The organism is Agrobacterium sp. 22-214-1 (assembly GCF_053522465.1).
In genome coordinates this window covers 57672-170697 of the sequence record NZ_JBNWCK010000009.1, presented here as the reverse complement: position 1 = coordinate 170697, position 113026 = coordinate 57672, and the positions used below count along the sequence as shown (strand labels likewise).

Below are 113026 nucleotides of genomic sequence, written 5' to 3'. Positions count from 1 at the left end.
CGTCGCCAATGGCACGGGGCTGGATTGCCCGGATGACGGTCTGGCCTTCCCGCCCGCTGGCCTGCACGATCTCGCCCGCGTCTTCCGCCCGGCTGCCGATGGCGGCCGTATGTCGCGCTCCGGTCTGGTCGATATTGCCGCAAGCCAGGAGCCGGACGGACGCGAGGTGTTCAACAACATTCGCTACGGCGTTTTCGTCACCTTCAAGGCGCATAATGAATATGCCCGCGCCTGCTTCAAGCAATATGGCCTGCTGACCGACCCGTCCGGCTGGTACGCTTCCATGTGGCGCCCGTTCCACATCATCGGGCTGGAAACCTCGATCAGCGTGCTTTCCGCCGTGCTGCGCAACGAAGCGACCGGTTGCTCCAGGGAGTTCCGCGGCGATGCCGTCGCTACGGCGAAGAAGGATATGCAGCCCGGCGAGATGCTCGACGGCGAGGGCGGTTACGCGGTCTGGGCGAACGCCATTCCGGCCACCCGCAGCCTCGACATCAAGGCGCTGCCGATCGGCCTTGCCCATAATGTCAAGCTGAAGCGCGCCATCAAGAAAGACCAGATCGTCAGCTTCGACGATGTGGAACTGGTCAATGATCTTGACGTGGTGAAGCTGCGCCAGGACATGGAAAACAACTTCCGTCCGCAAAAAGACGCTGCGGCGTGATGGGCGGGGCAGAGAGCATGTCGAACGGAGCTTTCGTGGTGATCGCAGAATTCCGGGTGAAGCCCGACGCGATGGCCGCCTTTCTCGATGCGGCGCGCGATGACGCCAAGCATTCGGTTGAGGATGAACCGGGCTGCCGGCAATTCGATGTGGTGCGGCCGGAAACCGGAAACAATGTGGTGTTTTATGAGGTCTACGACAGCCGTGAGGCTTTCGACGATCACCTGAAGACACCACATCTCGATCGGTTTCGCGAGGCATTTCCCGCCCTCATCGAAGAAGAACTGCCGGTGCGTTTCCTGAACCGGCAATGGCTTTGAAGGATGGGAGCGATGGCAGACATCCGCCGGATCGCCGTTATCGGAACGGGTATCATGGGTGCCCCCATGGCGGGGCGTCTGGCGGAGGCCGGGTTTTCCGTCAAAGCCTGGAACCGCAGCGTTGAAAAAGCTGCGGTTCTGGCGGCAAAAGGCGTGCAGCCGGCGGCCACGGCTGCCGAAGCTGCGGCCGAAGCCGATGTCGTCATCTGCATGCTGAGTTCCGGGCCGGTCTGCAACGAGGTTCTGCTCGGTGCCTCGGGTGTCGTTTCCACCATGAAGCCCGGTGCTATTCTGCTGGTGATGAGTTCCATCCCGGTCGACAGCGCACGCGAACAGGCGGAGGTGGCCAAGGCTCATGGCGTCCGTTATGTCGACGCACCGGTTTCCGGCGGTGAAAAGGGGGCGATTGAAGGTACGCTCGCGATCATGGCCGGCGGGGAACAGGGGGATGTGGATGCATTGCGACCACTCCTCAATTGCCTTGGCCGCGTCACCCATGTCGGGCCGGTGGGCTGCGGCTCATTGGCCAAGCTTGCCAACCAGCTGATCGTCGCCTCGACAATCTGCGCTGTCGCCGAGGCTCTCACCCTCGTTGAAGCCGGGGGAGCCGACCCGGCGCAGGTGCGCCAGGCTTTGCTGGGCGGTTTTGCCGAGTCCACCGTCTTCCGCCAACACGGAAAACGCATGGTGGATGGCGATTTCCGCCCCGGCGGCCCGGCGAAATATCAGGTGAAGGATACGTCCACGGCGCTGGCTTTCGCCGAAAGCCGTGGCCTGAAATTACCGGTCGGCGAGGAGGTTGACCGGCTGTTCCGCTCCATGGTCGAGCATGGCGCGGGCGAGCTTGATCACAGCGGCGTGATCCTTGAGATTAAGCGCATGAATGCGTTCGGAGGAACGCTCGAAACTGTCTAGAGATAACAAGGGAGGAACACATGAAAATTTCAAAACTTTACGGGCTGGCTCTGGCCGCCACCATGCTGGTCGCATCCATCGCACAGGCGGAAACGCTGACGCTTTCGACGCCCGATGCGGATACGTCCGAAATTACGCTTGCTGCCAACAAGTTTGCCGAGATCGTTTCGAAAAAGACCGACGGCAAACTCAAGATCAAGGTATTCCCGAACGGCACGCTGTATGGCGGCGACCCTTCGGCGGGCGTCAAGCAGCTGGCCGGCGGTTCGCTGGACATGCTTTTGAATTCGACCTCGCTTTACGCGACATTCAATCCGAAATTCACTGCCATCGCCATTCCCTACCAGTTCCGCGATATCGACCAGCTCCGGGTCTATCTCGACAGCGATCTCGGCAAGGAGCTTTCCACCGATCTGAGCAAAATCGGCATTCTCGGGCTCGATCTCTGGTCGCGGCCGCTGCGCCAGATCACCAATTCCAAGGCGCCGATCAAATCGCCGGCCGATCTCAAGGGCATGAAGCTGCGGGTGCCGAACAATCCGCTCTGGGTCGAATTCTTCGGCGCCATGGGGGCTGCCCCGACACCGATGGCCTTCGCAGAAGTCTACAATGCGCTCCAGCTGAAAGTTGTCGATGGGCAGGAAAATCCGGTCAACGTGCCTGTCAGCGCCAAGCTTTACGAGGTGCAGAAGTATCTGACGATCAGCAACCACATCGCCGACGCCTGGGTGCTGGGCATGAACCCGGCCCGCTTTGAAGGTCTCGACGAGGGCTTCAAGACTGCGCTGAAGGAGGCTGCCATCGAAACCGAGCTTTGGAAAGCGCAGAACGACGCTGCCGATATCGACAAGTCGCTTGAGACGCTGAAGAAGAACGGCATGGAGGTCAACACGCTGACCGATGATGAACGCAAGGCCTTCGTAGAGGTAGCGGCCGGGCTTTCAGCGAAGTTCTCGGCGCTGGTGAAAGATCAGGCGTTCTTCGACAAGACGCAGGCTTTCCTTAAGACGAACTGACGTTTCCCGCAGTTGGAGGCCGGGCCTGCATCTTTTGGCAGGCCCGGCCGTCCCCAAACGTCAGCAGGCGTTGCTTTGCCGGAAAGGCAGGGTGGCATTCGTTTACCGGATATCCGGTTTCAGCAGTGGAAGGGTATTGTCATGCGCGATACGAAACCTTCGGTGCTCGGCACCATCGTTAAACTCATCGCCGATATGGCCGCAGGGGCAGCCTGTGCCGGCATTCTCATCGTCGTTCTTCTTCAGGTCATCGGCCGCCTCATCGGCAGTCCGCTTCCCTGGACCGAGGAGGCGACCCGCTTTCTTTTCATCTGGATGGTCTTCCTTGGCCTTGCCGCCGGTTTCCGCACCGTTGAAAGCGCCCGTGTCGTGGTGTTTCTGGTGCTGTTCCACCGCTTCTTCCGGCGGCTGGCGGTGCCGATCTATGTCGGTTCATCCGTTTTCTTCTTCGGCATGATGGGCTGGACGGGTTTCACCCTGGTGCGCCAGCAGATCATGATGAACGAGACCGCCGCCACCCTGCCGATCCCGATGTGGGCCATCGGCATGGTTTTGCCCGTTTCCGCCATCATCGCCGTGCTCGCCATCATCGAATCGCTGCGCAGCCGCCGGGAGCTCATAGCGCTTCCCGAGCTTGGCCTGCCGGCGGACGAGATCGCCCATGCCGATATCTCCATTTCAGCAGGACATTGAGCCATGTCGGTCTTTCTTCTCATCGCCTTTTTCGGTCTCAGCATGCTCGGCGTGCCGCTTGCCATTGCGCTGGCGCTCGCCAGTGTCGGCACGCTCTGGCTCTTCACCTCAATGCCCATGGACCTGCTGTCGCAGACGATGTTCTCGTCGATGAACTCCTTCCTCCTCGTCGCCGTGCCGCTTTTCATCCTCGTCGGCACCGTCATGGAGCGGGGGCGTGTGGCGGAGCGCATCTTCGATTTCGCCGAGGCCATGGTCGGCTGGCTTCCCGGCGGGCTCGGCCACGTCAACGTCATCTCATCGGTGATTTTTTCCGGCGTCTCCGGCTCGTCCGTCGCCGATATCGCCTCGGTCGGCGCCATCGAGATCAAGGCCATGGAGCGGCATGGATTTCCGAAGGGTTATGCCGTCGGCATGACGCTTTGCACCTCCACGCTCTCCTCGATCATTCCGCCGTCGATCCTGATCGTGATTGCCGGTTCCATCGCCAACGTGTCGATCGGCACGCTGCTGATCGCCGGTCTGGTGCCCGGCCTCTTCATCGCCTTCGCCTTTCTGGTCTTTAACCACTTCTATTCGGTGCATTACGGTTACAATCCGCCGACACCCTTCAATTTCCGCCTGGTCGTCGTCACCGGTCTGCGCGCAATCCTGCCAATGCTGACCCCGCTGATCCTGATCATCGGCATTGCCAGCGGCCTGTTCACGCCAACGGAAGCAGCAGCCATCGCGGTGGTTTATGTCGCGGTGCTTGGCGTCATCGTCTATCGCACGCTGCCGGTGCGGGAACTGCCGGAAATATTGATTTCGACGGCGCGCATTTCCGGCACGATCCTGTTCATCGCCGCCACCTCGCAGCTTGCCGCCTGGGTCTTCACCTTCGATGGGCTGCCCGAACAGGTGGCCGAGCTTTTGCAGGCCATGAACCTTGGCCCCATGACCGGCATGCTCGTCATCTTCGTCTTTCTGCTGATCATCGGCATCTTCATGGAAGCGATCCCTGCCATGTTCATCCTCATCCCCGTGCTGATGCCGCCGGTGGAGGCGCTGGGCATCGATCCGATTCATTTCCTGATCGTGACTGTCATGACGCTGACGCTCGGGCTGGTGACGCCGCCGGTGGGGGTCTGCCTGTTTGCGGCGGCACAGGTGGCGAATATGAAGATCGAGGATGTCATTCGCGGTTCGCTGGCGCCGATGACGGTGCTGACGCTCGCCATCTTCGCACTGGTGCTTTTCCCGGTGCTGACGCTCGGGCCAATCCGGCTGATGGGGCTTTATTGACGCGAAAACGGATTGCCTGAACCATCAGACAACGCGGCGGGCTTGCCACTCGTCGCGTTGTTTTCGCATCCACTCCAGAAAAAGCATGACTTTTCTCTGCCGCAGATGGGAATGCGGGCAGACGATCCATTGGGTGACGAGCTTGATGCGCGGCGCGTCGGTCACGGCCGGCACCAGCATCTTGTCCTGCAGCTCCCGCTCCATCATCAAGGTGCTTTCCAGCGCCACGCCGATGCCGAGAACGGCGGCATCGATGGCCATGTGGCTGCGGTCGAACAGGACCCGCCGCCAGCGCTTTTCGGCTGTCACGCCGGCCAGCGGGAACCAGTGGTTCCATTGCGCCTGCGCCTTGACCGAATGGATCAGCCGCTGGTTCTGCAATTCCTCGGGCAGGAATTTACCGGCACCCTTATAATTCGGCGAACAGACCGGCAGGAATTCCTCCTCCACCAGCCCTTCCACGAAGAGGCCCGGCCATCGGCCATCGCCATGGCGCAGCTCTATATCGACAAGCTCCTGCGAAAAATCGGTCGGCTCGTTGGTGCCGTCGAGGCGCACTTCCAGTTCCGGGTGCTCCTCCAGAAACGAGCCGAGACGCGGCAGCAGCCATTTGTTGGAGATGGTCGGCGTCGCCCGGATTGTCAGCGTGGTGACAGAGCGGAAGCCGCGAATACTGTCGGTGGCGTCTGATATCTGTTCGATCTGGGCGGTGATCATCGAGAAATAGCGCTCGCCCGCTTCCGTCAATGTCACCTTGCGGCCGGTTCGCGCCATCAGGGTCGTGCCGAGCTGGCCTTCCAGCAGCTGGATTTGTTGGGAAACGGCCGAAGGTGTGACGCTCAGTTCCTCCGCCGCCCGCGAAATGCTGCCCGCCCTTGCCGCGGCGTGGAAAACGAGGATCGATTTTATCGGGATTTGCATGGGCAGGGCTTTGCTCAACGGAATACGGCGGTCACCGGAGTATCACAGGTGACCGCCGTGTTGAAAAGCGTTGAACGCGAGGCTTTTAGCGGTGGCTCGGCAGTTTCGGCAGGAACACCGTGAGCAGGCCGAGCAGCGGCATGTAGGAGCAGATGCGGTAGACGAATTCGATGCCTTCCTTATCCGCATAAACACCCAGAACCGCAGCGCCGATGCCGCCGAAACCGAAGGCGAAACCGAAGAACATGCCGGCGATGAGGCCGACGCGGCCCGGCACCAATTCCTGCGCAAACACGACGATGGCCGAGAAAGCGGAGGAGAACACGAAGCCGATGACAACGACGAGAATGGCTGTCCAGAACAGGTTCGCATAGGGCAACAGCAGCGCGAAGGGAATGACGCCGAGGATGGAGAACCAGATGACGACGCGCGAGCCGAAACGGTCGCCGATCGGGCCGCCGAAGAACACGCCCAGTGCCGAAGCGCCGAGGAAGAGGAACAGCAGAACCTGCGCGTCCTGAACACCAAGACCGAACTTGTCGATGGTGTAGAAGGTGAAGTAGCTGGACAGGCTGGCGAGATAGGCATTCTTGGTGGCGGTCAGAACCACCAGTACCAGAAGCGTCATGATCACCGTGCCGCGGGCAAGGGGAAGCGTGCGGCTGGCCGGCGCCTTGCCGACCGTTGCACGGCGGTGGCGGGTGTACCAGACGCCAACCCAGGAAAGCACGCCAAAACCGACGAGCGCGATCAGCGAGAACCAGCTGAGGCTCGTCTGACCGAGCGGGATGACGATGAAGGCGGCGAGCAGCGGGCCGATGGCCGTGCCGGTATTGCCACCCACCTGGAAGAAGGATTGCGCCAGACCATGACGGCCGCCGGATGCCAGACGCGCCACACGCGAGGCTTCCGGATGGAAGATCGCCGAACCGATGCCGATGAGGCAGGCGCCGATCACCAGAACCTCGAAACTATGGGCAAAAGCAAGCGTGATGAGACCGGCGCAGGTGGACAGCATGGCGACAGGCAGGGAAAACGGCATCGGCCAGCGATCCGTCACCATGCCGACGACCGGCTGCAGCAGCGACGCGGTGACCTGAAAGGCGAAGGTAAGCAGGCCGATCTGCATGAAATCGAGCGCGTAATTCGCCTTCAGCAGCGGATAAAGCGACGTCAGCAGCGATTGCATGATGTCGTTCAGCATATGGCAGAAGCTGGCGGCTGCGATGATCGAGAACGCCGTGCGTTGCGGATTGAAGCTGTTGCCGGCGCTGGTGACAGTGGCCATGATGAAGTCCTCTTCGGTTCCCGGCGGAAGGCGGGAAACATGTCTTTATTTCTTCCCGCTTTTATTCATATTGTTTCTGGCCTGCATTTGTGTTCTGGACGATTTTCTTTGTGAGTGGGCCAAATGGCAAAAATCAAATCGCGGCAGCCCTGGAGCGTGACGCAGGACGAGCATGAACGCAGCCTGAAATTGATCGACGGCACCAATGAGCCGGTGCTGGCGCTTTGCCGCGTTTATCCCACCGGGCACCGCACGCCGCCCCATAGCCATAGCCGGGTGCAGATCTGGTGCGCCCGTCAGGGCGTCGTGCTGGTCAGCACTGCGGACGGGCGCTGGATGATACCGCCGGGCCACGGACTGCTCATCCCCGCCGGGCTGCAACATGAGGCCGAGACCATTTCCACGGTGGAGATGCACTCGATCTATGTTCACCCGGAGCTTTTCCATGCCGGTGCGCCAAGGGTGGTGGAAATAACCGATCTTGCCTCCAGCCTGATTGCGGAGCTGCTGGCGGAGGAACACCAGCCCTCGGCATTCCACCGGCAGGGCCTTGTGCGGGCGCTGTTGCTGGATGAGGTCAACCGCCTGCCGGAACGGCCGCTCGGACTGCCTTTTCCAAATAATCAGCGGCTGGCGGCGCTGTGCCGTGATTTCCTGAAAAAACCGGTGGCGCGGGTGGAGATCGACGATTGGGCGGCGGCCATGGGCATCAGCCGGCGTTCTTTTACGCGGCTGTTCCGCAAGGAACTGGGGTTGAGTTTCGTCACCTGGCGCCAGCAGGCCTGTATCTTTGCCTCCCTGCCGAGACTGGCGGCCGGCGAAGCGGTGACGAATGTGGCGCTGGATGCCGGTTATGAAAACATACCGGCTTTCACCACCATGTTCCGAAGAATGCTGGGCAGTTCACCAAGGGCCTATCGGCAGGCGGCGCGGCAGCGCAGCGCTGCTTTTTCCGATTTCGAAGAGATCGAAGGTTAAGCCGCCGTCGCCCGCATGTCGCGGCGGAAATCGGAAGGCGACATGCCGGCGATTTGGCGGAACGCCTTGTTGAAGGCGCTGACGGAGCCGAAGCCGCTTTCCATGGCGATCTGCAGGATATTGTCCTTGCCGGTCATCAGCATCGCCTGCGCGCGGGAAAGCCGGAGCAGGGTCAGATATTTGATCAGCGTCATGCCGGTGGATTTGCGGAACAGGTTCATCGCATATTTCGGATGCAGCGAGGCGGCGCGGGCAATTTCCGTCGCGTCGATATCGTCAAGAAAATTGGCGGCGATGAAGTCGCACATGCGCACCACGCCGATGGAGGGCGCCATGCCCTCGTCATCCTCCCTGCGTTTGCCATTGGCGGCGGATGATATGACGGAGTAGGGTTCAAGGAACATCCGCTCGACCCTGAGCAGCAATTCCTCCACTGCGTGCTGGGCTTTCGCCTGTTCGCCCGAAGTGACGTAACGGAACCAGCGGCCGAAATTCTCCGCATCTGCCCGGTCTGTCTCAGCGCTCACCATCGTAGCACCACCCATCAGCAGGCTGGAGACGGTGGCCGGCAGGCGCATGCGGAAGAAATGCACGAGCGGCAGATGTGCGCCGGCGTAAAAGGAATCGTCGGAGGAGTGATCCATCTGGTGCGGCTGGCCACCCCAGAAGATGCACATCTGGCCGGCATCGAGCGTCAGGTCGTGATCGCCCATGCGATAATGCACCGATCCCGACATCACGTAATTCACTTCCACCTGCGCGTGCCAGTGGGGCCTGAGCATGATGGGCGGATGATTGTGAAAAAGCTGCAGCGTTGTCGGCATGCCTTCGATGCTGCTTGCACCCGGCTGGTAGAAGGCTCTTTCAGCAATCTTACTTTCCGCCAAATCGATGTTCCCTTTTTACGAGACAGATTTCCTGCCGCCGCTAATGTGCCCATGTTCGCTGAAGAACGGCAATTGAAAAAGGGAGGTTTTCAATGTGCTTGAAATTTCTTGGCGCGTCTACGGCCATGCTGCTTCTCGCAGCTCCGGCTTTCGCGCAAACCGAAACCGTCACCATCTGGAGCTGGAACGTCGCGGCTTCCGCGCTGAAATCCACGGTAGAGGGCTTCAACAAGCAGAATCCGGATATCAAGATCGTCGTTGAAGACCTTGGAAACAATCAGGTTTTTGACAAGACGCTGGCCGCCTGCGCAGCCGGGGGCGATGGTCTTCCCGATATCGTCACCATCGAGAATTTCGAAGCGGAACTGTTCTGGAGCCGTTTTCCCGATTGTTTCGCCAATCTGACCGAGCTTGGCTATACGCCTGAGAAACAGGCGCTTTTCCCTGATTTCAAGCGCACGGAACTGGAGGTTGACGGCGTCGCCTATGCGGTTCCGTGGGATTCCGGTCCGGTCGCGGTATTTTATCGCCGCGACTTCTATGAGAAGGCAGGCGTCGATCCGGCCACCATCAAAAGCTGGGATGATTTCATCGCCGCCGGCAAGAAGGTCATGGCCGCCAATCCCGGCACCGTGATGGCGCAGGCCGATTTTAACGGCGATAGCGAATGGTTTCGCATGATCGCCAATGAGCAGGGATGCGGTTACTTTTCGACCGATGGCCAGAACATCACCATCAACCAGCCCGCCTGTGTTGCGACCCTTGAAAAGGTCAAGGAAATGAAGGACGCTGGCATCATCACGGCGGCGATCTGGGATGAAAAAATCCAGGCCAACACGGCCGGCAAGGCGGCCAGCCAGATGTATGGCGCCTGGTATGAAGGCACGGTTCGTTCCGGCTCTCCTGATCTTTCCGGCAAATGGGGCGTCTATCTGATGCCGAGCCTGACGGCGGATGGCCCGCATGCGGCCAATCTCGGTGGCTCGTCGCTGGCGATCAGCTCGACATCCGAGCACAAGGAGGCGGCGTGGAAATATATCGACTACGCGCTGACCAGCAATGAAGGGCAGGTGACGATGCTGAAATCCTTCGGCCTCGTTCCCTCGCTGCTATCAGCCATCGACGATCCTTTTGTGAAGGAAAAGCAAGCCTATTGGGGCGGGCAGGCGGTGTGGAGCGATATTCTCGCCACCCTGCCGAAGATCGTGCCGAGCCGGGGCACAGCGTTCCAGTCGGATGCGGATGCGATCTACAAGGCGACGCAGACGAAATATTTTGCGGGCGGATATCCCGATGCGAAAGCAGCACTTGATGATGCGGCCAAGCAGATCGAAACGGCTACAGGTTTGCCGGTCGCGGAGTAAACAGTCGGCGGTTGATGGACCGAGCGGATGCCGCGCGTTTCTTCTCCCCGCCGGGGAGAAGAAACGCGCGGCAGCGGGATGAGGGGGCAAGGGTAGAGATAAATCGAGAGCTTGCCCCCTCATCCGACCCTTCGGGCCATCTTCTCCCCCTCGGGGAGAAGAAACCAGTGGCTCCGTCGTGCAAAAGCATTCCCCTCAATGGGGGAAGCTCTTTCTGAAGCTTTTCCATTTATCCGGCCCTGCCCGGCATCTGGAGGTCGTCATGCCGTCTAGGAACAGGATCGCCTATGCGTTCCTTGCGCCCTATCTCCTGATCTTCGCCACCTTCTGGGTCTGGCCGATCATCAGTTCGTTCATGCTGTCGTTCCAGAACACGCGCATCAACCCGTGGCGGTTTGCGCCTTCCATGAACTGGGGGCGGCTGGTTTCCGATCCGGCTTTTTACAATGCGCTCTATAATACGTTGATCATTCTGGTCATTCAGGTGCCCGTGATGATCGCGCTCGCCACCGTCATGGCGGTGCTGTTGAATTCGCCGCTCCTGAAGGCGCGGCCGCTTTATCGTTTTGCCTTTTTTGCGCCTGTCGTCGTTGGCGAGGTGGCCTATGCGGCTGTCTTCCGGCTGATGTTCAGCGCCGATTTCGGCATCGTCAACAAGCTCATCACGTCAGTCGGCCTTTCGCCCATTTCGTGGTTCGACAATGCCAATGCGGCCATGGCGCTGGTCATCATCGCGGTGACCTGGCGCTGGGCGGGCTATAACGCCATCATCATTCTCGCCGGACTGCAATCGATCCCCGGCGATGTCTATGAGGCGGCGACGCTGGACAAGGTCAGCAAGCGCCAGCAGTTCTTTTATATCACCCTGCCGCTCCTCAAACCCATCATCCTCTTCTGCGTCGTGCTCTCGGTCATCGGCACCATGCAGCTTTTCGCCGAACCCTTCCTCATCACCAATCGCGGCGGGCCGGGCGGCGGTACGGAAACGCTGGGGCTCTTCCTTTACCGACAGGGCTTCACCTCGCTCAATTTCGGCTACGCCTCGGCCATTGCCTACACCATGGCGGCGCTCGCCATCGCCATTTCACTCCTCAATCTCTGGGTCGGGAGGGAGCCGAAATGAGATCGAAATCGAGATCGCTTTTCTGGCAGAAGATCGCCCTGCATGCGGCGCTGACACCGCTCGCCATCATCTGGCTGTTTCCGCTGTGGATGATGTTCGTGTTCTCGACCATGCCGGACTACGGCATTTTCAGCCCGGATATCGTGCTGGTGCCATCCACCAATTTCGTCGAGAATTTCAACAATCTGCAGGCGGACACCAATTTCCTCAGGGCCATGTTCATCTCGATCAGCGTCGCCGTCATCTACACGGTGCTTTCGGTGTTCCTGACCTCTATGGCCGGCTGGGCGCTGGCGCGTTACCGCTTTGCCGGACGCGGGGTGGTGATCGCCATCATTCTCGGCACCATCACTTTGCCTTTTGCCGTCGTCGTCATTCCGCAATTCATCATGGTGGCGCGGGAATTCAAGCTCGCCAACACCTGGGTGGCGCTGATCGTGCCGCCGCTGTTCAACTCGCTCGGCGTGCTGTTCATGCGGCAATCCTTCTCGATGATGCCGACCGAGCTTTTCGACGCGGCACGGGTGGAGGGCGTCAAGGAATGGCAGATCTTCCTGCGCATCGCCCTGCCACTGGCGCGACCCACCATGGCGGCGCTGTCTATCATTCTCTTCCTGGCCTCGTGGAACAATTACCTCTGGCCGCTTCTCATCAATTCCCGCCCAGGAATGATGACCGCACCCGTGGCGCTTGGCACCCTCATCGGGCTCACCAAAGTGTCATGGGGCGGCATCATGGCCGGCGCGGTGCTGCTCACCGCACCCATCCTCGTGGTTTTCGTGGCTTTGCAGCGTCACTTCATCGCCGGCATTTCCGCCGGGGCAGTCAAGTAAGGGGGCCGCATGGCGGAACTTTCGCTCAATAACGTGGTCAAGCGTTACGGCGCGCTGGAAGTGATCCATGGCGCCAATCTGGAAGTAAAGGACGGAGAATTCGTCGTTTTCGTCGGCCCCTCCGGCTGTGGCAAATCCACGCTTCTCAGAATGATCGCCGGGCTGGAGGATATTTCCGGTGGCGATATCGTGATTGGCGGCAGAACGGTCAGCGATGCCGATCCGGCCGATCGCGGCATTGCCATGGTGTTCCAGTCCTATGCGCTTTATCCGCATATGACGGTGGCCGAAAACCTCTCCTTTGGCCTTAGAATGAACGGTAACCCCAAGGCGGATACGCAAAAGCGGGTCAACCGCGCCGCCGAAATTCTGCAGATCAACGAATTGATGGAGCGCCGGCCGAAGCAGCTTTCCGGCGGCCAGCGCCAGCGCGTTGCCATCGGCCGCGCCATCGTGCGCGAACCGCAGGTCTTCCTGTTCGACGAGCCGCTATCCAATCTCGATGCGGAATTGCGGGTGCAGATGCGCGTGGAAATCTCGCGGCTGCACAAGCAGCTCGGCACGACGATGATCTATGTCACCCACGACCAGACCGAAGCGATGACGCTTGCCGACAAGATCGTGGTGCTGCGGGCCGGCAATATCGAACAGGTCGGCGCGCCGCTCGATCTTTACGACGATCCCGCCAACCGCTTCGTTGCCGGTTTCGTCGGGTCGCCGAAGATGAATTTTCTGGAAGCCACCATCGTCGGCAGCAGCGCGAAGGGCGTTACGCTCTCGCTCGACAGCGACCCTGCGGTGCGGCTGAGCCTGCCGGTCACGGCCGGTTTGAACGAGGGAGCCAGGGTGTCGCTCGGCATCCGGCCTGAACATTTTGCCGATGCGGGCGCGGGCGATGCCGATCTCACCGTGCATGTCGATGTCGCCGAACATCTCGGCAATACCAGCTATGTCTATGCCCGTACAGAAGGCGGCGAGCAGCTCATCATCGAGCGGCCGGAATCGCGCGATGTCGGCAATCGCGACCGGCTGACTGTCGGCCTTTCCGCCCGCCGCGCTTTCCTTTTCGACAGCAAGGGCGACCGCCTGCGCTGAACCCTTTCCCAAGCACCCAAGACTGATATGAAGGACGAGGATTTCATGACGACCGAACAACCGATCCGCTGGGGCATCATCGGCCCGGGCACCATCGCCAGAACTTTTGCCGATGGCATTGCCCATTCCCGCACCGGCAGGTTAGAGGCCATCGCCACCCGCAATCCGGACAAGCCCGGCCTTGCCGAAGCCTTCGCCGGTGCGCGCATTATTAAGGGTTACGATGCGCTGCTTGCCGATCCCGCTATCGATGCGGTCTATATCGCCACACCCCATACCGGCCACGCCGAATGGGCGATCAAGGCGATCCGGGCCGGCAAGAACGTGCTGGTAGAAAAACCCATCGCGCTCTCGGCCTATGATGCCGACGCCATTTTCCACGAGGCGAAAAAGGCCGGTGTCTTCGCGGGCGAAGCCTATATGTATCGCCTGCACCCGCAGACGTCGAAATTGCTGGAACTGGTGAAAGCCCGGGCGGTGGGCGATATCCGCATCATCCGCTCCAGCTTCGGTTTCAACATGGGCTCGTTCCGGGCCGATCACCGGCTTTTCGCCAATGAAACGGCGGGCGGCGGCATTCTCGATGTCGGCGGTTATCCGGTTTCCATGGTGCGGATGATCGCCGGTGCCGTAGAGGGCAAACCCTTTGCCGAGCCGGAAAAGGTCGCGGGTGCTGCCCATCTCGGCCAGTCGGGCGTTGATGAATGGGCCTCAGCGGTGCTGAAATTTTCAAACGGCATCGTCGCCGAAGTCTCGTGCTCGATCATGGCGGCGCAGGACAATGTGCTGCGCATCATCGGCTCGGAAGGGCGCATCGAGGTCAAGGATTTCTGGTTCGCCGCCGGCCACAAGGGCGGCACCGGCCGGATCGATATCATCAGGGGCGACAAGGTCGAAACCATCGAGTTGCCGGAGGATCGCTGGCTTTATTCCTTCGAAGTCGATGCGGCGGGTGAGGCAATTCGCCAGGGCAGACATGAATTCGCGGCACCCGGCATGGCCTGGGCCGACAGCCTCGGCAATCTGCGTGTCATGGATCAATGGCGGGCTTCCGTCGGGCTCGAATACAGCATTGAAAAAGCAACGTCGCGCATTGCCAATATTGCTGGCGGCAAGGTCGTGGCCGGAAACGCAGTGCCGAAGCGGCAGATTCCGGGCCTTGCCAAACCCGCTTCCGTGGTCGCGCTCGGTTTCGAATTCTTCCCCAATTTCGCTTCTGCATCCCTGACGCTGGATGCCTTTTACGAGGCGGGCGGCAATCTCTTCGATACGGCCTATGTTTATGGCGCAGGCAGGACGGAGGCGATTTTCGGCGATTGGCACACCAGCCGCAACGTGCCGCGCGAAGAGATCGTGCTGATCGGCAAGGGCGCACATTCGCCGCTCTGCTATCCCGATATGATCGCCAAACAGCTCGATCAGTCGCTCACGCGGCTGAAGACGGATTATGTCGATGCCTATTTCATGCATCGCGATAATCTGGAGGTTCCGGTCGACGAGTTCGTCGATGCCATGGATGCCGAAGTCCGGCGCGGACGTATTCGCGGCATTTTCGGCGGTTCGAACTGGACGCGCGAGCGCATGGATGAGGCGGCCGCCTATGCTGCGAAGAACGGCAAGCAGGCTCCGGCCGCGCTTTCCAACAATTTCTCGCTGGCGGAAATGCTCGATCCCATCTGGGCGGGCTGCGTTGCGGCATCGGACGACGAGTGGAAGGTATGGCTGCAATCGCGCCAGATCCCCAATTTCGCCTGGTCCAGTCAGGGACGTGGATTTTTCACGGACAGGGCAGGGCGCGACAAGCATGACGATGAGGAAATCGTCCGTGTCTGGTATTCCGACCGCAATTTCGTCCGCCGCGACCGGGCAATCGAGCTTGCGCAGAAACTCGGCCGCCACCCGATCCATATCGCGCTCGCTTATGTCATCGCCCAGCCTTTCCCGGTCATTCCGCTGATCGGGCCGCGCACGATTGCGGAGCTGGAAGACAGTCTTTCGGCGCTGGATATTGCGCTGACGGATGAGCAGGTAAAGTGGCTGGAGGCGTGAAAGGCAATGAGGCGGGGGGGTATCCGCCGCTCATTCGGATAGGGCAAGGCGTTGCGGCATATTTCTTCTCCCCGCCGGGGAGAAGGTGGCCCGAAGGGTCGGATGAGGGGGCAAGCTCTCCGCACATCTCTGCCGTCGCCCCCTCATCCCGCTGCCGCGGACTTCTCCCCGGCGGGGAGAAGAAGCAAGGGGCATCCGCTCGCTCCAACTGACGAATCTCAGGATGGAGACATCATCTTCCACCTTCTTTCCTCTCCCGGTGACTGCTAAAGCGTAGGTTCATAAACCTGCAGCCAAACAATCACCGGGGTTCCCATGAGCGATATCGACCGAAGCCGTGCCCAGCAGCTGATGCGGGAAGCGGGCATCGACGCGCTGGTGCTTTTCCAGCCCGAAGCCTTCCGTTATGCGGTCGGCGCCCATGCCGGTGTCGCGACCATGTGGGGCAGGGCGGGTTCGGTAATTGCGTTGGTGCCGGCCGATGCCGATGCGCCGCTTGCCGCTGTCGCCAGCGATCATGCCGCTCCGCTCGTCAGGAAGGCCGCGTCGGATATCGATCTGCGCTGCCATCGCATCTGGATCGATATGGTCGATCTGTCGGGCGTCGAAACCATCGCGCAGGTGGGCGATGCCTATCGCCGCAACAATTCCGGTGGTCCGAGGCCGGAGACGTTCGATCGTACTGCCTGTTTCGGCCTGCTGGCCGACCTGCTGCGGGAGCGTGGGCTGTCGGCGGCGCGTATTGGCGCAGACCTCGAATTCATGCCCGCCGCCGATTTCTTGGCGCTGCGTCAGGCGCTGCCTGATGTCGATTGGCTTGACGGATCGGCCGTGCTGCGCCGCCTGCGCGCCGTGAAATCCGAGCGCGAGATCGAGCTTCTGAGGCGCGCGGCGACGGCTGCGGAGGCCGGGCTGGTCGCGATGGCCGATGCCGTCAGGCCTGGCGCGGCGCTCGGCGGGCTTTCCGCCGCCTGGAAGGCCGGCGCACAGGCCCATGCCGCGAAATCCGGGTTTTCACTGAGCAGCCATTGGGACTACATATCCGTCGGACCCGCTTTGTCGGATATGGCGGCGGTTGTCACGCCGGGTGCGCTCATCAAGGCCGATGTCGGCACGCTGGTCGATGGTTATTCATCGGATGGCGCGCGGAGTTTTTCGTGGGGGCCGGTCTCGCCGCTGGCCGCCGATGTGTTCAGCGCGTTGGGAGCGGCCTTTGCCAGCGGGCTCGAAGCGATTCGTCCCGGCAATACATTCGGTGCTGTGCACGCCGCCATGCTGGCCTCGATGCGCAGGCAAGGTTTCACCGAATATTATCGCGGCCATTTCGGCCATTCCGTCGGCGGTGGCGTGGGCATCGAGGAATGGCCGTTCTTTTCCCATGACAATCCGGAAATCATTCTTCCCGGCATGGTCGTGGCGCTCGAAGCGCCGTTTTATGGCGAAGGGCTGGGGGCGCTGATGATCGAGGACCAGTTCCTCGTCACCTCCTCCGGCGCGGAATGCATGAACAGCCTGCCGCGCAGCCTGCGGGATTTATCGGCGGACTGAGCGCCGGATCAGAGGAAATCGTCGCGGCGCGGGGTAAAGCAGTCGATCAGCTCGCCCTCTTCCAGACACAGGCAGCCGTGCTCGATATGGCCGGGAATGACGAGGCTATCGCCCTTCTGAAGATCGTAGGCCTCGCCGTCGCGGTAAAAGCGGAAGCTGCCGCTGGCGACATAGGTGGATTGCACATGCGGATGGCTGTGCAGCCTGCCTTCGGCGCCGGTCTTGAAGCGGAAGGAGACCACCATCAGTTCCGGCGCTTCGGAAAGCACGGTGCGCTCCACGCCATCGTCGGGGGAAACGGTGGGGAAGGTGGGAAGCTGCTGCATATCGTTCTCCTCAGTCATGCAATGCGGTTTAAACGGGCAATCTCAGCGCGGCGCGCGCAACATGGATCGATAACGCGTCTGGCTGCTTTTCAGGTGGCTGCGCATGGCGTTGCGCGCCGCCTCCTCGTCGCCGTCCTGTATCGCGATCAGGATCGCTTCGTGTTCACCGACGAGCCGGGCGAGATCGGCGGGCGAAAGCACGGTTTCCGTGCCGTTTTCGGCCACGGCGCGGCGCGGAATGAGAGTGGGGCCGAGCACCTGCAGAAACTCGCTGAAGCGGGGATTGTTGGTCGCTTCGGCAATGGCGAGATGGAAGGCGAAATCGGCCTCCGCTGTCGGCACGCCCTTAGTGGCGCTGGCGCGGAAGGCATCGAATGCCTCGATGATCTTTTCCTCCTGCGCCGGCGAACGGCGAATGGCGGCAAGACCGGCGGCGTCACCTTCAACGGCGGTGCGCAATTCCAGCATTTCGATCAGCGACGAGACACGTGCGAGATCGACATTGTGGAAGGGACGCCGCTCAGTGGGTGCGGGTTCCAGTACGAAAACACCCGCGCCCTGACGCGGCTCGACCAGACCGTCGGATCGCAGCGAGGCGATTGCCTCCCGCACCACGGTACGGCTGACACCGAATTCCTGCGTCATCTGCGCCTCGGAGGGCAGGCGTTCGCCCGTCTTGTAACGGCCCTTGGCGATCTGGCTGCGGAGTTCCTCCGAAACCTTCACCACAAGCGTTCTGCCTTGTGGAGCTGCCGGTTCGGAACTTGTCGCTTTTGTCATCTTGGTCGCCGTTCTAAAAAATGTCGGTTGCGTGCACCGTTCCTCGATACGTCATTCGCGGCCTAGCATGCAATCCCGCCTTTTTTAGCGGGAAAGGTCCGTGCGACATTTCACGTCTCCTTGAAGATCGGGTTGTCGACAAACACGCCACCCTGAAAGCGGACTACCGCGTCGCTCGGGTCCGGTTTGGGAGCTGTCCGGGCGATGTGCTCCCGGAAGGCCTCGGCATTGTCCTTCGGTTTCCATCCCAGAAAGCCGAGATGCGAATTGTCCCACCAGCTCGCATCGTTGGCGGAGGCCCCCCAGACGACCGGGCAGCCGAGAACGGGTGCGCGGAACGCCGCTTCGATCAGCGACACGAAATCGTCATGCGAAAACCAGGTGGACAGCATGCGGTAATTGGTGGGTTCCGGCGTGCAGGAGCCGATGCGCACAAGCGCCGTCTCCTGGCCGAATTTCTCGAAATACAGGCGGGCGAGGTTTTCGCCGAAACATTTGGACACGCCGTAAAGCCCATCCGGGCGGAAGGGAACGTCGGGACCAAGCCGTTCGGTCTGGGGATAATAGCCGATCGTATGGTTGGAACTGGCGAAAACAATTCGCGGCTGGCCGTGGGCGCGGGCTGCCTCGTAGAGATTATAAAGCCCGATGATGTTGCCCTGGAGGATTTGTTCGAAAGGCTTCTCCACCGATATGCCGCCGAGGTGGACGATGCCGTCGCAACCGGCAACCATGGCGTCAACGGCGTCTGCATCCGCAAGGTCGCATTGCATGCATTCCTCGTTCGGGCCTGCCGGATCGAGCGGGGCGAGATCGGCAAGGCGAACGATCTCGGCCATCGATGCAAGGCGTTTGCGCATAACGCGGCCAAGCTGGCCCGCAGCACCGGTAACAAGAAGCCGTTTCATTGCCATTCTCCCTCAGCGTTGCACGTCCCTGGCGTGGTCGAGATATGCCTATGCCTCTTGACCTTGTCATACAGATCGTACAAAAAGCGGATAACATATATTATGTGCCATACGCAACAATCATGAAGGATGAGTTTGATGTTGACCGTCGAAACAAGGCAGGCCGTGAACCCGGAATATGCAAAAACGCTGGATACCGAAGGGCTCCGCCGGCATTTCCTCGCCAACGACATGTTTCGTTCCGGCGAAATCAGGCTGATCTACACCCATTATGACCGCTTCGTGATGGGCGGTGCGGTGCCGAACGGTGCGCCGCTGACGCTGGACAAGGTGGAGGAGACCAAAACGCCGTCCTTCCTCGACCGGCGTGAGATGGGTATCGTCAATGTGGGCGAGACCGGCACGGTCAGCGCCGGCGGCGAGACCTATACCCTCAATCGCGGCGATGTGCTTTATCTCGGTGCAGGCAGCGGCGCGGTGACCTTTGACGGGGCAGGGCGATTCTATATCACCTCCTGCCCGGCGCATCGCAGCCTGCCGGCGAAGCTCGTGACGCTGGCTAACAGCAAGGAGGTCAAGCTCGGCGCGACCGAAACCTCCAACAAGCGGACCATCAACCAGTTCATCCATCCGCTGGTCATGGAAAGCTGCCAGCTAGTGCTGGGGTATACGACGCTGGAGGACGGCTCGGTCTGGAACACCATTCCTTCCCACATTCACGATCGCCGCATGGAGGCGTATCTCTATTTCGGCATGGATGAGAAGTCGCGCGTGCTGCATCTGATGGGTGAGCCGCAGGAAACCCGGCATCTGTTCATTTCGAATGAAGAGGGTGCGATTTCACCGCCCTGGTCCATCCATTCCGGTGCCGGCATCGGTTCCTACACCTTCATCTGGGCCATGGCGGGCGACAATGTCGACTATACCGACATGGACTTCATCCAGCCGGGGGACCTGAAATGAGAAATCCGTTTTCGCTTCAAGGGCGTAAGGCGCTCGTGACAGGCGCGAATACCGGTCTTGGCCAGGCGATTGCGGTGGGGCTCGCCGCAGCTGGTGCGGAGGTGGTCTGCGCCGCGCGCCGCGCACCGGATGAAACGCTTGATATCATCGCGAAGGATGGCGGCAAGGCGAGCGCCCTGTCGATCGATTTCGCCGATCCGCTGGCGGCGAAGGACAGTTTCGTCAATGCCGGCTTCGATATTCTCGTCAACAATGCCGGCATCATCCGCCGTGCCGATTCCGTCGAGTTTTCCGAACTCGACTGGGACGAGGTGATGGACGTCAATCTCAAGGCGCTGTTTTTCACCACCCAGGCTTTTGCGAAAGAGTTGCTGGCGAAAGGCCGGTCCGGCAAGGTGGTCAATATCGCTTCGCTCCTCTCCTTTCAGGGCGGCATTCGCGTGCCGTCCTATACGGCGGCGAAACATGGCGTCGCCGGCCTCACCAAGCTTCTGGCGAATGAGTGGGCGGCGAAGGGCATCAATGTGAATGCGATTGCGCCCGGCTACATCGAAACCAACAATACCGAGGCGCTGCGCGCGGATGCGGCCCGCAACAAGGCCATTCTCGAGCGTATTCCGGCCGGCCGCTGGGGCCATTCCGACGATATAGCCGGGGCGGCGGTTTTCCTTGCCTCGCCGGCGGCGGATTATGTGCATGGCGCCATTCTCAATGTCGATGGCGGCTGGCTGGCACGTTGATCTGTTACAGATTTCAACAATTCATCATACAACATGTATGATGAATTGTTGACAAGCATGCGGCAACCGGGTTAGGTGGCTTCCAGTCAATGAATTTGCAAAGGAATACCAAACATGAACCCTGAACAAATCAAGGCGGCGCTCGGCTCCGGCCTGTTGTCTTTCCCGGTCACCCATTTCGATTCCGAGGGCCGTTTCGCCCAGGACAGCTACAGGGCGCATGTCGAATGGCTTGCCGGTTACAAGGCGCCGGTGCTGTTTGCCGCCGGCGGCACGGGTGAGTTCTTCTCGCTGAAGCCGGATGAAATTCCGACCATCGTTTCCGCCGCCAAGGATGTGGCCGGTGAAACCGCCATCGTTTCCGGCTGCGGTTACGGCACCGAGATTGCCGTCGATATCGCCCGCTCGGTCGAAAAGGTCGGCGCGGACGGTATCCTGCTTCTGCCGCATTATCTCATCGATGCGCCGCAGGAAGGCCTTTACGCCCACATCAAGAAGGTGTGTCAGTCGGTCGGTATCGGCGTCATGGTTTATAACCGCGACAATTCCGTGCTGCAGGCCGATACGCTGGCTCGTCTTTGCGACGAGTGCCCGAACCTCGTCGGCTTCAAGGACGGCACCGGCGATATCGGTCTCGTTCGCCAGATCACCGCCAAAATGGGTGATCGCCTGATGTATCTCGGCGGCATGCCGACGGCGGAACTGTTTGCCGAAGCCTATCTCGGCGCCGGTTTCACCACCTATTCCTCGGCTGTCTTCAACTTCGTGCCGGGCCTCGCCAATGAGTTCTACGCCGCCTTGCGCGCCGGCGAACGCGCCACCTGCGAGCGTATCCTGACGGAGTTCTTCTATCCGTTCATGGCGATCCGCAACCGCGCCAAGGGTTATGCCGTCTCCGCCGTCAAGGCCGGCGTTCGCCTGCAGGGCTTCAACGCCGGTCCGGTGCGCGCGCCGCTGAAGGACCTGACCAATGAGGAAATCGGCATGCTCGACGCCCTGATCGGCACGCACAAGCGCAAAGCCTGATTTGGAGGCCTGATCGAGACAAGCGGGAGGGGAGCCATGAAGATCACAGCGGTGCGCACGCATCTGCTCGAACATTGCCTGGACACGCCGTTCGAAAGCGCATCCATGCGTTTTGATCGCCGCGCCCATATTTTGGTGGAAATCGAATGCGACGACGGAACCGTCGGCTGGGGCGAATGCCTCGGCCCGGCGCGGCCCAACGCCGCCGTGGTTCAGGCTTACTCAGGCTGGCTCATCGGCCAGGACCCGCGTGAGACCGAGAAGATCTGGGCCGTGCTTTATAACGCCCTGCGCGATCAGGGCCAGCGCGGCCTCAGCCTTACCGCCCTGTCCGGCATCGATATCGCGCTGTGGGACATCAAGGGCAAGCATTACGGTGCTTCCATCTCGATGCTGCTCGGCGGGCGCTGGCGCGAAAGCGTGCGGGCCTATGCCACCGGCAGCTTCAAGCGCGATGGCGTCGACCGCGTTTCCGACAATGCCTCCGAGATGGCGGAGCGCCGGGCGGACGGCTTTCACGCCTGCAAGATCAAGATCGGCTTCGGCATTGAGGAAGACCTCCGCGTCATCGCCGCCGTGCGCGAGGCGATTGGGCCGGATATGCGGCTGATGATCGACGCCAATCACGGCTATACCGTCACCGAAGCCATCGCGCTCGGCAACCGCGCCGCCGACTATGGTATCGACTGGTTCGAGGAGCCAGTGGTTCCCGAACAGCTCGATGCCTATGCCCGGGTGCGGGCCGGACAGCCGATCCCGGTTGCGGGCGGCGAGACCTGGCACGGGCGTTATGGCATGTGGCAGGCGCTTTCCGCCGGCGCCGTGGATATTCTCCAGCCCGATCTCTGCGGTTGCGGCGGCTTTTCCGAAACGCAGAAGATCGCGGCGCTCGCCACGTTGCACGGTGTGCGCATCGTGCCGCATGTCTGGGGCACGGGCGTGCAGATTGCCGCCGCCCTGCAATTCATGGCGGCGATGACGCCCGATCCGGTGCGGGTCAATCCCATCGAGCCGATCATGGAATTCGACCGCACCTATAATCCGTTCCGGCAGGCCGTGCTGAGCAAGCCGATAGAGGCGATAAACGGCGTCGTCACGATCCCGAACGGCCCCGGCCTCGGAATAGAGATCAACCGCGACGCATTGCTTGAATTCAGGATGCCAGACCCGTGAGCGAACTTGTCAGAAAACTGAGCGGCACAGCGCCTCGGCCCGCTTTCCCGAAAGGCGCCGTCGATACGCAGATGCATCTCTATCTGCCCCACTATCCCGCCCTGCCGGGTGGACCGGGCCTGCCGCCGGGCGCTCTGCCCGGACCGGAGGATTATCGCAGCCTCATGCAATGGCTCGGCATCGACCGGGTCATCATCACCCAGGGCAACGCCCATCAGCGCGATAACGGCAACACACTCGCCTGTGTCGCGGAAATGGGCGAGGCGGCCCGCGCGGTGGTCATCATCGATGCCGGCACGAGCGAAAAGGACATGGAAAAGCTTGCCGCCGCAGGGGCCGTCGGTGCGCGTATCATGGATCTGCCGGGTGGCGCGGTGAACCTGTCCGAGCTGGAAGCCGTGGACGAGCGCGCGCATGCGGCCGACTGGATGGTGGCGGTGCAATTCGACGGCAATACGCTGCTCGATCACCTGCCGCGCCTTCAGAATATCCGCTCGCGCTGGGTGTTCGATCACCACGGCAAGTTCTTCAAGGGCATCAAAACCGATGGCCCGGAAATGGCGGCGCTTCTGAAACTCATCGACCGCGGCAATCTCTGGTTCAAGTTCGCCGGCGTCTACGAAAGCTCACGCGAGAGCTGGCCCTATGAGGACGTCGCCGCCTTTTCGCGCGTCATCGCCGCCCATGCGCCGGAGCGCATCGTCTGGGGCACCAACTGGCCGCATAATTCCATCCGCGAGACGGCGGCCTATCCCGACGATGCCCGCCTTGCGGAACTCATACTCGGCTGGCTGCCGGATGAAGCGGCGCGGCATCGCGCGCTGGTGGAAAATCCGGAAGCGCTGTTCAAGCTGCCGCCAGTCATGGCGGCATAGGTCAATCCGGGATGGCTGGGGAAGGGAGGTCCCCATCATCCTTTTAAAGTGAAAGGTCTTTGCATGCCGGCCCGGATGGGCGTGAAAAATCGGTCCGATAGCCTTGGAGGGGCTGGATCGTTTCAACAATGGAGGAGGAAAGCATGAAAAAGATTGCAAGCATGATGTGCGTCGCGATGGGGATCGCGCTCGCCGGTGTTTCCGCCAAGGCGCAGGAAATCACCCTGCGTTCGGCCGATATTCATCCCGACGGTTATCCGACGGTCGAAGCCGTGAAATATATGGGCGAGCTTCTGGCCGAGCGCACCAAGGGCCGCATCAAGATACAGGTCATGAACAATTCCGTTCTCGGCGGCGAGAAGGATACCATCGAGCAGACCCGCTTCGGCGTCATCGACATGAACCGCGTCAATGCCGCGCCTTTCAACAATCTGGTCAAGGAAACCACCGTTCTTGGTCTGCCTTTCCTGTTCCGCTCGACGGAGCACATGCACAACACGGTTGACGGCCCGATCGGCGATGAGGTTCTGGCGGCCTTCGAACCGCACGGCCTCATCGGTCTCGCCTTTTACGATTCCGGCGCGCGGTCCTTCTACACCACCAAAAAGCCCATCGAAAAACTCGCGGACCTGAAGGGCCTGAAAATCCGCGTGCAGCAGTCGGATCTGTGGATTTCGATGATGCAGGCCTTTGGCGCCAACCCGACGCCGATGCCGATGGGCGAAGTCTATTCCTCGCTTGAAACCGGTGTCGTCGACGGTGCGGAAAACAACTGGCCCTCTTACGAATCCGCCCGTCACTACGAAGTTGCGAAAAACTATTCGCTCACGGAACATTCGCTGAACCCGGAAATCCTCGTCATTTCCAAGGTCTCTTACGACAAGCTCTCTCCGGAGGATCAGGAGCTCTTGCGTCAGGCGGCCAAGGATTCCGTCGGCAAGATGCGTGAACTCTGGAGCGCCCGCGAAAAGGCATCGGAAGAAAAGGTCCGCGCCGGCGGCGTCAACGTCATCAAGGTCGACAAGGAGGAATTCGCTGCCGCGATGGGTCCCGTCTACGACAAGTTCGTCACCGATCCGAAGATGAAGGACCTTCTGGAGCGGGTGAAAGCGGTCAAGTAATGCGCGGAAAACCGGCCCTGGGAACAGGGCCGGTTTTCTTTTGTCGCCGTTGACGCGGAGGAACAGACAATGCGAAATTTCATGCGGGCCATTCGCCCCTTTCTCGGCGCGCTCAGTCACGCGTCGCTTTATATTGCCGGTATCGGCATGATCGCCATGACGCTTATCGTCGGCTGGCAGGTCTTTGCGCGGTATATTCTGAACGATTCACCCAGCTGGTCGGAGCCGCTGTCGCTGCATCTCATGTCATGGTTCATCATGCTGGGGGCGGCCGTTGGCGTGCGCGAAAGCGTGCATCTGGGGCTGGATATATTGCGCTATATGATGCCGCCACGCGTGCAGAAGGGAATGGACCTTACCAGCCTTGCCCTGATCTTTTTCTTCGGCGCCGGCATGGCCTGGTATGGCACCTCGCTTTCCATGGGCACATGGACGGCGACGATCCCGGTTCTCGGCTGGCCGGGCGGCACGGATTTCTTCCCGCTGATCGGCGGCGGTTTCCTCATCGCGCTGTTTGCGGCTGAACGTTTCGTCGATCTCGCCATCGGCGAGGAAATTGCGGCCGACGTGATCGTGCAGGAGGCCGCATAAATGGCTTACACCATTCTCTTCGGGGTCTTCACCCTGCTGATGCTCATCGGCACGCCGATAGCATTTTGCCTTGGCATCGCCTCTTTCGCCACGGTTCTTTATCTCGGCTTGCCGCCCATTGTGGTGTTTCAGCAGATGAATTCCGGCATGAACGTGTTTGCGATGATGGCGATACCGTTTTTCATCTTCGCCGGCGACCTGATGGTGCGCGGCGGCATCGCCCATCGCCTCATCCGCTTTGCGGCCGGTCTCGTCGGACACCTGCGCGGCGGTCTCGGCCAGGTCAACATCGTGGCCTCGACGCTGTTCGGCGGTATTTCCGGCTCGGCCGTGGCCGATGCCTCGGCCGTCGGCGGGCTGATGATCCCGCAAATGGCCAAGCGCGGCTACGACAGGGACTATGCGGTCAATGTCACGGTCAATGCGGCCATCATCGCGCTGATGATACCGCCCTCGCATAATATGATCCTTTATTCGATTGCGGCGGGCGGCAATGTTTCGGTGGCCGATCTCTTCACCGCCGGCATCGTTCCGGGTTTCCTGCTTGCAGCGGCGCTGATGGTGACGGCCTATATCGTTGCCCGGCGCAAGGGCTATCCTTCCGAGCCGTTCCCTGGCTTCTCGAAGCTGATGTATTATCTCCTGGCCTCGTTCCCCGGCATCCTGTTGATCGGCATCATCTTCGGCGGTGTGCGTTCGGGCATCTTCACCGCGACGGAAAGTTCCTGCATCGCGGTTCTCTACGCCTTCCTCGTTGCCATGCTCGTCTACCGCGAGCTGGACTGGAGCGGTTTCGTGGAGGCGGTGATGGGTGCGGTGCGCACGACGGCCATGGTTTTGCTGGTCATCGGCACGGCGGCGTCCTTCGGCTGGCTGATGGCCTTCCTGCAGGTGCAGACGCTGATGATTGCCGCAATCAGCGCGATTTCGGACAATCCGATCATCGTGCTGCTCGTCATCAATGTCATCCTGCTGCTGCTCGGCACCTTCATGGATATGGCGCCGATGGTCATCATCTCCACGCCGGTGCTTCTGCCCGTGGTGAAGGCCTTCGGCATCGACCCCGTGCATTTCGGCGTGGTGATGATCCTGAACGCCGGTATCGGGCTCAACACGCCGCCGGTCGGAACGGTGCTTTTCGTCGGCTGCGCGGTCGGCGGCATATCGATACGGGAGGCCATGCGGACGATCTGGCCGTTCTTCGGAGCCAGCATCGCGGTGCTGCTTGCCGTCACCTATATTCCGTCGCTGTCCCTGTGGTTGCCGTCATTGTTCCGGTAATTCCAGCGCTTTCAAACGAGAAGGCCCCGCTATGCCGGGGCCTTTTCCGTTTCAGTGGCAAGCAGCCTCTGCTGCTCGTGTTCGTCAAAGGCCATGAGATTGCCATGCCGGCTGCGGCGTATGCGGTTCATATGGTCGCGCGGGCTTAACCCTAATGTCCGTTTGAACATGCGTGAGAAATAATAGGGGTCGCCATAGCCCACTTCGGCGGCCGCTGCCGTAACCGAAAGCCCTGCCTCGAGAAAATGCATGGCGCGTTCCATGCGTTTGAACTCCTGATATTTCCTTGGCGTCCGTCCAACCCTCTTCTGAAATTCGCGCAGAAAATAATCGCGATTATAGGGAGCCGCCTCGGTCGCCCGGCTGGCAATGTCGGGGTCCAGCGGATTGGCCGAAATCATGGTGATCGCCTTCATCACCGCAAGGTCGAGGCCTTCCGTGCCCTCCGGCTGGAAACTCGGGCGGTCGACCCATCCGAGGAAGGCGTCGTCGATGAAGGCGATGAGAAGCACCATAAAGAGATGGTGCTGGCCAAGCGTGACGGAGGAGGGCGGGGCGCTCTGCCGGTAGTGGCGCACCAGCGGTTCCAAGAGCGGCCAGCGGCTCAACTTCACTTTCGGCTTCAGGTCCATCTGCGCGATCAGGTTGTGGCGGCCGTAAATATCCAGCGTGAAATGCTGCGCCACGCCGCGATAGGTGACGGCCTGCTCGTTCCAGCCGACAAAGCGCTGCCCCCGGAAAATCAGCATGGCGTCACCGGGTTCCAGCACTCGCGCCTCGCCGTCGACGAGATAATGCCCGCGCCCTTCCAGGCAGATGATGAGATCGTCCACCTGGTTGGATTTGTCGATCTGCCAGGTGCGCGAATGCTCCATCTTGATCGTTGCGCGCGTCAGGTTGAGGTTGAGCGCCGCAGGCGGAACGGACGACAGAATGCCACCTTCGATTTCGTCCATCTTTTTCCTCGTCTTTGTTAATTCACCTTGGCGCGGAAATTTGGTTTTGTCACCGCATAAATTGCTTTTACGAACCGTATCAATGAGGGAGGAGATCGGTCGCGGCGAGAAATTGCGCCATCACGCGCCTGCCGCCTGCCGTTCCGGGAGAATCACTTGTACGAAATTGTATTCTGTCATTCGCGTTCCACTGGGACGCGGGGAGGAGCATTATGAAATCTCAGCGCTTCCTCGGGCTGGGATATCTGACGCCTTATATCGTCGGGCTTCTGGTCTTCACGGCCATCCCGTTCCTCGGCTCGCTCTATCTCAGCTTCACCCGTTACGATCTGATGAGCGATCCCAGCTGGGCGGGACTGGCCAATTACGAGCGGCTGTTCACCCGCGACCGCACGTTTATGAAATCGCTGAATGTTACCCTGTTCTACGTGTTTCTGACGGTGCCGCTGAAGCTTGCCTTCGCGCTGTTCATTGCGGCCATACTCAATTACAAGCTGCAATTCATCAACTTCTTCCGCACCGCCTTTTACGTGCCGTCCATTCTCGGCGGCTCCATCGCGATTGCGGTTCTGTGGCGCTACATATTCGCAAGCGAGGGGCTTGCCAATATGGCGCTGGCCGCCATCGGCCTGTCGCCGGTGGACTGGTTCGGCGATCCGGGCAACGCACTTTTCACGATCACGCTGTTGCGCTGCTGGCAGTTCGGTTCGGCCATGGTGATCTTTCTCGCCGCCCTGCAATCCATCGACAAGTCGCTTTATGAGGCCGCCGCCATCGATGGCGCAGGCAAGGTGAGAACCTTCTTCTTCATCACGCTGCCGCTTCTGACGCCGGTAATCTTCTTCAACCTCATCATGCAGATGGTTCAGGCATTCCAGGAGTTCAACGGGCCTTACATCATCACCCAGGGCGGGCCGCTGAAGTCCACTTATCTCTTGCCTCTTTACATCTACGACGAGGCTTTCAAGAAGTTCAACATGGGCTATGCCTCCGCCATCGCCTGGGTGCTCTTCACCATCATCACCGTGCTGACCCTCGTGGCCTTCTGGTCCTCGAAGAAGTGGGTCTATTACGCCGGCGACAAGCGGAACTGATGCCATGACCGATATCGCAACCCTGAACGACATGCAGGCGGCCCGCCGGGCGCGGCTGAGACTCGTCTCCACCTCGGTCCGCTACGTGCTTCTCTTCGCGGTCGGCCTCATCATGCTCTATCCGCTGATCTGGCTCGTGGGCGCAAGCTTCAAGACCAATTCGGAAATCTTCTCCGGCGCCGGCTTCATCCCCGATAATCCGACGCTGGACGGCTATATTCGCGGCTGGGAAACCTCGACGCCCTATACGTTCGGCCGGTTCTTCTGGAATTCGTTCCTGATCATCCTGCCGAAAGTCATCGGCACGGCGATTTCCTGCACCATGGCGGCCTATGCCTTTGCCCGCTTCGATTTTCCGCTGAAGAAGATCCTGTTCGGCTCGGTCATCGCCATCCTGCTGCTGCCGAATGTCGTCACCCGCATTCCGCAATATATCCTGTTTCGCGATCTCGGCTGGCTGGACAGTTTCCTGCCGCTCTGGGTGCCCTCGGCGGTCGCCGGCGATGCCTTCTTCGTTTTCATGCTGGTGCAGTTTCTGCGCTCATTGCCATCGGACATGGAAGAGGCCGCCCGGGTGGATGGCGCCAACAGCCTGCAGACGCTGATTTACATCGTCGTGCCGATGCTGGCTCCGGCGCTTATCTCGGTCTGCCTGTTCCAGTTCATGTGGACGATGAACGACTTTCTGGGGCCGCTGATCTACCTGTCCTCGGTCGACAAATATCCGGTGAGCCTGGCGCTCAAACTCTCCATCGACACCACCGAAGCCTTCGAATGGAACCGCATCCTGGCGATGTCGGTGCTGACGATCGCGCCTGCGCTGATCGTGTTCTTCGCGGCGCAACGGTATTTCATTGAAGGGATCTCGTCTGGCGGGGTCAAGGGCTGAAAATGGCAAGCGTACAACTTAAAAATCTCGAAAAAATCTATGGCGGCAGCTTCAAGGCCGTGCACGGCATCAATCTTGAGGTCGAGGATGGTGAGTTCATGGTGTTCGTCGGCCCTTCCGGCTGCGCCAAATCCACGACATTGCGCATGGTGGCGGGGCTGGAAGAAATTACCGGCGGTGAAATCCTGATCGGCGACCAGCGCGTCAACGACCTGCCGCCCGGCAAGCGCTCCATCGCCATGGTGTTCCAGAATTACGCGCTTTATCCGCATATGAAGGTGCGCGGCAATCTCGCCTTCGGCCTGAAGATCGCCGGTGTCGCGAAGCCCGAGATCGAAAAGGCAATCGATAATGTCGCGCGCATTCTCGAAATCGAGCCGCTGCTCGACCGTCTGCCGAAGCAGCTTTCCGGCGGGCAGGCGCAGCGTGTGGCGCTTGGCCGCGCGCTCATCAAGAAGCCCGGCGTGTTCCTGTTCGATGAACCGCTGTCCAATCTCGACGCCAAGCTGCGGGCCTCCATGCGGGTGCGCATCACCGATCTGCATCGCCAGTTGAAGGCGGAAGGCCTGTCCTCGACGGTCATTTACGTCACCCATGACCAGACGGAGGCCATGACCATGGGCGACCGTATCTGCGTCATGCAGGCGGGTCGCATCATGCAGGTCGCGACACCGAAGGAGTTGTATAACCACCCCGCCAATCTCTTTGTTGCCGGCTTTATCGGCACGCCGGAAATGAACCTGGTGGATGTGGCAATCGACGGCGCTGAGTTCGTCATCGCCGGCCAGCGGCTGCCCATCGGCGCGCATCTGGAGCAACGGCTATCGGCGAGACCCGCGGATGCCGTCATTGGCATCCGCCCGCAGCATCTTGCGCTGGCGGGGGAGACGGATGGCCCGGCGCTGCAGGCGAAACTCACCAATGCGGAATTCATGGGCCACGAGGTCTATCTGCACGCCGATCTCGGCGGCCAGAAAGTCGTCAGCGTCGTTGGCGCGGCCGAATTCGAGGCGCTTGGGCGCGACGGTGTCCTGCGGCTGAAGCCGGACCCGGAGAAGCTGCATATTTTCGACAAGGCCGATGGCCGCAACGTCTCGCTGTGAGGAGGGGACGGGCGTGCCTGATTTTTCGAGGAGGAGAAGAACAATGAAGACGATGACAAGAATGATGGCGATGCTCGCCGGCGCCGCTTATGTGGCGATGGCAACCGCTCCGGCGGCAGGTGCTGCGGAACTGCGCATGTCGTGGTGGGGCGGCGAAAGCCGCCATGTCGCCACCCAGGCGGCCATTGCCGCCTGCGGCGAGAAATATGGCCACACCGTCAAGGGCGAATTCACCGGCTTCGACGGCTATCTGGAAAAGCTCACAACGCAGATGGCCGGCAAGACCGAGGCCGATATCGTTCAGGTCAACTGGCCGTGGCTGCCGCTGTTTTCCAAGAACGGCGAAGGTTTTGCCGATCTGCGCCAGCTGAAGCCGCTCGATCTTTCGCAATGGGCCGAGAGCGATCTGGACGCTGGTTCGATGAACGGCGTGCTGCAGGGGCTTTCCGTTTCCACCACCGGCCGCGTCTTCTTCTTCAACGCCACCACCTTCGAAAAGGCCGGCGTTGAAATTCCGAAAACGTGGGATGAGTTTTTCGCTGCAACCAAGACCATCAAGGAAAAGCTCGGCAAGGACTATTACACCTTCAATGCCGTGAAGGAGACCGCCCAGCTGCTGGTGACGCTGGCCGTTGTGCAGAAGACCGGCAAGGATCTGGTCGATCCCAAGACCAACCGCGTGGCCTGGACGCCGGAGGAACTGGCCGAGGGTATCTCTTTCGTCGGCAAGCTGGTCGAAACTGGCTCCATCCGCTCCCAGAAGGAGGAAGCGGCCGACGGTAACGTCAATCTCTATGAAAAGCCGTCCTGGTCGGAAGGCCGCATCGCCGGATCCTATGAATGGGATTCGACCTATTCGAAATATGCCGATCCGCTCAAGGAAGGACAGGTTCTGAAACCGTTCCCGATGCTGAAGCTTGCCGATGCCGTGACCGAAGGCGTCTATCGCAAACCTTCCATGGTGTTTTCGATCTCGAAAAACTCCAGGAACCCGGAAGCGGCCGCGCAAATCCTGAACTGCCTGCTGAACGAACCGGAAGGCATCGATGCGCTCGGCACCTCACGCGGCCTGCCCGCCTCGAAGGCCGCGGCTGCGCGTCTGGGTGACAAGGGCGAGCCGGAAGTGCGGGCCGCCAACGCCATCGTCATGGCGGCATCGGGACCGGTGGTGTCACCCTTCAACGAACATCCTGAAATCCGCTCGGGCTTCATCGATACGCTCGAGGAATATGCCTATGGCCAGTTGACGGCGGAAGAGGCGGCCGAGCAGATCATCGATACGACCAACGATGTTCTTGCCAAATTCGATTGACGACAATGGCCTGCCGCCTGCATGGCGGCAGGTTCCCTATCCGGCTGCCGGATGATGTGAGGCGTGTCCGCCAAGGGTTTGGCCGGACAGGCACCAAAGACGAGAAAAGAGCATGAACGAACCCCTTATCATCGCGTCTTCGGCGCGAACGGCAGCGCTTTGCCTTGCCGTGCCCGGCGCTCGCTATTTCCTTCCGTCCAAAACGGCATGGCGTTTGACGTCGGCGGATGGCGACGGGCGGCGCGGTGAAACAGCGTCCGTGGTGACGCTGCTGCATGATCTCTCCCCGGATACGCGCTATGTCTTCGAAGCGGAGGGGTTTGAGCGGCTGGAGTTCAGAACCGCCCCCTGTGCCGGGCTTGTCGAGGCTGCGGCGTTCTCCCTCATGCCGGATGTTGCGCTCGATGATGAGACACGTGCGCGCGCCAATGCACAGGCGCTGGAAAGGGCAGTGGCTGCGGTGCCGCAGGGTGGCGCGTTGCGTCTCTCGGCCGGTCTCTGGACAGCCTTTCCTGTTCGCCTGAAAAGCAACATGACCTTCCACCTTGCCGAAGGAGCCGTGCTGCGCGCGCCCTCCAACCGCAGGGGCTGGCCGATCCTGCCTGCCCGCGATGAGGCAGGCCATATGCTTGGAAGCTGGGAAGGCTTGCCGGACGCCTGTTTCGCCGCGCCGGTTCATGCCATCTCGGCCGACAATCTCGTCATCGAGGGCAGGGGCGTTCTCGATGGTTCGGGCGACAGCGGCGATTGGTGGAGCTGGCCGAAAGAAACCCGCGACGGCGCGCGCCGGCCGCGTGGCCTGCATCTCGTTTCCTGCCGGAACACAAACCTGCTCGGTTTCACCATCCGAAACGCCGCCTCCTGGACGATCCATCCGCAGGGCTGCGAAGACTTGATCGCCGCCGGCCTCAGCATCGTCGCACCCCATGACAGCCCGAATACCGATGGTTTCAACCCCGAAAGCTGCCGTAACGTCACGATATCAGGCGTGCGCTTTTCCGTCGGCGACGATTGCATCGCGGTGAAGGCGGGAAAGCGCGGCCCCGATGGCGAGGACGATCATCTCGCGGAAACGCGCGGCATTCGGGTGCGCCATTGCCTGATGCAACGCGGCCATGGCGGGCTGGTGATCGGTTCGGAAATGTCCGGCGGTGTGCATGACGTGGCGGTTGAGGATTGCGACATGGTGGGTACGGATCGCGGCCTGCGCCTCAAGACACGGCGCGGGCGGGGCGGAACAGTCAGCAACATCGCCATGCGCCGGGTCCTGCTGGATGGCGTGCAGACCGCGCTTTCCGCCAACGCCCATTATCATTGCGATGCGGATGGACATGACGACTGGGTGCAGTCGCGAAACCCGGCGCCGGTCGATGGCGGCACGCCCTTTATCGACGGTATTTGCGTGGAGGATGTCGAAATTCGCAATCTCTCCCATGCGGCCGGCGCTTTTCTTGGCCTTGCCGAAGCGCCCATCCGCAACATCGCCATCCGCAATCTCACCATCGTCTCGCGTGATCCTTCGGCCACCGCAACGCCGCCGATCATGGCCGACCGGGTGCGCCCCATGCGCCATGAGGCGATTGTTTTCGAGCAGGCGCATATAGTCTGCGATAATCCCGCTCTGCTGAGCGACGCTTCCGTTTCCATTGTGTCAGATTCCGATTGAGAAAACAGATGAAAGCCACTGAATATTTTGATCAATTCTCCAGTCGCTATAAACATTACAAGGGCGGAAGCTGGTGTTACGAGGATGGATGCGTCTATCGCGGCCTGCAGCAGCTGTTCGAGGCCACCGGCGAGGCGCGCTGGAACGACCATCTGCATCGTCTCGCCGATGCGCAGATAGCGCCAGACGGCACGCTCGCCGGTTACGATCCGCAGGAATATAATATCGATCATATCCTCGCCGGCCGTATCCTCTTTCCCCTTGCGGCGGAAACGGGCGATCCGCGTTACCTCGCTGCGGCGGAACATCTGGCAGGGCAACTGCGCAGCCATCCGCGCATCGCATCCGGGAATTACTGGCACAAGAAGCGTTATCCGCATCAGGTCTGGCTGGATGGGCTTTATATGGGGCTTCCTTTCCAGATCGAATATGCGCAGGCGACGGGCCGGACGGAACTGATCGACGATGCGCTGCGGCAGTTTTCAGCGGCGCTCGCGGCGACGGAGGATAGCGGCGGGCTCTATGCCCATGGTTACGACGACAGCCGCAGCCAGCGTTGGGCCGATCCTCAAAGCGGCAAGTCTCCCGCCATATGGGCGCGTGCGGTCGGCTGGCTCGCCATGGCGCTGGTGGACGCGCTGGCCATCCTGCCGGAGGGCGGCGCGACGGCGGCGCTTCGTAACAAGACGCGGTTGCTTCTGGCCGGCATCATCGCACGGCAGACCCAGACGGGGCTCTGGATGCAGGTTCTCGACAATCCGGGCCTTGCGGGCAATTACGGGGAAACATCTGCCTCGGCCATGTTTGCCTATGCCTTGCTGCACGCAGTGCGGTTGAAGCTCGTGCAGGGCGAAGAGGCGAATGCCGCCCTTTCGGCGGGTCGTCGCGCGCTTGAGGCGCTTCTTGAAACCCGGCTGAAAGCCGATGAAGAGGGCGTGACCCGCCTCACCGGCATCGTGCATGTCGCGGGCCTTGGCGGCTTCGAGGGCAATTATCGCGATGGAACGCCGGAATATTATCTGACCGAGCCGGTGGTGTCCGACGATGCCAAGGGCGTCGGGCCGCTGATGATGGCCTTTGCCGAAAGCCTGCTTCTGGCCAAGCCGCAGGCGCAGGCTGTTTCAGCGGCGTGACTTCACGCCGCCCTTGCGAAGATCACGGTCTGGATCAGGCCCTGTTTCTTGTGGTTGGCAATGGTGATCGTGCCGCCGAAGCGCTCGATGATTTCCCTGGCGATGGCAAGACCAAGACCCACGCCGGGGATTGATTTACGCCGCGCGAGGTCCACCCGGAAGAAGGGTTCGAACACCCGCCCGATCAGTTCCTGCGGAATGCCGGGACCTTCATCCCTGATGGTCACGACGATTTCGCTCTCGTCTCCGGTCAGATCGATATGCGCCTTCTTGCCATGGGTGACGGCGTTCAGGATGAGGTTGCGCAAGGCTCTCTTGAGCGCCAGCGGGGCCGCCTTGATGGTCATGGCGGCTTCCGGCTCAATGAAATCGAGCGCACCCGCATGACCGAGATCGGAAACATCGTTAACGATTTCGCTGAGAAGCGTGCCGATGTCGATCGTCTTGACGCTGTCCTGGCTGACCTCTTCCCGCACCAGAAGAATGGCGCTGTCGGCGATGGCGTCCAGCTCTTCGAGGTCCGCCAGCCATTTGGCCCGTTCCTCGTCGTTCTCGATGAATTCCGCCCTCAGCCGCATGCGGGTCATCGGGGTTCTGAGATCGTGGCCGGCGGCGGCGACGAGGCGCATGCGGCTTTCCATCGCCGCTTTCAGGCGGGTGGCGAGTTCGTTCAGCGCCCGCGCCGTGGCGCGGATTTCGCCCGGTCCGGTTTCCGGCAGGTGCGGCAGCGAACCGTCGGGCCCGATGCTGGCGGCGGCATTTTCCAGCATGTCGAGCGGGCGGGTGATCTTGCTGGCGGCAAAGATCGAAACGGCGGCGCTGCCGAGAATGATCAGCCCGATCCACATGCCGAAAATCTTCCAGCCGCCCGGCGGCGGACCCATATGCGGGATTTCCGCGACCAGCCAGCCGCCTTTTTCCAGCGCGATAGCCGCCACGGGGGCAGGATTTCCCGGCGAGCGGATGACCATCGCGGTGCGCGGCTCTCCGATACGGGCCAGCGCCTTTTCCAGAAATTCCGAAAGCATGCCGTCGAGGTCGCCTTCCGGCGGTTTCTGCTCGGTCTGGAAATAACCGGGCTGCTGCAGGGAAGGATCGCGCTCGGCCATGGTCACGGCAAAGGCGAGGCTGCGGGCCAGCGGCTCGATGGTGGCGTCGGGCGGCGGCGGCTGCAATGTCCGGTCGGCCACAAAAGTCGCAAGCGCGATGACCGCGATGATGGAGACGATCATCAGCGCCGTGATGCGGTTTTTAAGCGAGCTCATCGCGGCACCGGCAGGGTTTTGACCTGAACCGTCATCTGGTAACCGCCATTGCGCACGGTCTTGAAGATCGGCGTTTGCGTGTCGGCGTCCAGCTTCTTGCGCAAGCGGCTCATCAGCACGTCGATGGAGCGGTCGAACGGGCCGCGATCCTTGCCCTGCGTGAGATCGAGAAGCTGATCGCGGGAAAGCAGCCGACCGGGCCTGTCGAGAAAGACTTTCAGAAGATCGAATTCCGCTCCCGTCAAATCTATCTTTTCACCGCTGGCGCGGATGACGGAGCGCTGCTCGGGATCGGCGGTGAAATCCGCAAAACCATAGGCGGCGGATGAGGGGCGGGGGGCTTCCTGCGGTGTGGCGCGGCGCAGCACGGCCTTGATGCGCGCCGTGAGTTCTCGCGGATTGAAGGGTTTGCCGAGATAGTCGTCTGCGCCGATTTCCAGCCCGACGATGCGGTCGACATCTTCCTTCAGCGCTGTCAGGAGAATGACCGGCGTGCGCGGCCGGCGGCCCTGCAGATCGCGGCAGATATCGAGGCCGGAGCCATCGGGCAACATCACGTCGAGCACGATGAGATCGGGATCGGAGCTCGCGATCTTTTCCTCGAACTCACGCCTGTCGGCGGCCATCGACACGCGGAACCCCTGCGAGCCGAGATATTTCGCGAGCAATGTGCGTATTTCCGGATCGTCATCGACGATCAATATATGTGTCACCGAAACTGTCGTCATATCGTCCAACCTTTTGATGCCACTATACATAAGCGCCGAAAAGAAACGGCGGATTTTTGCAACGAAAGCTTTCCGGGGCCGTTCTGGCAACATTCGGTTACAAATAGGCGGTTTGCGGAAGCAGCACGGAAACATTCGGACCAAAGCCGGAAACGCGACGCACCTATCGTCCTTTCATGTTGGAAAACGGAAGGAAGGTAAGATGAGAAACTCGCTACTGGCCACCGCCGTCATCGCGACAGCAATTATCGGCGTTTCCGCCGCCGCGCAGGCAGCGGAAGAGAATGCGCCCGCACCCCAGGCGACCGAACAGGCCGCGCCGCCGCCCGCCAATCTCGATCTCGGCCCGGACATCGGCCTGGATCGCGGTCCGGATGAAAGGCCGCTGCCGCCCCATATGCGCAGAATGCCCGGCCCGGATGTTCTCGGGCTGGCGACGAAGCTTTCGGCGGCCGAAATCTATCTCGGCGTCACGCCGGAGCAGCTCGGTCCATGGCGCGCTTATACCACGGCGCTGATCGATCTCGTTTCCCCCGGTCCGGAGCGCAATCCACCGCCGCCGGTGCAGGGTGAAGGCAAGGCCAAGCCCGAGCCGCGTCTTGCGGGAGAGGAACTGGCAGGCATCATCGCGCAGAAGGCGGAAAAGGCCAAAGCCCTGCAGGACGCGGTTGCGGCGCTGAAACCGAAGCTTTCGCCGCAGCAGGTGCTGAAGCTTGCCGAACTCGAGCGTGCTCTGATGCCGCCTCCGCCTCCCGGCCCGCGTCATGGCCCCGCAGCGCGCGGCGGCTTTGCTCCCCCGCATGGCGATATGAGGCCGCCGGTTCCCGAGGCGGAACGGGGCTGAGGCAACTATTCGAAGTTTCCTCCTTTAATCTGCCCCCCAGTAAAGGAGGAAATCAGCCGGCAACGGCTGGAGCCGGGGGATCGCACGCCTGCGATCCCCCGCGTGATTTTCAAGCAGGAAGATGATGATGAGATATTTCTATCTGGTGCTGGCAACGGCTTTTGGTTTGAGCTTTGCCTGGTCGGTGGCCGTGGCAAAGGACAAGCCCGTGCAACAGCCAGCGGCCAAATCCCGGCAGGATGAACAGCGGCGTCAGCCCACCTGTGCTAAGGATCAGCGCGAAAAGACGGATTCCAGACGTCTTCGCAGCACCTGCCGCAAGGCTGCGGCGCGAAAATCCGCCTCTGCCTATGAATGGATCGAAGCGGACAGGGGTTTCATCCTCGTGAAACACGAGATGACGCCGGTTTCTTCCTTCGAATGAACCGGCTGGACAGGACATCAAGATGAAAACGGCACGCAAGGCAGGCGCATTGCTGGCGGTTGTCGCTCTCGCTGTGGGCGGCTACTGGCTGTCCTCGCAATATACGCGGGCGGCCACACCCGGCTATATCACCGCACCGGTGACGCGCGGCGATATCGAGCAAACGGTGCTGGCGACGGGAACGCTGAAACCCGTTCGCCTTGTCGCCGTCGGCGCGCAGGCCTCCGGCCGCATCACCGCCGTCAAGGTGGCGCTCGGCGATACGGTCAAGACGGGCGATCTGATCGCCGAAATCGATTCCGTTACCCAGACGAACAGCCTGCGCACGGCGCAGGCGGCTCTTGCGAACGTGAAGGCGCAGCGCGTGGAGAAACAGGCGACGCTGCTTCTCAACCGTCAGAGCCTTGCCCGTCAGCAGGAGATGGTGTCGAAGAACGCGGCCTCCCGCGCCGATTTCGAAAGCGCCATCGCGGCGCTCGCCGTCACCGAGGCGCAGATCGAAGCCATCGACGCCCAGATCGAGGAAGCGCAGGTCGCGGTGGAAACGGCCGAGGCCAATCTTGGCTATACCAAGATCACCGCGCCCATCGAAGGCACGGTTCTGTCGATCGTCAGCCAGGAAGGGCAGACCGTCAACGCCACACAATCCGCGCCAACCATCGTCATTCTCGGCCAGCTCGACCGGATGACGGTACGCACGGAAATTTCCGAGGCGGATGTAACGCGGGTCAAGCCGGACCTGCCGGTCTATTTCACCGTGCTCGGCGAGCCGCAGCAGCGTTACGACGCGACGCTTGCCTCGATAGAGCCGGCGTCGGAATCGGTGCGCAGCGATTCCAGCTTCAGTTCTTCTACCTCTTCATCCTCCAGCTCGTCCTCTTCCAGCACGTCGTCCTCCGAGGCGATCTATTATAATGGCGTGTTCGAAGTGCCGAACCCGGACGGCAAGCTGCGCACCTACATGACGGCGGAGGTCCATATCGTTCTCGGCGAAGCGAAGGACGTGCTGACCGTCCCCTCGGCGGCCCTTGGCAGCATGGACAGCGACGGCAGCTATGCCGTGCGCGTGGCCGGTGCCGATGGCAGGGTTTCCGAGCGCAAGGTCGAAATCGGGCTCAACAACAAGGTCACGGCGGAAGTGCGTTCCGGCCTTGCCGAGAACGAGCGGGTGGTGACCGGCGAGCGTTCCACCGACACCACCGCAAACGCCATGCCGGGGCCGGGCGGCCCGCCGATGGGGCTTTGAACCATGGCTGAACCTTTGATTTCGCTTAAATCCGTGCGGCGGGATTATCCCTCCGGCGAAGGCACGATCAGCGTGCTGAAGAACATCGACCTCACCATCGAGGCCGGTGAGATGGTGGCGATCGTCGGTGCGTCCGGGTCGGGCAAGTCGACGCTGATGAATATTCTCGGCTGCCTCGACCGCCCGACATCGGGTAGCTACAGCATCAGGGGCCAGGAAACGGGCAATCTCGATGCCGACGCGCTTTCGGCGCTGCGGCGTGAAAATCTCGGCTTCATCTTCCAGCGCTACCATCTGCTGGCCGAGCTGACGGCGCTCGGCAATGTCGAAATTCCGGCGATCTATGCCGGCAAGACGCAGGGCGACCGCAGGCACAATGCTGCAAGGCTGCTTGGCCGCCTCGGCATGGCGGAACGCCTCGATCACCGTCCCGGCCAGCTTTCCGGCGGCCAGCAGCAGCGCGTTTCCATCGCCCGCGCCCTGATGAACGGTGCCGAGATCATTCTTGCCGACGAGCCGACCGGCGCGCTCGACAGCGCCAGCGGCGACGAGGTGCTGCGCATCCTCGGCGAGCTGCATGCCGAAGGCCGCACCGTCATCATCGTCACCCATGATATGTCCATTGCCAGACGCGCCGGGCGGATCATCGAAATCAGCGACGGCACGATCATTTCCGACCGCAGGACGGATGCAACGCCCGTACCGCAGGACGATGCCAAACCCGCTGCCGCTTCCGGCGGGTCTTCCGGTCTTGCGGGTCTCATTTCGTCTCTGCGGGAGGCGTTGCGCATGGCGCTTCTGTCGATGCGGGCGCACAAGCTGCGCACCTTTCTCACCATGCTCGGCATCATCATCGGCATCGCCTCGGTCATCAGCGTCGTGGCGCTGGGGCAGGGGTCGCAGCAGCGGGTGCTGCAGAACATATCGAGCCTCGGCACCAACACGCTGGAAATCTTCGCGGGCAAGGATTTCGGCGACATAAGGTCGGGCAAGATCACCACGCTCGTCGTTTCCGATGCCGAAGCGCTTGCCAAGCAATCCTATGTCGCGGCGGTGACGCCGACGGTCTCGACCTCCAGCACGGTGCGTTTCGGCGCTAAGGAGGCGAATGCGCTGGTGAACGGCGTCAGCGAGCGCTATTTCGTCGCCAAGGGCACCAAGCTGTCGCAGGGCCGCTTTTTCGATGGCGGAAGCGTCGCGCAGAAGGCGCAGGAAGTGGTGATCGACGAAAATACCCGCAAATCGCTGTTTGCGGATTTCGACGGCAGCCCTGTGGGCCAGGTCATTCTCATCGGCAAGGTGCCGGCCCGCATCGTCGGTGTCACGCAGGCGCAGCAGGGCGGTTTCGGCTCAAGCCAGAACCTGTCGCTCTACCTGCCTTATACCGCCGTCCAGTCGCGCTTTCTCGGCAGCCTGTCGCTGCGCAGCATCACGGTGCAGGTGGCCGACGATGTCGATGCCTCAATCGCCGAGCAGGCGGTGACGACGCTTCTGACCCAGAGGCACGGCACACGGGATTTCTACATTCTCAACACCGACGATATCCGCCAGACCATCACCAGCACCACGCAGACGCTGACCCTTCTGATTGCGGCGATTGCGGTGATTTCGCTGCTGGTCGGCGGCATCGGGGTGATGAACATCATGCTCGTTTCTGTGTCCGAACGTGTATCGGAAATCGGTGTGCGTATGGCGGTGGGCGCGCGGCGCACCGATATTCTACGGCAGTTCCTCATCGAAGCGGTGCTGGTCTGCATCATCGGCGGCACGCTGGGCGTGCTGGGCAGCCTCGGCTTCGGTGCGCTTTTTTCCGCCTTCAGCAGCAATTTCGCCATGGTCTATTCCACGGCGTCGATCATCGCCGCCTTCGTCTGCTCGACGCTGATCGGCGTTGTCTTCGGTTATCTGCCGGCGCGCAACGCGTCGAAGCTCGATCCTGTCGCGGCTTTGTCTGCGGGGTAAATCCCCCCGCCGGTCACGCCTTGTTTTTTTCGACGAAGCGAATGGCGTCGCCAACGGTCAGGATCGTGCTTGCGGCGGAATCTGGAATTTCCACCCCGAATTCCTCTTCGATTTCCATGACGATCTGAACGGTCTCGAGCGAATCCGCACCGAGATCGTCAGCAAAACTGGCCTCGTCCACGATGGTGGCAGGGTCTGCACCAAGCTGGTCCACGATGATTTTTCTGATACGTTCTGCAATGGTGGACATGGTGAGACTCCGCGAAAGTTGCCTGCCGCCGAACGCTGCCCCATCTGAATTTGCGCCGAAGATATCCAAGCGAAATCAAACTGAAGTTTCGAAAGGACAGGGCACAGAGTCAAAGGCTCGGAAGATCGATGACATCCGGACGTAGCACGCCTTTCGCAGCCGCGAAAGGGTGTCGATCACCCGTTAGTATTCCATAATAATATGGGACGTTCGCCACGTTAAACAGTTTGTGACTGGCAGCGGTGAACCGCAACGCGGTAAAGCTCGTTGCCTGTGAACCTTAAATCCGTCAGCCACACCGAGCCTCATGCCATGGTCCAGTCGTCTCCGGAACGCTTCATATTGCTCGACGGCATAAGGGGCGTGGCCGCTCTTTTCATCGTCCACCGCCACGCCGAGGATCTGTTCGGAAAAAGCACGGCTTCGAGTTATCTCGCCGTGGATCTGTTCTTTGCGCTCAGCGGTTTCGTGCTCGCGCATGCCTATAGCCGGAAACTGGCCGAAGGGGCGATTACGCCAGGCTTTTTCATGAAGGCGCGCTTCGCACGTCTTTATCCTCTTTATGGGCTGGCGCTGGCCCTGATGGCGGCCTATTTCATCTGTCTCTACGTGCTGGGCCTGCCGACGCCGATCGACGATCTGCATCGTCCCATCGATCCCGGCGAGCTTGCTTTCGCCTTGGTAACGGGGTTGCTCTTTTTGCCGGCACCCTTCACGCTCACCCTGAACGGTGCGCTGTTTCTCGTCAGCCCGGCATGGTCGCTTTTCAACGAACTGGTGGTGAATGCGTTTTACGCCCGCTTTGGTGTCCGGGCCACGACGAAACAGACCGTCGCGGTACTCATTGTCAGCGCCCTTGTGCTGATGATGGCCGCCGCCGAGTTCGGCCGTTTGCATGCCGGTTTTCGCTGGCATGAAATGTATGCCGGCATGGGGCGGGTGTTCTTCTCGTTTTTTGCCGGCGTGCTGATTTACCGTTTCCGCAATCGCGTACCGCAGTTGAAACCCTTTCAGGCGGCGCTTTGCCTTCTGCTGGTTTGTTTCATTCTGGCCTTGCCGATGTCGCGCGAGCTTCGGCCGTTCTTCGATCTTGCGGTTGTCCTCGTCGTCTGGCCGCTGCTGCTCTTCGTCGCCAGCAAGACGGTTCCGGGGCGCGGGGTGGGAATGGTGTCGGTGTTTCTCGGCACGGCGTCCTACGCGGTCTATGTGCTGCACATTCCGCTTCTGGCCTGGACGGAGCTTCTGATCCCCGCGGTGCACCGGGAAAACCTCGCTTTGCCGGCCGGCATTGTTTTCCTCATCGGCACGACGTGCCTGTCATGGTGGCTGACGGTCCATTACGATCAGCCCGTTCAGAAATGGCTGAAGAGCCGGTTGAGAAAACGGAGCGAAATCCGCCAGCCGGTATGACCCTGCCTCGCGGCTGAAAACCTCAATAATGGGCGAAAATCGGGGCAGTCAGCACGAAAGCCGCGACGAGGCTGATGATCGTCAGTTTCGCCGCTCGCATGCGGCGCATTTTGCGGCCGCTCCAGTCATACGTCATACTCACCTCCACGCAGACGCAAAACTTACCGGCATGGGAGACAACGCAAGCCTGGCGAAGACCGGTCATGGTCCCGCAACGCATAGGGTGCACATTCCATACCCAAGCTTCCCGGGACGCGCCTGATCGCGCGCGGGACGCTCCATTTCAGTGTTGCCTGATATACGGCTTTTGCCAAGCCGTTATTTTCATCGGTGATTTTGAAGGCCGCCACGAAAAAGGGCGGCAAGCCCAATCACCGGTAAAGAGGCGGCAGGCCCTGAATGGCGTAACGCGGCAGCGGTTTCCACGGTTTTACGCGTTGATGTTTGTGAACGCCGAACAGGAACAGCATTTCCTCCGAAATATCGGCAGGGTCGGTCAAGCCATCCTGAAAGAGCTCGATCACCTTGCGGGCGGCATTGTTGTAGAGAATGACTTCGTCATCCATGGTGTGGCTATCATAACCGAGACCTTCCAGCACCGACTGGAGCATTTTCAGGTCCTGCGATGTGATGATACAATTTTCATATGCGGAAGACATGACGTCCTCCTTTCCTGTGGGGTCCACAAAAGCCGGAGCGTCGCGCTGCCATCCAGAGGTGGTGCGGGGACGCTTCAACGCCTTGAAACGCGGGCGACGTCAGGGAAACCGTTTCCGGCCCGTGCCGTCATGCATGTCGCGTGAATTCCGGATCGTTCCCGCCGGGTAACAGGCGAGACAGGGCTTGGAGTGCAACTGGCCTAACGGCGGCAACGCCCTTTAATTACCGATGAAGAAGCCTGCGCTGATTAAGGGAAATAGGCAAGTTAATTCCGCTAACGACGGCGGACGATGCAGCAGCCGCTGCCGTAGGCAACAAAAAAGGCCGGGGCAATATTGCACCGACCTTCCTCATATCGCTCTCAACACCAGTGCCAGTACATCCGTGGTCAAAAGTCTGAAGCGACTAAAACAACTGCGAACGTCGATTTCATTCGCGCTCACCAGCAGTTGCCATGAGAGCTGTTTAAATGGGCAATGTGGCCAAAACAAGTCCGGCACCTATCGCGATGCGTTTATTCGTCGCGACTTGCCGGCACGCTCGGCGCCTATTTCTTTTTGCCATCCGCTGTCGTGGCGTTTGCGAATTTGACCTGCGAACCGGCGGGCGGCGCGGCAGGTGCTTTCGTCTTGTCCTTCTTCGGTTTGCGGATTTCCTTGTTGCTGCGCAATTGACCCTTGGCCATGGTGTCCTCCTCCTGTTGGATCGATGGGGCCTCGAGCGGCTATGAGACAATCCGTTCAAGACCCGTTCGACCGGGCGATGCTGGAAATCCGGCCAGTCAGTTCTTGCCGGATCGTTTTTTTGCGGAAACCGGCGCGTCGGCGATGATCGTCGCTTCCTGTGCTTCGCGAAGCTGGCGAAGGCGTTCCGTTTTGCGGGCGCGCTGGTCGGCCTCGGCGTTTATGATCTGCTTTGCGGCATTATCCGTCAATGACGCCTTGTCCTGCGCGGATAGTTTGCCGGGTTTGAAAAAAGCTTCCTTTGACGCGGCCATTGGCATTCTCCTTTATGGAAGAGCGGTATCGGGCGGCTAGCGGGGCGGGGTAATCTTTTTGGGGGCGGGCAGCAGCCCTTCGCGCTGCATTTTCTTCTTTACCCCTTGCGGCGGTGGCGCATGGCTTCGGCTTCTTCGCGGACGCGCTTTTTCCCTGGCCCAAAAACAAAAGGCCGGGCTTTGACCCGACCTCTCACAATCATTCTAACCTGCAGCCAGTACATCCGTGGTCTGCGGGGTCAGATGACGAATATCAAGCTGCCTGAAGGTTATCAGCCGAGCTTTTGCCGGACCGACGGTCCTGGACGATCTCGTAGCTGATCTTCTGGCCGTCGTTCAGCGAACGCATGCCAGCGCGCTCAACAGCGGAAATGTGAACGAAAACGTCCGCGCCGCCATTGTCAGGCTGAATGAAGCCGAAGCCCTTGGTGGCGTTGAACCACTTTACAGTACCAGTGTTCATAACGATTTCCTTTCGTAGAATCGTTGTGGTTCCCGCGATACCTTGCGGGATAAGATCGATTATTTGAGAGGAAATCCGACGGGGAACAGTCTGTTCCAGAACGACGTCACAAGCAATGGTCGATGACGAAAATATAGGCGCAATTTTTGATTTTGCAATGGGGCCTGAAGGAAAAAGCGCCGGCGAGCGACGGCTCATCGGCTAAGTGTCTGGTTCACGGCGCTATTTCCCGATGGTCCAATGGTTCACCCGGTTTGGCGCGGCCTTTGGTCTTGCGCGCATCAACCTCCGCCGGGAGACACGTCTTTCGCGCCGTCATCCGGCAGGCTGCCTGCGCCTGGCGTCTTGTCATAGTCGGTGAGGGACGGTTTGGCGTGCGGGCCGGCGGGAGGAATGTCGTTCGGGCTGGAAGGCCCTCTGTCGACTGTTTTCGGCTTCGTTTTCTTCGTCATGTCGCGTCCTCGTTTTTAAAGGGAAAACGCAGGGGAAAAGGCGCGGGTTCCGTTTCCACGCCGCGCGGGCGCGCTTTTCCGCCGTCAGCGGCGGGAACGCGGCTTTTTCTCTTCCCGGTTCATATCTCGCCCGACCCATTTGAAAAATACGACGAGGCTGACGCCGATGATGATGAGCGGAACGAAGGATTCAAAACTGGACATGACTCACTCTTTCTTCCCCCGGCGACCATTTTACCGGCATGGAAGAAGCGCGTAATCTGCGGAATATCGTCCGTTCTTTTTTGGCCATTGCCGTCTGCGGCCCAGCTGCCGATGGGGCCGCAGACGAAGGCGGTTAAACCGGCAGCGATTTCACCGTCGCCGTGCCGCCTTCACGGGCGCTTTTCAGCGCCGCCACGCCTGTCAGAACGGACATGGCGCCGGCGCGCGAACCCGCCCGCTGCCGCAGCCGGTCGTTCGAGCCCGGCTTGAAGATCATGTCGCGCATGCGGTTGTCGCCGCCATAGTGGCCGCCCGGCTCGCGCGGCACCCATATGCGTTCAACACCGCCGCCGAAGCTTTTCACCAGCAGGATTTCGTCCGCCGGCGGCTCCGTCCAGGGCTGCTTTTCATATTGGCGCATTTCGATACGGCCTTTATGGCCGTTGAAGGCAATATGGTGGCCCTCGATCGGCATATAGGTGTTGAGCGAATAGGAGACCTGCACGCCGCTGGCATAGCGGATCGAGGCGCTCATGGTGTCGGGAATGTCGATTTCCTCGCGGAAGACGCAGGCATCGCGCATATAGCCGTCCACCGCCGAAGGGTCCTCATAGAGAGCATCGAGGAAAGGATCGGCGCTGAGGTCCATGAAATAATCGCACTCGTTTTTGTGTGGACAGGTGCGACAGCGTGTTCCCCGGAACGGGCCGTTCTTGCCATAATGCAGCAACTGTCCGAACCCCTTTACCTCCACGGGATCGGAATCGAGATACCAGTTCAGAAGATCGAAATGGTGCGTGGCCTTGTGCACGAACAGGCTGCCGGAATGTTCGGTGAAGGCGTGCCAGCGGCGGAAATAATCCGCGCCGTGCTGGTTATCGAGATACCAATGAAAGTCGACCGAGGTGACGGTGCCGATTGCACCCTCATCGATCAGCTCCTTGATGCGTGCGGCGGTGGGAGAAAAACGATAGTTGAAGGAGACATCCACACGGCGGCCGCTTTTCGCCTCCGCGGCGCGAATGCGGTCAATCTTTTCCGGGGTGGTGGTCATGGGCTTTTCGCTGATGACATCGGCCCCGCCTTCCAGCGCGCGGATGATGATGTCGTCGTGAGTATCGTCAGGCGTGCAGACGATGACGAGTTCCGGCCGCTGCTCTTCCATCATCCGGTCGAAATCGTCGTAAAGCGGCGCGCTCGATCCCATCATGGCGCGGGCGCGTTCGGCGCGCATCAGGTTCAGGTCGCAAATGCCGACCAGTTCGACATAGTCGCTCCAGCCGGCCAGCAATTCGCGGCCCCACATGGTGGTGCCGCGATTGCCGGTGCCGACCAGCGCATAGCGTTTGCGTTTCACCTTTTCAGGCATTTGCTCTCTCCCGGATATATCAACAAACAGTCTTGAAACGCTCCACCACGGTGGCGAGGACCTCGTCCACCGGCCGCGCCTGCCAGCGATGCGAAAAGATTTCCACTTCCTGCGGGCCGTGGAAGCCGGCGGCTTCGATCATGGCGCGAAATGCCTTCAGGTCAATCACACCGTCGCCCATCATGCCGCGATCATTGAGCGGATCGGTGGTCGGCACCAGCCAGTCGCAAATATGGTGGGCGAGAATTTGCCCGTTTCTGCCCGCACGCGCCACCTGTTCCTCCAGTTCCGGATCCCACCAGACATGGTAGACATCGATGGCGACACCGGTTCCAGATCCCAGCCGGTCACAGAGATCGAGCGACTGTTTCAGCGTGTTGAAGCAGGCGCGGTCGGCGGCGTAGAAGGGGTGCAGCGGCTCGATGGCGAGCGGCACGCCGGCAGCCCGCGCATAGGGAAGAAGCTCGGCCATGCCGTCCTCCACCATCTGCCGTGTGCCTTTCAGGTCACGCGAGCCGGCGGGCAGGCCGCCCACGACCAGCACAAGGCAATCGGCCTTCATGGCGGCGGCCTCATCGACGGCGCGTTTATTGTCCTCGATGGCGAGGCGGCGGCCTTCCGCATCTGGTGCGGGGAAAAAGCCGCCACGGCAATGACCGCTAAGGCGCAAGCCGTTCTGCTCGACAATGCGGGCGGCTTCCGTCAGGCCGATACCATGGACCTGCTCGCGCCAGGGCGAGATGGCGGTGATGCCATGGGCAAGGCAGGCATCGACGATTGCGCCGAAGTCTCCGCCCTGACGCACGGTGGCGAAATTGATGGAAAGGCCTTCAAGGCTCATCTCGGTATCTCCCCTTGTTTTGCTTCACCCGATGCCACGGACGGCCAGAAACGTCTTCATGCGATGCGTCGCCAGATCAGGTTCGGCGAGCACATTGGCCTTGTCGGCCAGCCGGAAGAGCTCGGCGAAATGCTGGGTGGAGCGGGTACTTTCCTGCCCGCCGACCATGGTGAAATGATCCTGCAACCCGTTCAAATAGGCGAGGAACACCACGCCGGTCTTGTAGAAGCGGGTCGGGGCCTTGAAGATATGGCGCGATAACGCCACCGTCGGCTCCAGAATATCGAAGAATTCGTTGGCCGCCCCGCGCTTCAGGCAGGCCAGCGCTTTCGAAGCCGCCGGCGCTATGGCGTCGAAAATGCCGAGCAGCGCATCCGAATGGCCCTTCTCGTCACCGGCGATCAGTTCGGCATAGTTGAAATCGTCACCGGTATACATGCGCAGCCCGGCGGGCAGGCGGCGGCGCATGGTGATTTCCTTTTCCTTGGAGAGAAGCGAAATCTTGATGCCGTCGATCCTGTCGGCATTCTCTTCGATCATGGCAAGGCAGGTTTCCATCGCCGCCATATGGTCGCCAGCCCCCCAGTAACCCTCAAGAGCGGGATCGAACATCTCACCCAGCCAGTGGATCACCACTTTCTGATCGGCATGGGAGAGAACCCGCGCATAAGCCTTGAGATAATCATCCGGCGAGCGGGCGGCAGCGGCCAGAGCACGGCTCGCCATCAGGATTACGCGTCCGCCTTCTCCCTGAACAAAATCAAGCTGTTCCAGATAAGAGTCGACAATCTGGTTCAGGTCGTAACCGCCGCCATTCAGATGATCGGTGCCGACGCCGCAGGCAATCAGCGCATCCTTGCGACTGGCCGCCTCCTTCAGCGAACGGGAAATCAGTTCCTGCGCCTGCGGCCACGCGAGCCCCATGCCGCGCTGCGCCGTATCCATCGCCTCAGCGACGCCGAGGCCGAGGTCCCACAGGCGGTGACGGAAACGTAAGGTGGCGTCCCAGTCGATGGCGGGCGTCAGCCATGGGTCGTTATCGGCAAGGGGATCGGCCACCACATGGGCGGCGGCGAAGGCGACGCGGTTGAAATCCGCCGCACTTCGTTTCTCAACCGCGACCGGCGTGCCTGATAGTTTGTAGACCTCAATGCTGCGGTCATCCTTCGGAAGCTTGAGTTCGCTCACCGTCGCCTCCTCAGGAAAGGGCGGGAACGTCGAGCCAGCGGCGTTCCTTCCAGGATTTCAGTCCAAGCTCCGCAAGCTGCACGCCCTTCACGCCTTCCATGAGGCCATAGGGCCACGGGTCGTTGTCGACGAGGTGGCGCACGAACATTTCCCACTGCGCCTTGAAGCCGTTGTCATAAACGACATTGTCCGGCACCTCCTGCCAGGTCTTGTAGAAATCGATGGTCTGCGGCTGGTCGGGGTTCCACACCGGCTTCGGTGTGTTGGTGCGGTGCTGGGTAAAGCATTTGGTCAGGCCCGCCACCGCCGAACCATGGGTGCCGTCCACCTGGAAGGTCACGAGGTCGTCGCGGCGCACCCGCACCGCCCATGAGGAGTTGATATGGGCAATGACGCCGCCTTCCAGCTCGAAGGTGGCATAAGCGGCATCGTCAGCATCCGCCTTATAGGCTTTGCCCTGCTCATCGAAACGTTCCGGAATATGGGTAGCGCCGAGGCAGCTCACCGATTTCACCGGTCCGAACAGGTTGTCGAGCACATAACGCCAGTGGCACAGCATATCGAGAATGATGCCGCCGCCATCTTTCAGACGGTAATTCCAGGAGGGGCGCTGCGCCGGCTGCCAGTCGCCTTCGAAAACCCAATAACCGAACTCGCCGCGCACCGAGAGGATTTTGCCGAAAAAGCCGCTGTCGCGCAGCATGGCGAGCTTGCGAAGGCCGGGCAGGAACAGCTTGTCCTGCACAACGCCATGTTTGATGCCGGCGCTTTCGGCCAGCCGCGCAATCGCCAGCGCCTCTTCCATCGTGTCGGAAATCGGCTTTTCGCAATAGACGTTCTTGCCCGCCTTTATGGCTTTCTCCAGCAGGCTGCCGCGCATCTGCGTCGTGCCGGCATCGAAGAACAGCGTATCGTCAGGGTTCGCCAGCGCCGCATCGATATCGGTCGTCCAGCGCGCGACATTATGCTTTTTCGCGATTTCCTCGATCTTTGCGCCGTTGCGGCCGACCAGAATGGGGTCAAGCATGACCCTTTCGCCGTTCTTCAACAGCACGCCGCCCTGATCGCGAATGGCGAGAACGGAGCGCACGAGATGCTGGTTGTAACCCATGCGGCCGGTGATGCCGTGCATGATGACGCCGATACGTTTCATGAATTTCCTCCCAAGGCGGCCTCTTCCCGAAAGCCGCTTCCGTCAAACATGGCAATTTGTAACCATTTGGTTATTTGTGGTCGTGAAGGATGCGATCTGTCAAGGTGTTTTTGACAGGAAAAATTCATGGTCTGACGACGGTTGCGTTTTTGTGTTTCCACCGCGCCGCAAAAGAAAACGACGCGCTTCGCGGATGCGAATGGCGCGTCGTCGCTGTTGTTAAAGAGGAATTCGGTTTGGCCGGCTCAGACCGGCCGCACTGCAGCAAGCAGGGTATCGACGATATGCTGGCCCCAGCGCTCCAGCTCGGCGGGGTCTGTCAGGTCGCGCTGGAAGATGGTCGACAGCGTGAACCGGTTCGAAAGATAAAAAGCGCCGAGCGAAGCGATGGTCAGATAGACGTCGATCGGATCGAGACCGTCACGGAATTCGCCGGCGTCGCTGCCGCGCCGCAGCACGTCCTCAAGCTCGGAAATGAAGTTCGAATGCATCGCCGTAATCGTCGGGGATTGCCTGAGATAGCGGGCTTTATTGAGGTTTTCCGTGGCGAGAATGCTCAGGAATTCGGGGTGGTCGAGGAAGTAGTGCCAGGTGAAAAGCGCAAGCTCGCGCAAGCCCTCCGACGGGGCCTTGCGGGCCAGGTCAAGCCGTCTCTCTGTGTGGCGGATATGGCGGTAGGCGTCTTCCAGAACGGCGAGATAAAGCGCATCCTTGTCGCCGAAATAATGGTAGATCATCCGCTTGTTGGTGCCGGCGCGCCGGGCGACGACATCGATTCGAGCCCCCGCCAGCCCCTTGGCGGCCACCTCGCGGCGGGCGGCTTCGAGAATGGCGGCGCGCGTTCTTTCCGGGTTTCGCACCTGTGTCGTCGCGCGTTTTCGCTTGGGTGACGGCGTTTTCTCCATGGCCGCATCGGGGGCAGGATCGGACGGCTGGTTTTTTGTCGTTTCTTCCATTTCAGCACCCGCTTGACAATGTTTGCGATCAGTGTTCCCATGTAACCAATTAGTTATAAAACGGCAAGTGTCGTTTACGTTCATCATCAATTGGCAGTCAATAGGGAGGAGTTGCCAATGCCCGTGATGCTTCAGAGGAGAGGTGTGCTTTCAGCGGGGCTTGCGGCCCTGTCGCTTGCAACACTGGGAGGTGGTTCAGCGCAGGCCCAGGCCGCGCGTCTTCGCATGTTGTGGTGGGGTTCGCAGGAGCGCGCCGACCGCACCAACAAGGCGATAGCAGCCTATAAGCAGGTCAAGCCGGATCTCGATATTGCCGGTGAATTCGCAGGCTGGAGCGATTATTGGCCGCGCCTTGCCACGCAGGTTGCGGGCCGCAATGCGCCCGACCTGATCCAGATGGATTATCGCTATATCTTCGAATATGGCCGCCGCGGCGCGCTGGCGCCGCTGGACGATTATATCGGCAAGAGCCTGAAGATCGAGGATTTCGGCAAGATGAACATCGATTCCGGCCGGGTCGATGGCAAGCTTTACGGCATCAATCTCGGTGTCAATTCAAGCGCCGTCTTCTTCGACAAGGCTGCCTGGGAAAAATCCGGTGCGACGCCGCCGGCGATCGGCCAGACCTGGGAGGAGTTTGCCGAAAACGCCGCCAAGCTCAGCAAGAACAAGCCGAAGCCCGGTTATTACGCCACGGCCGATGCCAGCGGCGTGGAGCCGAGCTTCGAGAACTGGCTGCGCCAGAACGGCAAGTCGCTCTACACGCAGGATGGCGGCATCGGCTTCGATCCTGCCGATGCGACCAAATGGTTCACTTTGTGGGCGGATCTGCGCAAGAGCGGCGCCTGTGTGCCGGCCGATGTGCAGGCGCTCGACCAGCTCAACATCGAAACCAACCCTTTGACGACGGGCAAGGCGGCAACTGCATTCGCCCATTCCAACCAGTTCGTCGGTTATCAGAAACTCAACAAGTCCAAGCTTGCCATAAGCTCCTATCCGAAGAGCACGAAGGATGGCCCTTCCGGCCACTATCTCAAACCTTCCATGCTCATCAGCGTCGCCAATGGCAGCGCCGGCATCGAGCAGGCCGTCGGTTTCATCAACTTCCTCGTGGCTGAACCGCAGGGCATCGATATTCTCGGCGTCGAGCGCGGCGTTCCGGCCTCGGAATCCATGCGTAGCCAGTTGAGCAGCAAGCTCGACGAGGTCAGCAAGACGATGGTGGACTATATTGCCGAGATTACCCCCGGCGTCGGCGATCTGCCGCCGGCGCCGCCTCCGGGTGCCGGCGAATTCGCCTTCGTCCTCAAACGCACGGCGGAGGAAATCGGCTTCGGCAAGATCACGCCGGAAGAGGGCGGTGACCGCCTCGTCAAGGAATCCGAAACCGTTATCAAACGGAAGTGATGGTTTATGGCCTTTCGATCTGAAACTCTTGTGGGGGAGAGCCGTGGCGCGGCTCTCCCGAAGCGGGGCGGCGTGAAGCGGATTTTCGACCGCAACATTCACGCCTACCTGTTTCTGCTGCCCTGGCTGATTGGCTTTTTCGGCCTCACCCTCGGTCCCGCGCTCGCGTCGCTTTACCTGTCTTTCACCAATTACGACCTGTTGCAGTCGCCGGATTGGGTGGGGGCGGCCAATTATGTACGCATCGCCACGGCCGATCCGAAATTCGCCGCCGCCATGCAGGTCACCTTTACCTATGTGCTGCTGTCGGTGCCGCTGAAGCTGATCTTCGCGCTGCTCGTCGCGCTCGCCTTCAACCGCGGCATCAAGGGGCTGACGCTCTATCGGGCGATCTTCTATCTGCCGTCGCTGCTCGGTTCGAGCGTCGCGATTGCCGTGCTGTGGCGCCAGCTTTTCGCCTCCGATGGTCTCGTCAACATGATCCTTTGGCAGGCCTTCGGTTACGAAGGGCCGAGCTGGATTTCCAATCCGGATTATTCGATCTACACGCTCGTCATCCTGTCCGTCTGGCAGTTCGGTTCGCCGATGATCATCTTCCTCGCGGGTCTGAGACAAATCCCGCAGGACATGTATGAGGCCGCCGAAATCGACGGCGCGAGCAAGGTGCGGCAGTTCTTCCGCATTACCCTGCCGCTGTTGACGCCGGTGATCTTCTTCAATGCGGTGATCCAGACGATCGACGCTTTCAAGGCCTTCACACCCGCCTTCATCATCTCCGAAGGCACCGGCGGGCCGATCAACTCGACGCTGTTCTACACGCTCTATCTCTACCAGGAGGCCTTCGGTTTCTTCCGCATGGGTTATGCCTCGGCGCTTGCCTGGATTTTGGTGATCATCATCTCGCTGTTCACGGCCTTCTCGTTCCTCAGCGCGAAATACTGGGTGCACTACGATGACTGATGCTGTTACCGCCCCCCGGCCGGGCCAGGGCCCGCAACGTTCGCCGCTGAAATCGGTGATGCTCCACACGGCGCTGATCATCGCATCCTTCGCGATGCTCTATCCGATCCTGTGGATGATCTCGGGCTCGTTCCGGCCGCAGGACGAGCTGTTCGGCTCTTCCTCACTCATTCCCTCGGCGGTGGATGTCGGCGGATATATTCGCGGTTGGACCGGGCTGCAGGTGAGCTTCGGGCAGTTCTTCTGGAACTCCTTCTTCATCTCGGTGCTCGCCACCATAGGAAACGTGGTCGGTTGCTCGCTCGCGGCCTTTGCTTTTGCCCGGCTTCGCTTCGGAGGGCGCAATTTCTGGTTTGCGCTGATGCTTGGCACCCTGATGCTGCCCTATCACGTCGTGCTCATCCCGCAATATATCCTGTTTCTGGAAATGGGCTGGGTGAACACCTCGCTGCCGCTGATCGTGCCGAAGTACCTCGCGACGGACGCTTTCTTCATCTTCCTGATGGTGCAGTTCTTCCGCGGTATCCCGCGTGAGCTGGATGAGGCGGCTGTCATGGATGGCTGCTCGCCCTTCCGCATCTACTGGAAGATCATGCTGCCATTGTCGCTGCCGGTTCTGGCGACGGCTGCCATCTTTTCCTTCATCTGGACCTGGGACGACTTCTTCGGGCCGCTGATCTATCTGAACGACATCAACACCTACACCGTGCAGCTCGGCCTCAGATCCTTCGTGGATTCCACCGGCAGCTCGGACTGGACCTCGCTTTTCGCCATGTCCAACCTGTCGCTGGTGCCGGTCTTCCTGTTCTTCCTGTTCTTCCAGCGGCTGCTGATCGAAGGCATCGCCACCACCGGAATGAAACGCTGAACGGAACCGGATCGGGAACGCATTTTAAGACAATCAACACTGTCGCTGCCGCCCTGCATGCGGCGCGACAGTCGGGAGAAACAGCATGGCAAGCAGCATTACGCTCGAAAAAATCGTCAAGCGGTTCGGCGCCTTTCCGGTCGTTCACGGCATTGATCTCAAGATCGAGCCGGGCGAGTTCACCGTTTTCGTCGGCCCCTCGGGCTGCGGAAAATCCACGCTTCTGCGCATGATCGCAGGGCTTGAGGAAATCTCCGAAGGCGATCTGCGTATCGATGGCGAAAGGGTCAACGAAACCGCCGCCTCCAAGCGCGGCATCGCCATGGTCTTCCAGTCCTATGCGCTTTATCCGCATATGAGCGTCTACAAGAACCTCGCCTTCGGTCTGGAGACGGCAGGCTACAAGAAACCGGAAGTCCAGGCACGGGTACAGAAGGCCGCCGATATCCTGCAGATCGGCCCGCTTTTGCAGCGCAAGCCGAAGGCGCTTTCGGGCGGCCAGCGCCAGCGTGTCGCCATCGGTCGCGCCATCGTGCGCGAACCGAAAATCTTCCTGTTCGACGAGCCTTTGTCCAACCTTGATGCGGAACTGCGCGTGCAGATGCGCGTCGAAATCGCCAAGCTGCACCAGACGCTCGGCAGCACCATGATTTATGTGACGCACGACCAGGTGGAAGCCATGACCATGGCCGACAAGATCGTCGTGCTGCGCGACGGCCGCATCATGCAGGTCGGCCGCCCACTCGATCTCTACAACAACCCGGCCAACCAGTTCGTCGCCGGTTTCATCGGCTCGCCGAAGATGAATTTCCTCTCCGCGAAAGTGGCTTCAGGCGACAGTTCCAACCGCACCATCGAAGTGGCCGGCCAGCGCATCGTGCTGGAAAAACCGGTCGCCGCGCAACAGGGCGAACCGCTCACCTTCGGCGTGCGCCCGGAACATGTGAACCCGCAGGCGCAGTCCGCCTCTCTGGGTGAGGCCTCCATCCAGCTCGTCGAACATCTCGGCGGCTCAACGGTGGTCTACACCGCGACCCCCGACGGCCAGCCCGCCACCGTGCTGCTGGACGGCCAGCGCCATATCCGCATCGGCGAGACCATTCCCTTTGCGTTCGATCTTTCGAAGACGCATCTGTTCGGGGCGGATGGGCGGCGGATATGAGAACGAGTGGGTGATCCGTCTCACCATAGGGCGGCTAACGAAGTCCGCAAAGCTTGCGTTCGTCATCCTCGGGCTTGTCCCGAGGATCTGCAACGTGTTGATTTTGTTCAACGTGATTAGATCCCCGGCACAGGGCCGAGGATGACGTCGCGCGGGAGGTTTCGATCGTGCGCTAATCGGCCGCTCTGTGGCCAGCGAGTATCTTGCTTAGCGCCACCGCATCTTCCCCAAACTGGCCGATGTCATCACCCCTGACGAATTCCAGCATAGCATAGGCCGGTTTCGTCCAGTCGCCTTCCGGCAATGCATCCACGCACGCCCGCCAATAATCCGCGCGCTCGTGAAGCGGCAGGCGGCTTGCGTCGGCGAGCCAGGCGAAGACATGCAGGTGGCAGATGCGTGGGCGGAGTGCGGATATTTCCGCGAGTGCGTCCTCCAGCGGCAGGCCGGGGGCGGGTTGCCAGTAAAAGAAGAGGTTGGGCATCGGCAAATCCTGCATGAGTTGCAGGGCCGAGGGCAGGGTGTCCGTCAGTGAGTTAGGGTGATATTCGAGGCCGATTGTGATGCCATGGTCGAGCGCCCGGCGGGCGATTGTCGCCAGCGCTTCCGTTGCCGCGCGGCGTTCTCCGGGGGAGTAATCGGCAGATGGGCGTTTGCGGCTGCCGGGCCAGATGCGGACATGGCCGGCGCCGAGCGCTTTTGCCGTTTCTAGCACGGCGGTCACATCTTCCGGCGCAAAATCCGGTGCAAAGATATAGGAGCCGTAAGAGGAGACGGAGAGGCCGGCTTCCGCCGTCCGCGCGGCCACATCCCTTGCATTGGCAAGGTCGCCGGGCGGCACATGGATATCCGCACCCCATTCGATGGACCTGATGCCGTTTGCGGCGGCAAGCTCGGTGACTGCCTGTGGCGACAGGGAGCGGAAGGTGACGGAGCAGAGGCCCGGCTCGAAAAATCTCATGCTATCAATTCCAGATGTTCCGGCCGCACCTGCTGTTGCAGGGGTGCCGTGCGGCAGAAGCGTTCGATTTCGGCAATCGCCATGTCGCCGAGCCTTGCGCGTTCAAGCCCGGTGGCGCCGGCGATATGCGGCGTCAGGAACACGTTCGGCAGGCTGTAAAAGGGTGAGTCCGGCGGCGGCACTTCCGGGTCGGTCACGTCGATGACGGCTTCGATGCGTCCGGTTTTCAGTTCGGCCAGCAGTGCGTCTTCATCCACCAGCGCGCCGCGCGCCGTATTGATCAGGGTCGCGCCGTCCTTCATGCGGGCAAGCGCTGCCGCGCCGATCATATGCCGTGTCTGCGGCAAGGAGGGTGCATGCAGGGAAATGACATCGCTCACCGCCATCAGCTCCTCAAGCGACACAAGCTGCACGCCGAGCTTTTCCGCCTCCGCAGCGCTTAGAAGCGGGTCGAAAAGGATGAGGTTGAGATCGAAGGGCTGCAACAGATTGATGACGCGACGTCCGATGCGCGATGCGCCGACGATGCCGACCGTGAGGCCGAGATTGCCGATGGCCTGCGCCTGCAGTCGCTCGACAGGGGCGCGGTCGCGATGCTCCAGATAAAGGCGTCGGAAGCCGAAGGTGCGCTTGCCGGCCAGCAGGATCATCGCCAGCGAGAATTCGGCGACCGGCTGCGCATTCGCCTCCGCCGCGCTGCACACGGTAACGCCACGATCGAACACCGCTTGCGACAGGAAATATTTGACCGTCCCGGCGGCATGGGAAATCAGCCTGAGGCGCGGCATCAGCGCCAGCTCCCGCGCGCCGATATCCGGACAGCCCCAGCCGGTCAGAAGAATATCCGTCCGCGCCAGCTGCTCCTTCACTGAAGCGGCGTGGAAATCGCAGATCCGCCCCGTGTCGAGAATATCGACGCTCTGCGACAGCCTTTCGAGCGCCTGCGGTGTCAGCACATGCTGGGTTCGCTCCGGGTCCATGGCAAGGCTGAGACGCGGAAGCGGGCTCGTCATTGCGGCTCTCCCGTTGCCGCCATACTGCTGACCGGAACGCCACTTTCCGCAAACAGGCGGTCGAGCGCCTCCATATCCGGAAGTGCTGGGACCGTCGACAGCGCTGTTTCGCTTTCTGGCCCGGTCACCCCGGCAAAGACCGCGCAGGCAAGCAGGGTTTCGCCCGCCGGAATCTCGCCCCGCAGTTGCGGCACCGTGGTCTTGGCGTTGATGAGATTGGTGTTAGGCAGCGCCTTCAGCGCCACGCCGTGGCGGGTAACGCTCGAACCGAGATCGACGATGGCGGATATGTCTGTGCCGCAATCGGTTGTCGCCCGGCCTATGTCTTCGCGCACGGCATCGCGGTCGCCATCGTTGCGGTTGATCGCGAAGCCGCCTTCGGTCACCGAAAGGGGGCGGGCGGAGGTGATCCGGTGCAGCCTGATATGCCAGCCGCCAGCCGCAACCAGCGTCGTTTCAACCGCCACATCCGGGAACGGCTTCCATGTCGCCCGCAGGCTTTCCCCGGCCAGCAGAACCTTCTCGTTGGTTTCGCGCACGCGGTAATGCAGGCCGTCTTCGGAAAAGGCCAGTATATTGTCGAAACCGTTGGCCTTGAAACCGCGTTCGTCCACTTCGACGCCGAAACCGTAACGGGAGGAATAGGCGAATTTGGCATATTTCTCCGGCCCGCCGCGCATGGAAAGGTTTTCCTGCCCGCTGGAAAGCGCCGTGACGTTGCCGCCGGTCCGCATCATCACCATGCCGGGATGAATGAGCGGCTTCGGTTTTGCCGATGTTTCGGGCTGCTTTTCCTCCGCCTGCCAGAAGGGGTGGCTCTCCGGCAGGGCGAGCGGCAGGAAGGCTTTAAAGGCCCAATAGGGCGAGCCCGCCGAATTATAGCTTTCCGACATGGTGAGCTGCGGATAGGCGTAGCCGATGGAAAGCACGCCGTCGCGATCGGCAATCGGCTTTTTCGCCCACCAGCGCAGATGTTGCAGATAAAGCCCCTTGATCTCGCCCCAGGGTAGCGCCTCCTCATCGGCAAAAGCGAGACCGGCCCAGAAGCCGCCGCAGGCGAAGCGGTAAGTCATGGAGCGGCCGAAGGCGAGCGTGCCGCCATCCTCATCGAACCAGCTGGCGAAATCGCCGGCGAAGAGGCGCGCTCGCTCACGGTAGCGTGCGGCGTAGGCATCGTCAGGCTTGCTGAGTTTCGCGTAGATCAGGCCGTAAAAATGCATGGCGAAGGCGATGTAATGGTCGATGCGGCGGTAATTGCCATCGCGATACCAGCCGTCCGCGATATAGAATTCGTCCAGTTCCTTCTGGAATGTTTCTGTCAGGCTGCGGTCGAAATCGATGCCGAGCTGATCCAGCGCCATATCGACCATCACCCGGAAGAACTTCCAGTTATTATCGGCGTAATTGCGCTCGCGCGCCGTCAGGAGATAGCGGCGCACATTGTCTTTCTGTGCGTCGGAGAGCGGTTCCCACATGTGCTGAGGCGCAAGCCGCAGCGCGAAACCGAGGGCGGCCAGTTCCACCAGCCGCTGATCCCTTTGGCGTACGTCGCCCCAATATTCGGGATGGGAAGGGTCGGTGCCGTTGGCTATTCCCCGTGCCAGAAGCGGCCAGTGGTCGAAATGATCGCCGCTCAGCGCAAGCGGTGCGATGCCCCAGAGCGGCCGGGCAAAACCTTCCAGATCGGCCGCCGCCCGGTCGAAATGCGCGGCGGTGCCGCTCAGCGTCACTCTTGCGCCGCCCGGCGAAAAATGGGCAAGAAGCGGCGCGAAACTGTCGTCGAGCGCCCGCCGGACATCGGCGCGGCTTTTGAGCGGATTGCCGTGCAGCGGATTGAATTTGGCCATGGTGGGCTTACTCATGGTGTCATGCATCGCGTGCCGCCTTTCCCGTCTTTTTCGCCTTGCCGGCCGTCTGTCCTTCCACCAGCTGCACGCCAAGTTGTACCTGGCGGGCATTGGCGGAAGGTTCCGTCAGCCGGCGGCGCATCAGTTCCACCGCCTCGCGGGCGATTTCGCGACGGTCGACACGGATCGTGCTGAGACGGGGGGTGGAAAGCTCGGCAAAGGGCAGATCATCGAAGCCGATAATGGAAAGATCGTCCGGCACGGCGAGGCCAAGCTCCTGCGCCGCCCCGAGCGCCCCGAGCGCAATCGCGTCATTCATGCAGAAAATGCCGGTGAGTTCAGGGTTTTTGGCCAATAGCTGGCGAACCGCGTCGCCCGCCTGTCCGAAGCCGCTATCCGCCGTCGAAAGCAGGAACTCCTCATAGGTCGTTCCCTCTTCCTCGAGAATTGTGTGGCGAAAGCCGCGCATACGTTCTCTTATGGTGTGGCGATGATGCGGGCCGATATAGGCGACCTTACGGTGGCCGAGTTCCAGAAGCCGCCGCGCCGCCATCGCGCCGCCATAAAAATTGGAAGGCGAGACGCAATCCAGCATCATCGAGGGATCGGCGCTATTGACCAGAACCGGTTGCAGCACACCCTGCGTGATGCGGTGGATGATTTCGTCCTCGGGGTCGAGGCCGATGGCGAGAAGGCCGTCCACCTCACAGACCCGCTGGGTCAGCGCATCATCCACCTGTTTCTGGTGCAAAAGCCGGATATCGAGTTCAAAACCGTCCGTCTGGGCAAGGCTGCGCAGCATGTCGAAAATATCGTGATAAAAAGCGCCGATATCGCCGGTCGCCCTTTCGGCGGACATGAGTGCGAGGATTTTCTTGCCCTCCAGCGGCACGCCGCCGGTCTGGTTCGCGACCGGTCGCAACGGATAGCCAAGCTCCGCCGCCACCCCCAGAACCTTGGTCTGGATCGACGCGCTGATACCTTTCTCTCCCGCAAGAACGCGCGAGACGGTGCTGATGGAAACGCCGGCGCGCTGGGCGATATCCGACTGGCGCGGGCGGCTGATGTCGGGCGTATCGTTCATATCGTCTCCTGCGCTTGCAAAAAATTCTGATATGATGCAAATATTGCAAACAGAGAAAATTTGCAAGAATTTAAGTAGTCAGTGAAAAATTTGCAAAACGCGGGAGGAGCAGATGCAAACTATCGACAGACGTGGATTTTTGGTGACGGCGGCGCTGGCCGGTCTCGGCGTGGTCGGTCTTGGTGCAGTGGGGGGCGGTTTTCGCGCGGCCGCGGCTGAGACCCGGCTTCGTTGCGTATGGTGGGGATCGGCCGACCGCAGCAAGCGCACCAACGACGTGATCGCCCTTTACCAGAAGGCAAACCCGCAGACGGAGATCAGCGGAGAAATGATCGCCGGTTCCGATTACTGGACCAAGCTTGCGACATCGATGGCGGGGCGCAACGTCGCCGATATCTTCCAGCTCGAACCTTCCACCATTGCCGATTATTCCGGCCGTGGCGCCTGCATGGAGCTGGACCAGTTCGTCGGCAAGTCGCTCGATCTTTCCACCTTCGGCAAAAGCGAGGTCGATCTCTGCCGCATCGATGGCAAGCTTTACGGCGTCGGCCTCGGGCTGAATTCCTTCTGCATGATGTATGACGCCGATACGCTGAAGGAAGCCGGCGTTTCCGTGCCGCAGGACCAGATCACCTGGAAGGCGCTCTCGGAACTGGCGCGCGATTTCAAGAAGAACGGCCCGGCAAAACGGAACTATTGGGCGGTGCCCTATGGCGCGCGTTATCATTATGTTTTCGATGTCTGGCTGCGCCAGCGCGGCAAGCTGCTGTTTCAGGACGGTACCATCGGCTTCAACAAGGAAGATGCGAAGGAATGGTTCGCCTATTGGGAGGATCTGCGCGAGAACAAGCTCTGCGTTTCCGCCGATATCCAGACGCGTGACGACAATACCATCGAATCCAACGCCCTGACGCTCGGCAATTCGGCCATCGGTTTTGCTTATTCCAACCAGCTTGTCGGTTATCAGAAGCTGAATAAACAAACACTGTCCATCGGCATGCTGCCGGGTGAGGGGCCGGGCAAGCCGACCGGGCATTATTACCGGCCGGGCCTCATCTGGTCCATTTCGTCCACCTCGACCAATGCGGAAGCGGCGGCGAAATTCATCAACTTCTTCGTCAACGATCTGGAAGCCGGCAAGGTGCTCGGCGTCGAGCGTGGCGTGCCGCCCGCCAAGGTCGTGCGGGAAGCATTGCTGCCGAGCCTCAACGAGACCGAGCGCAAGACGGTGGATTATATCGAAAGCCTGTCGGGCAAGCTCGATACCTATCCGGAACCCGCACCGATCGGCGCCAATGAGTTCGACCGTGGCGTGATGCGCCCCATTGCCGATTCGCTCGCCTTCGGCCGCGCCAGCGTGGATGAAGCGGCGCAAAACCTCGTCGACACCGGCACGCGGACCCTGCGCAAGCGCGGCTGACGACGAAACGGGCACCGCCGCGCGGTATCGAGACCGTGTGGCGGTGCTCTTTTTTGTGAAGTGACGGGGGTGGATGGCGCTTCACGCCTTTCAAAAGCGCCTGCATGACAAACAGCACTGGACAAGTGCATGGCATTTAAGCCAGAAATTCTGATCTGGATCGATAAATCTGAAGATTAGAATATGGCGCCCAATTTCCTCCTCGTTGATGCTGAAAAAGAATTCGATGTCCTGAAAGCGGCGGCGTCGTTGATCCGCGTGCAGATATTGAAGCTGCTGCATGAGGCGAGCGGCCTCAACGTCAACGAAATTGCGCAGAGACTGGAGCTTCCCCAGTCCACCGTTTCCGCCGGCGTGGCCGTTCTCGAGGAAGCGGGGCTGCTGCGAACCGAAACGCGCAAGGCGCGCAAGGGCAATCAGAAAATCTGCTTCGCCACCTGTGACGAACTCATTGTTTCCTTCCGGAAACCCGAGGCGCCGGTCGCATCAAATTACATCGCGGTCGCCATGCCGCTCGGTCTTTACACCCAAAGTTCGGTAACCGCGCCCTGCGGCATCTGCTCGCCGGAGGGCATCATCGGCCTGCTCGATGTGCCCGATACATTCATGGATCCGGACCGCATGAAGGCGGCGCTGTTGTGGTTGACCTCTGGCTTCGTGGAATATCAATTTCCCAATAATGCCAAGATTCAGGGGCGGGAAGTCGAGGAAATCGAGTTTTCGATGGAGGTCAGTTCCGAAGTGCCGGGAACGCACAGCAACTGGCCGTCCGATATTACGCTATCCGTCAACGGCAGGGAAATCGGGGTCTGGACCTCGCCCGGCGACTTCGGCGACAAGCGCGGTGCGTTTACGCCGGACTGGTGGAAACTCTCCGGTTCCCAATATGGCATGCTCAAGACCTGGCGCATCACCGCGCAGGGAACCTATGTCGACGGAACCCGGATTTCGGATGTGACACTGGCGGATATCGATCTGACCAGCCACCGTTCCATCCGCTTGCGCATCGAGGTCAAGGCCGATGCAAAACATCCGGGTGGGCTGAATATCTTTGGCCGCGGCTTCGGGAATTACGATCAGGACATCGTTCTGCGCCTGCGCACCGCAGGCTGATCCTACCAATTTTCAAAAGTATGATTTTCGCGGTTGACAGGCGTGGATTCCCTCGGCAACTATATTATCAAATATGGTTTATATCATATTTTAAGATATAAATGCGCAGGGGAGGAGAGCCTTATGAAAGCGCGGGTTTCAGTCCACCGGGACTTCCGGATTGGGCGTATCGACGATCGTCTTTATTCCGCCTTCATCGAACATATGGGGCGTGCCATCTATGGCGGCATCTATGAGCCCGGCCATCCGCAGGCGGACGCGAACGGCTTCCGCAGGGACGTTCTGAAATTCGTGCAGGATCTGAAAATTCCGGCCATCCGGTATCCCGGCGGCAACTTCGTTTCCGCCTATCGCTGGGAAGACGGCATTGGACCGCGCGACCAGCGCCCCATCCGTCTCGATCTCGCATGGCGCTCCAAGGAAACCAACCAGATCGGTATCAACGAATTCGCCGACTGGGCGCAGATGGCCGGCATCGAGATGATGCTCGCCGTCAATCTCGGTTCCCGTGGTCTGGATGCTGCCCGTAATTTCCTCGAATATGTGAATTTTCCGGGCGGCACCACGCTCAGCGATATGCGCCGCAGCCACGGCGCGGAAAAGCCCCACGGCGTGAAAATGTGGTGCCTCGGCAACGAAATGGACGGTCCCTGGCAGATCGGTCACAAGACGGCGGTGGAATATGGCCGGCTGGCCAATGAAACCGCCAAGGCCTTCAAGGGTTTCGATCCGACGATTGAAGCGATTGTCTGCGGCAGTTCCAATGACGGCATGCCGACCTATCCCGAATGGGAGCGCGAGGTGCTGGAGGAGTGCTATGAGAATGTCGACCACATCTCGCTGCACAAATATTTCGGCAATAACAGCCGCGACACGCTGAATTATTTCGGCAAGATCGAGGAAACCGGGCGCTATATCCAGACGATTGCCGGCGTCATCGATTACGTGAAGGCCAAGAAGCGCGCTAAAAACGAGGTCTCCATCTGCTTCGACGAATGGAACGTCTGGTATCATATCCGCGAAGAAGACGGCAAACGCATCAAGAGCTGGGACTGGCCGGAAGCGCCCGCACTTCTGGAAGAGACATACAACTTCGAAGATGCGCTTTTTGTCGCCGGTCTGCTCAATGAGTTCATCCGTCGTTCGGACCGCGTGCGCATCGCCTGCATCGCCCAGCTCGTCAATGTCATCGCCCCCATCCGGGCGGAAAAGAACGGGCCGGCATGGCGGCAGACGATCTATTATCCCTATCAGTTCGCCTCGCTTTATGGCCGCGGCGTCGCGCTGAACGTCGCCGTCGATTGCCCGACTTACGATTGCAACGCGGCCGACGACGTCAAATATCTCGATGTTGCCGGTGTTTATGACGAGGCGGAAGGCGTCGTGACACTGTTCGTGCTCAACCGCCATCTGACAGAGGCGGCGGAGATCGATGTCAGCCTCACCGGCTATTCATCCGCCACTCTCAGCCTGCATCTTGCCATGGTGGGATATGATCTGCGCCTCGGCAATGGCCCGGATCAGCCGGATCGCGTCGTGCCGGTGCCGGGCAGCGGCGTCGCCGTGGAGGACGGGGCGCTGAAGGGTTCGGTGCCTGCGCTGTCCTATCATGTGCTGCGGCTGAAGGTTCAGTGAGGCGGCCATGGGTGTCCGTCTCAACAATGTCGCCAAGTCCTTCGGATCCTTCGCGGCGATCCGGGATGTTTCGATGGAAATTCCAGCCGGCAGCTTCGCGGTCTTCGTGGGGCCTTCCGGCTGCGGAAAATCCACCCTGTTGCGCATGATCGCCGGCCTTGAGGAAACCAGCGGCGGGCGTATCGCCATCGATGAGCGTGATGTCACCGCGGTCGAACCGGCGGATCGCGGGGTTGCGATGGTGTTCCAGAACTATGCGCTCTATCCGCATCTGACGGTGTTCGAGAACATGGCGTTCAGCCTGCGTCTTGCCCGCCGACCGAAGGCGGAAGTGACGGAGAGGGTGGGCGAGGCCGCGCGCATCCTCCAGCTTGAGGAGCATCTGCACAAACGGCCCTCGCAGCTTTCCGGCGGCCAGAGGCAGCGCGTGGCCATCGGCCGCGCCATCGTGCGGCAGCCGAAGGTCTTCCTGTTCGATGAGCCGCTGTCCAATCTGGACGCCGAACTGCGGGTGCAGATGCGGCTGGAACTGACCCGGCTTCATCGCAAGCTGGGCGCGACGATGATCTATGTCACGCATGACCAGGTGGAGGCCATGACGCTTGCGGACAGGATTTTCGTGCTGAAGGGCGGCATCGTGCAGCAGGCGGGTGCGCCGCTTACCCTTTACGACGATCCGGACAACCGCTTCGTGGCCGGGTTTATCGGATCGCCCGCGATGAATTTCCTGCGGGCCGATATCGTCTCCCAGGCGGATGGCATCGTGACGCTCGCGCCCGAGGGCGGGGCAGGGCATCTCAGGGCCCGGCTTGCCCAGTCCGTTTCCCCCGGCCAGCGGGTCGAGATCGGAATTCGGCCGGAGCATCTGACGATTGCGGAACAGGGCGCCCTGCCGGTCGTCGTCGAGGTCGCGGAGGAGCTAGGCGATCTTTCCTACCTCTATACCCGCACCGGAGCCGGGAAAGAAATCATCGTGCAGCGGCAGGGCACGCGGGAAAGGCTGGATGGCCGGTCGGTATCGCTTACCGCCTCGCCCGACCATGTCCTTGTCTTCGACGATGACGGCAGACGGTTGCGATAGGCGCGAGGAGGCGTCTTTCGAAACAGCAAACCATCCCTCGACGGGATGTTCGATCAAACGGGAGGAGTGAACGATGCGACTGATCAAGACATTGCTTGTTGGTGCGGCTCTGGGTCTCAGCGCCCTGCCGGCTCTCGCGAAGCAGGATATCATCTGGTGGGACTTTCTGTCGGGCGGTGACGGCGTGCGCATGAAGGCGTTGATCGATGCCTTCAACAAGGAACACCCCGACATCCAGATCAAGGGAACGACGCTCGAATGGGGCGTGCCCTTTTATACCAAGGTGCGCACGGCCTCCGCGGTGGGTGAGGGGCCGGATGTCATGACCTATCACCTGTCACGCGCGCCGCTTGGCCTTGAAGAAAAAGTGCTGAGCGAAATCACCGAAAAGGATCTCGAGGATGCGGGGCTGAAGACCGGAGACTTCTTCAGCGCACCCGTGGAAGCGGCCACCCAGAACGGCAAACTCTACGCCGTGCCGTTCGATATCCACGCGCTTGTCCTTTATTACAACGCCGATCTTCTCAAAGGCTCGCCCTATCTCGATGCCGAGGGCAAGCTGACCGGCATCAAGACGATCGAGGATTTCGAGAAGGCGCTGGCCTGGGCGAAGGACAATGGCGTGCAGACGCCGATCACCTATCAATCGGGTGGCGAAGGCGGGGTGTGGCGCGTCTTTTATACGCTGCTGTCGCAACAGGGCGGCGAACTCGTCACCGAAAAGGAGGTTCTCGCCGGCGACAATGCCGAAAAGGCGGCAAAAGCCATCGAGACCATGTCCAGATGGCGGGAAAACGGCTGGGCCCCGGAACAGGCGGAATATGAAGCCTCGGTGGCGCTCTTCTCCGCCGGCAAATCCGCGTTCCAGTTGAACGGCGTCTGGGAAGTTCCGACCTACAAGGATCTGGAAAAGAACGGCAAGCTCGGCTTCAAATGGAGTGCGGTGGAAGTGCCGCCCCTGATGGGAAAGCGCGCCACCTGGGCGGATTCCCATGCTTTCGCCATTCCGAATGAAGGTGACAAAACGGTCTCCGGCGAAAAACGCGCCGCCGTGATGAAGGTGATCGGCTGGATGGAAAAACACGCCATCAGCTGGGCCGATGCCGGGCATATTCCGGCTTACAAGTCCATCACCGAAAGCAGCGAATACAAGGCGATGCAGCCGAATGCCACCTATGCCTCGCTGGCGGAAGCGGCGGTGTTCGATCCGAAGACCACCATAACCGGGGTCGCTTCCCCCGCCTATGACGCCGCTCTCAACGTCATCGCCCCTGCCATTCAGGGCTTCATGAGCAGCACCGACGCCGTGGAGCAGATCAAGGATGAGCTGCAGGGCAAGCTCAGGTAATCGACAGCCTGCCCTCCGGTTTGAAGCCGGAGGGCAGGCTGCAATGCGCAAGCTCCCGGAGACATTCCATGGCAATGATTGAAAACCGGCGCAAGAAATCGCTGATCGCGCTGTCGATGGTGACGCCGTTCGTTCTGGTCTTCACCACCTTCTTTCTTTATCCTCTGATAGAGATGGTGCGCATCAGCTTCACCGATGCGCCGCTGATCGGTGAGGGAAACTGGGTCGGCCTGGAGAATTACGCAAAGCTGCTGGGCGACCGCCTGTTCGTCACCTCGCTCAAGAACAACGGCTATTTCGTGCTTCTGACCGTCGTACCCACGACCGTCATCGCCCTGATGATCGCTCTCGCCATCAGCCGCCTCTCGGGCGTGAAGCAGACGATTGCCATGAGCCTGTTTTTCCTGCCCTATGTGCTGCCGGTTTCGGTCGTCACCGAAATCTGGGCGTGGATGCTCGATCTGCAGTTCGGCATTCTCCAGCCGGTCATATCGCTGCTGGCGGGCAAACCCGTCGCCGTTTTCAAGAACCCCTACTGGGTCATGCCGATGGTCGCCGTCGTCACCATCTGGTGGACGAACGGCTTCAATGTGCTGCTCTTCATTGCTGGATTGCGGAACATACCGGCCGAGCTTTATGAGGCGGCGGCTCTGGATGGCGCGACGACCTGGCAGCGCTTCCGCCGCGTCACCTGGCCGCTTCTGTGGCCGGTCACGGCGCTGGTGCTGACGCTGCAACTGATCCTGCAACTGAAGATATTCGACCAGATCTATCTCTTAAGCGGCGGCGGGCCGTTCAATTCCAGCTTCGTGCTGCTCCTCAAGGTCTATCGCGAGGCCTTTCAGATGAACAATGGCGGTTATGCGTCTGCCGTCGCGACGGTGCTTTTCCTGCTGATCGTCATCGTTTCCGTTTTCCAGTTCCAGTTGCTGCGCATCCGGAGGAATTCATGAGCCCGATGAGAAAACTCGAGAACCTCGTTCTGACGCTGCTGACTTTTTCGGCGGCCCTCGTCTGGATTTTTCCGCTCTACTGGAGCTTCGTCACCTCGCTTCGCGCCGATGAGAACGTTGCCGGCAACATGTCGCTTTTGCCGGACGAGTTTCGCCTCGGCGCTTATTTCAATGCGATATTCAATACCCGGCTGATGACCTGGTATGTGAACTCCATCGGCGTCGCCGTCATCGTCACGATCTCGGTGCTGTTCATTTCCATGCTCTGCGCCTATGCGCTGTCGCAGATACGCTTTCCGGGCAGGCGGCTGCTTTATGGCATCGTGCTGGCGAGCTTCATGGTGCCGGCGCAAACGCTGGTCGTCACCCAGTTCATACTGATGAAGAACCTCAACCTCATCAACACCTGGGCGGGCATCATCCTGCCGCAGTTGATCACGCCCATCGTCATCATCGTCTACAAGCAGTTTTTCGACAGCGTGCCGAAGGAGATGCGCGAAGCGGTGGTGCTGGATGGCGGCGGCGAATATACGATCCTGTTCCGGGTCTATCTGCCGCTCAACTGGGGCATCACGACCGCCATGGCGATCGTGACCTTCATTACGGTATGGAACGCCTTCTTCTGGCCCTTCCTCGTGGTCACTTCCGAAAACATGATGACGATCCCGGTCGGCATCACCCAGGTCAACGACGCTTTCGGCGTCGCCTATGCGCGGCTGATGGCCGTCGCCATGCTGGCGGCCCTGCCGGTCATCATCGCCTATGTCATCTTCCAGCGGCGCGTGACGGAGGCGATCATGATTTCGTCGGGTGTGAAGGGGTGAGATGTTCCTCAGATGACGTGGGCATTGTGCAGGGCGGTCAGTACCTCGTTCTTGAGGTTTGCGAGCTGTGGCGCCCTCCGGTCGCGCGGGCGCGGCACGTCCACCTCTATCCGCTGCTGGATACGGCCGTCATGGGCGCCCATCATGTAAATCCGGTCGCCGAGATAGAGTGCTTCGTCGATATCGTGGGTGACGAGCAGGAAGGAGATGCCGCGCTGTTCGACGAGTTTCAGCACCAGGTCCTGCAACTTCATCCGTGTGAAAGCATCGACCGCGCTGAAGGGTTCATCGAGCAGCAGAATGCGCGGCTCGGTATAGAGCGCCCTTGCGATTGCCACACGTTGCGCCATGCCGCCCGAAAGGGCCTTCGGCAGCGCCCCGCCATGGCCGCTCAAACCGACATCGTCGATCAGCCTTTCCACGCGCCCGACATCGTATTTCCTCCCCGCCGCATAACCGATGTTTTCGGCAACCGTCAGCCAGGGCATCAGGCGGGGCTCCTGAAAGACGAAGGCGATGGGCGGTGAGTTGGATGCCTGCTCCTTGCCCTGCTGAACCCTGACCGCGCCTGAAAAACGCCGGTCGAGGCCGGCGGCGATGCGCAGCAATGTGCTCTTGCCGCAGCCGCTGGGGCCGAGAAGAACCGCCGCTTCGCCATCGCCCAGCGTGAGCCGGATATCCTGAAGGATCACCGTGTCGCCGAAAGCTTTTTCGCGCACATCGACGTTGAGCAAACTCATCGCAGGCGTCCTCCCTGCTGAAGCGGATAGGTGTCGCGCCAGCGCAGGCATCGGTCTTCAACGATCTTGAAGAGGCTGTCGGAAATCTTGCCCAGCACCGCAAGGCAGATGATGGCGATCATGACGAGATCGGGCCGGGAAAGCTCCCGCCCGTCGGAGAGCATGTAGCCGATACCTTCCGAGGCGGCCAGAAGCTCGGCCGCAACGACGCTCAGCCAGGCGAGCGACAGCCCGTAACGCAGGCCCGTGAAGAGATGCGGCAGCGAGGCGGGAATGAAAATCCGCCACACCAGCACGGGCAACGGCTGGCGATACATCTCGCCCACCTCCACCAGCTTGCGGTCGACATTCCTGATGCCGGAAAAGAGGTTGAGATAGACCGGGAAAAACGCGCTTTTGGCGATCAGCACGATTTTCGAGGTTTCGCCGATGCCGAACCAGATCATCAGCAGCGGCACCCATGCAAGGCTCGGGACCGCCCGCAGCGCCTGAAACGTCGGCTCGAGATAACGTTCGGCGGCAATCACCAGACCGACGAGCGAACCGACGACGATGGCGAGCAGGGAGCCGATGACGAAGCCGACGAAGACGCGGGCGGTACTGGCCGCAACATTCGTCCACAGGGGACCTTCCGCAAGCCGCAGGAACGTATCGTAAAGTTCGGAAGGCGGCGGCAACACATAGGGGCTGACCCAGCCGAGGCGGACGAAAAGCTCTAGCAGCAGCAGCGACCCGACGGGCACGATTGCGCCGCGCAGGTCGAAACGGCCAAGGAAATTCCCCACCCTCTGCACAAGCGGCAATCGGGAAGGGAATTGTCCCGCAGTCTGTTTCACGCGCTGGAATTCGCGCGGATGGGAATTCATGCGCCAAGCGCCTTTTTCGCCGGCGCCGGATCGCTCAGCGAGGACAGGACATTGTCGACATTGACGCCGGGGCGCAGGACGTCGTCACCCAGAAGCGGCGTGACGATGCGGATCGAGTTCAGCAGTTCCTCGCCCGGAACGGGATTGTTCCAGTCGCGCTTCTCGATTGTCAGCCTGGTGATCTTGGGATCGTTGCCGGTGACCTGCGTGACGAAATCGATGAATTCGCTTTTGTTTTCACGAATCCATTTCTGCGTCTGCACCCAGACGCCGAGAAGTCTGTCGACCGCTTTCGGGTATTTGGCCAGAAACTCCTCGGAGACGCTGAAGACGCTGCCGTCGCGCCAGCTGCGCTCGTCGAAAATCGCCCGGTCGCCGGCAAGCTCGGCCTGGGACGTGTGCGGATCGATGCCGACCCAGGCGTCCACCTGACCCTGCTGAAGCGCGTTGAACCCTTCCGGATGTTGCAGGTTCACGACCTTCAGGTCGTCGATGGACAGCTTGTTCTGGTCAAGCGCGCGGACAAGGGTGAAATAGGGCGCGGTGCCCTTGGTGACCGCAATGGTCTTGCCCTTGAGATCGGCGACGGTTTTGATGGACGAATCCGGGCGCACCTGAATGATGGAGGAACCGCCCCAGCTCGCCACATAGATCACCTTCAGCGGCACGCCGTTGGCGCGGGCGAGAAAGGCGGAAAGTGCGGCCGAGCCGGCAAAATCCGTCGAACCGACCTTCAGGAATTCGAGCGAATTGTTGCTGCCGCGGGATTGTACCCAGGTGATCTTCGTGCCGACATCCTTGAAAGCCTCCTCAAGCCAGCCCTTGTTCTTTATCAGCAGGGTATGGGAGGAGTAAAATCCCCAGTCCAGCTTCAGTTCGGCAGGAAATTCCGGGGAACTCTGGGCCAGCGCCTTGCCCGTGGCAAGCGGCGCGGCAAGAGCGCCGGCAATGCCGAGTTTGAGGATCTGGCGGCGGGAATGTTCAGCCTTCATATTAATTCACCTAATTTATGTATTTTGTGTATTTAAAGGGTATGGGCGGGTGTTTTCGAGGTCAATCCGCCCTTCTGGAACCTCATGCCAAACTTTGCGAGCCGCGTGGAAAATCTCCCTACCGGGAGCGCGATCGGCGCGACGGCGCTTTATTCAGGTGAAAAAACGATTGGCCGGTCGTTGCAGGCCGAGATGGTCGCGCAATGTCGGCCCCTCATAGTCCTTGCGGAACAGCCCGCGCCTTTGCAGTTCCGGCACCACCTGCGTCGTGAAGTCGTCGAGGCCGGCAGGCAGGAAAGGGAAGGTGACATTGAAACCGTCCGAACCCTCCTCATGGAGCCATTGCTCCATTTCGTCGGCGATGGTCTTTGGCGTGCCGACGAAGGCAAGACCCGCATAACCGCCCAGTCGCTGGGCAAGCTGGCGCACCGTCAGGCCCTCGCTTCGGGCAAGCTCGATCACCCTTTCACGGCTGGATTTGCTGGCGTTCGTTTCCGGAATATCAGGCAGGGGACCATCGGGATCGAAGCCGGAAACATCGTGGCCGAGCGCAATCGAAAGCGAGGCGATTGCGCTGTCATAATGGACGAGACTGTCGAGCCGGGCGCGTTTGGCCTTCGCCTCTTCCACGCTGTCGCCGACGAGAACGAAAGCGCCCGGCAGGATGACAATTCCCTCGCGCGAACGGCCAGCGGCGACGGTCCTGTCCTTGACGTCCTTATAAAAAGCCTTGCCTGCCGCAAGCGTGGGGGTTGCGGCAAAAACCACCTCCGCCGTCTCGGCGGCAAGCTGGCGTCCCGGCTCGGAAGCTCCGGCCTGCACGATGACGGGCCAACCCTGCACCGGGCGCGCGATGTTGAGCGGTCCGCGCACGGAAAATTCAGGTCCCTTGTGGTCCAGCACATGCATCTTTTCGGGATCGAAGAACAGGCCGCTGTCGACATCGCGGATAAAGGCGTCGTCGGAAAAGGAATCCCAGAGACCGGTGACGACATCGTAAAATTCCCGCGCGCGGCCATAGCGCTCGGCATGATCCGGCTGTTCCTCGCGGCCGAAGTTCCGGGCCGCGTCGGGATTTGACGTGGTGACGATGTTCCAGCCGGCGCGACCGTTGCTGAGGTGATCGAGCGAGGCAAAACGCCGGGCGACGTGATAGGGCTCATCGAAGGTGGTAGAGGCGGTGGCGACCAGCCCGATGCGGGAGGTGACGGCGGCGAGCGCCGAAAGCAGCGTGAAGGGCTCGAAGGAGGTGACGGTGTGGCTGCGGCGCAGCGCCTCGGTGGGCATGTTCAGCACCGCCAGGTGATCGGCCATGAAGAACGCATCGAACTTCGCGGCCTCGAGCTGTTGTGCGAAGCGCGCCAGATGGGCGAAATTGAAATTCGCATCCGGGAAGGCGCCCGGATAACGCCATGCACCCGTGTGGAGACTGACGGGCCGCATGAAGGCGCCGAGATGCAGTTTGCGATCATTTGCCATTGGGCTTCACTTTCGTCGATGTTTTGGGTTGCGCGGCGCGTTGAGGAAGGCTGCAGCCGCAGGCAGGGCTTTGCTCGTCGCGACGATATCCCCGCCGGGGGATTGGCGCGGCAAAGACTATTCCGATTATGATTTCCGAACCGAAAGATTTTTGCTGAAATTCTGCATTTGGCGATGATCCCATCACCCGCGCCAGTCTCGTTTCCATCCCATCGCGCGGAAGAATCGGCAGGTCGAGCTTCACTCCCTGCCGCTTGCGCGAAAATTTGCCGAAAACTGCGAATGATTAGAAGATTTTTGCTTTCCGGATTTCCGCTTCTGTGTTTCTTATAATGCTTAAATAGAATTTTTAACGCTCATTAATTCAGAAATAACATGATGGAAGATCGCAAAACCGACGCAGTGTCTGTGAATGCGGGCGGCTTGCCGGCGCTGGAGGCGAGGCTTGCGCAGGAGCTCGCCCTGCTTGAGCGACCGGCAAAGCCGTGGGTGCCGCGCACCTCTCGCAACGGTTACGAAGTGCTGGATGTCGCCGTTGTCGGCGCCGGGCTCTGCGGGCTGACCGCGCTTGCGGCTCTTTCATTTGCCGGGATCGACAATATCCGCGCTTTCGACAGGGCGCCCAGCGGGCGGGAAGGCCCATGGGTGACCAGTGCGCGCATGGAGACATTGCGCACCCGCAAGGAGCTGGCCGGGCCGGCGCTCGGCGTACCCTCCCTGACATTCCGCGCATGGTTCGAGGCGCAGTTCGGCGCGCGCGCCTATGAGGAGATGGTGCTCATACCGCGTGAAGCCTGGATGGCTTACATGGTCTGGTATCGCAATGTGCTGGCACTGCCGGTGAGCAACGATACCGAACTTGCCGGTCTCGTTCTGCGCGAGGATGGTCTGCTCGCTCTCGATTTTCTGGGGCCCGAAGGTCCAGCCAGGGTTCTGGCGCGCCGGGTTATCCTGGCGACTGGGCTCGATGGCCTCGGTGCGCCGCGCCTGCCGGATGTGGCGAAAACGGTTCCCGCCCGCTTCGTGCGCCACAGCGGCGATGTATTCGACGTGGGCGCATGGCGCGGCAAACGTGTTGCGGTGGTCGGCGCTGGCGCTTCGGCGATGGACAATGCAGCCGCAGCACTGGAGGCGGGGGCGGCCCGCGTCGATCTTTTCATTCGCAGGGCCGATATCCCCCGGGTCGAAAAATTCGGCGGTATCGCCAGCCTCGGCATGACCCACGGTTATATCGGCTTGCCCGATGCCGACCGTTGGGCCTTCATGGTCGAGGCGGAGCGCACACAGATCCCGCCGCCGCGCCACAGCGTCCTCCGGGTCTCGCGCCATGACAATGCGTTCTTCCATCTGGGCAGTCCCGTTCTCAGTCTGACGGAAGTGGGCGATGCGATGGAAATCGAGACCCCGAAGGGGCTCTATCCGGCCGATCTCATCATTTTCGCCACCGGCTTCGATGTCGATTTCGCCCGGCGGCCGGAATTTACCGCCTTAAGCGACCGCGTCCTGCTCTGGCGTGACGCCTATCAGCCGCCGGCCGGTGAGGAGAATGACGCGCTGGGGTCCTATCCCTATCTCGGGCCGGCTTTCGAGTTTCTGCCGAAACCGGGTCTGCCGGCCGCCGAGGCGGAGGCGATTTCCCGTATCCATTGCTTCGCCTACCCGGCCGTCCCGTCCCACGGGAAAATCACCAGCGGCATTCCGGCCGTCAGCCCGGGGGCGGAGCGTCTGGCGCAGGGCATTGCCAGGTCTCTCTTCGTCGAAGACCGCGCCCGTCATTTCGAGACTTTCATGAACCACGACGCCGCTGAAATCACCGGCGAGGAATGGCGCGATGCGGACGCGCAGGACAGGATCAAGGAGCATGCCAATGGCTGAAGCGGCGCTGAAACTGGAGATATTTTACGGCATTTCTTCGCCATGGGCCTATTTCGGTGCGCCACGGGCCGTGGAAGTCGCCCGCACACATGGCGCCGCAATCGTGTTGCGGCCCATCCGCATCATCGAGGCCAATGGCGGCATTCCGCTGCGCAGCCGCCCGGATGCCCGGCAGAGCTATCATGCCGTGGAGCTGGACCGTTGGCGGCGTTATCTCGATATGCCGCTCAACCTGACACCGAAATTTTACCCCTGCGCCACCATCGAACGTGCCGCCCAGCTCGTCATCGCCGCGCAGAAGGCCGGGCTCGATGCGATCAGCCTGTCCTTCGCCATCCAGCGCGCCCTGTGGAGCGAAGAGCGCGACATTGCCGATCCCGACACACTGCGTACCATCGCACAGGCCGTCCTCGGCTCGGATGGTGCAGCACTCGTTCGCGATCCGCAGCCGGAAGACATCGTGGCGGAATGGCAGGGAAATCTGGCAGAGGCCGAACGTCTCGGGATTTTCGGCACGCCGACCTATGTGGTGAATGGCGAACTCTTCTGGGGGCAGGACCGTCTGGAATTCGTCAGCCGCGCCCTTGGGGCGCTCAAGCAGCAGCTTTCACAATCCGCAGTGAGGACATCCGCATGACCGATGCCGCAAAACTCCATAATGACGCCATCGTCATCGACGGTCTGCAAACCTGCCAGTGGAGCAGGTCGATATTCGAAGACATGCGCGCCGGCGGCCTCACCGCCGTCAACGTTTCCAGCGTGATCTGGGAAAACTTCCGCGAAGGCATCGGTTATGTCAGCGAATGGAAGCGTTTCCTGCGGGAAAACGACGACCTGATCCGTCCGGTGCGGACGGTCGCCGATATTCATGCGGCCAAGGCCGAGAACAGGACCGGCATCATCATCGGCTGGCAGAACACCTCGCCGCTCGAGGACAAGCTGGATTATGTCGAAATCTTCAAGGATCTCGGCGTCGGCATCATGCAGCTGACCTACAATACCCAGAACTATTCCGGCGCCGGATATCTGGAGGAAAACGACAGCGGCCTGACCGGCTTCGGCCGCGAGGTGCTGGCGGAGATGAACCGCGTCGGCGTGCTTTGCGACCTGAGCCATGTCGGCGACAGAACGACGGCGGATGTCATCGCCCGCTCGCAAGCGCCGGTCTGCATCTCGCATGTGCTGCCGCGGGCGCTGCGCGATGTGAAGCGCAACAAGCCAGATGAACTGTTCAAAGCCTGCGCGGAAAATGGCGGCATCATCGGCATCAGTCTTTTTGCGCCGGGTCTTGCTGCCGGAAACGACGCCACGGTCGAGGATTATCTCGACGCCATGGCCTATGTCATCGATCTCGTCGGCGAGGATCATGTCGGCATCGGCACGGATTTTTCGCAGGAGCGGCCGCGTCCCGGCCCCTGGCAGCTCTGGGCCAACCGCGACAAGGGTACGGCCCGCACGCTGACGGAATTCGCGACGGTCAAGATTTCCAAGCCGAAGGGCATCGAGCGCATCGGCGAGGTGCCCAACATCACCGCCCGTATGCTGGCGCGCGGCTGGAGCGAAACGCTCGTTCTCAAACTTCTCGGCCAGAACTGGCTGCGTGTGCTGGATGCCGCCTGGCGGCCCGTAAACTGACAATATCGAAAACAAACGGAGGCAACTGAAATGAAAAATGCTCATCAGCGCCGCAGGGCCGCTCTCGTCGTCGGCATCGTTGCCGCCGGGATCGCATCGCTCTCGGGCACCGTCTTCGCACAGGATGCGACGAAGGGCACCGTCAACATCGTCGGTTTCTCCGGCGTCTTTGCGGATAACTACCAGAAATTCATCATCGACGCCTTCAAGGCCAAACATCCGGGCATCGAGGTGAATTATCAGCAGAGCAAGAATTCGGCCGAAACGCTGGCGCTTCTCACCCTTCAGCGCGCCGAGCCGAAGGTCGATGTCGCCCTGATCGACGTTTCGGTGGCGATCAAGGCGAACAAGGAAGAGCTGTTCACCAAGCTTGATGCCGCAAAGGTGCCGAACCTTGCCGAACAGCCGGAATGGGCGCGCATCGATGGCGACCGCGCCGTCGCCTTCTCGCAGGACAATCTCGCCATTCTCTACAATACCGACGCGGTGAAGGAGCCGCCGACAAGCTGGGCCGATCTCGCTGATCCGAAATACAAGGGAAAGATCGCCGCCAAGCTTTCCGATACGCGCGGCGTCATTCTCCTGCCGATTCTCACCAAGCTGAAGGGCGGCGACTACAAGACCTCCATCGATCCGGCCATCGATTTCCTGAAGGAGGTTGCGCCGAGCGTCTCGACCTTCGAACCCGCACCGGATTGCTATGCGGTGGTGCAGAGCGGCGAAGTCGATCTCTCCGTCTGCTGGAACGGCCGCGCACAATATCTGCACGACACGCAGGGCGGCAAGATCGGGATCGCCTTGCCGAAGGAAGGCTCCATCGGCCAGACGAATACGATCGGTCTGGTCGAAGGCTCCGCCAACAAAGAGGCCGCCGAACTCTTCGTCAATTATGCGCTGAGCGCCGAGGCGCAGGCGACCTTCGCCGAAAAGAGCTTCTACGGTCCGGTCAACAGCAAGGTCGCGCTGAGCGAACCCGTTGCCGCCCGCATCTATGGCAGCAAGGAAGCCCAGGCCGCGCAGTCTTCCCTCGACTGGAACTTCGTGGCGGACAAATATTCGGCATGGATACAGCGGATCAACCGCGAGGTCATCGCGGCGAATTGAGACAGGAAGCAGAGGACGCCATGGCCGATCATCATGTCGAGATCGACAATCTCGTGAAGACCTATCCGGGCGCCCTCAAGCCCTCCGTGGATCACGTCAGCCTTTCCCTCCCGCGCGGGGAAATGCTGGCGCTGCTGGGGCCTTCCGGCTGCGGCAAAACGACGATCCTGCGAATGATCGCCGGTCTCATCCCGGTAACCTCGGGTGAAATTCGCCTGGACGGCCGCGATATTTCCGCAACCCCGGTCCACAGGCGCAATATGGGCATGGTCTTTCAGGCCTATGCCCTGTTTCCGCATATGAATGTCGCCGAAAACATCGCTTTCGGGCTGGAAATGCGCGGCATCGCAAAGTCGGAGCGCAAGGAGAGGGTGGCGAAGGCGCTCGATCTGGTCAAGCTTTCCGGTTTCGGCGAAAGGCGCGTCTCCCAGCTTTCTGGCGGCCAGCAGCAACGGGCGGCGATTGCCCGCTCTCTCGTCATCGAACCCGCTCTGCTGCTGTTCGATGAGCCGCTTTCCAATCTCGATGCCAAGCTGCGCGACGAGATGCGCGATGAAATCCGCGATATCCAGAACCGCACCGGCGTCACCAGCATTTTCGTCACCCACGATCAGGATGAAGCCCTGTCCATGGCCGACCGGCTCGCGGTCATGTCCGAAGGCCGGCTGGAGCAGATCGGCACGCCGCGTGAGATTTTCGACCGGCCGAAAACCGATTTCGTCGCTTCCTTCATCGGCGCCGGCTCGTTTCTTACGGGCACCGTGCTTGCGCCGGGCCGGGCTGAGATTCCCGGTCTCGGCTTCCTGCATTTCTCGGGCGCTGTCCCGGTCGGCCAGAAGGCGCGGTTTCTGGTCCGCCCGCACCGCTTTCTGCTTGGCGATGGCGTCAATGCTTTCTCCGGCATTGTCGAGCACGTCACCTATCGCGGGCAGATGCTGACGCTTGGCGTGCGTGCGGGCGATCATCGCCTGCAGGCCGATCTGCCCACCCATGCCGCCGCTCTGCCGGCAAAGGGCGAGCGCGTGACGCTTTCCGTTGCGCCGGAGGATGTGACGCTGATCGGGGAGGCGGCCTGATGGCGGCGGCAAGCCATGCTTCCGGCGGCGGCACGTCGCATCGCGGCGTTTTGCTTCTTCTGCTTCTGCCGGGCCTCGTCGCACTGCTGACGACGTTTCTGTTGCCGCTCATCTGGCTGGTGCGCGCCTCCTTCGCATCCTCATCCATGGCCGCCCTTCGCGGCGGCGACTGGACGCTCGAATCCTACAGAACCGTGCTGTTCGACCCGTTTTACTGGAAGATCGCCTGGAACACGCTTTATCTCGGGGTGAATGTCGCCATTTTCGCGGTCGTTCTTTCCTATCCCATCGCGCTTTTTCTGGCCCGCACCCAAAGCCGCTGGCGCGGGGTGCTGACAGCGCTTGCCGTCGCGCCGCTTCTCACCTCCTCGGTGGTGCGTACCTATGGCTGGATGGTCATTCTGGGGGATCGGGGCGTCATCAATACGGCGCTGCAATCTTCCGGGCTGACGGATGGTGTCATACGGCTCACCAATAATTATTTCGGCGCGACTGTCGCGCTGATCGAAATCCTGATGCCCTATGCGATCCTGGCGATGCTGAGCGGTTTCGGCCGGCTGAACACGCAGCTGGAGGAAGCCGCCGCGATGCTCGGCGCGAACCGCCTGCGGGTCTTCACCCGCATCGTGCTGCCGCTTTCGCTGCCCGGCGTTCTCACCGCAGCGCTTCTCGTCTTCGTGCTGGCGATTTCCTCCTTCGTCACGCCGCGCCTGATGGGCGGCGGACGTGTCTTCGTCATCGGCACGGAGGTTTATAACGAAGCGACTGTGACGCTGAACTGGCCGCTGGCGGCTGCCCTTTCGGTGCTGCTGCTCGTGCTGTTCGGCAGCGTGATCGTGATTTACCAGCGCGCCATGCGCGCGCTTGAGACGTGAGGCCGGCCATGGATGCGAAATTCGGACGCCTCGCCCACGCGCTTCTGCTGACACTGCTTTACCTGTTTCTTCTGGCGCCGATCATCGTCGTCCTGATTATTTCCTTCGATACGCGGCAATATCTGGCTTTTCCGCCGGAAAGCCTGTCCTTCGGCTCCTATGCCAAGGTTTTCGCCAATGCCAAATTCATCGGCGCCTTCTGGCGCAGCCTCGGTATCGGTCTGCTTGTCGGTTTCGTCTCGATCTTCGCGGGGCTGCTTCTGTCGCTGGCGCTCTCACGGCACGAATTCCGCGGCAAAGGGGCGATCAACTTCCTCATCCTCGCACCCTTCCTCGTGCCGCATATCGTGCTCGCCGTCGGCGTGATGCTGGTGCTCGGGCCGCTTGGCCTGCTGGATAGTTATACCGGCATTTTCCTCGCGCATCTCGGCATCACCACGCCCTATACGGTGCGCACCATCACCATGAGCCTGATGGCGGTGGATCGCCGTGTCGAGGAGGCGGCGCGCGTTCATGGCGCATCGCCCGCCATGGTGCTGTGGCGCATCACCCTGCCGCTGGTCCGACCCGGCCTCATCGCCGGTGCGGTCATCGCCTTCCTGATTTCTTTCGATGAGGCGACGATCTCGCTCTTCATCGTCTCGGTCAAATCCTCGACGCTACCGACGGAAATCTATCATTATCTGGAATATTCCACCGATCCGCAGATTGCTGCTCTCTCCGTTATCCTCATCCTGATTTCGGTCATCGTCGTGGTGGCGGTCGAGCGGTTGATCGGGCTGCGCAAGGTGCTGTGACATGACGATGGTGAAAGTGGCAGCCGGTACATTGCAGGGCAGGCTGGAAAACGGAATTCACGCCTTTCTCGGTGTGCCCTATGCCGCGCCCGTCACGCCCGAACGCCGCTTCGAAGCGCCGCAGCCCGTGCCGCCGTGGCAGGGCGCGCGGGATGCCACCCGGCTTGGCCCCGTCTGCCCGCAAATTCCCACTTACGGCCCGGTGGGCACCGCCGCGACCTCGAAACTGGCCTTCGGCGAGGATTTCCTCACCGTCAATATTCGCACGCCCGATCCGGCGGGCAGGGCGCCGGTGCTGTTCTGGATCCATGGCGGCGGTTACGCGGTCGGTTCCGCCAATGAACCGGTGCTGCAGAGCGGCGCTTTCGCGGCAAGCGGCATCGTTGAGGTCACGGTCAATTATCGCCTTGGCGCGCTCGGTTTCCTCCATCTTGAAGGCAGGCCCGACAATCGCGGTCTGCTCGATCTTATCGCCGCACTCAAATGGGTGCGCGACAATATTGCCGCCTTCGGTGGCGACCCGGACCGGGTGACGCTGGCCGGGCGCTCGGCGGGCGGCTTTGCCGTCGCGGCGCTGATGGCCATGCCGGGCGCGCAGGGGCTTTTCCACCGGGCCATGCCGCAGAGCGGCGCAAGCACGGGCATCGCCTCGATGGAGGATGCCGCCAAATTGACGCGCCGGTTTCTGGCGGCCGCAAATGCCGATGAGGCTTCGCTTGCAGCCCTGCCCATGCACCGGCTGCTCGAAATTCAGCGCGATCTCTGCAACCAGTCCTATGAGCAGCATGATTTTGCCCGCGATGGCGCAGCCTCGATGCTCGGCGTGCCCTTCGTTCCGGTTATCGATGGGGTAAGCCTGCCGGAACATCCGGAAATTGCCGCCCGCGAAGGTCGCACCGCCGCCGTGCCGATGATGATCGGCTGCACGACGGGCGAATATGTGACCCATGCGACGGCGCAGCCGAAAATGGATTTCGCGCTTTGCGCGGAATTGCTGCATGAGCGGGTTCTGCCGCGTGGCCTCACCGGCTCCCTTATTGTCGAGCGTTATCGCAGGGCGCTGCCGAGCCACAGCCCACGCGGCATCTGGCGCGCGGTTGCCGGCGATCTCGTCTTCCAGCTTCCGGCGATCCGTTTCGCCGGGCTGCATGCCCGTTTCAATCCGGTCTATAAATATCTCTACGGCCCGCTGGAGGCCGATGAGCTGGGTGCGCCGCACGGGGCGGAGGTCGGCTCGGTCTGGTATCGCAATGGTTCGAATGGCCGCGAACTGCCCGAGCGCCAGCGGGTGGCGGATGCGGGCTTTGCAAGAGCGATCCACGATCTGTGGGCCTCCTTCATAAAGGACGAACGGCCCCGTGCCCCGAATGGTGAGTGGCCGCTATATCATGCCGAAAAGCCCATGGTTCTGCGGGCGGCCCCTGCCGGGTTTGGCGCTACTCCCGATCCTTTCGACGGGCGCGAGGCGCTTTGGCTGCCGGCTGGCCATGAGGATCGCGGGCCGGTATAGCGCTTGGTGACGATGAGGCAGAAACACAGGTCTTGAACACAGGCCTTGGGGCGGAGTGGAAAATGGCGTCTGACTATCTCGATACGCGGCAGCTCGAGGCTTTCGTGGCCGTGGTTTCGATCGGCAGCATCACCGGCGCGGCCAAGGCGCTGGGCAAGTCTCAACCCGTCGTGACACGCCTCATTCAGGACCTTGAGGGCGAAATCGGCTTCGCGCTGCTGCACCGCAACGGCCCTCGCATCACGCCCACCGAAAAAGGGGTGGCCTTTTTCGCGCAGGCGGAACTGTTCCTCGGCGGTCTCAGAACGATCAGCGAAAGCGCAAGGCGCATTCACGCCGCGCGCCGCACGGCTATCGAGGTCGCCTCCATTCCGGCGATTGCCGCAAGTCTCCTGCCACGGGCGCTCGCCGCCCTGCCGGCCGACCGGTTTCCCGATCATGTGCATCTCCAGAGCATTTCTTCGGAAAATGTCGTGCAGGCGGTGATGGCGGGCACGGCGGATCTCGGCGCCGTCAGCCTTCCACTCGACAATCCCGGCGTCGATATTCACTGGCTGGGGGAGGTGCCGTGCGTGGCTGTGGTGGCGGAAGATCATCCGCTCGCCCGGAAAGCGGTCATCTCCGCCGAAGACCTTGCCGGAAACCGGCTCATCGCTTCGGCAAACCCCTTCCGCCTGCGCATGCGGATCAACGATGTGCTTTCCAGCCTCGGCGTCGACCTTTCCTCCGTGATCGACAGCAATGCGACCTATGTTTCGCTTTCGCTGGCGCGCATGGGTCTCGGTGTCGCAATCGTCGAATCGATTACCCTCTGGGGCCTGCCGGTGGAGGGTGTTCGCGTCATACCGCTCTCGTTCCACATCCCGTTCCAGTGGGGCCTCGTGACGGCGGCCGGCCGGCCGGTCATCTTCGAGGTGGAGCAGCTTGTGGCCACGGCAAGACGGCTCGTGGCGGATATTCCCCAGGCGATTGTTTACGATAAAATATCGCAAATTCAAAATTTTGATTGAATTTCCTGATGTAATTTGTGCGTTCCGCAAGCCGCAAGCCGCAAGCCGCAAGCCGCAAGCCGCAAGCCGCCACTAGTATAGTGTTCCCAAATCCGGCCGGACTTGGACCCGGCCCGATCCGATCCCGTGCGGCGGACTATATCCGAGACTCCAGCGGACGCGCCTTGCGCGGCCGCCGGAGCTTTTTTGAGTAAAAAGCGAAATCGCTTTCACGTCCGGACAATGCGTTAAAACAGAAGGCCAGTGCACTCCCCCGCGACCCCCCGTTCACGGGAAATGTTCTAGACCGCCAGCAGCTTCTCGTTGCCGATGCGGGTGGTTTCGACGGCGCCCTCGGTTTCGATCCGTTTTCCGGTGGCCGGATCGAAGAAATGAAGGTGGGCGGCGGGGAGATCGAGGTGGATGCGCTGGCCGGGTTTTACCGAAAGGTCCTCACCGATGGCGGCGGAGAAGGTCTCGCCGGCGATATCGGCATGGACGATGCGGCCCGAGCCCAGTTCTTCGACGAAATCCACGACTGCCGGCACGCCGGCGCCATCCGTGCTGACCACGCACTGTTCCGGGCGGATGCCGACGGTCACGTCGCGGCCGCGCAGTTCCAGCGCGGTTTCGGGGAAGAGCTTTACGGGCGTACCATGCAGCATCACGGCGGGGGATTCCACCTCCACCCTCGTGTTGAACAGGTTCATGGCAGGCGAGCCGATGAAAGAGGCAACGAAGGTACTGGCCGGGCGGTGATAGATATCCAGCGGATGGCCGACCTGCTCGACATTACCCTTGTTCATCACCACCAGCCGGTCGGCCAGCGTCATGGCCTCCACCTGATCGTGGGTGACGAAGATGGATGTGGCGGAGAGGCGCTGGTGCAGCTTGCGGATCTCCGCGCGCATGGTCACACGCAGCTTGGCGTCGAGGTTGGAGAGCGGCTCGTCGAAGAGAAACACCGCAGGTTCGCGGATGATGGCGCGGGCCATGGCGACGCGCTGGCGCTGGCCGCCGGAAAGGGCCGCGGGCTTGCGCTCCAGATAATCGGAAAGGCCGACGATCTTTGCGGTCTCCTCGATGCGGCGCTGGCGTTCGGCCTTCGGAACGCCGGCGACCTTCAGCGCATAGCCGATATTGCCGGCCACCGACATATGCGGGTAAAGCGCGTAGTTCTGGAACACCATGGCGCAGCCGCGCTCGCGCGGCTCCAGCGTGTTGACCACCCGCCCGCCAATGGCGATCTCGCCGGAGGTGATGTCCTCCAGACCGGCGATCATGCGCAGAAGCGTGGATTTGCCGCAGCCCGACGGGCCGAGGATGACGACGAATTCGCCGGAGTCGAAAGTGAGATCCACGCCGTGCAGGGTGGGCGTCTTGCCATAGGATTTGCGGACCTGACGGATATCGATCTGAGCCATGATGGGAAACCTTGTTGTTGAAAGCCGCGCTGTTACTTGTCGGACGAGACGAGGCCGCGGACAAACCAGCGTTGCAGGAAGGCCACGACGAGAAGCGGCGGCAGGATGATGATGAGGGAACCGGCCAGTGTGACGTTCCAGTCCGGCGTTCCGTCATCGGCGGGCAGAAGCGCGCGTAGCGACATCATCACCGTCTTGTAGGACGGGTCGGTGACCATCAGCAGCGGCCACAGATACTGGTTCCAGGCATAAACGAACATGATGGTGGTGAGCGCCAGCATGTTGGTGCGCGACAGCGGCAGCAGCATGTCCACGAAGAAACGCGCGGCACCCGAACCGTCCATGCGCGCGGCCTCCGCCAGCTCGTCCGGGATCGTCATGAAGAACTGCCGGTAGAGAAAGGTGCCGGTGGCGGTGGCGATCAGCGGCAGGGTAAGGCCGGCATAGGAGTTCAGCAGGTTCCATTCCAGTGTGACCTCGATGCCGAACAGGCCGAGGATGGAGCGGAACGGCTGGAAAAGATCGGCGGCGACGGAATAGGTCGGCACCACGCGCACTTCGAGCGGCAGCATCAGGGTGATGAATACCGTCCAGAAGAACAGGTGCCTGAGCGGCGAGCGGAAGAACACGATGGCGAAGGCGGTGAAGGCCGAGAGGGCCACCTTGCCGACGGTCACCAGCGTCGCCATGATCATGCTATTGAGGAGGGCGTTGCCGAGATTGGCGCGTTGCCAGGCCGCCTGCGCATTGGTGAAGAATTCACCCTGCGGCATGAAGTTGAAGGGGACGCTGTTGACCTGCTGGACCGACTGGCTGGCGCCGGAAATGACGACGATGAAGGGACCGATGAGCAGGAAGAAGCCGGCCACCATGATCGCATAGGTCAGGGCGTCGGCATAGGGTGTGCGCTGGATCATCGCCGCCTCACTTGTAATGGACTTGCCGCTCGACGAAGCGGAACTGGATGAAGGTGAAGACCATGATGAGGCCGATGAGGACGAGGCTCTGCGCCGAGGCGCCGGAATAGTTCAGCCCCTCGAAGGCCTCGCTGACGATGCGGTAGACCATCACTTCGGTGGCGTGGTTGGGGCCGCCCTCCGTGGTGGAGGCGACGATGCCGAACGTATCGGCGCCGACGAAACCCTCGGTCATCATGATAACGGTCAGGAAGAACAGGGTCGGCGCCAGCAGCGGCACCTGAATGTCGATGGCGCGGCGAATGGGCCCGGAACCGTCCATGGCGGCCGCCTCGGTCAGCGAACGCGGCACGGATTGCAGGCCGGCGAACAGGAAGATGAAGGTGTAACCCGCCCATTTCCAGATGAAGATGACGATGACGAGGATGAGCGCGTGCTCGCCGTATTTGGCCGGGTTCCAGATATCGGGCCACCAGGAATTCAGCGATGCGGCGATGCCGCGTTCCGGCGACAGGATGAAGCGGAAGGCCATGCCGGCGGCGGGACCGGCAATCGCATAGGGCAGGATATAAAGCACCCGGAAAAAGCCGGAACCGGGAAGCTGGCGATCGACCGCAAGGGCGAGCACGAGGCCGATGAGGATCGCGAAAAACGGCCCGGCGATCGCAAAGATCAGACTGGTGAGGATCGACTGCCAATAAAGCGGATCGCCGAAGGTTTCGATGAAATTGGCTAAACCGACGAATTCCGCCTGGCCGCCGAAGGGCGGCTCCAGCGTGAATGCCCAGTTCAGCACCGCCGCAACCGGCCAATAGAAGAACAGAAGGATAAGCAGAAACTGCGGCAGGGCGAAGAGCACAGGCAGCCATGTGCTTTTGAAGACGGTACGCTTTTCCATTGGAGTCCGGCAGAGTTCGAGATTTCGGCGGGCCTGCCCGAACGACTGTCCGGACAGGCCTTTGACGGCGAGGAAAGAACGCTTAGTTCAGCTTGGCGCCTTCATAGGTCTTTTCGAAGCGGCGCAGGCCGGTGTTGGCGCGCTCGACGGCCTTGTCGAGTTCAGCCTGGATATCGGCGTTCTGCATGAAGATGGCTTCGAGCGAGGTGGCGACTTCCTTGCGGATCTGCGTGAAACCGCCGAGGCGGATACCGCGGGTATATTCGGAAGGCGGCGTAAAGGTCAGGCTCTCGATGGCCTTTTCGCGGCCCTTATAGGGGGCCTTGTCGTAAAAACCGTTGGCCTTCATGGCGTCGAAGCCGGTCTTGGTGACCGGGATGTAACCGGTAACGGTCGACCACCACTCAACCATATCAGGCTGGGCGATGAAGTTCAGGAATGCGGCAGCGCCCTTGTATTCGGCTTCCGGACGACCGGCCATGACCCACAGCGAAGCGCCGCCGACCAGCGAGTTGTGGCGCTCCGTGCCCTTCCAGATCGGCAGCATGGCGACGTCCCACTTCACGCCTTCCGGCATGGACTTGCCGACGGTGCCGTGGTTGGCGATGGAAGTCATGAACATCTGGCAGGTCTGCGAGGTGAAGGCTGGCAGGATATCCATGCCGAGCTGCTTGGTCTTGACGACGAACAGCTTCTCGTCCTGCATCTTCTTGAAGAATTTCACGTGGTCGACGAACTTGGTCTTGTTGATCGCAAGTTCCGCGTCCAGACCCTGATAACCGTTGGCCTTGGTGGCGATCGGCTGGTTGTGGATGGCGGAGAATTGCTCCATCAGCATCCATGTGTCGAAGTTGAAGGCGAGCGGGCATTCGAAGCCGGCGGCTTTCAGCTTCTTCGAAGCTTCTTCGACCTGTTCCCATGTGTCGGGCTTGAAGGTGATGCCGGCTTTTTCGAAAGCGTCGACATTGTAATAGAACATCGCGGTCGAAGAATTGTAGGGGAAGGAGTTCAATTCACCCGAAGCCGTGGCGTAATAATTGGCGATGCCGGGGAAATAATTGTTCCAGTCGATCTTGTAGCCATTGTCGGCCATCAGCTTCTTGGCGGGAACGAAAGCCTTGGACAGCATCATGTCCAGCGTGCCGGCGTCATAAATCTGGGTGATGGCGGGCTGCTTCTTGGCGCGATAGGCGGCAATGGTGTTCTGCAGGGTGGATTCGTAGTCGTTCTGCGAGGTGCAGACGATCTCGAATTCGGCCTGGGAGTCGTTGAACTTCTTGCAGGTGTCCTGCACGCGGTCGCCGAGATCGCCGGAAAGACCGTACCAGAATTCGAACTTGGTCTTTTCTGCCTGGGCGGCCGTAGCGCCGAAGGCGGCGGCGATGGCGACGCCGGCCACGAAGGAAGTCAGAGCGGAAGATTTCATGAGTTGAGCCCCGTTGATGGAATGATGGCCTGCTCGGCAAGGACCTCATGTCCCCGGCACGTAGCCACGGGCTCTGCTAACAGCCGTCTTTGACGGATGGCTTACAGTTTGTTGAACGTTTTATGATGACTGGCCGCGCAGCCGATTCTGCGCGGCGAAAAAAGTGCGATAAATACGGAAAACCGGCATTTAATATTATTTATCAGGGGCTTCCTGTTTTTGGCCTGCCTTGCTACTTGCTGCTGAACAGCTTTCGCCAATCAACCTCGACGTGCGGCCTCGATGGCGGCGACATCGATTTTCTTCATGTCCATCATCGCGTCGAAGGCGCGTTTGGCCTCCGCGCCGCCGGCGGCCATGGCGTCCATCAGCACGCGCGGCGTGATCTGCCAGGAAACGCCCCATTTGTCCTTGCACCAGCCGCAGGCGCTTTCCTCGCCGCCATTGCCGACGATGGCGTTCCAGTAACGGTCGGTTTCTTCCTGGTCTTCGGTCGATATCTGGAACGAGAATGCCTCGCTCTGCTTGAAGACCGGCCCGCCATTGAGGCCGATGCAGGAAACGCCTGCCACGGTGAACTGCACCGTCAGCACATCTCCCTTCTTGCCGGAGGGATAGTCGCTCGGCGCATGGTGAACGCCGGTTACCGCGCTATCGGGAAAGGTTTCGGCATAAAATCTGGCCGCGGCCTCGGCATCCTTGTCGTACCAGATACAGATCGTGTTCTTTTCCATTTGTGTGTTCCTCCCAAATTGAAATCGTCGTCATGCCGGCACGGAAATTCGCCGGCCATTGCCGGTTCCCCATTCGGTATAGAATGCGACCATGCGCCGAACGTTCCCAAAAAAACGGCGGCGAGAAAAAACCGGCAGGCAACACACTGCCACGGTATCTGCAACTTCAGATGACGAACATCAACTCTATCCTTAAATATTATTTAAGAATGTAATCATAATATTCACGAATGATTTTGAATAGGAATCATCCCTTTCCATCGGAGAAACGCGCGTGAGTATTCTTGATCGTGGTGCCAATGCTTTCGCGGTTCTCGCCGCGCTTTCCAAATCCCAGGCCATCATTGAATTCGATCTTTCGGGAAAGATTCTCACGGCTAACGAGAACTTTTGTCGGGCGCTCGGTTACGAGCTTTCGGAAATCGTCGGCAGGCACCACAGCATGTTCGTGGAACCTGCGGTCGTGTCCTCGCAGGATTACAAGGCCTTCTGGTCCAAGCTTTCGGCCGGCCAGTTCGATCAGCGGCAATATAAGCGCATCGGCAAGGGCGGCCGGGAAGTCTGGATCGAGGCGTCGTACAATCCGGTGTTTCGTCGCGGCAAGCCGGTGAAGGTGGTCAAGATCGCCACCGATATTACCGACCGCAAGCTGAAGGCGGCGGAAGATGCGGGTAAGATCGATGCCCTGTCACGGGCGCAGGCCATCATCGAATTCTCCCCGAACGGCGAGGTTTTGACCGCAAACGAGAATTTTCTCGCCGCTCTCGGTTATTCGCTGGCGGAAGTGCAGGGCAGGCACCATTCCATGTTCTGCGAACCGGCCTATACGCAGTCGCCGCAATATAGGCAGTTCTGGGAAAGGCTGGCCGGCGGCGATCTCGTGGCGGACGAGTTCATGCGGCTTGGCAAGGGCGGCCGCAAGGTCTTCATTCAGGCGTCCTATAACCCGATCTTCGATCTCAACGGCAAGGTGTTCAAGGTCGTCAAATTCGCGACCGACGTGACCGGCCGCGTCGAAAACGTCGAAAAGCTGGCGCAGTGCCTCACCGATCTGGCCGAGGGCGATCTTGCCCAGAGCATCGACAAACCCTTCATCCCCTCGCTTGAAAGATTGCGCACGGATTTCAACGCGGCTTCGGAAAAGCTGAAAAGGGCCATGACGCTGGTGTCTGAAAATGCCGGCGCCATTTCTTCCGGTTCCAACGAGATCAGGTCCGCTGCCGACGATCTCGCCAGACGCACGGAGCAACAGGCCGCCTCCATTGAGGAGACGGCAGCCGCGCTCGAAGAAATCACCACCGCCGTCAACGATTCGAGCCGCCGCGCCGAAGAGGCCGGCAAGATCGTCGCCCGTGCCCGTGACCATGCGGAACATTCGGGCCAGGTGGTGCGCGATGCGATCGGCGCCATGGACCAGATCGAAAAATCATCGCGCGAGATTTCCAATATTATCGGCGTGATCGACGAAATCGCCTTCCAGACCAATCTTCTGGCATTGAATGCAGGCGTGGAAGCCGCCCGCGCGGGTGAGGCGGGCAAGGGTTTTGCCGTGGTTGCGCAGGAGGTTCGCGAACTCGCGCAGCGTTCCGCAACGGCCGCCAAGGAAATCAAGAGCCTGATCAATGCCTCCGGCGCGCAGGTGGAAAACGGCGTCGGTCTCGTCACTAGGGCGGGTTCGGCCCTGCAGGAAATCGCCGAGCAGGTGCGGGATATCAACACCAATGTCGTGGCGATTGTCGATGCCGCGCGCGAACAGTCCACGGCGCTTGCGGAAATCAATCAGGCGGTCAACACCGTCGATCAGGGCACCCAGCAGAACGCCGCCATGGTCGAGGAGCAGACCGCCGCAAGCCACAGTCTTGCGCGGGAAGCGGCGGCCCTGTTCGAACTTCTCGGGCAATTCCGGTTCGAGGACGCTCCGCGCTCCTCCGCCTCCGCGCGCAGCGGCTTCGAGCAGCAATCCGCGCCGGTGAACTCGCATCGCAGCGCATCCCGTCCGCTTGCGGCGCGCGGTTCCGCTGCGGTTGCCGTCAAGCATGAGGAGTGGCAGGACTTTTAGGGGGAGGCCTCAGCAAGCCGAGCCAATCACGCCAACGTCATCCTCGGCCCTGTCCCGAGGATCTGCAACGTATTGATTTTATTCGACGTGATTAGATCCTCGGCACAGGGCCGAGGATGACGTCGAGAGAATGTTGACCCTCCATTATTGACTTGAAAGGGCTGCCCGCCGTCCGCGCCCCATCCGATGGCGCCAGCCCATTCGATGTTCGATACGTGATGACAAGCCGGAAAGCTGGGCATATCTTCCGGATTGGCCGATAATCGTCACATCGCGTCTGGAGTTTTCGGGGATTTTCGCTTGGCAGGGATATCGACAAGCCGCATGGCTCTGGCCCTGTGTCTGCTGACCGCAGCCTTCGGCGCGGCGCAAGCCGAACAGCCCGCCGGGGGGAAAACCGCCTGCGCCTATACCCATGATGTCGCGCCGGACCTGTGCATCAATGCCGGCAGTTACAATAACGATCTTTGTCATGCCATCGAGGTGCTCGCTGCCCGCCATGCCGTTCCGCCGGATTATTTCGCCCGGCTGATCTGGCGGGAAAGCCTGTTCCGGCCCAATGCGGTCAGTCCGAAGGGGGCGGAGGGCATTGCCCAGTTCATGCCGGGAACGGCGCGGTTGCGCGGTCTCGAAGACAGTTTCAACATCATCGCCGCGCTTGAGGCTTCTTCCCGATATCTCTCCGAATTGAACGTACAGTTCGGCAATTTCGGCCTTGCCGCCGCAGCTTACAATGCGGGGGAGGCGGGCTTGCGGAACTTCATCGCCAACGGCCGCCTGCCCACCGAAACCCGCGATTATGTGTTCGCGATCACCGGTTATCCGGTGGAGACATGGAAGGACAATCCGCCTGAAAAGGCGGCGCCGGCGCTGGATGACAACCGTTCCTTCCTCGATGCCTGCGTGCGTCTCGCCGACACCCGCACCATGAACGATCCCGTTCTCATTGCATCGGCCGACTGGGCGCCCTGGGGCGTGCAGCTTGCGGCGCATTATAATCCGGCCGTGGCGAACCGGCTTTTCACCCGGGCGATCCTGCAGCTTTCGGAACCGCTGAATGCCGAGCGGGCTTTGATCGTGCGGCAGCGGGGCGGGAATTTCGGTTCGCGGCCGCGTTATGCCGCCCGCATCGGCCGGGAAACCAGAGCCGAAGCCAATGCGCTTTGTGGCGATATCCGGCGGGCGGGCGTTCCCTGCACCGTGTTCCGCAACAGGTGAAAACGGCGCCGGACCGGTAAATCGTCCTCCCGCAACAAGGCTGATCATAACAAGTTGATCGGCTTTGCGGCCGTTCCATCTTTCCGTGCAAAATGATCGTGCCTAGATTTACCCCCGGGCGCTGGCCGACAACCGGGGCCGGTGACGTTTTGTAGGGAATGGTCTGGAAATGAGATGGCTTGAAAGAGGATGTCTGGCGGCCGTGCTGGTCGTCGTTGCGGCGTGCACCAGCGCCGGCGAGACGGAGATTTCCCGCACTGTCGCAGGTTTCGTGGGGCAACCGCGCGAGGCCGCAATCGCCCGACTCGGCCGCCCGAACAAGGTCATCATCGAAAACGGCGAAACCGAATCCTACTGGCTGAAAGTAGACAGGGAGATTTATGCCGGCCTCAGCAACAGGCGCGAAGTCAAGACCGTCGACGGGCAGGCGCAGGTCTCGGAAACCGAGGGCATGAAGATCAAGGAACATCGCCGCGACTGCATCATCAAGATAACCGCGGATGCCGCCTCCATCGTCAGGACGAGCGAGATCATCGGCAATCCGGCCAATTGCGAAAACCTTCTCGATCGGCAGGCTTCCTGAGGAACCGCTGTCGCGGCCGTTCCGTTTGCCGAAGCCTCAAAGCTCCATCTTGATGGTCAGCATATATTCGGTGCCCTTCGCCCGGTCACGCGTGCGGGAGACTTCAAGCGTGACCTTGTCCAGCTTGTGCCCAAGGGTTTCCTTGATGGTTCCTCCCGGCGTATCCTCGCGCCGGAACGAGGTGTCGCCGTAACCGACGCCGATTTTGCGGGTAATGGCGCTTTCCGTGTAGGTTCTTCCGAACATGGCGGAAGCCTGACCGCTGCGCACTGTCGTTTCGAAGCCGCGGGATTCGAGGTCGCGATAGGCCGAGGCGGCAATCGAATTGTCCGAACTGCTATAGCTGCCGCCGGCGCTTATTCTGGCGAGGCGATGGCCGTCATGTTCCAGGGAAAAATTGCCGTCGGCCGAAGGTCCGAAACGACCGCCGTTCATGGCGTCCTTATAGGTGAAGCGGAAGCGGCCGCTGCGTGCGTCCACCTGATAATTATAGGAGGCGTCGCCGCTGCGGATCTGGATGCCCGGCGCCGGCTCGCTGCCGAGGATCGGCGAAACCTTGTCCGCGAACTGGAACAGGGGTTTGGTGACCTCTTCGAATTCCGACTTCGACAATGCCAGCGGCTTGCCATCCGGGTCGAACTTCCCGACCGCCAGGCACGGGCGCTGGTTGATGATGCTCTTGAGGGCAAAGACCGTGCAATTGTCGCTTGTCGTGCCGGCAATCGCGGCATGGACGGAATTGCGCAGGGTGTAACTACCGCAGCAGGAGAAGGCCTCATTGTCGAGGCTCGCATCGCGCGTATAGCCCGTAAAGACAATGCCGCTCGCCCCGTTGGTGAGGCCTGCATTGGCGAAATGCGGCCCGCTTTGCAGCGGAAACAGCTTCAGCCGGCTCTGGTCAGCGAGCGTTTTCGGGTTGGAAGGCGATGGAAGCGGCATTCTTCTTCTCTCCTGAAACACGGGAACGGTGCGCTTTTTTTACCATCGTAAATTGAAGCTGCAACCCTTAACTGTACCTCGTGAGATATGCCGTTTCTGTGGATGAGAGCGACCGCTGTTGTTACTGTGAGCCTGTGCGCATATGTTGGAATACTCAATCTTGATTTCCGGGCAAGGCGGACAGGCGCATAATGACCTCCCAGTTGGATTTTTTCTCTCCCGCGGCAGCGCGGCTTCCGCAGGCTGAAAGAGGGCGAAAAGCCGCTGGTCGCGAAACGGCCCAAAAGACCGGTACGGACGATGAGGCCCTTGCCGCACATCTTGAATCCACCGGTAATTATCGTGTCCTGCGCCGGCTGCAGCCGCGCGCGGTCGTCGATCGGCCAAGGCCGGAGTTTGCCCGTCAGGGTGTGATCCTCGATACGGAAACGACGGGCCTCGACCATCGCACCGACGAGATCATCGAAATCGGCGTCATCGCCTTCACATTCGACGATAACGGCACAATCGGCGATGTCACCGGCATCTATGGCGGGTTGCGGCAGCCGGGTATCGCCATTCCCGAAGAAATCACCCGCCTGACCGGGATCACCGACGAGATGGTCGCGGGGCAGGCGATAGACATGGACCGGCTGACCTCCCTCATTGCCCATGCCGATCTGATCATCGCCCACAATGCCGGTTTCGACCGCCCCTTTTGCGAGGCCTTCTCGCCGATCTTCCGCGACAAGGCGTGGGCCTGCTCCGTTTCGGAAATAGACTGGCGCGCGCGTGGTTTCGAGGGCAACAAGCTCGGCTATCTGATCGGGCAATCCGGCTATTTCCACGATGGCCATCGCGCGGTGGACGATTGTTTCGCGCTGCTGGAGGTGCTGGAGCAGACGCGCCCTGGCAAGAGCACCACGCCCTTTGCCGAACTTGATGAGGCAAGCCGGCGCTCAAAAGTGCGCCTCTACGCGGAAAACAGCCCGTTCGACATGAAGGATCATCTGAAAAAGAGGGGCTATCGCTGGTCGGACGGTTCCGATGGCCGGCCGAAATCCTGGTGGGTCGAGCTGCCGGAGGAAAAGCTCAAAGAGGAACTGCATTTCCTGCGGACTGAAATTTACCGCTGGGACGCCGATCCCACCGTCAAATATCTCACCGCTTTCGACCGGTTCAAGGCCGGGTGAAGCGCGGGGTATTTCGGGTCCCCAGATTGCATACAATTTCTGCAATGAATCGAAAACAATCGCTGTAAAATTGGGCAGGTCCGCGCAAGGGTCTCCAAAGCGCAGAAAAATATCATTTTACATCAATGGCTAAGCCAATTGGCACGCCTCCTGCATGACAAAGACGTCGCAGGAGAGTGTTTATGAGCAAAGCCGCAGCAATCGACATCGCGTCCGTATCCAAGATTTACGGCAACACCACCGCCGTGCACGCGATAAGCCTGAAGATTCCGGCCGGGAGCTATTGCTGCCTGCTCGGCCCGTCGGGCTGCGGCAAGACCTCGACATTGCGGATGATTGCCGGGCACGAAAGCATCTCCAGCGGCGATGTCCGGCTCGGCAATACAGTCGTCACCGATCTGCCTCCGGCCCGGCGCGGCACGGCGATGATGTTCCAGTCCTATGCGCTGTTTCCGCACCTCGATCTCGTCGACAATGTCGCTTTCAGCCTCAAGATGAAGGGCGTGGACAAGGAAACCCGCCGGGCGAAGGCGCTCGAAATGCTGCGGCTGATGCAGCTGGAACCCTATGCCAGCCGCCGTCCGGCCCAGCTTTCCGGCGGGCAGCAGCAGCGCGTGGCGCTGGCGCGTGCGCTGATTACCGATCCAGAGGCGCTGCTGCTGGACGAGCCGCTTTCGGCGCTCGATCCGTTCCTCAAGATCCGCATGCGCGCCGAGCTGAAGAAGCTGCAGACCTCGCTCGGCATCACCTTCGTTCACGTCACCCACAGCCAGGAAGAGGCCATGGCGCTGGCCGATATCATCGTCGTCATGAATGACGGCCGCATCGAACAGGCGGCCACCCCGCGCGAGGTGTTCGAGCGTCCCGCCACCGCCTTCGTTGCCCGCTTCATGGGCGACCACAATGTCATTTCCGGGCGTTACCGGGAAAAAACGGATGATCTCGTCACGCTCGAAGTGGCGGGCGGCGGCACTTTCACGGCAAGCGGCGTCGCCCCGGATGACGGCGCGGTCGATATCGCCGTGCGCACCGACCGCGTCCGCGTCGGTGAAGCAGATCAGCCGGGTCTCGGTTTCACCGGCATTGTCTCGAATGTCGAATATCGCGGCGCAAGCGTGAAGATCGCAGTAACCGGCGCGGGTATCGAGGATTTCAACGTCATCCTCAGCGATGCCGCCTTCTTCGAAAATCCGGTCAGGACCGGAGACGCCATACCGCTTTCATGGAATGCGGCCGATGCCATCGTGCTCGGCCGGGTAGAGAAGTGACCCCAAAAATAACCAGAGGAGAACTTTGAAATGACCGATACCACCAACAGCAAAAAGGGCCTGTCCCGCCGCGGCCTCCTGAAGGCGGGCGCAGCCGCTACGGGTGCCGCAATCGGCTCCGGCCTCATCACCGGCTTCCCGACTATCTGGGCGCAGAACCCGATCACCATCCGCCAGTTCGGCACCGGTGTATCGAACCTCAACGCCATTGCCGAAAAGTGCAAGGCCGATCTCGGCATCACGCTCGAAATGACGGCGACGGATTCCGACGCCGCCGCCCAGCGCGCCGTCACCCAGCCGAATTCCTACGATATCGCCGATATCGAATACTGGATCCTGAAGAAGGTCTATCCGGCCGGCGTCATCCAGCCGATGGAAATCAAGAAGCTGAAATATTACGACAAGATCGTGCCGCTGTTCAAAAACGGCAAGCTGAAGCCGGACAGCGTTGTGGCGCAGGGCACGGCCCCGCACACCGTCGGTTTCGTCGAAAAGCCCGGCGACAAGACATTTGCGAAGGGCGAGACCGATTATTTCACCATGGTCCCGACCATCTACAATGCCGATACGCTCGGCATTCGCCCCGATCTCGTCGGCCGCGATATCTCCAGCTGGGCCGATATCATGGACCCGAAGTTCAAGGGCAAGACCTCCATTCTCAACATCCCCTCCATCGGCATCATGGATGCGGCCATGATCATGGAAGCCATGGGCAACATCAAATATGCCGACAAGGGCAACATGACCAAGGAGGAGATCGACAAGACCATCGACTTCCTCATCAAGGCGAAGAAGGACGGCCAGTTCCGCGCCTTCTGGAAGAGCTTCGACGAAAGCGTCAACCTCATGGCCTCGGGCGAAGTCATCATCCAGTCCATGTGGTCGCCCGCAGTCGCCGCGGTCCGTTCCAAGGGCATCGCCTGCAAATACCAGCCGCTGAAGGAAGGTTATCGCTCCTGGGGCGGCGGTCTTGGCCTTGCAAAGCACCTCTCGGGCGCGAAACTCGATGCGGCCTATGAATATATCAACTGGTACACCTCGGGCTGGGTCGGCGCTTACCTCAACCGCCAGGGTTATTATTCCGCCGCCATGGAAACGGCCAAGGAGCACATGACCGCCGACGAGTGGGGTTACTGGGTTGAAGGCAAGCCGGCGCAGGGCGATATCATCGCGCCCGACGGCAAGGTCATGGAAAAGGCCGGCGCGGTACGCGATGGCGGCTCCTTCGAGGAACGCATGGGCAAGGTCGCGTGCTGGAACTCCGTCATGGATGAAGACCGCTACATGGTCCGCCGCTGGAACGAATTCATCGCGGCCTGATGTCCTGAAAAGACGGCACCGGCGGTCAATGCCGCCGGTGCCTGCCCATAAACAGCGAAAGGCTTCATGATGGTGACGGTCAGACTCATCGGCGTCAGCGACAAAAAGGACAGGCCGCCCCGCAGCTTCGCGCTGCCGCAAAAGCTCGTCTCCTATGTTCAGGCCGCACCGCTTTTGCTGATCCTCGGCTTTTTCCTGGCTCTGCCGATCCTCATGATCGCCGTCGTCAGCTTCTGGGATTACGATTTCGCCCAGATGTATCCCGATTTCGTGACCTTCAACTATCTGGAAACGCTCGGCTCCTGGGTCACCTGGCAGACCTATCTCAACACCCTGAAATATGCCGCCATGGTCTGGGCGATCACGCTGTTCTGCGGTTTCTGGGTCGCCTATTTCCTCGCCTTCCACATTCGCACCACCACCATGCAGATGGTGCTCTTCCTCGTCTGCACCGTGCCCTTCCTGACGTCGAACATCATCCGCATGATTTCCTGGATTCCGGTGCTTGGGCGAAACGGCCTCGTCAACAGCGCCCTGGTCGGAACCGGTATCATTCCCGAACCGATCGAATGGCTGCTTTATTCGGATTTCGCCGTGGTGCTCGCCATGGTGCATCTCTATACGCTGTTCATGGTCACGCCGATCTTCAACACGCTGATGCGCATCGACAAATCGCTGATCGAGGCGGCGCGGGACGCCGGCGCGACGGGCTGGCAGACGCTCGGCAACGTCATCATTCCGCTTGCCAAGCCCGGCATGGCGATTGGCAGCATCTTCGTCGTGACGCTTGTCATGGCCGATTTTTCCACGGTTCAGGTCATGTCCGGCGGCCAGAGCGCCTCGGTGGCGCTGATGATGAAGAACCAGATGTCGCTGCTGCAATATCCGGCCGCCGCTGCGAACGCCGTCATCCTGCTCATCCTCGTTCTCCTGATGGTCGCGGGCATCCTGCGCATCGTCGATATCCGCAAGGAGCTTTGATCCCATGCATCAGGAAAAACGCGGTCGCGAATTCTATATCCTCGCCTTCTTTTTCGCCCTCTTCGTGCTGTTCCTCTACGGCCCGCTGTCGGCCATCCTCATCCTCGCCTTTCAGGGGCCGAATGGCGGCCTGACTTTCCCGTTGAACGGCGTTTCGCTGCACTGGTTCGGCAATCTCTTCGAACAGCAGGCCGTCGGCGATTTCGGCGGCTCCTTCCGCCGCTCCTTCGCTCTTGGCCTGATGGTCATGGCCGTTACCGTGCTGGTCTCGCTGCTGGCGGGCCTTGCCTTCCGGCGCAAATTCATCGGTGCCACGCCGTTGTTCTATCTGTCGGTCGCAAGCCTCGTGGTGCCGTCGATCATCATTTCGCTCGGCATCGGCGTTCTGTTCCAGCAGCTCGGGCTGGAGCCGTCATGGTATACGTCCGCCTTCGGCGCGCATCTCACCTGGACGCTGCCTTTCGGCGTGCTCATCATGCTGGCCGTCTTCAACCGCTTTTCGCCGTCCTATGAGGAAGCGGCCCGGGATCTCGGGGCATCCTCGTGGCAGACCTTCGCCCATGTGGTGCTGCCAATGATCGCGCCCAGCCTGATCGGCGTCGGCCTCTTCGGCTTCACGCTTTCTTATGACGAGTTCGCCCGCACATTGATGACGTCAGGCACCTACAACACGCTGCCGCTGGAAATCTACGGCATGACCACCAATGTCACGACGCCGGTGCTTTATGCGCTCGGTGCTGTTACAACCCTGTTTTCCTTCCTGGTGATCGCGGCCACGCTCGGCCTGATCGTCACGCTCAATCGCCGCCATTCGCGCGGATAAAGAAACGTAAAATGCGCATTCTCGTCATCAATCCCAACACCACGCAATCCATGACCGCGACCATTGCCGACGCCGCGACGCGGATAGCCGGCCGCGATACGGACATACTGGCCGTTACCTCGTCCATGGGCCCTGTCTCCATCGAAGGTTATTACGACGAGGTTTTCGCCGTGCCCGGCCTGCTGCTGGAGCTGGCAAAGGCGCCGGCGCTCGGAGCCGACGCGGCAATCATCGCCTGTTTCGACGATACCGGGCTCGATGCGGCCCGGGCTCTCGCCGATATTCCTGTTATCGGCATCTGCGAGGCGGCGGTCTCCGCCACCGCCTTCATTGCGCAGAAATTCACCATCGTCACGACGATGGAACGCTCGCGGCTGCCGCTGGAACATCTCGTCCACCGTTATGGCATGTCCGCCCGCTGCAATGTGCGCGCCGCCGATATTCCGGTTCTGTCGCTGGAAGACCCCGCCTCGAACGCTCGTGAAAGGCTGCGCGAGGAAATCTCGCTGGCCCTGAAAGAGGACAGGGCGGAGGCGATCGTGCTCGGCTGTGCCGGCATGGCGGATCTTGCCGCCGAACTGCGCCATGAATTCGGCGTGCCGGTTGTCGATGGCGTCGCGGCGGCCGTCAAGCAGGCGGAATCGTTGGTGTCCATGGGGTTGTCCACCGCCAAGCGCGGCGCTTATGCCACGCCGCTCGCCAAGCCCTATCGCGGCTTGCTGGAGCCATTCCGGCCGGACAGGCTCTCCGGGGCATCGGCAGACGGCGGAGACGTTCTCACTGCTTCTGCCCATAAAACGACGAAGGCGAGCTGATAGGCCAGATCGCGCTGGACGTTCTGCAATGCTAGGTCGCTCAGAACTATTCTGGGTCCGTTTCTTTGCAAGATGTTCAACCGCTCGGCCCTGGCGAGTATGGCCGTGACATGGGCGCGGCTGACCCCATAGGCGCGCGCCGTCGCCTTGCGAGAGAACACGCAACCCGTCGCATCGCACGCGTCTGTCTGTGCGGCGGACAGCAGGTCCAACAGGATCAGGAAACCCGGCGCATGCCCAAGAAACATCCGCATTTCCTCCGAGAGAAAAGGCAAATCCTGCGCGTGCCGCAGAAACCAGCTCACGCCGTCGATAAGCACGCCCGTTCCGATGGCTTCCTCCGCAGGCCTCTCCGTTGCCGGGAGGGTTTGCCACGGCGAGGCCGCGACGCAATAGGTGCTGGCAAGCGTCTCGATTGCCGAAACAATCCAGCCGTTTAGCGACCATGGCCGCTCGCGGTTATCGTCGCCGGGCGGGTGACGCTGTGCGGTATTTTCCAGTTCCAGCCAGTCGATCAATGCGCGGGTCCTGCGGCTGGATGCCCAGCCGGGTGGAACGACGACTGCCTGAACCGCCGCCAGCGTAAATTGCCCGCCATGGACCGATGCGATGCCCACGGCGCACATGACGGTGGCGAATGCGCCGAAGTCTCCGAGCGCACGGACGAGGCGCTGCTCCTGTTTGAAGGCGTTCGATAGGTGGGTGCAAAGATAGGCGACAGCATCACCAAAGGCACCGTCGTTCAGGATTCGGTTCGCAAGTAGGTCCAGCCTCTCTCGAAGCATGTCCGGCCGAGGCCGGGCGAAGTCCCTCTTCGGGTGCGTCTTTGAAGCTTGGGCGCCTGCTGTTCCGGATACCTTTCTCCCGTGGTTTTTTGCTCATCGCTACTTTATGGCGAATTCGAAAACGTGAGTTCTGTTCGCTGACGACGGCCGTGCAGGGCAGTCGTTACAGCCGAAAGGTTCCGCTCCGTAAGATGCGTGCATTTTGTTGCACTCCCCCGAGGCCCCGTTGAGCGGTATTAAAAAATACTCTCATAAATTGAATGTTAAGGGGCGCGTAAAAATGTGTTCCCTTTTGAAACGGTTTGCGGGAGTAACGCTGACAATAGCGTTATCTGCTGTTTTTATTGCATAATTTAATGAAGTGTCGGATGTGGAATCTTTCGTCCATTTGCCCCGAATGCAATCTTTGATGGTTGCTTTTTAGGTCTTGACGATGTTGCAGACGATGCGTCCGAAACCGCCTGATATCCGAATGTTACTGCCATGTCTCCGGCACGGTCGGCAGCGATGCCGGGCGGCGCATGGAGCCCGTCATGCCTTTTATTCATCCCCAATTCTCCAGAGGAGGTTGAAATGATGCAACTTAAACACGTTGTTTTTGCCGGCCTTGCGGCCTTCGCAATGCAATTCGATATTCCATCCATGGGCCAGCCGGCCATTGCGAACGCGGCCACCCTCACCGCCGAGCAGACGGCGGCTTTCCAGTCGAAACTGGAACAGGCGGAAGCGAGCCGCGAGCTGCTCGGCCGCCGATCCGTGTGCCTGATGGAACATCTGACGGCCCAACAGCAGCTCAGCGCCGACCGCGAGAAGGCGCTAGGGCAGGCCATGTACCTGCAGATCGAGCTGGAGCGGCAGGTGGTGCAGTCCGAAACCAGCGTGAAGGGCTATGAGGAGCTGGTTCAGTCCGAAAACGAGAACGTCAAGGCGCGCCAGGCCACCTTCGAAAAAGCCCGAAAGGAAAGGGACGAGCAGGCCAAGCGAGTAAAAATATGCAGCGGCGTCCTCTTTTTTCTGCCGGGAATTTGCCAGGCCGGTGACGCCGCGGTGAAGGCGCTGGGCTGGATGAATGATGCGGAGCGGGAATACCGGACCGCGCAGCCACGGCTGGACAATGCCCGGGCGGCTCTTGAAGGCGTTCGCAACCAGCTCGAAAACAATCGCCGCCAGCTTGCGGCGGCACAGCAGAGCCACGCGGAAAACCAGAAGGCGGTGAAAACTCTGGAGGAGCAGATCACCAAGCTCAAAGCGGCGATCTCCACCATCAACGTCAAGGTTCAGGACTTCAACATTCAGGTCGGCAACTTCACCAGCGCTCTGAAGGAAGCGAGCGAGGTCAATCCCGACGACGCGAAAATACGTCAGGTTACGCGGCTGTCCGCCGAGATCGACGGCCTGACCAAAGACGTGCCGCAGTTCATTTCCTCCACCGAGGCCGGACTGCCGGACGACGCGAAGAAGCAGTGCGGATCGTGAACGATCAACCCCCCCAAAAAAAGACTCTCCGTAACCACCCATCAACAGGAGCATGAAAATGAACAATGTCGTGACTTTCGAAAGCCGGACCGCACAGATCAACAGCGCGATCGACGCCGGCGTCGATGCGATCGTTTCGCAACCGAATTTCAGCCTTCCCAAGTCGGATACGGCGCTTGTCCGGTCCTATGTCGATAAGATCCAGGGAACCTATGATGTCGAGCGCGCCAAGCGCGACACCGACAATGCGATCGACCTGCTTTACATCGCCTATAACACGACGCCGCAGGAAAACGGCGATATTCGCGTCCGCATCAGCGCGATCATGAACAGGCTGATCACGTCGCAGCAGAAAAGCGAAATAGTCATGAAGAACGCGATGGCGACGGCCACCCGCATCGGCCTGTCCATCGCCGATCTTTTCCCGGACTGGCTCGACGTCAGGGAAGAAAACGATCAGACCGAAATCAAGGCATTCGTCTCCAACGATCTGATAAAGCTCGCAACGAGTATCCGGGATAGGGCGCTCGGCGTTCGAGACGAGCTTCTTGCCCTTGCTGCGACCTATGACGCGATCATCAGGGACACGGCGCAAACCACGGATATGAGCGAAACGGCCTTGAGCAAACGCCTCGCCGATAAAGCGGTGATGGAACGGGAAATCCGGGAGGCGGACGCGCGGCGGGAACAGCTTGAATCGCTCGTCAACGATCTCAAGGAACAGGTTGCGGCATTCGAAAAGAAGGCCCGGGAATATGAGCAGCGGGCCAATACGGCCGAGCAGCGTGCTTTTGTCATGTCGATCGTCCGTGTCGGCGCGCAGATGATTTCAAGCGCAATTCCCGCCATCGCCATGGTGGCGGGCGGTCCCGCCTCCATGCTGGCCTCGTCGGTTGGCGGCGCGCTTTCGGGACAGTCCAAGGCCGGGCAGGATGCCGACGGGCAGGGGCAGGGCGGCGGCTCCCGCACCCCGTCCGGCGGCGGAAGCAAGGCGGATGCGGCCGCCAAGCAGAGTGAGCTTTCCGAAAAGAAAGCCGAGCTTCGCAAGAGCGAGGAAAAACGCGACGCTCTGAAGGGGGACGTCAAGTCGCTCGAGGACGCCAAGGCGAAGCTTGCGGAGGACGCGGAGAGCGCGGATCCCAAATCGAGCAAGGCCGTCGAGCTTGCCGAACTCGACAAACGTCTGACCGCCCGTGCAGCGGAGCTGAAAGCGCAGGAGGAAAAGGTCGCCACGCAGCAAACCCTGATTTCCAGCCTGCAGGCCTCGCTCGATGCCTTAACCCAGGGGCTGGGCAAGCTTACCGAAGAGCAGCAGCAGCAGGCGTCGAGCCTGCGCGAAATCCAGATGCAGATGATCGACAAGGCGGAGGCCTATGAGAAGGAACGCCGTACCCAGGCGGCCGAACTCATCAGGATCAACGCCCTCCTGAAGGGAAAGCAGGCCGAGGATGACAAGATCAAGCTTGCGGTGCAATCGCTCAACGTCAGCATTTCGGCGCTGAAACGCATGAAGGAAATCGTTGAAGAAATCGCCTTCTTCTTCAAGGGCTTCGCCGATTTCATGCAGGCGGTTGCAGATGATGCCCAGCATCAGATCACCGGCATCGAAAATGTCGCCGGGCAGGAGACGCTGCGAAAGAACCGCTTTGCGCAGCTCATCCGCTCCGTCGACGAGTTCTTCGTCCGGCAAACCGCCCAGTGGCATGCGGTGCTGATCGTCTCCGACCGTTTCAACCGCAGCTTTGCCGAAGGATGGTCGAAGCTGAACAAGTTGCAGGGCACCTATATCCCTAGCGAAGCGCTGCCGGGCTATCTGGCAGGGATCGCGGAGAAGCTCACCGCCATCGTCGCCGAACGCGAGGCCGCTGCGGACGCAAAAATCGCGTCGTTGCAGGCCTATCGTCAGGATCTGGGCAAGACCGCCTGATCCCGTGGGAGCCTGCCGCTCCTGTCCCGGCCCGGCAGGAAGCGTATCCATGGTCCCGGCCGAACACGTCCCCTCGGGCATGGGATCATGGGCAATGTCCTGCCGGTGCATATGCCGGCAGGACGGCCAACACCACCCAGACCTCAACACCCAGCAGATGTAATCAACGACGGGCACCCGGCTGTAACCCGTACCCTGTCATTTTCAACAAGGAGAAGACCATGCCAACAGTCAACAACCCTCCCGCCCTGGTGCCCCAGATAACCCCCGCCTGGTGCTTTGCCGCCGTCGAACAGATGGTGCGGGCCTATTACGGACTTCCCGCGGCGACGCAATACGTCATTGCAAGGCGCAACACCGCAGCACTCGCCACCGTCGATCCCGAGGTTCGCGAGCGCTGGGAACTGGCGGAGGTTCTGGATCAAACCGGCGGCATCAATGAACAGGCCGGCGCCAATCAGAACAGCAATATCGTCCAGCTGGTTTCCAGTCAGTGGAACGCCTTCGATCACGAAACGACCGGCGGCCACTTCGTCAATGGCCTGACGGCCGATATCGTCAGACACGAGATCGATAACAACCGCGTCTTCGTAATCGGAACGGAGTACCACTATTACCTCGTCTACGGCTACACCGTGAATGGCAAGGATCTCGAACTTCATATCCTCGATCCATGGCCAGCCGGGCGGGGCGGTGCGAGAACGCGGCTCGGCCTGCAGGAATTCCTTGGAATGCCGGCCCGCGTCGCCATCACCTTCGGCTAAGCCGCTAAGCCGAACACCAGCCGCATTTCCATCGATTGCCGGATTTATCCGGCGCCCAATCAACCACAGATCCCACCATGCTATCCTGCACGCCAACGTCCGGGAACAGGTGGTCCATGTCCAAAAGGAGATACACATGCCACTTCTTGGCAATTTCGTCGTCAAGCATATCCGGCCCTTCGGTGAAGCAGGCTATAATGCTTTCGGCAATGACCAAACCATCGAGTTCCTCTCAAGTCTCGGGCTCAGCGGCGGGGATATCGCCAGCATCTTCGCCGCTTGGCGTCTTGCGGCCCTGGCCGATCCCATGGGGCAGAGCAGCCTTCTCGTTGCCGCCGCGAATGGGCTGGCGCAGGCGCGGTGGGAATATCTCTATGAGACCCAGATGAGCACTGTCCTGTTCCTCGACGATGTCCAGCTTGAATCCCTCAGCCACCTCGCGCCGGGCGCCAACCAAAACTTCTCATGGCGATCCCCAACCCCCATCGCCGCCGCGGTGACCATCTACAACGGCAGCAACCGGCATCACATCATCTGGGATGCGACGGGCTTTTCCGGCGGCACCGATGAAAATGGCTGGATTTCGCACTTCACCGCATTGTTGCCCTCCGAGCGATAGGCCCTTCGCCGGATAATAACCAAAGACGCCGGGAAGTTTGCTAACTTTCCGGCGTCGCCACCGCCAGCCTCTTCATATCCCTGTCGTAATAGTGTCTGATACCGAAATCGTTTTGGGGCCGATAGTGTTGACGAACAGTCGTTGCACGCAGGGAGTTCTTTCGTGAAGTCGTCAACACAGGCAATGCCCACCGAAGCTGACAGCCACAAACAGGGAACGCCCAACGAAGTTTTCGCAGCTTTCCTGAAGCTCGGCGTCACCTCCTTCGGCGGCCCCATCGCCCATCTCGGTTATTTTCGCGATGAACTGGTCGTGCGGCGCAAATGGATCGATGAGGCCGGTTATGCCGATCTCGTGGCGCTCTGCCAGTTTCTTCCCGGCCCGGCCTCCAGTCAGGTGGGGTTTGCGCTCGGGCTGCTGCGGGCAGGCCCGCTCGGTGCGCTGGCGGCCTGGACGGCCTTTACCCTGCCATCCGCTATTCTCCTTCTTTTCTTCGCCATGGTTGCCGCCTCCATCGAAGGACCGGTCGGCGCCGGCCTCCTGCATGGGCTGAAAATCGTTGCCGTCGCCGTCGTGGCGCAGGCGGTCTGGGGCATGGCAAAAAGCCTTGCGCCGGATCGTGAGCGGGCCAGCATCGCGCTTGCCGGCATCGTCTGCGTCGTGTTCGTCGCAGGCGCCTTCGGGCAGATCCTGGCGCTTGCCGTCGGCGCGCTCGCGGGGCTTGTCTTCTGTCGCGCCGATGCCGCGCGGCAGGCCACCCATCTCGCCTTCCGGGTCCCGAAAAGTGCGGGATACATTGCGCTCGCCACTTTTGCCCTGCTTCTTGGACTGCTGCCCCTGCTTGCGGCGGTCGCGGCGTCACAGGGCCTCTCCTTGTTCGATGCCTTTTATCGCGCCGGCGCGTTGGTTTTCGGCGGCGGGCACGTGGTGCTCCCGCTGCTGCAATCGGAAGTCGTCGCCACGGGCTGGGTTACGGAAGATGCCTTCATCGCCGGTTATGGCGCAACCCAGGCCGTGCCCGGCCCGCTCTTCACCTTCGCCGCCTATCTCGGCGCGGTGGTGGGGCCGCAGCCCAACGGCGTTGCAGGTGCGGCGATCGCCCTTGTCGCGATCTTCCTGCCCGGCATGTTACTGCTCGTCGGCGCGCTGCCCTTCTGGGAAGGGTTCCGCAAGCACCTTCTGGCGCAGGCCGCCATGCGCGGCGCAAATGCCGCCGTTGTCGGCATTCTGGGCGCAGCGCTTTATGATCCGGTCTGGACAAGCGCCATCTTCACACCGAAGGATTTCACCCTGGCGCTCACTGGCTTCATCCTGTTGACGATCTGGAAAACCCCGCCATGGGCCGTGGTGGTCCTCTGCGCGGCCGGCGGCGTTCTGCTCGCCCTGGCGTAAAGCCTTATCCCGCAGCGCCGATGCTGTCGAACATCCAGTCGGAAAAGGCCTGCATGGCGGGTGTGGGAGGTTTCGATTGCAGCCGGGTCAGCCAATAGCTCCCGAGCGAAATGGTAACCGGAAAAGGCTGGATGATCGCGCCGGAGGCCAGATGCCGCGAAAACATCGATGGCGGCGCCAGCGCCACGCCCAGCCCCTGCAGGGCGGCCTCCATCATGCCCAGAGACGTATCGAAAACAATGCCGGCATTCACCTGCGCCGCGGGCTTCACGCCGGCCGCGGCAAACCAGTTGCTCCATTCATCGGCCCTGTAGCTGCGCAGCAGCGTCGCTTCCATCAGATCAGCGGGCGTTTTCAGCGCCTCCGCCAGTTTCGGCGTGCAGAGCGGGGAGAGAGGCGCCTCGAATAACCGAAAGGCATCCGTGCCATGCCAGGAGCCCTGGCCGAAACGAATGGCGAAATCCAGCCCTTCAGCCGCCATATCCACCCGGTTATTATTGGTTGAAACCCTGACATCGATGAAGGGATGCTGCTTCTGAAACGCCTTCAGCCGGGGCAGCAGCCAGCCCACGGCAAAGGTTCCCACAACACCCAGAAACAGCAATTCGCGCACCTGCCCGGCCTCGATCCGGTCGAGCGTCGTCGCCATCTGGTCGAAGGAACTTGTCACCGTCGGCAGCAGGGCCTCGCCTTCCGCAGTAATCTTCAGGCCGCGCGGAAGCCGCTGAAAAAGCGAAACGCCAAGCCGCTTTTCCAGCCCTTTCACCTGCTGGCTCACAGCCGCCTGCGTCACACATAATTCGATGGCCGCGCGGGTGAAGCTCAGGTGCCGCGCCGATGCCTCAAAAGCCCGTAAGCCGTTCAGGGGAAGAAATTGCCGAACCATTCAAGACCTAGATTTTCTTGTGTCTTCTCCGAGATATCATGATTTGTTCGTGCAATGTAGGCCGGTTAAACGTCTTTCGCTGGGAACGGCCCCCGGGCTGAAAATCCACCCTAGGTTTTGGAGAACGCGAAAGATGAAACTTAATCGCAGACATATCGCACTGGCCACTTTGCTTTCGACGGGCCTGTTCACGCAGGCGCTCGCCGCCGATGATGCGAAGCTGAAAGCGATAACGGATGCCGCGATCAAACCGGTCATGGAGAAAAACGGCATTCCGGGCCTTGCCGTTGGTATCAGTGTCGATGGCGAAAGCCACATCTTCACCTATGGCGTCATGTCCAAAAGCTCGGGCCAGCCGGTGACGGCGCAGACGCTTTTCGAACTCGGCTCCATCTCCAAGACTTTCACGGTCACCCTCAGCACTTATGCCGAAATGAATGGCCAGCTTTCGCTCTCGAGCAAGGTGGAAAATTATCTTCCCTCCATGAAGGGCAAGCCCTTCGGTGATGTCACGCTGATGCAACTCGGCACCCACACCGCCGGCGGCTTTCCGTTGCAGGTGCCGGATAACGTCAAGACGGAACAGCAGTTGCTGGCCTATCTCAAGGCCTGGAAACCCTCATACAAGCCCGGAACACACAGAACTTATGCCAATCCCAGCATCGGAATGCTCGGATACATCACCGCAAAGGCCATGGGCCAAAGCTTCGATGACGCCATGAAAGATACGCTCTTTCCCGCTCTGGGCTTGAAGAACACCTTTACCGTGGTGCCCGAGGCAAAGATGGCCGATTACGCGCAGGGCTATAAGCGAACGGGCGAGCCCGCCCGCGTGACACCGGCCGTTCTCTCTTCGGAAGCCTACGGCGTCAGATCGACAGCGGAGGATATGATCCGTTTCGTCAATGCGAATATGGGACTGGAAAAGCTGGACGGAAAAATCCAGCAGGCGCTTACCAACACCCATACGGGATATTTCAGCGTCGGCGCCATGACGCAGGACATGGTCTGGGAGCAATACGCCCATCCCGCACCGCTGAAGACATTGCGAGAGCTGAATTCCGGTGCCCTGCTCAAGACTGTTCCGGTTTCCGAAATCTCACCGCCCATGAAGCCGCGCCAGGATGTCTTCATCAACAAGACCGGCTCCACCAATGGTTTTGGCGCTTATGTGGCGTTCATGCCAAAGCAGAAATTGGGGATCGTTATTCTGGCCAATAAAAACTACCCCAATGAGGAGCGGGTTTCGGCGGCCTATGAGATTCTGACGGCGCTTGAAAAAGCGCGCTAATACCGTCGATCTGGTATCATTTTACCGGCGCGGGAGCTGATTGTTCCGCGCCGGAATGCGTAACAGTGGGAAACGGTCCGTTGCCGATGACAGGTGCAGCCGATCGCGCTAACGGAGAAACGATGCATCGGCTGCCGATTCGATCTCCGGAGGCGGGCGCAAATCATAAAAAAGCAAATCTTTTGCGCGGCGACGAACTGAAACCGGAAAACCCGGGAAGCGCGTGCCGGCTGTTTCCTGGGGGGACGACATGAGTGATACCGGTGGTTATTTTCCGCGCTGGCGACTGAAAACCGAAGGGCGCATCCTGCCCGATGAGCGTCTGCCTGCGGGCCAGACCGCGGTGCTCGGTCTTCAGCATGTCGTGGCGATGTTCGGATCGACGGTTCTTGCACCATTGATCATGGGGTTTGATCCGAACGTCTCTATTCTGTTTTCGGGCATCTCGACACTGATCTTCTTCATCGCCGTTGGCGGACGTGTCCCGAGCTATCTTGGCTCTTCCTTTGCGTTCATCGGACCGGTGCTCGTGGCAACGGGTGCAGCCGCGGGTGCGGCGAGTCCTGATATCGCGCTGGCACTCGGCGGCATCATCGCCGCCGGTGTGCTTTATGCGCTGATCGGCGTCATCGTCATGATCGCCGGCCATGACTGGATCGAAAAGCTGATGCCGCCGGTTCTGACCGGCGCGATCGTTGCGGCAATTGGTCTCGTTCTCGCCCCAATCGCGATCGCAAGCGCTTCCGGCTCCGGTCCGGGCAATCCCGACGGCGACCAGCTGTCGCGTTGGATCGCAATCCTGACGGTCACATCGGTCGGCGCGATTGCTGTCTATGCGCCCGGCATGGCGCGCCGCTTGCCCATTCTTCTCGGCGGCGCGATTGCCTATATCGCTTATCTCGTGGTGGCGAACGGCCTCGGTCTCGGCAAACCGGTCGATTTTGCAGGCGTTGCGGCCGCATCGTGGTTCGGTCTGCCGACATTCACCGCGCCGGTATTTTCCGGCTCCGCGATTGCGCTGATTGCTCCGGTCGTCGTCATTCTCGTGGCGGAAAATCTCGGGCATATAAAGGCGATAGGCGCGATGACGGGACAGAACCTTGATCGTTATCTCGGTCGGGCCTTTATCGGTGACGGCATCGCGACGATGTTTTCAGGCGCTTTCGGTGGAACCGGCATGACGACCTATGCCGAAAATATGGGCGTCATGGCGATAACCCGCATTTTCTCGACGCTCGTTTTCATCGTTGCTGCACTGGTCGCCATCATTCTCGGCTTTTCGCCGAAATTCGGTGCGCTCATTCAGACCATACCGGGGCCGGTCATCGGCGGCCTTTCCGTCGTCGTCTTCGGCCTCATCGCGGCGACCGCCGGGCGGATCTGGGTCGAAAACAAAGTCGATTTTTCCGAACCGCGCAACCTCATCACCGTGGGTATCGCTCTGGTGCTGGGCGCCGGCAACTTCAAGCTCAATGTCGCGGGCTTCACGCTCGATGGCATCGGCACAGCGACAATCGGCGCAATTGCCTTTTACCATCTGCTGGGCCTCGGCAGGCGGGCGTCGGGCAAGTAATGCCCGCCGCCTGAACATTCACCATCTTGAGAAGTAGCATCGGTTTTCCCGGTGCTGCCGTGTTGCCATCTTCGCCGCATCTGATCCTGACGACAGGCGTGAGGCGGACGCCTGCCTGCCGGTTATTCGATCGTCGCGTAGTCCATGGCTCTGAGATCGTCGAGCAGGCCCGGTCCAGTCGGTATCCAGCCGAGTTTCTCCCGGGTGAGCGCGCTGGAGGCCGTAAGATCCATGGCGGCGAACAGGGCAAACCAGCCGAAATGGCCAGCGGCGTCCTCTTTGCCTATGGAAACGAGCGGTAGCCCAACCCTCTCGGCAACTATCCCGGCAATATCGCGCACCATAACGCCTTCTTCCGCCACGGCATTATAGCGAGCACCCCGCTCGGCCCGAAGGAGCGCCATCACGTAGAGCTTCGCCACATCGTCCACATGGCCGGCTGACCAGCGATTGCCGCCGTCCTCGACATAAGCGACGATGCCTTTTTCGCGCGACATCTCGATATAGGGCGAGATGAGGCCCTGCTTTACCGTGTCATGCACCTGCGGGAGCCGGATGACGCCGAGATTGACGCCCGCCCGCAATTGCTCCTGGCCCGCGAGTTCCGAGGCGATGCGCGGATTGAAATGATGCGTATCGAACACATCCTCACGGGCGGGTTCGCCATTGCCGGGATCACCCATGCCGACCCCTGAGGTGATGAGCATCGGCCTGTCGGAACCAGCCAATACGGCACCGAGCGCCGCGATCACCCGGCGATCCTTTTCGCAATTGGCGGCGAAATTCGCGAAATCATGGTCGAAAGCCGTATGGATGACGGCATCGGCAGTCTCTGCACCCCCGGCGAGTCTGGCCGCATCTTCCAGCGTTGCGATGTGGGCGGAAGCTCCAGCGGCCTGCAGCGCTTTTGCGCCGGCCTCCGAGCGGGTGAGGCCGATCACCTCATGGCCGTCGATGAGCAGTTCACGAAGAATCCGGGAGCCGATGAACCCGGTGGCACCTGTCAGAAAAACACGCATACAAAATCTCCCGCGTTGACGGGGAGGGTGATCTCATGAAGAATTGTCCTGTTAAAGTAGTGACTTTATCATGGTATAATTCTCAACAGGTTGCGGCGAGGAATGCAATGACGGAGAATGCACTTAGCACCTTCCTGCGCGATCGCCGCCTGCGGCTTGATCCTGCAACGTTTGGTTTTCCCATCGGCCGCCGCCGCACACCGGGTCTGCGCCGGGAGGAGGTCGCCCAGCGCGCCAATATAAGTCCGACCTGGTACACCTGGCTGGAGCAGGGCCGCGGCGGTTCGCCCTCGGCGGATGTGCTGGATCGCATCGCCAAGGGACTGATGCTGACTGATCCCGAGCGCGACCACCTGCATATATTGGCCTTCGGACATCCGCCCGAACAGCGTTACCGTCAGCCCGAGACGATAACGCCCCGTCTTCAGGGCGTGCTTGACGCGTTGCCCTTCAGCCCCGCGATCATCAGAACGGCGACATGGGACGTCCTGGCATGGAACCGGGCCGCCGCCGTCATCCTCACGGATTACAGCAAACTGGCGAGGGAGAACCGCAACATTCTGCGCCTGATTTTCTCCGATGAACGGGTGCGCACCGCCCAGGAGGACTGGCGCAATGTCGCCCGCTACGTGGTCGGCGCGTTCCGGGCAGATGCCGCGCGCGCCGGCGCTGGCGCCGGCATCCAGCAACTTGTCGATGAGCTCTCGGCCGCCAGCCCCGAATTCAAGGCCATGTGGGATGATAACGAGGTCACAAGCATGCATGAGGGCCTCAAGCGCCTCCACCACCCGGTTCTCGGAACAATCGAACTGGAGTTCTCAAGCTTTGCGGTGGAGGGACGCTCGGATCTCAACATGATGATCTATAATCCCGCCAACTCCGAAATGAGTGAACGGTTTCGCTCGCTGATCGCAAAATCCGGCTGATCCCTTTGCGCTCTCCCTCGGTCGAAATCTCGCGCAAGTGGCTTGCGTCTGACTGGTCACGCTCTGTGCGTGCGTTCGATGGGATCTCCTTGCCGGCCACGAGCACATTTCTTTCGTCACCGCGCCTGCCGGGATTTGCAAAATCGTTCCGAAGCAACGAGAAGTCGTGAAACTTTTTCGGGTGCGATGAGTTTGGTGCAGGAGCAATCAGCTCACATTTCTCGCTGCTATAATCACCCGCTACGCGGAGGATTGGTCATCCTTTCGGAGGAGATACCGCATGAATTCCATCATTTATCTAGTCGGCCTTGTCGTCGTCGTCCTGTTCATTCTCTCATTGCTGGGGCTACGCTGATGGTTGATCCAACGGGTATCGAAGCGAATCCAAACCGCAGCTATGTCGACTGGCCAGCGATTTTTGCCGGTGCTGTCATTTCCTCGGGTTCCATGGCTGTGCTCACCGCATTTGCGGGCGGCCTGGGCCTGAGTTCAATCTCGGCGGAGGAGGGTGGCGACATCAGTACAATCTGGCTCATCGTAACGGGTCTCTTCGTCATAATCTCCATGGTCGGCTCCTACATGCTGGGCGGCTATATTGCCGGCCGCATGCGTCGGCCTGCCGGCGCTGCTGACAGGAACGAACTGACAGTTCGCGACGGCGTCAATGGCTTGGTCGTGTGGGGTCTCGGAACAGTCGTTTCCGCATTCCTCGCGCTCGGCGTGCTGTCCGGTGGCGCCAAAGCCGTGGGTAGCGCGGCGCAGACCGCCGTGGAGGCAACGGGTTCAGCGGTCGGAGGCGCCGTTCAGGGTGCTGGTCAACTAGCGGGCGGGATCGTTTCCGGAGCTGGCA

Annotated in this window: 108 protein-coding genes (2 of these 108 only partly in view); 70 read left to right on the top strand and 38 right to left on the bottom strand. The window is 60.7% G+C overall.

From position 1 onward, the window contains the following. The 6 genes from ACQZ5G_RS23585 to ACQZ5G_RS23560 all read left to right on the top strand — a co-directional run. A protein-coding gene (locus ACQZ5G_RS23585; RefSeq protein WP_448738994.1) for an NAD(P)H-dependent oxidoreductase crosses the window boundary here: on the top strand, positions 1–664 show its final stretch. 695 nt of this gene lie to the left of the window's left edge; 664 of the gene's 1359 nt are visible here — the last part of the coding sequence; its start codon lies beyond the left edge, outside the window; the stop codon is at positions 662–664. Between the two features lie 17 nt (positions 665–681). Continuing rightward, positions 682–984, top strand: a complete 303-nt coding sequence (locus ACQZ5G_RS23580) for a putative quinol monooxygenase (RefSeq protein ID WP_448738995.1) — start codon at positions 682–684, stop codon at positions 982–984. Positions 985–996: 12 nt separating this feature from the next. Next, positions 997–1899 carry an NAD(P)-dependent oxidoreductase gene (locus ACQZ5G_RS23575; protein WP_448738996.1) on the top strand — a complete coding sequence of 301 codons (903 nt, stop codon included), beginning with the start codon at positions 997–999 and terminating at the stop codon, positions 1897–1899. 20 nt (positions 1900–1919) lie between these two features. Beyond that, positions 1920–2915 (top strand): DctP family TRAP transporter solute-binding subunit, encoded by a 996-nt coding sequence (locus ACQZ5G_RS23570; RefSeq protein ID WP_448738997.1) that lies wholly within the window; start codon positions 1920–1922, stop codon positions 2913–2915. A gap of 141 nt (positions 2916–3056) precedes the next feature. Beyond that, positions 3057–3608 carry a TRAP transporter small permease gene (locus ACQZ5G_RS23565; protein ID WP_448738998.1) on the top strand — a complete coding sequence of 184 codons (552 nt, stop codon included), beginning with the start codon at positions 3057–3059 and terminating at the stop codon, positions 3606–3608. Positions 3609–3611: 3 nt separating this feature from the next. Further along, complete coding sequence (locus ACQZ5G_RS23560; protein ID WP_269702679.1) at positions 3612–4892, top strand: TRAP transporter large permease; 1281 nt, start codon at positions 3612–3614, stop codon at positions 4890–4892. Positions 4893–4916: 24 nt separating this feature from the next. On the opposite strand, the gene ACQZ5G_RS23555 is transcribed toward ACQZ5G_RS23560, so the two are convergent. Both ACQZ5G_RS23555 and ACQZ5G_RS23550 read right to left on the bottom strand, forming a co-directional pair. Next, positions 4917–5813: a LysR substrate-binding domain-containing protein gene (locus ACQZ5G_RS23555; RefSeq protein ID WP_065656179.1), complete on the bottom strand. Its 897-nt coding sequence runs from the start codon at positions 5811–5813 to the stop codon at positions 4917–4919. A gap of 85 nt (positions 5814–5898) precedes the next feature. Further along, positions 5899–7101, bottom strand: a complete 1203-nt coding sequence (locus ACQZ5G_RS23550; protein ID WP_448738999.1) for an MFS transporter — start codon at positions 7099–7101, stop codon at positions 5899–5901. A 123-nt stretch (positions 7102–7224) separates the two neighbouring features. On the opposite strand from ACQZ5G_RS23550, the gene ACQZ5G_RS23545 reads away from it, so the two are divergent. Then, positions 7225–8079, top strand: coding sequence for an AraC family transcriptional regulator (locus ACQZ5G_RS23545; protein ID WP_448739000.1), 855 nt, complete (start codon positions 7225–7227; stop codon positions 8077–8079). Here ACQZ5G_RS23545 and ACQZ5G_RS23540 read toward each other — a convergent pair. Then, complete coding sequence (locus ACQZ5G_RS23540; RefSeq protein ID WP_080820769.1) at positions 8076–8966, bottom strand: helix-turn-helix domain-containing protein; 891 nt, start codon at positions 8964–8966, stop codon at positions 8076–8078. The genes ACQZ5G_RS23545 and ACQZ5G_RS23540 overlap by 4 nt on opposite strands. 92 nt (positions 8967–9058) lie before the next feature. Here ACQZ5G_RS23540 and ACQZ5G_RS23535 point away from each other — a divergent pair, with 92 nt between their 5' ends. From ACQZ5G_RS23535 to ACQZ5G_RS23510, 6 genes are all read left to right on the top strand, one after another. Beyond that, positions 9059–10330: an ABC transporter substrate-binding protein gene (locus ACQZ5G_RS23535; RefSeq protein ID WP_448739001.1), complete on the top strand. Its 1272-nt coding sequence runs from the start codon at positions 9059–9061 to the stop codon at positions 10328–10330. Between the two features lie 262 nt (positions 10331–10592). Next, complete coding sequence (locus ACQZ5G_RS23530; RefSeq protein ID WP_448739002.1) at positions 10593–11453, top strand: carbohydrate ABC transporter permease; 861 nt, start codon at positions 10593–10595, stop codon at positions 11451–11453. After that, positions 11450–12286 (top strand): carbohydrate ABC transporter permease, encoded by an 837-nt coding sequence (locus ACQZ5G_RS23525; protein WP_448739003.1) that lies wholly within the window; start codon positions 11450–11452, stop codon positions 12284–12286. Before ACQZ5G_RS23530 ends, ACQZ5G_RS23525 begins: the two co-directional genes overlap by 4 nt. A gap of 9 nt (positions 12287–12295) precedes the next feature. Next, complete coding sequence (locus ACQZ5G_RS23520; RefSeq protein ID WP_448739004.1) at positions 12296–13381, top strand: ABC transporter ATP-binding protein; 1086 nt, start codon at positions 12296–12298, stop codon at positions 13379–13381. 45 nt (positions 13382–13426) lie between these two features. Next, the gene (locus tag ACQZ5G_RS23515) at positions 13427–15430 is read left to right on the top strand and encodes an aldo/keto reductase (RefSeq protein ID WP_448739005.1); all 2004 of its coding nucleotides are present in this window, start codon (positions 13427–13429) and stop codon (positions 15428–15430) included. Between the two features lie 315 nt (positions 15431–15745). Continuing rightward, positions 15746–16978 (top strand): M24 family metallopeptidase, encoded by a 1233-nt coding sequence (locus ACQZ5G_RS23510; protein ID WP_448739006.1) that lies wholly within the window; start codon positions 15746–15748, stop codon positions 16976–16978. Positions 16979–16986: 8 nt separating this feature from the next. Here ACQZ5G_RS23510 and ACQZ5G_RS23505 read toward each other — a convergent pair whose 3' ends face one another. The 3 genes from ACQZ5G_RS23505 to ACQZ5G_RS23495 all read right to left on the bottom strand — a co-directional run bounded on the left by ACQZ5G_RS23505 (position 16987) and on the right by ACQZ5G_RS23495 (position 18992). Continuing rightward, positions 16987–17304, bottom strand: coding sequence for a cupin domain-containing protein (locus ACQZ5G_RS23505; protein ID WP_003522691.1), 318 nt, complete (start codon positions 17302–17304; stop codon positions 16987–16989). A 42-nt stretch (positions 17305–17346) separates the two neighbouring features. Next, a complete protein-coding gene (locus ACQZ5G_RS23500) occupies positions 17347–18084 on the bottom strand; it encodes a FadR/GntR family transcriptional regulator (protein ID WP_448739007.1) in 738 nt (245 codons plus the stop codon). 110 nt (positions 18085–18194) lie between these two features. Beyond that, positions 18195–18992 carry an NAD-dependent epimerase/dehydratase family protein gene (locus ACQZ5G_RS23495; protein WP_448739008.1) on the bottom strand — a complete coding sequence of 266 codons (798 nt, stop codon included), beginning with the start codon at positions 18990–18992 and terminating at the stop codon, positions 18195–18197. Positions 18993–19130: 138 nt separating this feature from the next. Here ACQZ5G_RS23495 and kduI point away from each other — a divergent pair, with 138 nt between their 5' ends. The 8 genes from kduI (at position 19131) to ACQZ5G_RS23455 (ending at position 26762) form a co-directional block, all read left to right on the top strand. After that, positions 19131–19955, top strand: a complete 825-nt coding sequence (kduI, locus tag ACQZ5G_RS23490; RefSeq protein ID WP_065656169.1) for a 5-dehydro-4-deoxy-D-glucuronate isomerase — start codon at positions 19131–19133, stop codon at positions 19953–19955. Beyond that, positions 19952–20695 carry a 2-dehydro-3-deoxy-D-gluconate 5-dehydrogenase KduD gene (gene kduD, locus ACQZ5G_RS23485; RefSeq protein ID WP_448739009.1) on the top strand — a complete coding sequence of 248 codons (744 nt, stop codon included), beginning with the start codon at positions 19952–19954 and terminating at the stop codon, positions 20693–20695. The genes kduI and kduD overlap by 4 nt, the downstream gene beginning before the upstream one ends. Positions 20696–20809: 114 nt before the next feature. Next, positions 20810–21721: a 5-dehydro-4-deoxyglucarate dehydratase gene (kdgD, locus tag ACQZ5G_RS23480; RefSeq protein WP_003522686.1), complete on the top strand. Its 912-nt coding sequence runs from the start codon at positions 20810–20812 to the stop codon at positions 21719–21721. A 36-nt stretch (positions 21722–21757) separates the two neighbouring features. Further along, positions 21758–22894, top strand: coding sequence for a D-galactarolactone cycloisomerase (locus ACQZ5G_RS23475; RefSeq protein WP_448739010.1), 1137 nt, complete (start codon positions 21758–21760; stop codon positions 22892–22894). Beyond that, on the top strand, positions 22891–23769 hold the full coding sequence (locus ACQZ5G_RS23470) for an amidohydrolase family protein (protein ID WP_448739011.1): 879 nt from the start codon (positions 22891–22893) through the stop codon (positions 23767–23769). The genes ACQZ5G_RS23475 and ACQZ5G_RS23470 overlap by 4 nt, the downstream gene beginning before the upstream one ends. Positions 23770–23912: 143 nt before the next feature. Then, a complete protein-coding gene (locus ACQZ5G_RS23465; protein WP_448739012.1) occupies positions 23913–24890 on the top strand; it encodes a TRAP transporter substrate-binding protein in 978 nt (325 codons plus the stop codon). 69 nt (positions 24891–24959) lie between these two features. Next, positions 24960–25481, top strand: a complete 522-nt coding sequence (locus ACQZ5G_RS23460; RefSeq protein ID WP_003522682.1) for a TRAP transporter small permease — start codon at positions 24960–24962, stop codon at positions 25479–25481. Further along, positions 25482–26762 (top strand): TRAP transporter large permease, encoded by a 1281-nt coding sequence (locus ACQZ5G_RS23455; RefSeq protein WP_059757073.1) that lies wholly within the window; start codon positions 25482–25484, stop codon positions 26760–26762. It abuts the gene before it with no gap. A gap of 29 nt (positions 26763–26791) precedes the next feature. Here ACQZ5G_RS23455 and ACQZ5G_RS23450 read toward each other — a convergent pair whose 3' ends face one another. Continuing rightward, positions 26792–27718 carry a helix-turn-helix domain-containing protein gene (locus ACQZ5G_RS23450; RefSeq protein ID WP_448739013.1) on the bottom strand — a complete coding sequence of 309 codons (927 nt, stop codon included), beginning with the start codon at positions 27716–27718 and terminating at the stop codon, positions 26792–26794. Positions 27719–27930: 212 nt separating this feature from the next. Here ACQZ5G_RS23450 and ACQZ5G_RS23445 point away from each other — a divergent pair, with 212 nt between their 5' ends. The 6 genes from ACQZ5G_RS23445 (at position 27931) to ACQZ5G_RS23420 (ending at position 34915) form a co-directional block, all read left to right on the top strand. Next, on the top strand, positions 27931–28812 hold the full coding sequence (locus tag ACQZ5G_RS23445; RefSeq protein ID WP_020812253.1) for a carbohydrate ABC transporter permease: 882 nt from the start codon (positions 27931–27933) through the stop codon (positions 28810–28812). 4 nt (positions 28813–28816) lie between these two features. Then, entirely contained in the window at positions 28817–29701 is an 885-nt protein-coding gene (locus tag ACQZ5G_RS23440) for a carbohydrate ABC transporter permease (RefSeq protein WP_448739014.1), read from the top strand. 2 nt (positions 29702–29703) lie between these two features. Next, on the top strand, positions 29704–30804 hold the full coding sequence (locus ACQZ5G_RS23435) for an ABC transporter ATP-binding protein (protein WP_448739015.1): 1101 nt from the start codon (positions 29704–29706) through the stop codon (positions 30802–30804). Positions 30805–30847: 43 nt separating this feature from the next. Then, positions 30848–32116, top strand: coding sequence for an ABC transporter substrate-binding protein (locus ACQZ5G_RS23430; protein WP_448739016.1), 1269 nt, complete (start codon positions 30848–30850; stop codon positions 32114–32116). A 112-nt stretch (positions 32117–32228) separates the two neighbouring features. Continuing rightward, positions 32229–33782, top strand: a complete 1554-nt coding sequence (gene pglA / locus ACQZ5G_RS23425; protein ID WP_448739017.1) for a polygalacturonase PglA — start codon at positions 32229–32231, stop codon at positions 33780–33782. An 8-nt stretch (positions 33783–33790) separates the two neighbouring features. Further along, complete coding sequence (locus tag ACQZ5G_RS23420) at positions 33791–34915, top strand: glycoside hydrolase family 88/105 protein (protein ID WP_448739018.1); 1125 nt, start codon at positions 33791–33793, stop codon at positions 34913–34915. A gap of 2 nt (positions 34916–34917) precedes the next feature. Here ACQZ5G_RS23420 and ACQZ5G_RS23415 read toward each other — a convergent pair whose 3' ends face one another. Beyond that, complete coding sequence (locus tag ACQZ5G_RS23415; protein ID WP_448739019.1) at positions 34918–36180, bottom strand: ATP-binding protein; 1263 nt, start codon at positions 36178–36180, stop codon at positions 34918–34920. Continuing rightward, positions 36177–36908: a response regulator gene (locus ACQZ5G_RS23410; RefSeq protein ID WP_196248079.1), complete on the bottom strand. Its 732-nt coding sequence runs from the start codon at positions 36906–36908 to the stop codon at positions 36177–36179. The genes ACQZ5G_RS23415 and ACQZ5G_RS23410 overlap by 4 nt, the downstream gene beginning before the upstream one ends. Before the next feature lie 202 nt (positions 36909–37110). Between ACQZ5G_RS23410 and ACQZ5G_RS23405 the strand changes: the two genes are divergently transcribed. The 4 genes from ACQZ5G_RS23405 (at position 37111) to ACQZ5G_RS23390 (ending at position 41384) form a co-directional block, all read left to right on the top strand. Then, a complete protein-coding gene (locus ACQZ5G_RS23405; protein WP_448739020.1) occupies positions 37111–37752 on the top strand; it encodes a hypothetical protein in 642 nt (213 codons plus the stop codon). A gap of 127 nt (positions 37753–37879) precedes the next feature. Continuing rightward, positions 37880–38176, top strand: a complete 297-nt coding sequence (locus ACQZ5G_RS23400) for a hypothetical protein (RefSeq protein ID WP_174057642.1) — start codon at positions 37880–37882, stop codon at positions 38174–38176. Positions 38177–38198: 22 nt separating this feature from the next. Then, positions 38199–39422 (top strand): efflux RND transporter periplasmic adaptor subunit, encoded by a 1224-nt coding sequence (locus ACQZ5G_RS23395; protein ID WP_448739021.1) that lies wholly within the window; start codon positions 38199–38201, stop codon positions 39420–39422. 3 nt (positions 39423–39425) lie between these two features. Beyond that, the gene (locus tag ACQZ5G_RS23390; protein ID WP_448739022.1) at positions 39426–41384 is read left to right on the top strand and encodes a MacB family efflux pump subunit; all 1959 of its coding nucleotides are present in this window, start codon (positions 39426–39428) and stop codon (positions 41382–41384) included. Positions 41385–41397: 13 nt separating this feature from the next. On the opposite strand, the gene ACQZ5G_RS23385 is transcribed toward ACQZ5G_RS23390, so the two are convergent. Continuing rightward, the gene (locus tag ACQZ5G_RS23385) at positions 41398–41634 is read right to left on the bottom strand and encodes an acyl carrier protein (protein WP_003520197.1); all 237 of its coding nucleotides are present in this window, start codon (positions 41632–41634) and stop codon (positions 41398–41400) included. 312 nt (positions 41635–41946) lie between these two features. Between ACQZ5G_RS23385 and ACQZ5G_RS23380 the strand changes: the two genes are divergently transcribed. Further along, the gene (locus tag ACQZ5G_RS23380; RefSeq protein WP_448739023.1) at positions 41947–43044 is read left to right on the top strand and encodes an acyltransferase family protein; all 1098 of its coding nucleotides are present in this window, start codon (positions 41947–41949) and stop codon (positions 43042–43044) included. Positions 43045–43415: 371 nt separating this feature from the next. On the opposite strand, the gene ACQZ5G_RS23375 is transcribed toward ACQZ5G_RS23380, so the two are convergent. The 10 genes from ACQZ5G_RS23375 to ACQZ5G_RS23330 all read right to left on the bottom strand — a co-directional run bounded on the left by ACQZ5G_RS23375 (position 43416) and on the right by ACQZ5G_RS23330 (position 51327). Next, positions 43416–43703: a hypothetical protein gene (locus ACQZ5G_RS23375; RefSeq protein ID WP_003520195.1), complete on the bottom strand. Its 288-nt coding sequence runs from the start codon at positions 43701–43703 to the stop codon at positions 43416–43418. A 548-nt stretch (positions 43704–44251) separates the two neighbouring features. Continuing rightward, positions 44252–44389, bottom strand: a complete 138-nt coding sequence (locus tag ACQZ5G_RS23370; protein WP_003520194.1) for a hypothetical protein — start codon at positions 44387–44389, stop codon at positions 44252–44254. 96 nt (positions 44390–44485) lie between these two features. After that, entirely contained in the window at positions 44486–44701 is a 216-nt protein-coding gene (locus ACQZ5G_RS23365) for a hypothetical protein (protein ID WP_003520192.1), read from the bottom strand. Positions 44702–44954: 253 nt separating this feature from the next. Next, positions 44955–45164 (bottom strand): cold-shock protein, encoded by a 210-nt coding sequence (locus tag ACQZ5G_RS23360; RefSeq protein ID WP_003520191.1) that lies wholly within the window; start codon positions 45162–45164, stop codon positions 44955–44957. Positions 45165–45445: 281 nt separating this feature from the next. Beyond that, positions 45446–45616 carry a hypothetical protein gene (locus ACQZ5G_RS23355; RefSeq protein ID WP_448739024.1) on the bottom strand — a complete coding sequence of 57 codons (171 nt, stop codon included), beginning with the start codon at positions 45614–45616 and terminating at the stop codon, positions 45446–45448. Between the two features lie 337 nt (positions 45617–45953). After that, a complete protein-coding gene (locus ACQZ5G_RS23350; protein WP_448739025.1) occupies positions 45954–47189 on the bottom strand; it encodes a Gfo/Idh/MocA family protein in 1236 nt (411 codons plus the stop codon). A gap of 19 nt (positions 47190–47208) precedes the next feature. Next, positions 47209–48030, bottom strand: coding sequence for a sugar phosphate isomerase/epimerase family protein (locus ACQZ5G_RS23345; protein WP_448739026.1), 822 nt, complete (start codon positions 48028–48030; stop codon positions 47209–47211). 24 nt (positions 48031–48054) lie between these two features. Beyond that, on the bottom strand, positions 48055–49218 hold the full coding sequence (locus tag ACQZ5G_RS23340; protein ID WP_448739027.1) for a dihydrodipicolinate synthase family protein: 1164 nt from the start codon (positions 49216–49218) through the stop codon (positions 48055–48057). A 10-nt stretch (positions 49219–49228) separates the two neighbouring features. After that, positions 49229–50371, bottom strand: a complete 1143-nt coding sequence (locus ACQZ5G_RS23335; protein WP_448739028.1) for a Gfo/Idh/MocA family protein — start codon at positions 50369–50371, stop codon at positions 49229–49231. Positions 50372–50616: 245 nt separating this feature from the next. Further along, positions 50617–51327, bottom strand: coding sequence for a TetR/AcrR family transcriptional regulator (locus ACQZ5G_RS23330; RefSeq protein ID WP_035264374.1), 711 nt, complete (start codon positions 51325–51327; stop codon positions 50617–50619). Between the two features lie 117 nt (positions 51328–51444). Here ACQZ5G_RS23330 and ACQZ5G_RS23325 point away from each other — a divergent pair, with 117 nt between their 5' ends. The 4 genes from ACQZ5G_RS23325 (at position 51445) to ACQZ5G_RS23310 (ending at position 55724) form a co-directional block, all read left to right on the top strand. Beyond that, positions 51445–52734, top strand: a complete 1290-nt coding sequence (locus tag ACQZ5G_RS23325; RefSeq protein ID WP_059757133.1) for an ABC transporter substrate-binding protein — start codon at positions 51445–51447, stop codon at positions 52732–52734. Positions 52735–52740: 6 nt separating this feature from the next. Then, positions 52741–53694: a carbohydrate ABC transporter permease gene (locus tag ACQZ5G_RS23320; protein ID WP_003520181.1), complete on the top strand. Its 954-nt coding sequence runs from the start codon at positions 52741–52743 to the stop codon at positions 53692–53694. After that, positions 53687–54562, top strand: a complete 876-nt coding sequence (locus ACQZ5G_RS23315; RefSeq protein ID WP_020809242.1) for a carbohydrate ABC transporter permease — start codon at positions 53687–53689, stop codon at positions 54560–54562. Before ACQZ5G_RS23320 ends, ACQZ5G_RS23315 begins: the two co-directional genes overlap by 8 nt. 85 nt (positions 54563–54647) lie before the next feature. Next, positions 54648–55724 (top strand): ABC transporter ATP-binding protein, encoded by a 1077-nt coding sequence (locus ACQZ5G_RS23310; RefSeq protein WP_003520178.1) that lies wholly within the window; start codon positions 54648–54650, stop codon positions 55722–55724. 172 nt (positions 55725–55896) lie between these two features. On the opposite strand, the gene ACQZ5G_RS23305 is transcribed toward ACQZ5G_RS23310, so the two are convergent. Genes ACQZ5G_RS23305 through ACQZ5G_RS23290 form a run of 4 tightly spaced genes read right to left on the bottom strand, consistent with a single transcriptional unit; the run spans position 55897 to position 60629 of the window. Then, the gene (locus ACQZ5G_RS23305) at positions 55897–56685 is read right to left on the bottom strand and encodes a sugar phosphate isomerase/epimerase family protein (protein WP_448739029.1); all 789 of its coding nucleotides are present in this window, start codon (positions 56683–56685) and stop codon (positions 55897–55899) included. After that, positions 56682–57698 carry a hydroxyacid dehydrogenase gene (locus ACQZ5G_RS23300; RefSeq protein WP_448739030.1) on the bottom strand — a complete coding sequence of 339 codons (1017 nt, stop codon included), beginning with the start codon at positions 57696–57698 and terminating at the stop codon, positions 56682–56684. Before ACQZ5G_RS23300 ends, ACQZ5G_RS23305 begins: the two co-directional genes overlap by 4 nt. Further along, positions 57695–59572: a DUF2264 domain-containing protein gene (locus ACQZ5G_RS23295; RefSeq protein ID WP_448739031.1), complete on the bottom strand. Its 1878-nt coding sequence runs from the start codon at positions 59570–59572 to the stop codon at positions 57695–57697. The genes ACQZ5G_RS23300 and ACQZ5G_RS23295 overlap by 4 nt, the downstream gene beginning before the upstream one ends. Further along, complete coding sequence (locus ACQZ5G_RS23290) at positions 59565–60629, bottom strand: LacI family DNA-binding transcriptional regulator (protein ID WP_003520173.1); 1065 nt, start codon at positions 60627–60629, stop codon at positions 59565–59567. Before ACQZ5G_RS23290 ends, ACQZ5G_RS23295 begins: the two co-directional genes overlap by 8 nt. Positions 60630–60741: 112 nt before the next feature. Here ACQZ5G_RS23290 and ACQZ5G_RS23285 point away from each other — a divergent pair, with 112 nt between their 5' ends. The 7 genes from ACQZ5G_RS23285 (at position 60742) to ACQZ5G_RS23255 (ending at position 69003) form a co-directional block, all read left to right on the top strand. Next, complete coding sequence (locus tag ACQZ5G_RS23285) at positions 60742–62049, top strand: ABC transporter substrate-binding protein (RefSeq protein ID WP_080854734.1); 1308 nt, start codon at positions 60742–60744, stop codon at positions 62047–62049. Between the two features lie 183 nt (positions 62050–62232). Next, positions 62233–63162, top strand: a complete 930-nt coding sequence (locus tag ACQZ5G_RS23280; protein WP_003520170.1) for an ArsR/SmtB family transcription factor — start codon at positions 62233–62235, stop codon at positions 63160–63162. A gap of 123 nt (positions 63163–63285) precedes the next feature. After that, entirely contained in the window at positions 63286–64797 is a 1512-nt protein-coding gene (arfA, locus tag ACQZ5G_RS23275) for an arabinosylfuranosidase ArfA (protein WP_448739032.1), read from the top strand. Between the two features lie 7 nt (positions 64798–64804). Beyond that, positions 64805–65878, top strand: coding sequence for an ABC transporter ATP-binding protein (locus ACQZ5G_RS23270; protein WP_080820842.1), 1074 nt, complete (start codon positions 64805–64807; stop codon positions 65876–65878). A 73-nt stretch (positions 65879–65951) separates the two neighbouring features. Next, a complete protein-coding gene (locus ACQZ5G_RS23265) occupies positions 65952–67226 on the top strand; it encodes an extracellular solute-binding protein (protein ID WP_400156978.1) in 1275 nt (424 codons plus the stop codon). A 68-nt stretch (positions 67227–67294) separates the two neighbouring features. Continuing rightward, positions 67295–68179 carry a carbohydrate ABC transporter permease gene (locus ACQZ5G_RS23260; RefSeq protein ID WP_448739033.1) on the top strand — a complete coding sequence of 295 codons (885 nt, stop codon included), beginning with the start codon at positions 67295–67297 and terminating at the stop codon, positions 68177–68179. Then, the gene (locus tag ACQZ5G_RS23255; RefSeq protein WP_003520165.1) at positions 68176–69003 is read left to right on the top strand and encodes a carbohydrate ABC transporter permease; all 828 of its coding nucleotides are present in this window, start codon (positions 68176–68178) and stop codon (positions 69001–69003) included. Before ACQZ5G_RS23260 ends, ACQZ5G_RS23255 begins: the two co-directional genes overlap by 4 nt. 8 nt (positions 69004–69011) lie before the next feature. Here ACQZ5G_RS23255 and ACQZ5G_RS23250 read toward each other — a convergent pair whose 3' ends face one another. The 5 genes from ACQZ5G_RS23250 to ACQZ5G_RS23230 form a co-directional block, all read right to left on the bottom strand. Then, the gene (locus ACQZ5G_RS23250) at positions 69012–69743 is read right to left on the bottom strand and encodes an ABC transporter ATP-binding protein (RefSeq protein ID WP_448739034.1); all 732 of its coding nucleotides are present in this window, start codon (positions 69741–69743) and stop codon (positions 69012–69014) included. Then, complete coding sequence (locus ACQZ5G_RS23245) at positions 69740–70609, bottom strand: ABC transporter permease (protein ID WP_020811699.1); 870 nt, start codon at positions 70607–70609, stop codon at positions 69740–69742. Before ACQZ5G_RS23245 ends, ACQZ5G_RS23250 begins: the two co-directional genes overlap by 4 nt. After that, positions 70606–71601: an aliphatic sulfonate ABC transporter substrate-binding protein gene (locus tag ACQZ5G_RS23240; RefSeq protein ID WP_448739035.1), complete on the bottom strand. Its 996-nt coding sequence runs from the start codon at positions 71599–71601 to the stop codon at positions 70606–70608. Before ACQZ5G_RS23240 ends, ACQZ5G_RS23245 begins: the two co-directional genes overlap by 4 nt. 153 nt (positions 71602–71754) lie before the next feature. Next, positions 71755–73080, bottom strand: a complete 1326-nt coding sequence (locus ACQZ5G_RS23235; protein WP_448739036.1) for an LLM class flavin-dependent oxidoreductase — start codon at positions 73078–73080, stop codon at positions 71755–71757. Beyond that, a complete protein-coding gene (locus ACQZ5G_RS23230) occupies positions 73070–73324 on the bottom strand; it encodes a hypothetical protein (RefSeq protein ID WP_448739037.1) in 255 nt (84 codons plus the stop codon). Before ACQZ5G_RS23230 ends, ACQZ5G_RS23235 begins: the two co-directional genes overlap by 11 nt. A 131-nt stretch (positions 73325–73455) precedes the next feature. Here ACQZ5G_RS23230 and ACQZ5G_RS23225 point away from each other — a divergent pair, with 131 nt between their 5' ends. The 9 genes from ACQZ5G_RS23225 to ACQZ5G_RS23185 all read left to right on the top strand — a co-directional run bounded on the left by ACQZ5G_RS23225 (position 73456) and on the right by ACQZ5G_RS23185 (position 82962). Further along, positions 73456–74955, top strand: a complete 1500-nt coding sequence (locus tag ACQZ5G_RS23225; protein WP_448739038.1) for a SidA/IucD/PvdA family monooxygenase — start codon at positions 73456–73458, stop codon at positions 74953–74955. Then, positions 74948–75592 carry a DsbA family protein gene (locus ACQZ5G_RS23220; protein WP_448739039.1) on the top strand — a complete coding sequence of 215 codons (645 nt, stop codon included), beginning with the start codon at positions 74948–74950 and terminating at the stop codon, positions 75590–75592. Before ACQZ5G_RS23225 ends, ACQZ5G_RS23220 begins: the two co-directional genes overlap by 8 nt. Next, positions 75589–76590 (top strand): dipeptidase, encoded by a 1002-nt coding sequence (locus tag ACQZ5G_RS23215; protein ID WP_448739040.1) that lies wholly within the window; start codon positions 75589–75591, stop codon positions 76588–76590. Before ACQZ5G_RS23220 ends, ACQZ5G_RS23215 begins: the two co-directional genes overlap by 4 nt. Positions 76591–76620: 30 nt before the next feature. Beyond that, the gene (locus tag ACQZ5G_RS23210) at positions 76621–77694 is read left to right on the top strand and encodes an ABC transporter substrate-binding protein (RefSeq protein WP_448739041.1); all 1074 of its coding nucleotides are present in this window, start codon (positions 76621–76623) and stop codon (positions 77692–77694) included. A gap of 20 nt (positions 77695–77714) precedes the next feature. Then, positions 77715–78770: an ABC transporter ATP-binding protein gene (locus ACQZ5G_RS23205; RefSeq protein WP_448739042.1), complete on the top strand. Its 1056-nt coding sequence runs from the start codon at positions 77715–77717 to the stop codon at positions 78768–78770. Beyond that, positions 78770–79645: an ABC transporter permease gene (locus ACQZ5G_RS23200; protein WP_059757192.1), complete on the top strand. Its 876-nt coding sequence runs from the start codon at positions 78770–78772 to the stop codon at positions 79643–79645. Before ACQZ5G_RS23205 ends, ACQZ5G_RS23200 begins: the two co-directional genes overlap by 1 nt. Positions 79646–79653: 8 nt before the next feature. After that, entirely contained in the window at positions 79654–80442 is a 789-nt protein-coding gene (locus tag ACQZ5G_RS23195) for an ABC transporter permease (protein WP_059757194.1), read from the top strand. Position 80443: 1 nt separating this feature from the next. Beyond that, a complete protein-coding gene (locus ACQZ5G_RS23190) occupies positions 80444–81952 on the top strand; it encodes a carboxylesterase/lipase family protein (RefSeq protein ID WP_448739043.1) in 1509 nt (502 codons plus the stop codon). A gap of 62 nt (positions 81953–82014) precedes the next feature. After that, positions 82015–82962 carry a LysR family transcriptional regulator gene (locus ACQZ5G_RS23185; protein WP_448739044.1) on the top strand — a complete coding sequence of 316 codons (948 nt, stop codon included), beginning with the start codon at positions 82015–82017 and terminating at the stop codon, positions 82960–82962. Positions 82963–83243: 281 nt separating this feature from the next. On the opposite strand, the gene ACQZ5G_RS23180 is transcribed toward ACQZ5G_RS23185, so the two are convergent. The 5 genes from ACQZ5G_RS23180 to ACQZ5G_RS23160 form a co-directional block, all read right to left on the bottom strand. Continuing rightward, entirely contained in the window at positions 83244–84365 is a 1122-nt protein-coding gene (locus ACQZ5G_RS23180; RefSeq protein ID WP_003520204.1) for a sn-glycerol-3-phosphate import ATP-binding protein UgpC, read from the bottom strand. Between the two features lie 32 nt (positions 84366–84397). Further along, positions 84398–85282 carry an ABC transporter permease subunit gene (locus ACQZ5G_RS23175; RefSeq protein WP_003520206.1) on the bottom strand — a complete coding sequence of 295 codons (885 nt, stop codon included), beginning with the start codon at positions 85280–85282 and terminating at the stop codon, positions 84398–84400. Between the two features lie 7 nt (positions 85283–85289). Beyond that, a complete protein-coding gene (locus ACQZ5G_RS23170; RefSeq protein WP_004432873.1) occupies positions 85290–86180 on the bottom strand; it encodes a carbohydrate ABC transporter permease in 891 nt (296 codons plus the stop codon). 82 nt (positions 86181–86262) lie between these two features. Then, the gene (locus tag ACQZ5G_RS23165; protein WP_004432875.1) at positions 86263–87606 is read right to left on the bottom strand and encodes an extracellular solute-binding protein; all 1344 of its coding nucleotides are present in this window, start codon (positions 87604–87606) and stop codon (positions 86263–86265) included. Positions 87607–87866: 260 nt separating this feature from the next. Further along, positions 87867–88340, bottom strand: a complete 474-nt coding sequence (locus ACQZ5G_RS23160; protein WP_004432877.1) for a VOC family protein — start codon at positions 88338–88340, stop codon at positions 87867–87869. Positions 88341–88614: 274 nt separating this feature from the next. Between ACQZ5G_RS23160 and ACQZ5G_RS23155 the strand changes: the two genes are divergently transcribed. From ACQZ5G_RS23155 to ACQZ5G_RS23145, 3 genes are all read left to right on the top strand, one after another. Then, positions 88615–90399: a methyl-accepting chemotaxis protein gene (locus ACQZ5G_RS23155; protein ID WP_448739045.1), complete on the top strand. Its 1785-nt coding sequence runs from the start codon at positions 88615–88617 to the stop codon at positions 90397–90399. 324 nt (positions 90400–90723) lie between these two features. Then, positions 90724–91617: a transglycosylase SLT domain-containing protein gene (locus ACQZ5G_RS23150; RefSeq protein WP_004432883.1), complete on the top strand. Its 894-nt coding sequence runs from the start codon at positions 90724–90726 to the stop codon at positions 91615–91617. A gap of 169 nt (positions 91618–91786) precedes the next feature. Next, complete coding sequence (locus ACQZ5G_RS23145; RefSeq protein WP_004432884.1) at positions 91787–92200, top strand: hypothetical protein; 414 nt, start codon at positions 91787–91789, stop codon at positions 92198–92200. Between the two features lie 36 nt (positions 92201–92236). On the opposite strand, the gene ACQZ5G_RS23140 is transcribed toward ACQZ5G_RS23145, so the two are convergent. Beyond that, positions 92237–93139 carry a hypothetical protein gene (locus ACQZ5G_RS23140; protein ID WP_004432885.1) on the bottom strand — a complete coding sequence of 301 codons (903 nt, stop codon included), beginning with the start codon at positions 93137–93139 and terminating at the stop codon, positions 92237–92239. Between the two features lie 191 nt (positions 93140–93330). Between ACQZ5G_RS23140 and ACQZ5G_RS23135 the strand changes: the two genes are divergently transcribed. From ACQZ5G_RS23135 to ACQZ5G_RS23110, 6 genes are all read left to right on the top strand, one after another. Further along, complete coding sequence (locus ACQZ5G_RS23135; RefSeq protein ID WP_004432886.1) at positions 93331–94311, top strand: 3'-5' exonuclease; 981 nt, start codon at positions 93331–93333, stop codon at positions 94309–94311. Positions 94312–94493: 182 nt separating this feature from the next. After that, a complete protein-coding gene (locus tag ACQZ5G_RS23130; RefSeq protein ID WP_443408570.1) occupies positions 94494–95579 on the top strand; it encodes an ABC transporter ATP-binding protein in 1086 nt (361 codons plus the stop codon). A gap of 30 nt (positions 95580–95609) precedes the next feature. After that, the gene (locus ACQZ5G_RS23125; protein WP_059758747.1) at positions 95610–96899 is read left to right on the top strand and encodes an ABC transporter substrate-binding protein; all 1290 of its coding nucleotides are present in this window, start codon (positions 95610–95612) and stop codon (positions 96897–96899) included. A gap of 69 nt (positions 96900–96968) precedes the next feature. Continuing rightward, positions 96969–97880, top strand: coding sequence for an ABC transporter permease (locus tag ACQZ5G_RS23120; RefSeq protein ID WP_004432889.1), 912 nt, complete (start codon positions 96969–96971; stop codon positions 97878–97880). A 4-nt stretch (positions 97881–97884) separates the two neighbouring features. Beyond that, positions 97885–98703 (top strand): ABC transporter permease, encoded by an 819-nt coding sequence (locus ACQZ5G_RS23115; protein ID WP_004432890.1) that lies wholly within the window; start codon positions 97885–97887, stop codon positions 98701–98703. An 11-nt stretch (positions 98704–98714) separates the two neighbouring features. Next, a complete protein-coding gene (locus tag ACQZ5G_RS23110) occupies positions 98715–99518 on the top strand; it encodes an aspartate/glutamate racemase family protein (RefSeq protein WP_448739046.1) in 804 nt (267 codons plus the stop codon). Here ACQZ5G_RS23110 and ACQZ5G_RS23105 read toward each other — a convergent pair. Continuing rightward, positions 99410–100303 (bottom strand): hypothetical protein, encoded by an 894-nt coding sequence (locus ACQZ5G_RS23105; RefSeq protein ID WP_448739047.1) that lies wholly within the window; start codon positions 100301–100303, stop codon positions 99410–99412. The genes ACQZ5G_RS23110 and ACQZ5G_RS23105 overlap by 109 nt on opposite strands. Positions 100304–100876: 573 nt before the next feature. Here ACQZ5G_RS23105 and ACQZ5G_RS23100 point away from each other — a divergent pair. The 5 genes from ACQZ5G_RS23100 (at position 100877) to chrA (ending at position 106481) form a co-directional block, all read left to right on the top strand. Then, the gene (locus ACQZ5G_RS23100; protein WP_448739048.1) at positions 100877–101779 is read left to right on the top strand and encodes a hypothetical protein; all 903 of its coding nucleotides are present in this window, start codon (positions 100877–100879) and stop codon (positions 101777–101779) included. 58 nt (positions 101780–101837) lie between these two features. Next, on the top strand, positions 101838–103706 hold the full coding sequence (locus ACQZ5G_RS23095) for a coiled-coil domain-containing protein (RefSeq protein ID WP_004432893.1): 1869 nt from the start codon (positions 101838–101840) through the stop codon (positions 103704–103706). Positions 103707–103927: 221 nt separating this feature from the next. After that, positions 103928–104470: a hypothetical protein gene (locus tag ACQZ5G_RS23090; protein ID WP_448739049.1), complete on the top strand. Its 543-nt coding sequence runs from the start codon at positions 103928–103930 to the stop codon at positions 104468–104470. A 136-nt stretch (positions 104471–104606) separates the two neighbouring features. Then, complete coding sequence (locus ACQZ5G_RS23085; protein WP_078053587.1) at positions 104607–105089, top strand: hypothetical protein; 483 nt, start codon at positions 104607–104609, stop codon at positions 105087–105089. A 183-nt stretch (positions 105090–105272) separates the two neighbouring features. Further along, the gene (chrA, locus tag ACQZ5G_RS23080; RefSeq protein ID WP_448739078.1) at positions 105273–106481 is read left to right on the top strand and encodes a chromate efflux transporter; all 1209 of its coding nucleotides are present in this window, start codon (positions 105273–105275) and stop codon (positions 106479–106481) included. A gap of 4 nt (positions 106482–106485) precedes the next feature. Here chrA and gcvA read toward each other — a convergent pair whose 3' ends face one another. Beyond that, complete coding sequence (gene gcvA / locus ACQZ5G_RS23075) at positions 106486–107367, bottom strand: transcriptional regulator GcvA (RefSeq protein ID WP_448739050.1); 882 nt, start codon at positions 107365–107367, stop codon at positions 106486–106488. Between the two features lie 133 nt (positions 107368–107500). Here gcvA and ampC point away from each other — a divergent pair, with 133 nt between their 5' ends. Further along, positions 107501–108658, top strand: coding sequence for a class C beta-lactamase (gene ampC, locus ACQZ5G_RS23070; RefSeq protein WP_448739051.1), 1158 nt, complete (start codon positions 107501–107503; stop codon positions 108656–108658). A 250-nt stretch (positions 108659–108908) separates the two neighbouring features. Beyond that, positions 108909–110231 carry a solute carrier family 23 protein gene (locus tag ACQZ5G_RS23065; protein ID WP_448739052.1) on the top strand — a complete coding sequence of 441 codons (1323 nt, stop codon included), beginning with the start codon at positions 108909–108911 and terminating at the stop codon, positions 110229–110231. Between the two features lie 122 nt (positions 110232–110353). On the opposite strand, the gene ACQZ5G_RS23060 is transcribed toward ACQZ5G_RS23065, so the two are convergent. Next, positions 110354–111250 carry an SDR family oxidoreductase gene (locus ACQZ5G_RS23060; protein WP_448739053.1) on the bottom strand — a complete coding sequence of 299 codons (897 nt, stop codon included), beginning with the start codon at positions 111248–111250 and terminating at the stop codon, positions 110354–110356. A gap of 107 nt (positions 111251–111357) precedes the next feature. Between ACQZ5G_RS23060 and ACQZ5G_RS23055 the strand changes: the two genes are divergently transcribed. Then, entirely contained in the window at positions 111358–112176 is an 819-nt protein-coding gene (locus ACQZ5G_RS23055) for a helix-turn-helix transcriptional regulator (protein ID WP_004432904.1), read from the top strand. A gap of 354 nt (positions 112177–112530) precedes the next feature. Next, positions 112531–113026: the 5' portion of a hypothetical protein gene (locus tag ACQZ5G_RS23050; RefSeq protein ID WP_004432905.1), read on the top strand. The gene runs 593 nt beyond the window's last position; the window shows 496 of its 1089 coding nt (coding positions 1–496); the start codon lies at positions 112531–112533; the stop codon falls past the right edge of the window.

Coding starts and splice junctions, on each gene's coding strand:
- ACQZ5G_RS23580 (WP_448738995.1), top strand. CDS start 682: ATGTCGAACGGAGCTTTCGTGGTGATCGCAGAATTCCGGGTGAAGCCC.
- ACQZ5G_RS23575 (WP_448738996.1), top strand. CDS start 997: ATGGCAGACATCCGCCGGATCGCCGTTATCGGAACGGGTATCATGGGT.
- ACQZ5G_RS23570 (WP_448738997.1), top strand. CDS start 1,920: ATGAAAATTTCAAAACTTTACGGGCTGGCTCTGGCCGCCACCATGCTG.
- ACQZ5G_RS23565 (WP_448738998.1), top strand. CDS start 3,057: ATGCGCGATACGAAACCTTCGGTGCTCGGCACCATCGTTAAACTCATC.
- ACQZ5G_RS23560 (WP_269702679.1), top strand. CDS start 3,612: ATGTCGGTCTTTCTTCTCATCGCCTTTTTCGGTCTCAGCATGCTCGGC.
- ACQZ5G_RS23555 (WP_065656179.1), bottom strand. CDS start 5,813: ATGCAAATCCCGATAAAATCGATCCTCGTTTTCCACGCCGCGGCAAGG.
- ACQZ5G_RS23550 (WP_448738999.1), bottom strand. CDS start 7,101: ATGGCCACTGTCACCAGCGCCGGCAACAGCTTCAATCCGCAACGCACG.
- ACQZ5G_RS23545 (WP_448739000.1), top strand. CDS start 7,225: ATGGCAAAAATCAAATCGCGGCAGCCCTGGAGCGTGACGCAGGACGAG.
- ACQZ5G_RS23535 (WP_448739001.1), top strand. CDS start 9,059: ATGTGCTTGAAATTTCTTGGCGCGTCTACGGCCATGCTGCTTCTCGCA.
- ACQZ5G_RS23530 (WP_448739002.1), top strand. CDS start 10,593: ATGCCGTCTAGGAACAGGATCGCCTATGCGTTCCTTGCGCCCTATCTC.
- ACQZ5G_RS23525 (WP_448739003.1), top strand. CDS start 11,450: ATGAGATCGAAATCGAGATCGCTTTTCTGGCAGAAGATCGCCCTGCAT.
- ACQZ5G_RS23520 (WP_448739004.1), top strand. CDS start 12,296: ATGGCGGAACTTTCGCTCAATAACGTGGTCAAGCGTTACGGCGCGCTG.
- ACQZ5G_RS23515 (WP_448739005.1), top strand. CDS start 13,427: ATGACGACCGAACAACCGATCCGCTGGGGCATCATCGGCCCGGGCACC.
- ACQZ5G_RS23510 (WP_448739006.1), top strand. CDS start 15,746: ATGAGCGATATCGACCGAAGCCGTGCCCAGCAGCTGATGCGGGAAGCG.
- ACQZ5G_RS23505 (WP_003522691.1), bottom strand. CDS start 17,304: ATGCAGCAGCTTCCCACCTTCCCCACCGTTTCCCCCGACGATGGCGTG.
- ACQZ5G_RS23500 (WP_448739007.1), bottom strand. CDS start 18,084: ATGACAAAAGCGACAAGTTCCGAACCGGCAGCTCCACAAGGCAGAACG.
- ACQZ5G_RS23495 (WP_448739008.1), bottom strand. CDS start 18,992: ATGAAACGGCTTCTTGTTACCGGTGCTGCGGGCCAGCTTGGCCGCGTT.
- kduI (WP_065656169.1), top strand. CDS start 19,131: ATGTTGACCGTCGAAACAAGGCAGGCCGTGAACCCGGAATATGCAAAA.
- kduD (WP_448739009.1), top strand. CDS start 19,952: ATGAGAAATCCGTTTTCGCTTCAAGGGCGTAAGGCGCTCGTGACAGGC.
- kdgD (WP_003522686.1), top strand. CDS start 20,810: ATGAACCCTGAACAAATCAAGGCGGCGCTCGGCTCCGGCCTGTTGTCT.
- ACQZ5G_RS23475 (WP_448739010.1), top strand. CDS start 21,758: ATGAAGATCACAGCGGTGCGCACGCATCTGCTCGAACATTGCCTGGAC.
- ACQZ5G_RS23465 (WP_448739012.1), top strand. CDS start 23,913: ATGAAAAAGATTGCAAGCATGATGTGCGTCGCGATGGGGATCGCGCTC.
- ACQZ5G_RS23460 (WP_003522682.1), top strand. CDS start 24,960: ATGCGAAATTTCATGCGGGCCATTCGCCCCTTTCTCGGCGCGCTCAGT.
- ACQZ5G_RS23455 (WP_059757073.1), top strand. CDS start 25,482: ATGGCTTACACCATTCTCTTCGGGGTCTTCACCCTGCTGATGCTCATC.
- ACQZ5G_RS23450 (WP_448739013.1), bottom strand. CDS start 27,718: ATGGACGAAATCGAAGGTGGCATTCTGTCGTCCGTTCCGCCTGCGGCG.
- ACQZ5G_RS23445 (WP_020812253.1), top strand. CDS start 27,931: ATGAAATCTCAGCGCTTCCTCGGGCTGGGATATCTGACGCCTTATATC.
- ACQZ5G_RS23440 (WP_448739014.1), top strand. CDS start 28,817: ATGACCGATATCGCAACCCTGAACGACATGCAGGCGGCCCGCCGGGCG.
- ACQZ5G_RS23435 (WP_448739015.1), top strand. CDS start 29,704: ATGGCAAGCGTACAACTTAAAAATCTCGAAAAAATCTATGGCGGCAGC.
- ACQZ5G_RS23430 (WP_448739016.1), top strand. CDS start 30,848: ATGAAGACGATGACAAGAATGATGGCGATGCTCGCCGGCGCCGCTTAT.
- pglA (WP_448739017.1), top strand. CDS start 32,229: ATGAACGAACCCCTTATCATCGCGTCTTCGGCGCGAACGGCAGCGCTT.
- ACQZ5G_RS23420 (WP_448739018.1), top strand. CDS start 33,791: ATGAAAGCCACTGAATATTTTGATCAATTCTCCAGTCGCTATAAACAT.
- ACQZ5G_RS23415 (WP_448739019.1), bottom strand. CDS start 36,180: ATGAGCTCGCTTAAAAACCGCATCACGGCGCTGATGATCGTCTCCATC.
- ACQZ5G_RS23410 (WP_196248079.1), bottom strand. CDS start 36,908: ATGACGACAGTTTCGGTGACACATATATTGATCGTCGATGACGATCCG.
- ACQZ5G_RS23405 (WP_448739020.1), top strand. CDS start 37,111: ATGAGAAACTCGCTACTGGCCACCGCCGTCATCGCGACAGCAATTATC.
- ACQZ5G_RS23400 (WP_174057642.1), top strand. CDS start 37,880: ATGAGATATTTCTATCTGGTGCTGGCAACGGCTTTTGGTTTGAGCTTT.
- ACQZ5G_RS23395 (WP_448739021.1), top strand. CDS start 38,199: ATGAAAACGGCACGCAAGGCAGGCGCATTGCTGGCGGTTGTCGCTCTC.
- ACQZ5G_RS23390 (WP_448739022.1), top strand. CDS start 39,426: ATGGCTGAACCTTTGATTTCGCTTAAATCCGTGCGGCGGGATTATCCC.
- ACQZ5G_RS23385 (WP_003520197.1), bottom strand. CDS start 41,634: ATGTCCACCATTGCAGAACGTATCAGAAAAATCATCGTGGACCAGCTT.
- ACQZ5G_RS23380 (WP_448739023.1), top strand. CDS start 41,947: ATGGTCCAGTCGTCTCCGGAACGCTTCATATTGCTCGACGGCATAAGG.
- ACQZ5G_RS23375 (WP_003520195.1), bottom strand. CDS start 43,703: ATGTCTTCCGCATATGAAAATTGTATCATCACATCGCAGGACCTGAAA.
- ACQZ5G_RS23370 (WP_003520194.1), bottom strand. CDS start 44,389: ATGGCCAAGGGTCAATTGCGCAGCAACAAGGAAATCCGCAAACCGAAG.
- ACQZ5G_RS23365 (WP_003520192.1), bottom strand. CDS start 44,701: ATGGCCGCGTCAAAGGAAGCTTTTTTCAAACCCGGCAAACTATCCGCG.
- ACQZ5G_RS23360 (WP_003520191.1), bottom strand. CDS start 45,164: ATGAACACTGGTACTGTAAAGTGGTTCAACGCCACCAAGGGCTTCGGC.
- ACQZ5G_RS23355 (WP_448739024.1), bottom strand. CDS start 45,616: ATGACGAAGAAAACGAAGCCGAAAACAGTCGACAGAGGGCCTTCCAGC.
- ACQZ5G_RS23350 (WP_448739025.1), bottom strand. CDS start 47,189: ATGCCTGAAAAGGTGAAACGCAAACGCTATGCGCTGGTCGGCACCGGC.
- ACQZ5G_RS23345 (WP_448739026.1), bottom strand. CDS start 48,030: ATGAGCCTTGAAGGCCTTTCCATCAATTTCGCCACCGTGCGTCAGGGC.
- ACQZ5G_RS23335 (WP_448739028.1), bottom strand. CDS start 50,371: ATGAAACGTATCGGCGTCATCATGCACGGCATCACCGGCCGCATGGGT.
- ACQZ5G_RS23330 (WP_035264374.1), bottom strand. CDS start 51,327: ATGGAAGAAACGACAAAAAACCAGCCGTCCGATCCTGCCCCCGATGCG.
- ACQZ5G_RS23325 (WP_059757133.1), top strand. CDS start 51,445: ATGCCCGTGATGCTTCAGAGGAGAGGTGTGCTTTCAGCGGGGCTTGCG.
- ACQZ5G_RS23320 (WP_003520181.1), top strand. CDS start 52,741: ATGGCCTTTCGATCTGAAACTCTTGTGGGGGAGAGCCGTGGCGCGGCT.
- ACQZ5G_RS23315 (WP_020809242.1), top strand. CDS start 53,687: ATGACTGATGCTGTTACCGCCCCCCGGCCGGGCCAGGGCCCGCAACGT.
- ACQZ5G_RS23310 (WP_003520178.1), top strand. CDS start 54,648: ATGGCAAGCAGCATTACGCTCGAAAAAATCGTCAAGCGGTTCGGCGCC.
- ACQZ5G_RS23305 (WP_448739029.1), bottom strand. CDS start 56,685: ATGAGATTTTTCGAGCCGGGCCTCTGCTCCGTCACCTTCCGCTCCCTG.
- ACQZ5G_RS23300 (WP_448739030.1), bottom strand. CDS start 57,698: ATGACGAGCCCGCTTCCGCGTCTCAGCCTTGCCATGGACCCGGAGCGA.
- ACQZ5G_RS23295 (WP_448739031.1), bottom strand. CDS start 59,572: ATGCATGACACCATGAGTAAGCCCACCATGGCCAAATTCAATCCGCTG.
- ACQZ5G_RS23290 (WP_003520173.1), bottom strand. CDS start 60,629: ATGAACGATACGCCCGACATCAGCCGCCCGCGCCAGTCGGATATCGCC.
- ACQZ5G_RS23285 (WP_080854734.1), top strand. CDS start 60,742: ATGCAAACTATCGACAGACGTGGATTTTTGGTGACGGCGGCGCTGGCC.
- ACQZ5G_RS23280 (WP_003520170.1), top strand. CDS start 62,233: ATGGCGCCCAATTTCCTCCTCGTTGATGCTGAAAAAGAATTCGATGTC.
- arfA (WP_448739032.1), top strand. CDS start 63,286: ATGAAAGCGCGGGTTTCAGTCCACCGGGACTTCCGGATTGGGCGTATC.
- ACQZ5G_RS23270 (WP_080820842.1), top strand. CDS start 64,805: ATGGGTGTCCGTCTCAACAATGTCGCCAAGTCCTTCGGATCCTTCGCG.
- ACQZ5G_RS23265 (WP_400156978.1), top strand. CDS start 65,952: ATGCGACTGATCAAGACATTGCTTGTTGGTGCGGCTCTGGGTCTCAGC.
- ACQZ5G_RS23260 (WP_448739033.1), top strand. CDS start 67,295: ATGGCAATGATTGAAAACCGGCGCAAGAAATCGCTGATCGCGCTGTCG.
- ACQZ5G_RS23255 (WP_003520165.1), top strand. CDS start 68,176: ATGAGCCCGATGAGAAAACTCGAGAACCTCGTTCTGACGCTGCTGACT.
- ACQZ5G_RS23250 (WP_448739034.1), bottom strand. CDS start 69,743: ATGAGTTTGCTCAACGTCGATGTGCGCGAAAAAGCTTTCGGCGACACG.
- ACQZ5G_RS23245 (WP_020811699.1), bottom strand. CDS start 70,609: ATGAATTCCCATCCGCGCGAATTCCAGCGCGTGAAACAGACTGCGGGA.
- ACQZ5G_RS23240 (WP_448739035.1), bottom strand. CDS start 71,601: ATGAAGGCTGAACATTCCCGCCGCCAGATCCTCAAACTCGGCATTGCC.
- ACQZ5G_RS23235 (WP_448739036.1), bottom strand. CDS start 73,080: ATGGCAAATGATCGCAAACTGCATCTCGGCGCCTTCATGCGGCCCGTC.
- ACQZ5G_RS23225 (WP_448739038.1), top strand. CDS start 73,456: ATGATGGAAGATCGCAAAACCGACGCAGTGTCTGTGAATGCGGGCGGC.
- ACQZ5G_RS23220 (WP_448739039.1), top strand. CDS start 74,948: ATGGCTGAAGCGGCGCTGAAACTGGAGATATTTTACGGCATTTCTTCG.
- ACQZ5G_RS23215 (WP_448739040.1), top strand. CDS start 75,589: ATGACCGATGCCGCAAAACTCCATAATGACGCCATCGTCATCGACGGT.
- ACQZ5G_RS23210 (WP_448739041.1), top strand. CDS start 76,621: ATGAAAAATGCTCATCAGCGCCGCAGGGCCGCTCTCGTCGTCGGCATC.
- ACQZ5G_RS23205 (WP_448739042.1), top strand. CDS start 77,715: ATGGCCGATCATCATGTCGAGATCGACAATCTCGTGAAGACCTATCCG.
- ACQZ5G_RS23200 (WP_059757192.1), top strand. CDS start 78,770: ATGGCGGCGGCAAGCCATGCTTCCGGCGGCGGCACGTCGCATCGCGGC.
- ACQZ5G_RS23195 (WP_059757194.1), top strand. CDS start 79,654: ATGGATGCGAAATTCGGACGCCTCGCCCACGCGCTTCTGCTGACACTG.
- ACQZ5G_RS23190 (WP_448739043.1), top strand. CDS start 80,444: ATGACGATGGTGAAAGTGGCAGCCGGTACATTGCAGGGCAGGCTGGAA.
- ACQZ5G_RS23185 (WP_448739044.1), top strand. CDS start 82,015: ATGGCGTCTGACTATCTCGATACGCGGCAGCTCGAGGCTTTCGTGGCC.
- ACQZ5G_RS23180 (WP_003520204.1), bottom strand. CDS start 84,365: ATGGCTCAGATCGATATCCGTCAGGTCCGCAAATCCTATGGCAAGACG.
- ACQZ5G_RS23175 (WP_003520206.1), bottom strand. CDS start 85,282: ATGATCCAGCGCACACCCTATGCCGACGCCCTGACCTATGCGATCATG.
- ACQZ5G_RS23170 (WP_004432873.1), bottom strand. CDS start 86,180: ATGGAAAAGCGTACCGTCTTCAAAAGCACATGGCTGCCTGTGCTCTTC.
- ACQZ5G_RS23165 (WP_004432875.1), bottom strand. CDS start 87,606: ATGAAATCTTCCGCTCTGACTTCCTTCGTGGCCGGCGTCGCCATCGCC.
- ACQZ5G_RS23160 (WP_004432877.1), bottom strand. CDS start 88,340: ATGGAAAAGAACACGATCTGTATCTGGTACGACAAGGATGCCGAGGCC.
- ACQZ5G_RS23150 (WP_004432883.1), top strand. CDS start 90,724: ATGGCTCTGGCCCTGTGTCTGCTGACCGCAGCCTTCGGCGCGGCGCAA.
- ACQZ5G_RS23145 (WP_004432884.1), top strand. CDS start 91,787: ATGAGATGGCTTGAAAGAGGATGTCTGGCGGCCGTGCTGGTCGTCGTT.
- ACQZ5G_RS23140 (WP_004432885.1), bottom strand. CDS start 93,139: ATGCCGCTTCCATCGCCTTCCAACCCGAAAACGCTCGCTGACCAGAGC.
- ACQZ5G_RS23135 (WP_004432886.1), top strand. CDS start 93,331: ATGACCTCCCAGTTGGATTTTTTCTCTCCCGCGGCAGCGCGGCTTCCG.
- ACQZ5G_RS23130 (WP_443408570.1), top strand. CDS start 94,494: ATGAGCAAAGCCGCAGCAATCGACATCGCGTCCGTATCCAAGATTTAC.
- ACQZ5G_RS23125 (WP_059758747.1), top strand. CDS start 95,610: ATGACCGATACCACCAACAGCAAAAAGGGCCTGTCCCGCCGCGGCCTC.
- ACQZ5G_RS23120 (WP_004432889.1), top strand. CDS start 96,969: ATGGTGACGGTCAGACTCATCGGCGTCAGCGACAAAAAGGACAGGCCG.
- ACQZ5G_RS23115 (WP_004432890.1), top strand. CDS start 97,885: ATGCATCAGGAAAAACGCGGTCGCGAATTCTATATCCTCGCCTTCTTT.
- ACQZ5G_RS23110 (WP_448739046.1), top strand. CDS start 98,715: ATGCGCATTCTCGTCATCAATCCCAACACCACGCAATCCATGACCGCG.
- ACQZ5G_RS23105 (WP_448739047.1), bottom strand. CDS start 100,303: ATGCTTCGAGAGAGGCTGGACCTACTTGCGAACCGAATCCTGAACGAC.
- ACQZ5G_RS23100 (WP_448739048.1), top strand. CDS start 100,877: ATGATGCAACTTAAACACGTTGTTTTTGCCGGCCTTGCGGCCTTCGCA.
- ACQZ5G_RS23095 (WP_004432893.1), top strand. CDS start 101,838: ATGAACAATGTCGTGACTTTCGAAAGCCGGACCGCACAGATCAACAGC.
- ACQZ5G_RS23090 (WP_448739049.1), top strand. CDS start 103,928: ATGCCAACAGTCAACAACCCTCCCGCCCTGGTGCCCCAGATAACCCCC.
- ACQZ5G_RS23085 (WP_078053587.1), top strand. CDS start 104,607: ATGCCACTTCTTGGCAATTTCGTCGTCAAGCATATCCGGCCCTTCGGT.
- chrA (WP_448739078.1), top strand. CDS start 105,273: ATGCCCACCGAAGCTGACAGCCACAAACAGGGAACGCCCAACGAAGTT.
- gcvA (WP_448739050.1), bottom strand. CDS start 107,367: ATGGTTCGGCAATTTCTTCCCCTGAACGGCTTACGGGCTTTTGAGGCA.
- ampC (WP_448739051.1), top strand. CDS start 107,501: ATGAAACTTAATCGCAGACATATCGCACTGGCCACTTTGCTTTCGACG.
- ACQZ5G_RS23065 (WP_448739052.1), top strand. CDS start 108,909: ATGAGTGATACCGGTGGTTATTTTCCGCGCTGGCGACTGAAAACCGAA.
- ACQZ5G_RS23060 (WP_448739053.1), bottom strand. CDS start 111,250: ATGCGTGTTTTTCTGACAGGTGCCACCGGGTTCATCGGCTCCCGGATT.
- ACQZ5G_RS23055 (WP_004432904.1), top strand. CDS start 111,358: ATGACGGAGAATGCACTTAGCACCTTCCTGCGCGATCGCCGCCTGCGG.